The 88,511-nt window shown below is 70.6% G+C and carries 85 protein-coding genes and 1 riboswitch; of the genes, 47 read left to right on the forward strand and 38 right to left on the reverse strand.

Annotation, left to right across the window (positions count from 1 at the left end):
- The 3 genes from E1202_RS15990 to E1202_RS16000 all read right to left on the reverse strand — a co-directional run.
- A partial coding sequence (locus E1202_RS15990) for a DUF6923 family protein (RefSeq protein ID WP_132683952.1) occupies positions 1–825 on the reverse strand: 825 nt, incomplete at its 3' end.
- Complete coding sequence (locus E1202_RS15995; protein ID WP_132683953.1) at positions 795–1,562, reverse strand: bestrophin-like domain; 768 nt, start codon at positions 1,560–1,562, stop codon at positions 795–797. The genes E1202_RS15995 and E1202_RS15990, both read right to left, overlap by 31 nt.
- The gene (locus E1202_RS16000; protein ID WP_132683954.1) at positions 1,559–1,837 is read right to left on the reverse strand and encodes a helix-turn-helix domain-containing protein; all 279 of its coding nucleotides are present in this window, start codon (positions 1,835–1,837) and stop codon (positions 1,559–1,561) included. Before E1202_RS16000 ends, E1202_RS15995 begins: the two co-directional genes overlap by 4 nt.
- A 580-nt stretch (positions 1,838–2,417) precedes the next feature.
- Between E1202_RS16000 and E1202_RS16005 the strand changes: the two genes are divergently transcribed.
- The 3 genes from E1202_RS16005 (at position 2,418) to E1202_RS16015 (ending at position 6,329) form a co-directional block, all read left to right on the forward strand.
- Entirely contained in the window at positions 2,418–3,827 is a 1,410-nt protein-coding gene (locus tag E1202_RS16005) for a family 2B encapsulin nanocompartment shell protein (RefSeq protein ID WP_268952334.1), read from the forward strand.
- A 62-nt stretch (positions 3,828–3,889) separates the two neighbouring features.
- Complete coding sequence (locus tag E1202_RS16010; protein WP_235878435.1) at positions 3,890–5,269, forward strand: family 2B encapsulin nanocompartment shell protein; 1,380 nt, start codon at positions 3,890–3,892, stop codon at positions 5,267–5,269.
- A gap of 16 nt (positions 5,270–5,285) precedes the next feature.
- Complete coding sequence (locus tag E1202_RS16015; RefSeq protein WP_132683956.1) at positions 5,286–6,329, forward strand: family 2 encapsulin nanocompartment cargo protein polyprenyl transferase; 1,044 nt, start codon at positions 5,286–5,288, stop codon at positions 6,327–6,329.
- A 103-nt stretch (positions 6,330–6,432) separates the two neighbouring features.
- Here the strand turns inward: E1202_RS16015 and E1202_RS16020 are convergent, their stop codons facing one another.
- Entirely contained in the window at positions 6,433–7,758 is a 1,326-nt protein-coding gene (locus E1202_RS16020; protein ID WP_132683957.1) for a purine-cytosine permease family protein, read from the reverse strand.
- Positions 7,749–7,862, reverse strand: a riboswitch (TPP riboswitch). (Overlaps the previous gene by 10 nt.)
- Before the next feature lie 316 nt (positions 7,863–8,178).
- Between E1202_RS16020 and larE the strand changes: the two genes are divergently transcribed.
- From larE to E1202_RS16040, 4 genes are read left to right on the forward strand one after another with little or no spacing between them, the layout of a single operon-like run.
- The gene (gene larE, locus E1202_RS16025; RefSeq protein WP_235878445.1) at positions 8,179–8,997 is read left to right on the forward strand and encodes an ATP-dependent sacrificial sulfur transferase LarE; all 819 of its coding nucleotides are present in this window, start codon (positions 8,179–8,181) and stop codon (positions 8,995–8,997) included.
- A complete protein-coding gene (gene larB / locus E1202_RS16030; protein WP_132683959.1) occupies positions 8,994–9,656 on the forward strand; it encodes a nickel pincer cofactor biosynthesis protein LarB in 663 nt (220 codons plus the stop codon). Before larE ends, larB begins: the two co-directional genes overlap by 4 nt.
- Positions 9,653–10,789: a nickel pincer cofactor biosynthesis protein LarC gene (larC, locus tag E1202_RS16035; protein WP_132683960.1), complete on the forward strand. Its 1,137-nt coding sequence runs from the start codon at positions 9,653–9,655 to the stop codon at positions 10,787–10,789. The genes larB and larC overlap by 4 nt, the downstream gene beginning before the upstream one ends.
- A gap of 55 nt (positions 10,790–10,844) precedes the next feature.
- Positions 10,845–11,279, forward strand: a complete 435-nt coding sequence (locus E1202_RS16040; protein ID WP_132683961.1) for a VOC family protein — start codon at positions 10,845–10,847, stop codon at positions 11,277–11,279.
- Positions 11,280–11,374: 95 nt separating this feature from the next.
- Here E1202_RS16040 and E1202_RS16045 read toward each other — a convergent pair whose 3' ends face one another.
- The 4 genes from E1202_RS16045 to ligD form a co-directional block, all read right to left on the reverse strand.
- Positions 11,375–13,450 carry a xanthine dehydrogenase family protein molybdopterin-binding subunit gene (locus tag E1202_RS16045; protein WP_132683962.1) on the reverse strand — a complete coding sequence of 692 codons (2,076 nt, stop codon included), beginning with the start codon at positions 13,448–13,450 and terminating at the stop codon, positions 11,375–11,377.
- The gene (locus tag E1202_RS16050; RefSeq protein ID WP_132683963.1) at positions 13,447–14,433 is read right to left on the reverse strand and encodes an FAD binding domain-containing protein; all 987 of its coding nucleotides are present in this window, start codon (positions 14,431–14,433) and stop codon (positions 13,447–13,449) included. The genes E1202_RS16045 and E1202_RS16050 overlap by 4 nt, the downstream gene beginning before the upstream one ends.
- Positions 14,430–14,921, reverse strand: coding sequence for a (2Fe-2S)-binding protein (locus tag E1202_RS16055; protein WP_132683964.1), 492 nt, complete (start codon positions 14,919–14,921; stop codon positions 14,430–14,432). The genes E1202_RS16050 and E1202_RS16055 overlap by 4 nt, the downstream gene beginning before the upstream one ends.
- 64 nt (positions 14,922–14,985) lie before the next feature.
- Positions 14,986–15,837 (reverse strand): non-homologous end-joining DNA ligase, encoded by an 852-nt coding sequence (ligD, locus tag E1202_RS16060; RefSeq protein ID WP_132683965.1) that lies wholly within the window; start codon positions 15,835–15,837, stop codon positions 14,986–14,988.
- Positions 15,838–16,000: 163 nt separating this feature from the next.
- Here ligD and E1202_RS16065 point away from each other — a divergent pair, with 163 nt between their 5' ends.
- The 3 genes from E1202_RS16065 (at position 16,001) to E1202_RS16075 (ending at position 18,627) form a co-directional block, all read left to right on the forward strand.
- A complete protein-coding gene (locus E1202_RS16065) occupies positions 16,001–16,225 on the forward strand; it encodes a hypothetical protein (RefSeq protein ID WP_132683966.1) in 225 nt (74 codons plus the stop codon).
- A gap of 125 nt (positions 16,226–16,350) precedes the next feature.
- Entirely contained in the window at positions 16,351–17,151 is an 801-nt protein-coding gene (locus E1202_RS16070) for an exodeoxyribonuclease III (RefSeq protein ID WP_132683967.1), read from the forward strand.
- 63 nt (positions 17,152–17,214) lie between these two features.
- Entirely contained in the window at positions 17,215–18,627 is a 1,413-nt protein-coding gene (locus E1202_RS16075; protein WP_207918673.1) for an amidase, read from the forward strand.
- 17 nt (positions 18,628–18,644) lie between these two features.
- Here E1202_RS16075 and E1202_RS16080 read toward each other — a convergent pair whose 3' ends face one another.
- Positions 18,645–19,304: a hypothetical protein gene (locus tag E1202_RS16080; protein ID WP_132683969.1), complete on the reverse strand. Its 660-nt coding sequence runs from the start codon at positions 19,302–19,304 to the stop codon at positions 18,645–18,647.
- 230 nt (positions 19,305–19,534) lie between these two features.
- On the opposite strand from E1202_RS16080, the gene E1202_RS16085 reads away from it, so the two are divergent.
- Positions 19,535–20,986, forward strand: a complete 1,452-nt coding sequence (locus E1202_RS16085; protein ID WP_132683970.1) for an MFS transporter — start codon at positions 19,535–19,537, stop codon at positions 20,984–20,986.
- Between the two features lie 10 nt (positions 20,987–20,996).
- Complete coding sequence (locus tag E1202_RS16090; protein ID WP_132683971.1) at positions 20,997–21,572, forward strand: TetR/AcrR family transcriptional regulator; 576 nt, start codon at positions 20,997–20,999, stop codon at positions 21,570–21,572.
- Here the strand turns inward: E1202_RS16090 and ssuE are convergent.
- Positions 21,569–22,129, reverse strand: a complete 561-nt coding sequence (gene ssuE, locus E1202_RS16095; protein WP_132683972.1) for an NADPH-dependent FMN reductase — start codon at positions 22,127–22,129, stop codon at positions 21,569–21,571. The two genes, E1202_RS16090 and ssuE, sit on opposite strands and share 4 nt — an antisense overlap.
- A gap of 311 nt (positions 22,130–22,440) precedes the next feature.
- Here ssuE and E1202_RS16100 point away from each other — a divergent pair, with 311 nt between their 5' ends.
- From E1202_RS16100 to E1202_RS16115, 4 genes are all read left to right on the forward strand, one after another.
- On the forward strand, positions 22,441–23,691 hold the full coding sequence (locus E1202_RS16100; RefSeq protein WP_132683973.1) for an aminotransferase family protein: 1,251 nt from the start codon (positions 22,441–22,443) through the stop codon (positions 23,689–23,691).
- Positions 23,692–24,069: 378 nt separating this feature from the next.
- Positions 24,070–24,579: an ATP-binding protein gene (locus E1202_RS16105; protein ID WP_132683974.1), complete on the forward strand. Its 510-nt coding sequence runs from the start codon at positions 24,070–24,072 to the stop codon at positions 24,577–24,579.
- 134 nt (positions 24,580–24,713) lie between these two features.
- Positions 24,714–26,534, forward strand: a complete 1,821-nt coding sequence (locus E1202_RS16110) for a transketolase (protein WP_132683975.1) — start codon at positions 24,714–24,716, stop codon at positions 26,532–26,534.
- Positions 26,535–26,592: 58 nt separating this feature from the next.
- Positions 26,593–26,793, forward strand: a complete 201-nt coding sequence (locus tag E1202_RS16115) for a DUF2795 domain-containing protein (protein ID WP_132676131.1) — start codon at positions 26,593–26,595, stop codon at positions 26,791–26,793.
- A 4-nt stretch (positions 26,794–26,797) separates the two neighbouring features.
- On the opposite strand, the gene E1202_RS16120 is transcribed toward E1202_RS16115, so the two are convergent.
- Complete coding sequence (locus tag E1202_RS16120) at positions 26,798–27,076, reverse strand: DUF3040 domain-containing protein (protein ID WP_132683976.1); 279 nt, start codon at positions 27,074–27,076, stop codon at positions 26,798–26,800.
- A gap of 177 nt (positions 27,077–27,253) precedes the next feature.
- Positions 27,254–28,270, reverse strand: coding sequence for an MBL fold metallo-hydrolase (locus tag E1202_RS16125; protein ID WP_132683977.1), 1,017 nt, complete (start codon positions 28,268–28,270; stop codon positions 27,254–27,256).
- A gap of 202 nt (positions 28,271–28,472) precedes the next feature.
- Between E1202_RS16125 and E1202_RS16130 the strand changes: the two genes are divergently transcribed.
- From E1202_RS16130 to E1202_RS32830, 6 genes are all read left to right on the forward strand, one after another.
- Positions 28,473–29,126, forward strand: a complete 654-nt coding sequence (locus tag E1202_RS16130; RefSeq protein ID WP_132683978.1) for a FadR/GntR family transcriptional regulator — start codon at positions 28,473–28,475, stop codon at positions 29,124–29,126.
- A 49-nt stretch (positions 29,127–29,175) separates the two neighbouring features.
- The gene (locus tag E1202_RS16135; RefSeq protein ID WP_132683979.1) at positions 29,176–31,029 is read left to right on the forward strand and encodes a CocE/NonD family hydrolase; all 1,854 of its coding nucleotides are present in this window, start codon (positions 29,176–29,178) and stop codon (positions 31,027–31,029) included.
- The gene (locus tag E1202_RS16140; protein WP_132683980.1) at positions 31,026–31,868 is read left to right on the forward strand and encodes a HalD/BesD family halogenase; all 843 of its coding nucleotides are present in this window, start codon (positions 31,026–31,028) and stop codon (positions 31,866–31,868) included. The genes E1202_RS16135 and E1202_RS16140 overlap by 4 nt, the downstream gene beginning before the upstream one ends.
- Before the next feature lie 103 nt (positions 31,869–31,971).
- A complete protein-coding gene (locus E1202_RS16145) occupies positions 31,972–33,735 on the forward strand; it encodes a choline/carnitine O-acyltransferase (RefSeq protein WP_235878447.1) in 1,764 nt (587 codons plus the stop codon).
- Entirely contained in the window at positions 33,732–34,535 is an 804-nt protein-coding gene (locus E1202_RS16150) for a hypothetical protein (protein ID WP_132683981.1), read from the forward strand. Before E1202_RS16145 ends, E1202_RS16150 begins: the two co-directional genes overlap by 4 nt.
- 418 nt (positions 34,536–34,953) lie before the next feature.
- A complete protein-coding gene (locus E1202_RS32830) occupies positions 34,954–35,127 on the forward strand; it encodes a hypothetical protein (protein WP_207918675.1) in 174 nt (57 codons plus the stop codon).
- Between the two features lie 293 nt (positions 35,128–35,420).
- On the opposite strand, the gene E1202_RS16160 is transcribed toward E1202_RS32830, so the two are convergent.
- The 4 genes from E1202_RS16160 to E1202_RS16175 form a co-directional block, all read right to left on the reverse strand.
- Positions 35,421–37,184 carry an acetyl/propionyl/methylcrotonyl-CoA carboxylase subunit alpha gene (locus E1202_RS16160; RefSeq protein ID WP_132684029.1) on the reverse strand — a complete coding sequence of 588 codons (1,764 nt, stop codon included), beginning with the start codon at positions 37,182–37,184 and terminating at the stop codon, positions 35,421–35,423.
- A gap of 71 nt (positions 37,185–37,255) precedes the next feature.
- On the reverse strand, positions 37,256–37,495 hold the full coding sequence (locus E1202_RS16165) for an acyl-CoA carboxylase subunit epsilon (RefSeq protein ID WP_132683982.1): 240 nt from the start codon (positions 37,493–37,495) through the stop codon (positions 37,256–37,258).
- Between the two features lie 23 nt (positions 37,496–37,518).
- Positions 37,519–39,159, reverse strand: coding sequence for an acyl-CoA carboxylase subunit beta (locus E1202_RS16170; protein ID WP_132683983.1), 1,641 nt, complete (start codon positions 39,157–39,159; stop codon positions 37,519–37,521).
- A 222-nt stretch (positions 39,160–39,381) separates the two neighbouring features.
- A complete protein-coding gene (locus E1202_RS16175) occupies positions 39,382–40,563 on the reverse strand; it encodes a TetR/AcrR family transcriptional regulator (RefSeq protein ID WP_132683984.1) in 1,182 nt (393 codons plus the stop codon).
- A 305-nt stretch (positions 40,564–40,868) separates the two neighbouring features.
- Here E1202_RS16175 and E1202_RS16180 point away from each other — a divergent pair, with 305 nt between their 5' ends.
- Complete coding sequence (locus tag E1202_RS16180) at positions 40,869–42,215, forward strand: DUF2252 domain-containing protein (protein WP_132683985.1); 1,347 nt, start codon at positions 40,869–40,871, stop codon at positions 42,213–42,215.
- A gap of 3 nt (positions 42,216–42,218) precedes the next feature.
- On the opposite strand, the gene E1202_RS16185 is transcribed toward E1202_RS16180, so the two are convergent.
- The 4 genes from E1202_RS16185 to E1202_RS16200 form a co-directional block, all read right to left on the reverse strand.
- A complete protein-coding gene (locus E1202_RS16185) occupies positions 42,219–42,905 on the reverse strand; it encodes a GNAT family N-acetyltransferase (RefSeq protein WP_235878456.1) in 687 nt (228 codons plus the stop codon).
- Between the two features lie 59 nt (positions 42,906–42,964).
- A complete protein-coding gene (locus E1202_RS16190; RefSeq protein WP_132683986.1) occupies positions 42,965–44,344 on the reverse strand; it encodes a type I glutamate--ammonia ligase in 1,380 nt (459 codons plus the stop codon).
- A gap of 102 nt (positions 44,345–44,446) precedes the next feature.
- Positions 44,447–45,049 (reverse strand): FMN reductase, encoded by a 603-nt coding sequence (locus tag E1202_RS16195; RefSeq protein ID WP_132683987.1) that lies wholly within the window; start codon positions 45,047–45,049, stop codon positions 44,447–44,449.
- A complete protein-coding gene (locus tag E1202_RS16200; protein ID WP_132683988.1) occupies positions 45,046–46,149 on the reverse strand; it encodes an LLM class flavin-dependent oxidoreductase in 1,104 nt (367 codons plus the stop codon). The genes E1202_RS16195 and E1202_RS16200 overlap by 4 nt, the downstream gene beginning before the upstream one ends.
- 197 nt (positions 46,150–46,346) lie before the next feature.
- On the opposite strand from E1202_RS16200, the gene recQ reads away from it, so the two are divergent.
- Together recQ and E1202_RS16210 are read left to right on the forward strand one after the other, a co-directional pair.
- A complete protein-coding gene (recQ, locus tag E1202_RS16205; protein ID WP_132683989.1) occupies positions 46,347–48,212 on the forward strand; it encodes a DNA helicase RecQ in 1,866 nt (621 codons plus the stop codon).
- A 53-nt stretch (positions 48,213–48,265) separates the two neighbouring features.
- A complete protein-coding gene (locus E1202_RS16210) occupies positions 48,266–49,069 on the forward strand; it encodes an SAM-dependent methyltransferase (protein ID WP_132683990.1) in 804 nt (267 codons plus the stop codon).
- 7 nt (positions 49,070–49,076) lie between these two features.
- Here the strand turns inward: E1202_RS16210 and E1202_RS16215 are convergent, their stop codons facing one another.
- Positions 49,077–50,066, reverse strand: coding sequence for an aldo/keto reductase (locus E1202_RS16215; RefSeq protein ID WP_235878465.1), 990 nt, complete (start codon positions 50,064–50,066; stop codon positions 49,077–49,079).
- 101 nt (positions 50,067–50,167) lie between these two features.
- Between E1202_RS16215 and E1202_RS16220 the strand changes: the two genes are divergently transcribed.
- A complete protein-coding gene (locus E1202_RS16220; protein WP_207918677.1) occupies positions 50,168–51,013 on the forward strand; it encodes a helix-turn-helix transcriptional regulator in 846 nt (281 codons plus the stop codon).
- Between the two features lie 377 nt (positions 51,014–51,390).
- Complete coding sequence (locus tag E1202_RS16225) at positions 51,391–51,585, forward strand: hypothetical protein (protein ID WP_132683991.1); 195 nt, start codon at positions 51,391–51,393, stop codon at positions 51,583–51,585.
- 67 nt (positions 51,586–51,652) lie between these two features.
- Here the strand turns inward: E1202_RS16225 and E1202_RS16230 are convergent, their stop codons facing one another.
- Positions 51,653–51,814 carry a DUF4236 domain-containing protein gene (locus E1202_RS16230; RefSeq protein ID WP_132683992.1) on the reverse strand — a complete coding sequence of 54 codons (162 nt, stop codon included), beginning with the start codon at positions 51,812–51,814 and terminating at the stop codon, positions 51,653–51,655.
- A gap of 304 nt (positions 51,815–52,118) precedes the next feature.
- Between E1202_RS16230 and E1202_RS16235 the strand changes: the two genes are divergently transcribed.
- A complete protein-coding gene (locus E1202_RS16235; RefSeq protein ID WP_132683993.1) occupies positions 52,119–52,736 on the forward strand; it encodes an acyltransferase in 618 nt (205 codons plus the stop codon).
- Here the strand turns inward: E1202_RS16235 and E1202_RS16240 are convergent.
- Positions 52,733–53,968 (reverse strand): DUF445 domain-containing protein, encoded by a 1,236-nt coding sequence (locus tag E1202_RS16240; protein ID WP_132683994.1) that lies wholly within the window; start codon positions 53,966–53,968, stop codon positions 52,733–52,735. The genes E1202_RS16235 and E1202_RS16240 overlap by 4 nt on opposite strands.
- A gap of 78 nt (positions 53,969–54,046) precedes the next feature.
- Positions 54,047–54,856 carry an Abi-alpha family protein gene (locus E1202_RS16245; RefSeq protein ID WP_132683995.1) on the reverse strand — a complete coding sequence of 270 codons (810 nt, stop codon included), beginning with the start codon at positions 54,854–54,856 and terminating at the stop codon, positions 54,047–54,049.
- A 219-nt stretch (positions 54,857–55,075) separates the two neighbouring features.
- Between E1202_RS16245 and E1202_RS16250 the strand changes: the two genes are divergently transcribed.
- Positions 55,076–55,441 (forward strand): DUF488 domain-containing protein, encoded by a 366-nt coding sequence (locus tag E1202_RS16250; protein WP_132683996.1) that lies wholly within the window; start codon positions 55,076–55,078, stop codon positions 55,439–55,441.
- A 27-nt stretch (positions 55,442–55,468) separates the two neighbouring features.
- Here the strand turns inward: E1202_RS16250 and E1202_RS16255 are convergent, their stop codons facing one another.
- Positions 55,469–56,989, reverse strand: coding sequence for an acyl--CoA ligase family protein (locus tag E1202_RS16255; RefSeq protein WP_132683997.1), 1,521 nt, complete (start codon positions 56,987–56,989; stop codon positions 55,469–55,471).
- A gap of 385 nt (positions 56,990–57,374) precedes the next feature.
- On the opposite strand from E1202_RS16255, the gene gvpJ reads away from it, so the two are divergent.
- Genes gvpJ through E1202_RS16295 form a run of 8 tightly spaced genes read left to right on the forward strand, consistent with a single transcriptional unit; the run spans position 57,375 to position 60,941 of the window.
- Complete coding sequence (gene gvpJ / locus E1202_RS16260) at positions 57,375–57,794, forward strand: gas vesicle protein GvpJ (RefSeq protein WP_408006602.1); 420 nt, start codon at positions 57,375–57,377, stop codon at positions 57,792–57,794.
- Positions 57,791–58,567 carry a GvpL/GvpF family gas vesicle protein gene (locus tag E1202_RS16265; protein WP_132683999.1) on the forward strand — a complete coding sequence of 259 codons (777 nt, stop codon included), beginning with the start codon at positions 57,791–57,793 and terminating at the stop codon, positions 58,565–58,567. The genes gvpJ and E1202_RS16265 overlap by 4 nt, the downstream gene beginning before the upstream one ends.
- A gap of 1 nt (position 58,568) precedes the next feature.
- Positions 58,569–58,814, forward strand: a complete 246-nt coding sequence (locus E1202_RS16270) for a gas vesicle protein GvpG (protein WP_132684000.1) — start codon at positions 58,569–58,571, stop codon at positions 58,812–58,814.
- A gap of 6 nt (positions 58,815–58,820) precedes the next feature.
- Positions 58,821–59,234, forward strand: coding sequence for a gas vesicle protein GvpO (locus E1202_RS32620; RefSeq protein ID WP_132684001.1), 414 nt, complete (start codon positions 58,821–58,823; stop codon positions 59,232–59,234).
- 16 nt (positions 59,235–59,250) lie between these two features.
- Positions 59,251–59,634, forward strand: coding sequence for a gas vesicle protein (locus E1202_RS16280; protein ID WP_132684002.1), 384 nt, complete (start codon positions 59,251–59,253; stop codon positions 59,632–59,634).
- Complete coding sequence (locus E1202_RS16285) at positions 59,627–60,406, forward strand: GvpL/GvpF family gas vesicle protein (protein WP_132684003.1); 780 nt, start codon at positions 59,627–59,629, stop codon at positions 60,404–60,406. Before E1202_RS16280 ends, E1202_RS16285 begins: the two co-directional genes overlap by 8 nt.
- On the forward strand, positions 60,403–60,615 hold the full coding sequence (locus E1202_RS16290) for a gas vesicle protein (protein ID WP_132684004.1): 213 nt from the start codon (positions 60,403–60,405) through the stop codon (positions 60,613–60,615). Before E1202_RS16285 ends, E1202_RS16290 begins: the two co-directional genes overlap by 4 nt.
- On the forward strand, positions 60,612–60,941 hold the full coding sequence (locus tag E1202_RS16295; protein ID WP_132684005.1) for a gas vesicle protein K: 330 nt from the start codon (positions 60,612–60,614) through the stop codon (positions 60,939–60,941). The genes E1202_RS16290 and E1202_RS16295 overlap by 4 nt, the downstream gene beginning before the upstream one ends.
- 36 nt (positions 60,942–60,977) lie before the next feature.
- On the opposite strand, the gene E1202_RS16300 is transcribed toward E1202_RS16295, so the two are convergent.
- Both E1202_RS16300 and E1202_RS16305 read right to left on the reverse strand, forming a co-directional pair.
- Positions 60,978–61,475: an XdhC family protein gene (locus E1202_RS16300; protein WP_132684006.1), complete on the reverse strand. Its 498-nt coding sequence runs from the start codon at positions 61,473–61,475 to the stop codon at positions 60,978–60,980.
- A gap of 43 nt (positions 61,476–61,518) precedes the next feature.
- Positions 61,519–62,133: a class I SAM-dependent methyltransferase gene (locus E1202_RS16305; RefSeq protein WP_328590990.1), complete on the reverse strand. Its 615-nt coding sequence runs from the start codon at positions 62,131–62,133 to the stop codon at positions 61,519–61,521.
- 289 nt (positions 62,134–62,422) lie between these two features.
- Here E1202_RS16305 and E1202_RS16310 point away from each other — a divergent pair, with 289 nt between their 5' ends.
- The 3 genes from E1202_RS16310 (at position 62,423) to E1202_RS16320 (ending at position 66,390) form a co-directional block, all read left to right on the forward strand.
- The gene (locus E1202_RS16310) at positions 62,423–64,912 is read left to right on the forward strand and encodes an ATP-dependent Clp protease ATP-binding subunit (protein WP_132684008.1); all 2,490 of its coding nucleotides are present in this window, start codon (positions 62,423–62,425) and stop codon (positions 64,910–64,912) included.
- Between the two features lie 178 nt (positions 64,913–65,090).
- A complete protein-coding gene (locus tag E1202_RS16315) occupies positions 65,091–65,357 on the forward strand; it encodes a DUF3040 domain-containing protein (RefSeq protein WP_132684009.1) in 267 nt (88 codons plus the stop codon).
- 169 nt (positions 65,358–65,526) lie between these two features.
- Entirely contained in the window at positions 65,527–66,390 is an 864-nt protein-coding gene (locus tag E1202_RS16320; RefSeq protein ID WP_132684010.1) for an NAD(P)-dependent oxidoreductase, read from the forward strand.
- 1 nt (position 66,391) lies between these two features.
- Here E1202_RS16320 and E1202_RS16325 read toward each other — a convergent pair whose 3' ends face one another.
- The 3 genes from E1202_RS16325 to E1202_RS16335 form a co-directional block, all read right to left on the reverse strand.
- Entirely contained in the window at positions 66,392–68,554 is a 2,163-nt protein-coding gene (locus tag E1202_RS16325) for a beta-glucosidase (RefSeq protein WP_207918679.1), read from the reverse strand.
- A 97-nt stretch (positions 68,555–68,651) separates the two neighbouring features.
- A complete protein-coding gene (locus tag E1202_RS16330) occupies positions 68,652–70,472 on the reverse strand; it encodes a bifunctional sugar phosphate isomerase/epimerase/4-hydroxyphenylpyruvate dioxygenase family protein (protein WP_132684012.1) in 1,821 nt (606 codons plus the stop codon).
- Positions 70,465–71,307 carry a shikimate dehydrogenase gene (locus E1202_RS16335; protein WP_132684013.1) on the reverse strand — a complete coding sequence of 281 codons (843 nt, stop codon included), beginning with the start codon at positions 71,305–71,307 and terminating at the stop codon, positions 70,465–70,467. Before E1202_RS16335 ends, E1202_RS16330 begins: the two co-directional genes overlap by 8 nt.
- Positions 71,308–71,424: 117 nt before the next feature.
- On the opposite strand from E1202_RS16335, the gene E1202_RS16340 reads away from it, so the two are divergent.
- From E1202_RS16340 to E1202_RS16355, 4 genes are all read left to right on the forward strand, one after another.
- Entirely contained in the window at positions 71,425–72,075 is a 651-nt protein-coding gene (locus tag E1202_RS16340; protein ID WP_132684014.1) for a TetR/AcrR family transcriptional regulator, read from the forward strand.
- Between the two features lie 104 nt (positions 72,076–72,179).
- On the forward strand, positions 72,180–73,496 hold the full coding sequence (locus E1202_RS16345; protein WP_132684015.1) for an MFS transporter: 1,317 nt from the start codon (positions 72,180–72,182) through the stop codon (positions 73,494–73,496).
- 440 nt (positions 73,497–73,936) lie between these two features.
- The gene (locus E1202_RS16350; protein WP_235878477.1) at positions 73,937–74,950 is read left to right on the forward strand and encodes an ABC transporter substrate-binding protein; all 1,014 of its coding nucleotides are present in this window, start codon (positions 73,937–73,939) and stop codon (positions 74,948–74,950) included.
- Between the two features lie 13 nt (positions 74,951–74,963).
- Positions 74,964–76,109, forward strand: a complete 1,146-nt coding sequence (locus tag E1202_RS16355) for an LLM class flavin-dependent oxidoreductase (protein ID WP_132684016.1) — start codon at positions 74,964–74,966, stop codon at positions 76,107–76,109.
- 52 nt (positions 76,110–76,161) lie between these two features.
- Here E1202_RS16355 and E1202_RS16360 read toward each other — a convergent pair whose 3' ends face one another.
- Positions 76,162–76,860, reverse strand: a complete 699-nt coding sequence (locus E1202_RS16360; RefSeq protein WP_132684017.1) for a hypothetical protein — start codon at positions 76,858–76,860, stop codon at positions 76,162–76,164.
- Positions 76,861–77,474: 614 nt separating this feature from the next.
- Here E1202_RS16360 and E1202_RS16365 point away from each other — a divergent pair.
- Positions 77,475–78,545, forward strand: coding sequence for a tryptophan dimethylallyltransferase family protein (locus E1202_RS16365; RefSeq protein ID WP_132684018.1), 1,071 nt, complete (start codon positions 77,475–77,477; stop codon positions 78,543–78,545).
- Between the two features lie 31 nt (positions 78,546–78,576).
- A complete protein-coding gene (locus E1202_RS16370) occupies positions 78,577–79,947 on the forward strand; it encodes a tryptophanase (protein ID WP_132684019.1) in 1,371 nt (456 codons plus the stop codon).
- 45 nt (positions 79,948–79,992) lie between these two features.
- On the opposite strand, the gene E1202_RS16375 is transcribed toward E1202_RS16370, so the two are convergent.
- From E1202_RS16375 to E1202_RS16400, 6 genes are all read right to left on the reverse strand, one after another.
- A complete protein-coding gene (locus E1202_RS16375; RefSeq protein ID WP_132684020.1) occupies positions 79,993–80,589 on the reverse strand; it encodes a GTP-binding protein in 597 nt (198 codons plus the stop codon).
- A 40-nt stretch (positions 80,590–80,629) separates the two neighbouring features.
- On the reverse strand, positions 80,630–80,992 hold the full coding sequence (locus tag E1202_RS16380; RefSeq protein ID WP_235878479.1) for a DUF742 domain-containing protein: 363 nt from the start codon (positions 80,990–80,992) through the stop codon (positions 80,630–80,632).
- A gap of 3 nt (positions 80,993–80,995) precedes the next feature.
- Positions 80,996–81,412, reverse strand: coding sequence for a roadblock/LC7 domain-containing protein (locus E1202_RS16385; RefSeq protein ID WP_132684021.1), 417 nt, complete (start codon positions 81,410–81,412; stop codon positions 80,996–80,998).
- Positions 81,413–81,449: 37 nt separating this feature from the next.
- On the reverse strand, positions 81,450–83,843 hold the full coding sequence (locus E1202_RS16390; protein WP_165943873.1) for a sensor histidine kinase: 2,394 nt from the start codon (positions 83,841–83,843) through the stop codon (positions 81,450–81,452).
- Positions 83,844–84,187: 344 nt separating this feature from the next.
- Positions 84,188–85,309, reverse strand: a complete 1,122-nt coding sequence (locus tag E1202_RS16395; RefSeq protein WP_132684023.1) for a hypothetical protein — start codon at positions 85,307–85,309, stop codon at positions 84,188–84,190.
- Positions 85,306–86,799, reverse strand: coding sequence for a sodium:solute symporter family protein (locus E1202_RS16400; protein WP_132684024.1), 1,494 nt, complete (start codon positions 86,797–86,799; stop codon positions 85,306–85,308). Before E1202_RS16400 ends, E1202_RS16395 begins: the two co-directional genes overlap by 4 nt.
- A 286-nt stretch (positions 86,800–87,085) precedes the next feature.
- Between E1202_RS16400 and E1202_RS16405 the strand changes: the two genes are divergently transcribed.
- A complete protein-coding gene (locus tag E1202_RS16405; RefSeq protein ID WP_268952335.1) occupies positions 87,086–87,877 on the forward strand; it encodes an NAD-dependent epimerase/dehydratase family protein in 792 nt (263 codons plus the stop codon).
- Here E1202_RS16405 and E1202_RS16410 read toward each other — a convergent pair.
- Complete coding sequence (locus E1202_RS16410) at positions 87,874–88,344, reverse strand: LapA family protein (protein WP_165943874.1); 471 nt, start codon at positions 88,342–88,344, stop codon at positions 87,874–87,876. The two genes, E1202_RS16405 and E1202_RS16410, sit on opposite strands and share 4 nt — an antisense overlap.
- Between the last annotated feature and the right edge of the window lie 167 nt (positions 88,345–88,511).

Below are 88,511 nucleotides of genomic sequence, written 5' to 3' on the forward strand. Positions count from 1 at the left end.
CGGAGTGGGTGGTGGAGCGGGCGGGGGACGCCGCAGGCACCCCGCGGCGTCGGAACTGGACATGTGCGGCACCTCGGCCAGTTTCACCAGAGCTCCACCGCTGCCGATCCGGTACGTCCCCCCGCTGTGGTTGGCGGTGACGTAGAGCGCCCGGTCCCGCCCGATCACGACGGACCCGTAGCTGTCGGGCAGCAGCCCCGGCAGCCACACCACCGGATCGACCCCGCCCGTGCGGTGATCGATCCGGACCACCGCCGGGATTCCCGCGTAGGTCTGGGCGACTCCGTAGAGCAGCCCGTCGGGGCCGACGTCGAAGTCGTCGACCCCGAACGGACCGTGGCGCTCGCCCAGTTCGGCCGAGGACAGCACGTGCCGGAACGTCGGGCTCGAAGGATCGACGTCCACCGCGTGCAGGCGGTCGTCTTCGAGGACGTACCAGCGGTTCCTCCTGATCGCCCCCGCCCTCGGGCGCTCCAGCGGGTTCCACGGGGTGTCGGCGCGCCCCGCGATGACCGGCCCGAGGTCCAGCGGTGGGTCGTTCGGCCGCAGCACGACCACGTGGCCACCGTCCGGGAAGCCGGACGCGATGCCGTAAGCGAAGCCCTGCCCCGACGAGTACCCGAGGGCGTTCACCCGGTACGGCAACGCACCGACCCGGGTGTCGGTGAAGTCGGGCAGGACCACCCGGTGCAGCACCGAGGTGCTGCCCCGGGTGCGGACCTGCAGCGCCTCGCACGCCGGATCCGCCTCGGCGGCCGGGGCGACCACCGCCGCCAGCAGAGCGACGGCGCCGGCTAGCCCCGCGCGAGTCGCGCGAGCGCCCACTCGAACGCCTCCGGTTCGATCCGCGACCCGCCGCTGAACGGGTTCTGCAACTGGAAGATCGCGAACAGCAGCAGCGCCAGCGCACCGGCCAATGTCGACACCAGAACGATGTGCGGGAACAACTTCGTGCCGCCGAAGAGGTTCGGCAGCAGCACGCACACCAGGCTTCCCACGATCAGCACGAACCACACGACCGCCACGACCCCTCGGTCGAACGCCCGGGTGAGCCGTTCGTGCCGTTCCGCGTAGACCTCCTCGAGCTTGTCCAGGGCCTCGGACTTGCGGTCCTCCTGGAACTCCCCGTCGGCCGGCGCGTTGACCACCACCGCCCGGATCTGGTCCAGCCGCCCCCAGCCCGGTCCACCGACCGGGGTTCCGCGCTGCATCTGCGGCCATTCGACGCCGACGACGCCGTCGAGGTAGGCCACGCTGTTGCTGCGCACCTCGGCCGCGGTCGGCACCGGCAGGGATTCCACGGCCCAGGACACCGCCACGAGGTCTTGGGCCTCCTGGTAGGCGCCCTCCCTGGCGTCGGTGACCGCGTCGAACAGCGTCACCAGCACGAATGCCAGGACCACCGCTTGCAGGCCGCTGACGATGGTGAAGACCTGCCCGGCGGCGTCGTTGTTGCTCGGCCTCCCCTCGTCCTGTCCGATCCTGCGCACCAGGTAGCCGATCAGCGCCGCGCCCAGCGATGCGCCGAGCACCCAGAGGGTTCCGGTGAGGATCAGGGTCATTCCGCGATGCCCGCGGTCGTCTCGCGCACGACGTCGGGTTGTCGCGGTGCGGGCACCACCGGCGCTTCGGGCTCCAGCAGATCACCGACCTCGCAGCCCAGCACGCGGCAGATGATGTCGAGATCGTCCAGCTTCAGGCTGGCCGGCGTCTTCGACCAGAGACCGGACATCTTCCCGGCGGAGATCACCAGGCCGTGCTCGGCGAATCTCCGCTGCAGGTCGGTGGCCTTCCAGATACCGCGCTGCGCCGCGACCAACCGCAGGTTCCACTTCACGCGAAATCGCCTCCTGGAGAGAAGAGTCAACAGGTTCGCCGATTCTGATGGTCTTTCACCTATCTCGACCGAACCCGGGAAACACCCGGCAGAACCACATCCCGAACAATACGCCCGAGATCGCCGAGAATTGGATAACCCGATTCGTGGAATTCGAGTTCACACATCTGTCGCCCGGGTGGAGCAATGCGGTCCCGAAATCTCCCGTTCCACCACCCTCGCAAAGGGGCACCAGGCTGATCCGACCCCGGAAACGACTAGGGGGACGGGCTCTGCGCGCCACACTGCGTGGCGCACTGGGACTATCAGGTGATCATGATGATCACCCGCGCTGACCACCGCGTATAGCGCCGTTCGGCACTTTCGGGTGACTGTACGGCCCAGTTGCCTGGTGCTAGCGTTCCATCCGGGAGCAACGCCGGGGTCGCCAATCCGACCCGGACAACAATTCCTTCCAGCGCTCTCGAATTCCTCGACGACATTCGCCGATCCACCTTTCGCGTCCACCTTCGCGCCGGACCGAACCCTTCGAGCACTCTCCCGACGATTTGTCAGCTCTATGATTGGTGGTATTTCTGTCGTGACTGCGACCGATCCGAACCCCGCCGACACCGAAGCGCCGCAGTTGAGCCTGAGCACCGCCGCGGCGAGGAATCTCGCGACCACGACCAAGTCGGTCCCGCAGATGCAGGGCATCACCTCGCGGTGGCTGCTGCGCATGCTGCCGTGGGTGCAGGCCGCGGGTGGCGTGTACCGGGTGAACCGCAGGCTCAGCTACACCCTCGGAGACGGCCGGATCACCTTCAGCAACACCGGGGCCGACGTCAGCGTCATCCCCCAGGAGCTCCAGGAACTGCCGCTGCTGCGCGGTTTCGACGACGAGGCGGCGCTGCGCGCGCTCGCCGACCGGTTCGTGCAGCGCCAGTTCGAACCGGGCGAGGTGATCGCCAACTCCGGTGAGTCGGCCGAGGAGGTGGTGCTCATCGCGCACGGCAAGGTCAACAAGATCGGCACCGGCGAGTACGGCGACCAGACCGTGCTGGAGGTGCTCGCCGACGGCCAGTACTTCGGCGCGCAGGTGCTGGCGGGCGAATCCGGCGAGTGGGACGCCAGCTACAAGGCGGTGACGCCCTGCACCGTGCTCTCGCTCGGCCGGCGGACCTTCCAGGAGCTCAACGGCTCGTCGGAATCGCTTCGCGAGCACGTCCGGGAGGTCCTCGCCGGGCCCGGTCGGCCGCACAACCCGCACGGCGAGGCCGACATCGACATCGCATCGGGCCACACCGGCGAACCGTCGCTGACCGGCACGTTCGTCGACTACGAGCTGGCGCCGCGGGAGTACGAGCTCAGCGTGGCCCAGACCGTGCTGCGCGTGCACAGCCGGGTCGCCGACCTCTACAACCAGCCGATGAACCAGACAGAGCAGCAGCTCCGGCTGACCATCGAGGCGCTGCGCGAGCGCCAGGAGGAGGAGCTGGTCAACAACCGCGACTTCGGCCTGCTGCACAACGCCGACCTGCGGCAGCGCATCCCCACCCGGACCGGGCCTCCGACTCCCGACGACCTCGACGAGCTGCTGACGCTGGTGTGGAAGGAACCCGGCTGCTTCCTGGCGCATCCGCGCACGATCGCCGCGTTCGGCCGCGAGTGCAGCAAGCGTGGCCTGTACCCGCAGAGCATCGACCTCGGCGGGCACCAGGTCCCCGCGTGGCGAGGCGTGCCGATCCTGCCGTGCGACAAGTTGCACGTCAGCGACAAGCGCACGAGTTCGGTGCTGCTGATGCGGCTCGGCGAGCAGAACCAGGGCGTGGTCGGTCTGCACCAGACGGGTCTGCCCGACGAGTACCGACCCGGGTTGTCGGTGCGGTTCATGGGGATCAACGAGCAGGCGGTCATCTCCTACCTGGTCAGCGCCTACTACTCGGCGGCGGTGATGGTTCCGGACGCGCTCGGCGTGCTCGAGCACGTCGAAGTGGGCCGCGAGAGCTGACCGCGCGGGCCGGTCAGGCAGGCCGGCCCGCTCCTCTCCCCGATCAGAGGAGTTGACACACCTTGACCGCCACCGAGAACCCGGCTCTGAGCCTGAGCACGCAGGCCGCGCGCAGGCTTTCCACGACCACCAAGACGCAGCCGCAGATGCAGGGCAGGACCTCCCGATGGTTGCTGAGGATGCTGCCGTGGGTCGACATCGAGGCAGGAACGTACCGGGTCAACCGGCGGCTGACCTGCGCGGCAGGCGACGGCCTGATCACCTTCACCAACACCGGGGACCAGGTGCGCGTGATCCCGCGCGAACTCACCGAACTGCCGCTGCTGCGCGGCTACGACGACGATTCGGCGCTGAGCGCGCTCGCTGACCGGTTCGTGCAGCGCCACTACGAGCCGGGGCAGCTGGTCTCGGTCGGCGGAGAACCGGCGACCGAGGTGGTGCTGATCGCGCACGGCAAGGTCGACAAGATCCGCAGCGGCGAGTACGGCGAGGACACCGTCGTCGACACTCTGGCGGGCGGCAGGTTCTTCGGCTCCCAGGTGCTGGCGACCGCGCAGTCCACATGGGACAGCACCTACCGAGCGGTCACGCCCTGCATCGTGCTCGCCCTCGATCGCGCGGCGCTGCACGAGGTCACCAGGCAGTTCGACGAGCTGCGCGCGCACGTGGCCGCCGAGTACGCCTCGCCGGCGCCACCGACCAACAAGCGCGGTGAGGTCGACATCGCGCTGGCATCCGGTCATTCCGGCGAAACCGCGCTGCCCGGAACGTTCGTCGACTACGAACTGGCACCGCGCGAGTACGAGCTCAGCATCGCGCAGACCGTGCTGCGGGTGCACAGCCGCGTCGCCGACCTCTACAACCTGCCGATGAACCAGACCGAACAACAGCTCCGGCTCACCCTCGAGGCGCTGCGCGAGCGCCAGGAGAACGAGCTGCTCAACAACCGCGACTTCGGCCTGCTGCACAACGCCGACCTGCAGCAGCGGCTGCACACCCGCACCGGGCCGCCCACCCCGGAAGACCTCGACGAACTGCTGTCCCGCCGCAGGAAGTCGCGGTTCTTCCTGGCACATCCGCGTACCATCGCCGCCTTCGGCCGGGAGTGCAGCAAGCGCGGCCTGTACCCGCAGACCACCGAGGTGCAGGGGCACGCGGTCCAGTGCTGGCGCGGTGTGCCGATCCTGCCCACCGACAAGATCCCGATCAGCGCCAAGGGCACCACCTCGATCCTGTGCATGCGCACCGGCGAGGACGACCACGGCGTGGTCGGCTTGCGCCAGACCGGGATCTCCGACGAGCACGAGCCCGGACTCTCGGTGCGCTTCATGGGCATCAACGAACAGGCGGTCCTCTCCTACCTGGTCAGCGCCTACTTCTCCGCCGCGGTGCTGGTCCCGGACGCGCTCGGCGTCCTGGAGAACGTCGAAATCACCCGCTGAGCGAAGGGAACCCGCAATGACGACGATGCAGCAGGACGCGAACCGCGCCGGTCAGGCCTTCGAGGCGCTGACCAGCAGCCGCACCATGGTCGAACCGGCGCTGCGCGCGGCGGTGGACCGGCTCCCGGACCGGATGCGCCAGGTCGCCGGCTACCACCTGGGGTGGCTCGACGAGCGCGGAAACCCGGTGCGCGCTGACCGCGGCAAGGCGATGCGGCCGACCATGGTGCTGCTCAGCGCCTCGGCCGTCGGCGGCGATCCGGCCGACGCGGTCCCGGCCGCAGTGGCCGTGGAACTGGTGCACAACTTCTCGTTGCTGCACGACGACGTCATGGACGGCGACGTCACGCGCCGACATCGGCCGACGGCGTGGACGGTGTTCGGCAACGCCACCGCGATCCTGGCCGGTGATGCGCTGCTGACGCTGGCGGCCGACGTGCTCGCCTCGTCGCAGCACCCGGAGGCGGCCAGCGCGGTGCGGATTCTCAGCAGCGCGGTCCTCGGCCTCATCGACGGGCAGAACTCGGACCTGGAGTTCGAGACGCGGGCCGACGTGGACGTCGCCGCGTGCCAGCGGATGGCCCGCGACAAGACCGGTGCCCTGCTGGGGGCCGCGTGCGCGCTCGGCGCGCTGCACGGAGGCGGCTCGCCGGAGCAGATCACCAGGTTGCGCAGCTTCGGCGAGCGGCTGGGACTGGCGTTCCAGCACATCGACGATCTGCTGGGGATCTGGGGTGATCCGGCGATGACCGGCAAACCGGTGTTCTCCGATCTGCGCACCCGCAAGAAGACCTTGCCGGTGGTCGCCGCGCTGACCTCGAGCTCCAGCGCCGGCCAGCGGCTGGCGTCCCTCTACTACCGGGAACAGCCGCTGGTCAGCGGCGAACTCGCCCAGGCCGCGGAGCTCGTCACGCTCGCCGGCGGGCGGGCGTGGAGCCAGGCCCAGGCCGATGAGCTGCTCGCCTCGGCGTTGACCGACCTCCGCAGAGCGGAGCCGGAGGAGGACGCGGCAGAGGCGCTCACCGCCCTGGCACACCTGGTGACGCGCCGGGACCACTGAGTCCCGGCGCCCGGAAACGACGGCTCCAGCCACCACCGCCGCCCCTCCGGGCTGGAGCCGTCCCCGGTCTCCGGGCGGTTCGCCGCCACGCGAACCGCCCGGCTCAGGCCTTCCGGCGGCTGCGGGCGAGCAGGCCGATGATGCCCGCGGTCACCGCGGAGATGACGAACGAGGTCAGCGCCGCGCTCATCCAGGTCGGGACGGTGAACCCGATGGCCTCGCGGGCACCGGTCCACAACTCCGTCCACCAGCCCAGTTCGCCGGGGTTGATCAGCTGGAAGGCCGCGAAGCCCAGCAGCCAGGCGATCAGCATCCCCCAACGGGAGGGAGCCTGCGACGAGACGTCCCACTCGCGGTTGCGGGCGTTGTAGAAGTAGTCCAACGCCAGCACGCCGAACATCGGCACGAACACCGACCCGATGAGCAGCAGGAAGTTGGAGAACTGCTCGATGTCCATCGTCAGCGCGGCCAGGGTGCTGATCACGCCGACGATCAGGCTCAGCAGCCGCCGATCGGTGCTGGGGCGCAGGTTCTGGATGGACACCGCGGTCGAATAGGTGTCGGCGAAGGACTGGTCGACCTCGCGCAGCACCAGCACGGCGAAGAACAGCACGCCCAGCGGCGCCGCCAGCAGCGGGTCGAACGCCTTGTCCCCGTCGAACCCGACCAGCGCCAGGCCGAGCAGGCCCAGCAGGTAGCAGGCGATCTGGGTGACCGAGTAGCCGACGGTCGCCGCGGTGAACGCACCGCCGGCAGACCGCGAGTGCCGCGAGTAGTCCGAGGCGACCGGCAGCCAGGACACCGCGACGGCCAGCGCCGCGTCGGCGCCCGGCCAGAACCCCTCCCAGGACCCGTCGTTCATCGGCGGCAACGGCTGGAGCAGCAGCTGCACGAAGAAGTAGACCATCGCGATGAGCACCGCCACGCTCACGTAGCGGCGCAGCAACCGCAGCGCGCCCAGGGGGCGCAAGGTCAGCGCGGTGGTGAGGGCTCCGGCGATGAGCACGTACAGCCACTGCGGTCCGCCGCCGAACAGCGCCTCGGCACCTTGGGCGATCACCAGGAGCTCGAACGTTCCCCAGCCGACCAGCTGGAGGATGTTGAGCACGGTCGGCACGTAGGACAGCCGGGTGCCGAACAGGCCGCGCAGCAGCATCATCGCCGGTGCGCCCGTGCGAGCGCCGGGGATGGCTGCGATGCCGACCATCAGGCTGCCCAGCACGGTCCCGACGACGGTGGCCGTCACGGCGGCTGCGAAGGACAGCTGCGGCACCCCTGCGGGTGCCAGCACCGCGAGCGCACCGCTGAAGCCGAGCAGGCTCACGCCGAGGTTGCCCCAGAAGGCTCCTTGGTCGAGCACGCCCAGCGTTCTGGGTGCCGGTTCGTCCAGGGTGTTCGGAACTTCGGACCGTTCGACGTCAAGCGCCATCGACAGCTCCCTACGCCGGCATTATCCGGACAGGTTCTGCGGTCGGTGGCGCGCTGCGTGCCACCCTCTCAGCCCGATCCGCCCGAGCTCCCGCGTGGATAAGTCGGGCAGACCCTACCTGATCGGGTGAAGCGGGGTAAGTCAGCGCCTCCTGTTGCCGAAAAGCCCCCGGGTGACCTCCCGACCGACGGCGCTGGCCGCGGAGCGCTCGAAAGGTAGGTCGATCCCGCCGCCGAGCCGGGGAGTGCCACTCGGTCGAGCGACGTGCGGGCGCGTCCGCACTAGCACCCCGAACGAGCCGCCAAAAGGCTCGTTGACCACCGGAAAGATCTCCTTCGACGGCATGGGCTGCATCGCTCGATGGAGTTAGAGTCTGGTCGGACCACATGGCTGTGAGCGAGCGTGCGTGAGGAGTGCGTCGTGACCGGATTGGACCGCCTGCGGGCGCGCGTCAGAACCGAGGAATCCCTGGTCGTGGCGTTCTCCGGTGGCGTGGACTCGGCACTGCTGGCCGTGGTGGCGCACCAGGAGCTGGGAGCGCGGATGCTCGCGGTCACCGCCGTGTCGCCGAGCCTGGCGGCCGAGGAGCGCAAGCGGGCCAAGAGCTTCGCCCGCGAGCACGGCCTCGCCCACGTCGAGGTCTGCACCGACGAGGCCGATCGGCCCGAGTACGCCGCCAACGACGGAAATCGCTGCTACCACTGCAAGTCCGCGCTGTTCGACGCGGTCGAGCCGCTGGCGGCGACGATGGGCGCGACCATCGCGCTGGGCACCAATGTGGACGACCTGGGAGATCACCGGCCGGGCCAGCGCGCGGCCGCTCAGCGCGGTGCGATCGCGCCGATGGTCGACGCCGGCCTCACCAAGGCCGACGTCCGCGCGGCCAGCGCCGAGCTGGGTCTGTCCACTGCGGACAAACCGGCCGCCGCGTGCCTGGCCTCCCGCGTCGCCTACGGCGATCCGGTCACCCCGGAGGTGCTGGCCCGCATCGAGCGGGCGGAGGCCGCCGTCCACGCCCTGGGGTTCCCGGTGTGCCGGGTCCGCGCGCACGGTCAGGGCACGGTGGCGCGCCTGGAGGTGCCCGCCGAGGACATCGACCGCGCCGCAGCGCACCACGCCGAGCTCGACGCCGCGGGCCGGGACGCGGGCTTCGAGTTCTGCGCGCTGGACATGGCCGGCTTCTCCAGCGGCCGGATGAACGTGCTGCTTCCGCTGCTGCCCACGCGGACGGCGTCATGACCGGCTTCAGCGATCTCGGCTACGCCAGGGTCGACACCGATCGGGAGTCCCGCCAAGGCCTTCCGGAGGTGGTCTACGGGCCCGGCAAGCGGCCGGAGGAGATCACCGGCATCGTGACCGAGCTGCTGGCGCGCAGCACCGGCCCGGTCCTGGTCACCAGGGTGGAACCCGAGGTCGCGGCGGCGGTGCGGGTGCCCGGGGGCGACTACGACGAGACGGCTCGGCTGCTGGTGTGGCGACCGGCCGAGCAGCGGGATTTCCGGTTGTGCGTGGCCACGGCGGGCACGTCGGACTGGCCGGTCGCGGCTGAAGCGGACGCGGTCGCCTCCGCGATCGGCCTGCGCACCCACGTGGTCCGCGACGTCGGGGTGGCGGGCATCCACCGACTGCTCGCCGCGAGCGAGGACCTCGAGAAGGCCGACGCGGTCGTCGTGGTGGCGGGCATGGAGGGCGCCCTGGCCAGCGCGATCGGCGGTCTGGTCTCGTGCCCGGTGATCGCGGTGCCGACCTCGACCGGGTACGGCGCCTCGCTGGAGGGCGTGACGGCACTGCTGGCGATGCTGACCTCCTGCGCGGCCGGGTTGACGGTGGTCAACATCGACTCGGGTTTCTCCGCCGCGATGGCCGCGCACCGGCTGGCGACGGTGTCCCGGCGATGATCCTCTGGCTCAACCCCGCGACCGGGCTCTCCGGCGACATGCTGCTGGGCGCGCTGCTCGGACTCGGCGCCCCGCTGGAGCAGGTGCGGGCCGCGATCGAGTCCACCGGCCTGCGGGGGTGGTCCCTGGACGCCGAGCGGGTCCAGGTGGACGGGATCGCGGCGACCAAGGCGGTCGTGACCGCCGACGACGACGCGCCGGAGCGGCACGCGGCGGAGCTGATCGAGCTCGCCTCCCGCGCCCGGCCGGAACCAGTTGCGCGGCTGGCCGTTTCCGCGCTCGAAGCGATCGCCCGGGTGGAGGGCCGGCTGCACGACCGCGATCCGGCGGAGGTGCACCTGCACGAGGTCGGCGGGCTGGACACCATCGTGGACACCGTCGGGGTGGCGGCCGCGTTGCACGAGCTGTCGGTCACCGCGGTGCATTCCGCTCCGATCGCGCTGGGATCGGGCACGGTCCGCTGCGCGCACGGTGTGCTCCCCGCCCCCGCTCCGGCGACGTTGCGCCTGTTGGAGGGCGCGGCGGTGGTCGGTGCGGACCTCGTCGGCGAGACGGTCACCCCGACGGGCGCGGCCCTCGTCGCGGCGATGGGAACCCGGTTCACCGCTCCCCCGGCGATGACGCTCGGCGCCACCGCCTACGGGGCCGGGACCAAGCGCTTCCCGCAGCACCCGAACGTCCTGTCGGCCTCGCTGGGGTCCGCGCCCGCCGGGTCGGAGCCGATGGTCGTGGTGGAGTGCAACGTCGACGACGTCACCGGCGAATCCCTCGGCCACGTCGTCGAACGGCTGCTCGACGCCGGCGCGGCCGACGCGTGGACCAGTCCGGCGACGATGAAGAAGTCCCGTCCCGCCCACGTCCTGCACGTGCTGTGCGCTCCCGGTGTCGAGGCGGAGCTGACCGAGATCGTGCTGGCGGAGACCGGCACGCTAGGCACCCGACGGCACGAGGTCCAGCGCACCGCGCTCCCCCGCCGCACCACGGCCGTTTCCGTGCGGGGACATCGGATCCGCGTCAAGCACGGCCCGCACCGCAGCAAACCCGAGCACGACGACGTCGCGGCCGCGGCGAAGGCCCTCGGCCTCCCGCTGCGCACCGTCGCCGACATGGCCCTGGACGCGGCGCGCGGCTGAGGTCCCACCCGAACTCACCGGGGGATGGTCGGTCCGGCCGGGTAGCCTCCGAGGCATGGCCATCAAGTTCGAGAACGTCGGCATCGCGGTGCGCGATCTCGAAGCGACGATCTCCTTCTTCACCGACCTCGGCCTCACGGTCGTCGGCCGCACCGCGGTCAGCGGTGAGTGGGCCGACACCGCCGTCGGCCTCGACGGCAACCACGCCAACGTCGCGATGCTGCAGACGCCGGACGGCGGGCACCTCGAGCTGTTCGAGTACCTCCACCCGGAAGCGATCGAGACGGCGCCCACCCTTCCCCACGAGATCGGCATGCACCGCGTCGCCTTCTCGGTCGACGACATCGACGAAGCCCTCGCGATCGCTGCCAGGCACGGATGCCGCCCGCTGCGCGGCGTGGCGACCTACGAGGACGTCTACAAGCTCACCTACGTCCGCGGCCCCAGCGGCATCCTCGTGATGTTCGCCCAGGAGCTGAAGAAGGGCTGACGGCGCACGCGATCGCGACGAGACCCCCGACCGCCGGGTGCCGCGCAAGAGCATCGGCGTCGAGATCGACCGCTTCCGAGGCGCCCAGCGATGATTCAGATGTTGCCGACGAGCTTGTCGGGCGTGATGGGCAGGTCTCGGACGCGGACTCCGGTGGCGTGGTGCACCGCGTTGTCGATGGCGGCCGCGGTGCCGCAGATGCCGATCTCGCCGATGCCCTTGGTGCCCATCGGGTTGACGTAGGGATCGTCCTCGTCGATCCAGTCGACCTCGATGTCTCCGACGTCGGCGCACGCCGCGACGTGGTACTGCGCCATGTCCCGGTTGATCACGTGCCCGTAGCGCGGATCGACGTGGGCCTCCTCGTGCAGGGCCATCGACATGCCCATCGTCATCCCGCCCATGAGCTGCGAGGCACCGGTCTTGGCGTTGACGATGCGCCCGGCGGCGAAGATGCCGAGCATGCGCGGCACCCGCACCTCGCCGGTGTCGACGTTCACCCGCACCTCGGCGAACTGGGCGCCGAAGCTGTGCATCGCGTAGGTGCCCTGATGCGGGTTGTGGGGCATCCGACCGGTCACCACCACACCCTCCTCGGGCACCGGCTCGCCGTCGGGCAGCTCCATGCGCAGCCGGCGTGCGGCGTCGACGATCGCCGAGCCCCAGCAGGTGATCCCGGTCGAACCGCCCGCTCCGGAGGCCCAGGGCAGGTCGGTGTCACCGATGCTGAGCACGACCCGATCGACGTCGGCTCCCAGGGCGTCGGCGGCGATCTGGGTCAGCGCGGTCCACGCACCGGTGCCGATGTCGACCGCGCCGAGCAGCACCCGGTACCGGCCGTCGGGCCTGGCCTGGATGGTGGCCTGGGTGCCGGGCTGCGAGTTGACCGGATAGGTGGAGGCGGCGACACCGGTGCCCACCAGCCACTCGTCGTCGCGGCGAGCGCCCGGAGCCGGGTCGCGGTCGGCCCAGCCGAACCTGCGGGCGCCTTCGCGCAGGCAGGCCACCAGGTTCCGGCTGGAGTACGGCAGCCCGGTGTCCGGATCGGTCTCGGGTTCGTTGAGGATGCGGAACTCGATGGGGTCCAGCCCGCAGGCGATGGCCATCTCGTCCATCGCCGTTTCCAGCGCGTACATCCCGGGGCACTCGCCCGGTGCCCGCATCCACGTCGGCACCGGCAGGTCCAGCTGCGCCAGCCGGTGGGTGATCCGGCGGTTCGGTGCGGCGTACATCGTGCGCGTGGGTTTTCCGGCCAGTTCGGGGAAGCTCTTGAGGCGGGCGTCCTGCGCGATCACGTCGTGGCCGATCGCGGTGAGGCGTCCGCTGGAGTCGGCGCCGAGCCGCACGCGCTGGATCGTGGCGGCGCGGTGGCCGACCACGGGGAAGACCTGCCGGCGAGTGAGCACGAGCTTCACCGGGCGCGGTTCGACGCGCTGGGCGGCCAGGACGGCGGCCACCAGGTGCGCGTGCGCGGGTCCCTTGGACCCGAACCCGCCGCCGACGTGCGGTGCCACGACGTGCACGTTCTCGGCGTCGACACCGAAGAGCTCGGTGAGCGCGTCGCGCACCCAGTGCACGCCCTGCGTGGAGTCGTAGACGGTGAGCTCGCCTTCGGACCACGCGGCGGTGGTGGCGTGCGGTTCCATCGCGATGTGGTGCTCCTGCGGCACGGTGTAGACCGCGTCGTGCGCCGTCACCGACCCGGCGAGCGCGGCGTCGAGCTCGCCCTGGTCGAGGTCGTCGTCGGCCGGCACGAGATCGTCGCGGTCGGCGTCGAGGTCCGCGTCGTGCTCGTCCTGCTCGTACTCGATGCGCACGAGACCGGCTGCGGCTCGGGCGATTTCGGAGGATTCGGCGAGCACCACGGCGATCGGCTGCCCCCGGTAACCGACCTGCGGTGATTGCAGGACCGCGAGTTCGGCGTCGTCGGTGGAGGCCAGCTCGGGAGCGTTGTGGTGGGTGACCACGTCGAGCACTCCGGGCTCGTCCAGCGCCGCGGTCGCGTCGATGGTGGTGATGCGCCCGCGCGCGATCTGCGATTGCACCAGGTGGGCGTGCACGGGCTTGTCGACCGGGTGTTCGGCCGCGTAGAGCGCGCGGCCGCGGACCTTCGCCTCCCCTTCGAGGCGGTCGAGTGGGGCTCCGAGGATTCGGGCGGCGGCGGTGCTCATCTCGACACCCCCGCCAGGTCCGCGAGCGTTCCGGTGATCATGTTGCGCACCAGCTGCACCTTGAAATCGTTCCCGGGCAACGGATTCGCCGCCTCCAGCTCGGCATCGGCGGCACGGCGGAAGTCGTCCGCGGTCGCCGGCCCACCGCGCAGCACCTGCTCCGCGGTGGTGGCCCGCCATGGCTTGTGCGCCACCCCGCCCAGCGCCAGCCGCACGTCGCGGACCGCGCCTTCGGCGACGTCGAGGGCTGCCGCCACCGAGACCAGCGCGAACGCGAACGAGGTGCGGTCACGGGCCTTGCGGTAGCGCGACGTCACCGCGAAGTCCAGCGGCGGCACGTCCACCGAGATGATCAGCTCACCGTGTTCGAGCACGGTGTCGCGTTGCGGTTCGTCGCCGGGCAAGCGGTGCAGGTCCACCAGGTCGATGCGGCGGCTTCCGCCGGGACCGACGGTGTTGACCACGGCGTCGAGCGCGGCCAGCGCCACCGCCATGTCCGAGGGGTGGGTGGCCACGCATTCGCGGGAGGCGCCCAGGATCGCGTGCTCCCGGTGGAAGCCCTCGCGGGCCGAGCAACCGCTGCCCGGTTCGCGCTTGTTGCACGGCGTCGTGATGTCCTGGAAGTAGCCGCACCGGGTGCGTTGCAGGAGGTTTCCACCGGTGGTGGCGAGGTTGCGCAGCTGCGGGGAGGCGCCCGCGAGCACTGCCTGGGACAGCACCGGGAACCGCTGCCGCACCAGCGGATCCGCGGCCAGCGCGCTGTTGGTGGCCGAGGCACCGATGCGCAACGTGCCGTCGTGGTCCTCGATCCGGTCGGAGGTCAGCCGACGCACGTCGACGAGCACTTCCGGCGCGGCGACCTCCAGCTTCATCAGGTCCACGAGGTTGGTGCCACCGGCCAGGTACTCGGCGCCTGGCGTCTCGGCGAGCACGCTCACGGCTGAGTCCACGTCGGCGACGCGCTCGTAGTGGAAGGGTCTCATCGGGTCACCACCTCGTTGACCGCGCGAACGATGTTGGCGTAGGCGCCGCACCGGCAGATGTTGCCGCTCATGCGCTCCCGGATCTCATCGTCGAGATCGGCGCCCTCGGCGGTCACAGCGCTGGGCTCTCCCGCCTTCAGCTCTTCGACGGCGGCGACCGCGGAGACGACCTGCCCAGGCGTGCAGTAGCCGCACTGGAAGGCGTCGTGCCGGATGAACCCGCGCTGCACCGGGTGCGGCTCACCGTCCCCGAGGCCGTCGGCGGTGCGCAGGTGAGCACCGTCGTGCGCCACGGCGGGCATCAGGCAGCTGTTGACGCGCCGGTCCTCCAGCAGCACGGTGCAGGCGCCGCACTGGCCGTGGTCGCAGCCCTTCTTCGCACTGGTGATCCCGAGTCGTTCGCGCAGCGCGTCGAGCACGGTCGTGCGGGTGTCCACGGTGAGCCGGTGCTCGGTGCCGTCCACGAACAGCGTGATGTCGGCGTCCACGTTCCCTCCAACGTCGTGCGTCCACCTCGCTTACCCGAACCCGCGCCTCCCCATGCACGACAGATCAGTGCAGGTCGCGCCACGGGTCGGATTTCTGGGCCAGGCGGCGGGCCATGTTGGTCAACCCGTACGAGCGCGGGTTCGCCCGGCCGAGCTCGTCGAGGTCGAGCGGGGTGGCCGCCGGTGCTCCGGGACGCGCGCGCAGCGAGTAGGGGGCGATCATGGTCTGGCCGTAGGCGTTGCGGTTGGTGTCCAGGAAGATCCGGTCGCCGCGCTTGTTCTTGCGCTGCTCGGTGGTCAGGCGCTCCGGATCCTCGCGCGCGGCGCGCTCCGCCAGCTCGCGCACCTGCGCGCGGACCTCGTCGAACACGCGGTCTCCGGTCAGCGGTGCCGCGATGTGGAATCCCTTGCCGCCGGTGGCCTGCAGGTGCGGAGCGAACCCCTCGTCGGCGAAGCGCTGGCACATCGTGCGCACCACCTCCCGCAGGGTCGCGATGCCGACGTCCTCCGGCGGGTCGAGGTCGAGCACGGCCAGCACCGGGCGCTCCAGGTCTTCCACTGTGGACAGTGCTATGTGGAGCTCCAGGCTCGCTTGGCCGGCGAGGTAGAGCAGCGTCTCCTCGTCGTCGATGAGCACGTGGTGCACCGGAGGCCCGTCGCCGCGCTGCGGGACCGACGCGCGCGGGATCCGCTCCGGGAAGTGCCTCGACGCCTCCTTCTGGAAGAAGCCCTCCGCCCCGATCCCGTCCGGGAACCGGCGCAGCGTCACCGGTTTGTCCCGCGCGTGCGCGATCAGCTGGCCGGACACCGCCCGGTAGTAGTCGAACACGTCCTGCTTCCGGAAGGAGTCCTGCGGGTAGAGAACCTTGTCCGGGTTGGACGGTCCGGTGCGGTCCTGCGTGTCGTTTCGCGGCATGGCAGTGCAATACCCGGGCACCGGAAGCCCTATTCACCTGGTCGTGAGCAGCGTTCGCAGCACATCGTTAAAACATTCGGGTGACAACGGGAACCGTTGGCCGTTCTTTTTGTTCCTATTGGCTGTAAGCCAGTTGCGACGAACGCCGAGCAAGGAGATCTCGATGGAGCAACACGTGTACGCGGAACTCATCGGCGGCCCCGAGGACGGCAGGTCGTTCATCATCCCCGCGGTCGACGCGGACTTACCGATGGGCGAGTTCGCCTTCCCCTCGCCCCGCGACGGGGAGGACCCCTGCTCGCCCTACGCGTGCTACAACCGGCGCGACCAGCGCCCCGACGGCGTCTGGCGCTACCAGTACGCCGGCGAGCAGAACGTCGCACCTTAAGAGCTGTCGGGGAGTCGCGTTGCTTGGCGGCCGGCTGAGTCCTGCACCTGAGACAGCGGCTTCGCCGCGCCCTCGAACAGCACCTGGCCCGTCCGGGCGTCAGGGGGCTGTGCCAAGCTGCGGCCATGCGGATCGCCACGTGGAACGTCAACTCGGTAGGAGCCCGGCTGCCCAAGCTGCTGGACTGGCTCGGCACGGCCGAGCCCGACGTGCTGTGCCTGCAAGAGCTCAAGTGCGCCGAGGACGCCTTCCCGTTCGACGAGGTCGGTGAGCTCGGCTACGAGATCGTCGCGCACGGGACCGGCCGCTGGAACGGTGTCGCCGTGCTCTCCCGCGTCGGCCTGACCGACGTCCGCCGAGGGCTGCTCGACCAGCCCGGCTTCCAGGTCGACGGCTCCATGTTCGAGACGCCCGAACCCCGCGCGGTCGCCGCGACCTGCGGCGGGGTCCGCGTCTGGTCGGTCTACGTGCCCAACGGACGCGAGGTCGGGCACGCCCACTACGACTACAAGCTGCGCTGGCTGGACGCGCTGTGCGCCACCGCGGTCGAGGAGCTGGCCGCCGATCGCCCGTGGGCGGTGCTGGGCGACTTCAACATCGCACCCAACGACGAGGACGTGTGGGACATCGCCGCCTTCGAGGGCTGCACCCACGTCACCCCGGAGGAGCGCAAGGCGCTCACCGCGCTGACCGAGTGCGGTCTGGCCGAGGTGTACCCGAGGGCGCTGAAGTACGACGTGCCCTTCACCTACTGGGACTACCGGGCGCTGCGGTTCCCGAACAACCAGGGCATGCGCATCGACCTCACCTACGGCAACGAGGCGTTCACCAGCGCGGTCACCGACTCCTACGTCGACCGCAACGCGCGCAAGGGCAAGGGCACCTCCGATCACGCCCCGGTGGTCGTCGAGCTCGACCTGGGCTGATCCACCCGGCACGTCCGGGCCGCTATCTTTCGTGGCGAACCACGCCGCGAGGAGGAGCCAGACGTGCCGGATTCGCTCTGCCACCACACCGCCACCGACCTGTCCGCGCTGATCCGGGAGCGGGAGGTCTCGGCGCGCGAGGTGATGCAGGCCCACCTGGACCGCATCGAGCTGCTGAACCCGAAGGTCAACGCCCTGGTCTCGGTGGACCCCGAGCGGGCGCTGGCCGCTGCCGCCTCCGCCGACGAGTGGCTGGCCTCGGGCGCCCCGGTCGGTCCGCTGCACGGGTTGCCGATCGCGCACAAGGACACCCACGACTCCGCGGGCATCCGCACGACCTACGGCTCGCCGCTGCTGGCCGACAACGTCCCGGACCGCGACGAGCTCGTCGTGGAACGGCTCAAGGCCGCGGGCACGATCGTGATGGGCAAGACGAACGTGCCCGAGTTCGCGGCCGGTTCGCACACCTTCAACCCGGTCTTCGGCACCACCGCCAACCCGTACGCGCTCGACCGCTCGGCGGGTGGCAGCAGCGGTGGTGCGGCGGCCTCGCTGGCCTGCCGGATGCAGCCGCTGGCCGACGGCAGCGACATGGGCGGGTCGCTGCGCAACCCGGCGTCGTTCTGCAACGTCGTGGGCCTGCGGCCGGCACCGGGCCGGGTCCCGACCTGGCCGGACCTCGCGGCCTGGTCGACGCTGTCGGTGCAGGGCCCGATGGCGCGCACCGTCTCCGACGTGGCGCTGATGCTCTCGGCGATCGCCGGGCCGGACGACCGCAGCCCGATCGCGATCAGCGAGCCCGGGTCGGTCTTCCAGGGCTCCCTGGAGGCGGACCTGTCGGGCCTGCGGGTGGCCTTCTCGATGGACCTCGACGGCGAGCTGGTGGTGGCCCCGCAGGTGCGGGCGGTGCTCGAACCGGCCGCGCAGGTGCTCACCGACATCGGGGGTGCCGTGGAGGAGGCCGCGCCCGACCTGACCGGTGCCGACGAGGTCTTCCGGACGTTGCGCGCCTGGCAGTTCGAGCTGGCCCTCGGCGAGCTCCGCGACGCCCACCCGGACCGGATCAAGCCGAGCCTGCGCGACAACATCGACGCGGGACGCGCGCTGACCGGTGCCGACGTGGGGCGCGCCGAACGGCTCCACGCCGAGCTCTACCACCGGGTCCGCGAGTTCTTCGGCCGCTACGACGTGCTCGCGCTCCCGGTCAGCCAGGTGCCGCCGTTCGACATCGACCTGGAGTTCCCCACCGAGATCGGCGGCGTGGCCATGCCGTCCTACCTCGACTGGATGCGCTCGGCGTACTGGATCTCGGCCACCGGCTGCCCGGCGATCTCGGTCCCGGCGGGCTTCACCCCGCAGGGACTCCCGGTCGGCCTCCAGCTCGTGGCCCCGCACCGCGGCGAACGGCGGCTGCTGGAGGTCGCCCACGCCTTCGAGCGGGCGACGCAGCACGCCGCCGTCCTCCCCCAGCTCTGACCGGCCCCGGCCGCGCTTCAGTCGCGGTCGGCGGCCGTGGCGTGGTCGTAGTAGCCGAGGACGCCGGTGGCGCCGTGCCAGGCGAATCCCGCTTCGGGTGTGGCGGGCTCGCCCGCGGTCTCGATCATCCGGCGCATGGTGGTGTCGACGAGCGCGTCGAGGTCCCGCCAGCGTCGCGCCGGGTCGCCGCCCGCCGGTGCGTCCTCGGCGAAGTCCTCGGCGCACCGGTCGAGCCCTTCGCGCAGCAGCCGCGCGTGCTTCATGAACTCGCCCCTGCCCCAGTCCGGAGCCAGGTCTTCGGCGTGCGCGGCGAGCAGGCCCGCCATGTGGGCGATGTCCTCGACGTGGTTGCCGAGCCACTTGCGGCGCCGGTGGATCGATCCCAGCTCCGGCCACCGCTTGCGCGCGGCCTGCCGGGTCCTGCCGGTCACCGCGCTCAGATCGGCCAGGCTCGCGCCCAGCCACACGCTCTCGGCCGACGCCGCTTCGGTCTGCTGAGCCGCGGCCTCGGCCACGAGCTCTTCGGTGGCCAGCGCCGCCTGCAACCGCGCGAGCGAAGCCGCACGTCGTTGCTGCTCATCGCCCACGTCGGAGCCCTTCGGGCCGGGATCGCGGACCTCGACGTCCACCTCCGCGGCCAAGCCCTCGACGAGCAGAGCCGCTTCCTGTGCCGACACGATTCCCCCTCTCTGTAAACCGAAGGTTCACAGTATCAGTGTGAACCCGAGGTTTACAACCTGGTCCAAGGGCAGGCACGGACTCCGCACTCCGTGTCCACTGTGGACGTCGAGGCGGTGAATTTTCGTGACTGCCACGCGAAATCGGACATCCGGCGCCTTGCATCCAGTGGTGAACACAGGTTTACTCACCTGGTGAACACGAGTTCACGCCGGGAGTGAGGAGTCTGATGAGCGTCGCCGGGTCCGCTTCGTCCGCAACGCGCAGTTCGAAAGTGGTCATCCTCGTGCTCGCCTCGTGCGGGATCGCGGTATCGCTGATGCAGACCCTGGTCGTCCCGCTGCTGCCCGAGTTTCCGCACCTGCTCCAGACCACCGCCGCCAACGCAGGCTGGCTGGTCACCGCTCCGCTCGTCGCCGGCGCGGTGTGCGCGCCGGTCACCGGACGCCTCGGCGACATGTACGGCAAGCGCCGGATGCTGCTGTTATCCCTGGCCACGATGGCGGTGGGCAGCGCGATCGGAGCGGTCAGCGACGACTTCACCGCGGTCCTGATCGGCCGCGTGCTGCAGGGCGCGGCCGTCGGTGTGGTTCCGCTGGGCATCAGCATCATGCGCGACGAGCTGCCCGAGGAGCGGGTGGGCTCCGGGGTGGCGCTGATGAGCGCGACGCTGGGCATCGGCGGCGCGGTCGGACTGCCGATCACCGGCGTGGTCGCCCAGGAGCTCAACTGGCACTGGCTGTTCGCCGGGGCGATGGTCTTCGCCCTCGTCGAGATCGCCCTGATCCTGTGGGTCGTGCCGGAGTCATCTCTGCGCACGGGCGGGAAGTTCGACTTCGTCGGCGCGCTGGGGCTCTCGGTGGCGCTGACCTGCCTGCTGCTGGCCATCTCCAAGGGCAACGAGTGGGGCTGGTCGAGCGGCCTGGTCCTCGGCCTGCTCGCCGGAGCGATCGTCGTCCTGCTGCTGTGGGGCGCCTACGAGCTGCGCAGCGCCGCTCCGCTGGTGGACCTGCGGGTGTCGGCGCGGCCGACGGTGCTGCTGACCAACATCGCGTCCGTGCTGGTGGGCGTCGCGATGTTCACCGGCTTCCTGGTCGGTTCGCAGCTGCTGCAGGCCCCGCCGGAGACCGGCTACGGATACGGCCTGTCCCTGGTGGTCGCGGGTCTGGTCCTGCTGCCCATCGGTGCCGCGATGGGCTTGTTCTCCCCCGTCTCGGCCCGGATCTCCCGCCGCTACGGCCCGCGCACGACGCTGATCCTCGGGGCCTGCGTGCTGGCGCTGGGCAACCTCGGCGGTTCGCTGCTGCACGACCCGCTGTCGGTCGTGGTGGTGAACCTGACGATCGCCTCGATCGGTGGCGCCCTGGCCTACGGCGCGCTTCCCGCCTTGATCATGCGATCCGTGCCCACCACCGAGACCGCCGCCGCCAACGCGCTCAACAGCCTGGCCCGATCGATCGGCACCTCCGGGTGCAGCGCGATCGTGGTCGCGCTGACCACCGGATCCCTGGTGCACGTGGCCGGCGGGACCTATCCCTCGATCAACGCCTACTCCTGGGTGTTCGTGGTGGCCGGCGGCGCCGGCCTGATGGCCGCGCTCATCGCCGCGGCGACCCCGGCACCGCCTCGGTACGAGGCTGTTACCCATCGGGTGGCCTTCGCGGTGGGGGGCTCGCGCTAGCCTGAGGTGCATGCCCACCACGGGGTCGATCGAGGAGCAGCGCCGCGACGCGTGCGCCACGCGGGAAACCATCCTGAAGGTGGCGAGGCGGCGCTTCTCCTCCTGCGGTTACGCCGACGTGACGCTGCGCGACATCGCCGCGGACGCCGACGTCAGCGCCGCGCTGGTGGTCAAGTACTTCGGCAGCAAGGAAGATCTGTTCGCGCAGGCCTCGGGTTTCGAGCACGATGCCGAGCGGCTGCTGGACTGCGAGCTGCCGCACCTCGGCGAGCACCTGGTGCGCACGCTGCTGGACTACCACGAGCGCACCCAGGGCGATCCGCTCGTGCGCGCGGTGTTCACCTCGTCGCGCCCGGCGGGCGGCCGCTTCCGCGACAACTTCGAGTCCCAGCTGGTCACCCGGCTCGCCGATCGGCTCGACGGTCCCCGGGCGCGACTGCGCGCCGAGCTGGTGTGCAGCCACCTGATGGGGCTCGGCGCCGCGCGCCTGGTGCTGCGCACCCAGGCGATCAGCGCCGAGCCCACCGAAGAGCTCGTGGCCCTCACAGCACCGCTGATCCAGCGGTGGATCGACGGCCCGCTCTAGGCGGAGCGCCCCAGGACCGTGGCGTGCGGAACGCCGTCGAGCGCCTTGCCGAACTGCTCGATGACGTCGGCCAGCGGTCCCGCGCTGTCGTCGTGCACGGCCAGCTCCTCGCCGACCAGCGAGAGGTGCTTGTCGAGCAGGAAGAAGCTCTGCACGGCGTGCCGGGCGCCCAGCGAGTGCACCACCGGGCGCAGCGCGTAGTCGATGGCCAGCACGTGCGCGACGCTGCCGCCGGTGGCCAGCGGCAGCACGGCCTTGCCCGCGAAGCCGAACTGCGGCAGCAGGTCCAGGAACGACTTGAGCAGACCCGAGTAGGCGGCCTTGTAGGTGGGCGTGGCCAGCACGATCCCGTCGGCCGCCGCGACCTGCTCGACCGCCGCGGAGATCGCCGGGTCGGTGAGGTCGGCGCTCAGCAGCGCCTCGGCGGGCAGGGTCCGGACCCGCAGGTGTTCGGTGGTGCGCCCGGACGCGGCCAGCCGCTGCGCGATGTGCTCGCCGATCCTCTCCGTCTTCGAGGTGCGCGACGGACTTCCGGAAATGACCAGGACGGTGGACACGAGCTGCTCCCTGAATCTGGCCCTCTGCGGACCGCTACCGGGTTCGGCCGGATGCGGCGTCACCCCTGACTTCGTGGTTTCGTCAGGAGCGACAGCCCTGCGCCGTCACGCGCCGCAAGTCGACGTGCGTCCGCCTGCTGAGTCTCGGAGTGGTCACGAAGCCCATCGTCTTGGCGGTGCGCTCGCGGTGTCAACGAGCGCACCGCCGGATCTCATCTGGCGGACGGCGGCGGCCGAACTCCCGGTCCGCACCTCTGGCCACCGAGGTGTCCGGGGGACGAAGCTGTCGGATGAACTACGAAGGAGGATTCATGTCATCAAGCCAGACCGCGCTGTGGCACCCGTTCGCGGACATGTTCGAGGTCAAGAGCAGCAGCTTCTGCGTGACCAAGGCCGAGGGAGTCTGGATCTACGACGACTCCGGGCGCCGCTACCTCGACGGCACCGCGAGCCTCTGGTACGCCAACGCCGGGCACGGCCGCACCGAGATCGTCGAGGCCGCCGCCGCGCAGATGCGGGAGCTGGAGTCCTACTTCGTCTTCAACGACTACACCAACCCGCCCGCCGAGGCGCTGGCCACGCGGCTGTCCGAGCTCGCCCCGATGCCGGGCGCCAAGATCTTCCTGACCACCGGTGGCGGGGAGGCCATCGACACGGCCGCGAAGCTCGCGCGGCAGTACTGGGCGCAGCGCGGGCAGCCGCAGCGCACCCACATCCTCAGCCGCGGCAACGCCTACCACGGCACCAACGGCCTGGGCACCAGCATCGGCGGCATCGAGGCCAACCAGACCGGGTTCGGTCAGCTGGTCCCCGAGACCGGTCGCGTCGCGCACGACGACGCCGAGAGCCTGCGCGAGGCCATCGACCGCATCGGCGCCGAGAAGATCGCGGCGTTCTTCGCCGAGCCGGTGATCGGCGCGGGCGGTCTCCACCCGCCGGAACCGGGTTACCTGGAGGCCATCGCGAAGATCTGCGCCGAGCACGGGATCCTGTTCGTCGCCGACTCGGTGATCTGCGGCTTCGGCCGGGTGGGCACCTGGTTCGGCGTCGAGCGCTGGGGCCTGCAGCCCGACATGATCACCTTCGCCAAGGGCGTGACCAGCGGTTACCTGCCGCTGGGCGGTGTGGTCGTGGCCGAGCACGTCGCCGAGCCTTTCTGGGAGGAGCCGGGCCGGGTGTTCCGCCACGGCGCCACCTACTCCGGGCACCCCACGGTGGCGGCCGCGGCCATGGCCAACCTCGACATCCTGGAGCGCGAGAAGCTCGTCCAGCGCTCCGACGAGCTGGAGCAGCCGCTGCACGACGCGCTCACCAGCGTCGCCGACCACCCGGCGGTCGCCGAGGTGCGCGGTGGCGTCGGGCTGCTCGGGGCCGTCGAGCTCACCGCGGAGGCGCTGCAGGCGGGCGCTCTGCCCAAGCTGCAGAAGAAGATCCGCGAGCTGGGGGTGATCGTCCGCCCGCTGGGCAAGGCGCTGGCGGTCTCGCCGCCGCTGATCATCACCGAGGACGAGATCGGCCTCATCGGCAAGGCGTTCGCGGAGGGCCTCGACTTCCTGGCCTGACGCGCGGGAGAGGTCGGAGCGGCCTCGACACGCCGCGGCCGCTCCGACACGCCCGGCGCCCGATCGGCGTTCACCCCCTCGGTTATTACAGCGGCCATCCGTCTGGAACTTCCCCGTTGTGGAACCGATACGTCCGGAGGTGGTCCCGACCTGCTTTCGTCACGTACGTTTTTCACCAGATCGTGCGTCGTCGCAGATGGAGAAGGCTGTCGGCGGCGATGGCGATGTTCGCGGCGGCCCGCCGATCCCGGGTCGATCGGTGAACGGCAAGGCCGAAAGCAAAAGGGCCCCTGCGTACAAGCCACCCAGTAGAGTTGGCAAAATACGGCTTCCGGGTGATCGAAAGCGCAGTGGGGGCGGACGGAGGAACTCAACCAGGTGAACACTCAGACCGCACAAGTCGACGACCTTCGACTGATCGCGCTCCCGAGCGCGGTGAACTGCACCGAGATGTTCGTGCGGTTCTCCCTGGCCGAGTGGTCTCTGCGCGAGATGACCGACATCGCCACGCAACTCACCGGCGCCCTGGTGACCGCGGCCGTGGACGCCGCCGACCAGAAGAACCCCGGCTTCATCACCGTCCGCCTGCGCTTGAGCGGTGAGAGCCTCGTCGCCGAGGTCCAGGACGAGCAGGCCACCGTCCCCCCGCAGCTCGCACCCGGGTTCGCCGAAGGCCGCTGCGGTGCGAGCGCGCTGCGCACCGGCGGCACCCTGGTGTGGTGCGAGATGCCGCTGCCCAGCGGCGTCAAGGCCGACTCCGTCCCGCTCCCCCGCCGCTCCCGCAAGAAGAACGCGATGGCACCGCAGACCACCGAGGAGACCGCCGAGGTCGACCCCGAGGTGATCAAGCGCCTGCTGTCCGGACTGAGCAACGGCGGCTTGGACTGACCGCTGCGACCGCCGGTGCGGGCTGAGCCCCGCCCCTGAAGTCGCAGCTGCGCCGCCTTCCCGGACAGCTCCCGCCGCGGCAGGTTGACCTGGGCCTTGTTTCGCACGGCCGCACCCCGGGCACCTTTCGGGGCATGGACCAGGCAATGTTCCGCTCCGAACTGGCGCAACAGCTGCGGGTGGACTCGGTTCGGGCCAGCACGGCCGCCGGGTCCGGGCACCCCACCTCGTCGATGTCGGCGGCCGATCTGCTGGCGGTGCTGCTGGACGGACACCTGCGGCTGGACTTCGACCGTCCGGACAACCCCGCGAACGATCACCTGATCTTCTCCAAGGGCCACGCCTCGCCGCTGCAGTACGCCGCGTTCAAAGCCGTCGGCGCCGTCGAGGACGACGAGCTGCTGACCTTCCGCAAGTTCGGCAGCCGGCTCGAAGGCCACCCGACCCCGGTCCTGCCGTGGGTGGACGTGGCGACCGGTTCGCTGGGTCAAGGTTTGCCCATCGGGGTGGGCCTGGCGCTGGCGGGCAAGCGGCTGGATCGGCTGCCCTACCGGGTGTGGGTGCTCTGCGGCGACAGCGAGATGGCCGAGGGCTCGGTGTGGGAAGCCCTGGAGCACGCCGGGCACGAGCAGCTGGACAACCTCATCGCGATCATCGACGTCAACCGCCTCGGCCAGACCGGGCCCACCATGCACGGCTGGGACCTGACCTCCTACTCCGCCCGCGCGCAGGCGGCCGGCTGGCGCACCATCGAGATCGACGGCCACGACCTCGACGAGATCGAATCCGCGCTCACCCAAGCCGAAGACGGCGACGGCCGCCCGGTCGCGATCCTGGCCGCCACCCAGAAGGGCAAGGGCGTCGCCGAAGTCGCCGACAAACCCGGTTTCCACGGCAAACCGCTGGCGCACGCCGAGGAATCGATCGCCGAGCTCGGTGGGCTGCGGGACCTGCGGGTCAAGCCCGCCAAGCCCGACGCCGACGCCAAGCCGCACGTGTTCGACACCGGGAGCGGCGGACTGCCCGCCTTCGAGCAGGGCACCGAGCTGGCCACCCGCAAGGCCTACGGGCAGGCGCTGGCGGCGCTCGGCGACCGGCGCGGCGACGTGGTGGCCATGGACGGCGAGGTGTCGAACTCGACCTTCGCGGAGCTGTTCCGCGATGCCCACCCGGACCGCTACTTCGAGATGTACATCGCCGAGCAGCAGCTCATCGCCGCGGCGGTGGGCATGCAGGTGCGCGGGTGGTGCGCGTTCGCCTCGACCTTCGCCGCGTTCCTCTCCCGCGCCTACGACTTCGTCCGGATGGCCGCGGTGAGCCGGGCCGACCTGCGGCTGATGGGTTCGCACGCCGGCGTGGCGATCGGCGAGGACGGCCCGTCGCAGATGGCGCTGGAGGACCTGGCCGCGTTCCGCGCGGTGCACGGCAGCACGGTGCTCTACCCGTGCGACGCCAACCAGACCGTGCAGCTGGTGACGGCGATGGCGGACCTGCCGGGCATCAGCTACCTGCGCACCAGCCGGGGCGCGATGCCGGTGATCTACCCGCCCGGCGAGCAGTTCCCGATCGGCGGCTCCAAGGTGGTCCGCGACGGCGACGACGTGACGCTGGTCGGTGCCGGTGTCACGCTGCACGAGGCGGTCAAGGCCGCGGACGTCCTGGCGCACGAGGGCATCCAGGCGCGGGTGATCGACCTGTACTCGGTCAAACCCGTCGACTCCGCCACGCTGCGGCGCGCCGCGACCGAGACGGCCGGGCTGGTCACCGCCGAGGACCACTGGCCCGAGGGCGGTCTCGGCGAAGCGGTGCTCAGCGCGCTGGCCGACCAGCCCGCGCAGGTGCGCACGCTCGCCGTGCACGAGATGCCCGGTTCAGGTGAGCCCGCCGAGCTGCTCGGCCAGGCCCGCATCGACGCCACCGCCATCGCCGAGAAGGCCCGCGAACTGGCGTCCTGAGGGTTTCCGCGCGTTCGGCCCGGGTAGTTGGTGGGCGAGGTTTCTGAACGGAGGAATCATGGTGCTGGCCGATCGCGCGGACATGCTGCGGGTGCTCTGCCACGTCCGGTTCCCGGCGACCAAGCGGGAGATCGTGCAGCAGTGCGCAGAGCTCGGGGCCGGTCCTGAGCAGATGGACCGCCTCGACGAGCTGCCCGAGGGCACCTACGTCGAGGCCGACACGGTGCTGCAGGCTCTGCCGCACCCGATGCACGACTGACGAGTCACGTTTCCTTCCGCCGGCGCCCGGTGCAGCACGCCGCGACGGCGCCGGCGGCAGTGATCATGCCCAGCGCCGCCGAGGTCCACACCAGGCCGCCGGCCAAGGACAACAACGACAGCATCGCGGTCAGCGTGAGCGCGGTGAACACCAGGACTCGGCGCATCAGGCCCCAGCCCGGTTCCCCTTCGAACCGCTCGAACTTCTCCGCGAGCTCAGGGTCTGCGGACTCCAGCGCCGTTTCGATCTCGGCGAGCATGTCCCGCTCGTGCTTGCTCAACATGACGAGCTCCTAGTGACGTCCCCTTTGACCCCAACGAGGTACTCGCTCCTCAACTGCCGCACGCGGCCCGTGGAGCTCATCCAGGCTCGCACGTGATCGCCTGCCGCCCCTACGCTGCAGTCGGGTGATTTCGGCCCGCCGTCGGACCGCCCGGCGATCACGCTCCGTCGCCGGAGACTACGAGTAGTGCAGCACTCCCCCGACGCGCTGCGCGCCGAGCTCGTGCTGCAGCACCAGGACGTCCAGGTGCGCGGCGGTTTCCAGCACCGCCATCATCTGGTTGAACACGTCGAGGTCGTCGAAGGCGCGTTCGCGACGGGTCCAGGTCAGCGCCCGAGCGGCCTCGTAGGCCGTGCTCGCACCGGCCGCGACGACCGCGGCGGTGGCCATCAGCCGCGCGTCGTGGTGGGCCAGCAGCTCGTCGACCCGGTCGTGGACGCTGTCGGTGACGGGCCCGTGAGCGGGCAGCAGCCGCATGTCCGGCATGCCGCGCACCAGCCGCAACGAGGCCAGGTAGTCGCGCAGCGGGCTCGCGGTGGGTGCCTGCTCGAATCCGATGGACGGGGTGATGTGCGGCAGCACGTGATCACCGGCGAACATCAGCCCGGCCTGTTCTTCCAGGAACACGAGGTGACCGCGGGTGTGCCCGGGCGTGGGCAGCGCGCGCAGCCGCCGGTCGGCCAGCCCGAGGTCGGTGGCGGCGTTGATCCACGCGTCGGGCTTCTCCCAGACGTGGTTGCGGGGCCCGTCCGAGCGCACGCTCAGCAGTGCGTCGCGGACCGGTTTGGCACCGTGCTCGGTCAGGAGTTCCAGCTGGCGGTCCATGGACCGGTGGTCCGGGGACATCAGCCGGTCGAGGGTGTGCCGCTCGTCCTCGCCGAGCATCACCTCGGAGCCGAACTCGCGGCGCAGGGTGAGCGCCTGCGTGTAGTGGTCGCGGTGCGCGTGGGTGACCAGGAAGCGGGTGATGTCGCCGGCACCGGCGCCGATCCGGGCGAGCGCGGCGTCGAGCTGCCTGCGGGATTCCTCCAGCGCCCAGCCGCCGTCGACGAGGGTCAGCGAGTCGCCGTCGGCGATGGCGTAGACGTTGACCGCGCGGAGGCCGTCGTTGGGCAGCGGCAGCGGGATCCGGTGCACGCCCGGCGCCACCTCGAACGCCCCCGGCTCCATCCACTCGTACCGCGACTCACCCATGGCGACACCTCCAGAGACCCGATCTACCAGCTCTACCACACATACCAACCGGTTGGTGTGTGGCAACGCTCACTGGTGCAGTAGACTCCCCGGATCCAGACCACCCATGCGTCCACTGTGGACGCGGGAGCGGACGTTGACCTTGTTGGCGCGAGAACCGCGGGTTCTCGCGGTGTGCCGATCGCGAACGGGCGGAGACCGCGTGTCGTTGCCGGAAGAGCTGTCCGAACAGCTTCTCGGTTCGATCATCGACGGGACCTACCCGCCCGGTGCCGCGCTGCCCTCCGAACCCGAGCTCGCCGAGCTGTTCTCGATGAGCCGGCTGACCGTGCGCGAGGCCGTCAAGGCGCTGCGGGTGCAGAACGTCGTGCGCATCGAGCGCGGGCGCGGCACCTACGTCAATCCACCGGCCGAGTGGACCTCGCTTCACCCGATGATCCGCGCGGCGACCTCGCCCGGTGCCGATCCCGAAGTGGTCGCCGGGATCCACGAGGCGCGGCGGATGCTGGAGTCCGGGATCGCCGAGCTCGCCACGATCAAGCGCACCGACGCCGATCTGCGGCGCCTGCGCGAGCAGCTGCGGAACATGCGCGAGGCCGACACGCCCGAAGCGCACGCCACCGCCCACATCGCGTTCCACCAGGCCATCGTGCGCGCCACCGGCAACGCCTTCGTCCCGCTGCTCTTCGAACCGTTCATGCGGCTGCTGGCCGAGCTGCCGGTGAAGACCGACCCCGGCGCGATCGCGCGCCACGAGCGGCTGCTGACCGCGATCGAGGCCGGCGACCCGGCCGAGGCGCGCCGAGTCATGGCCGCTCACCTGCGTTCTCAGCAGGACCGACCGCGAACCGCGTAACCTCGCGTGCGCATGATCGTTGATCTCCCGGAATTCCCGGGAGGTCTGAATGCGTCGCTCATTGCTGGCCCTGCTCCTCGCCCTGCTGACCGGGCTCGCCGGTCTCACCGCCGCCGATGCCGCACCGACGTCCGGATGGACGGACCGAGCCGAGGAGCACCCCGGCTCGGTCTCCGAGACCGACGTCGAAGTCCCGATGTCCGACGGCACCGTGCTGCGCGCCGACGTGCGACGCCCGGCCGACGCCGAGGGCAACCCGGTCGAGGGCCGGTTCCCCGTGCTGCTGACCATCACCGCCTACAACAAGTCGGTCATCAGCGGTCCCGGCGCCGCGGCGATCGGCGGTGACCCCGACTTCTTCGTCCAGCGCGGCTACGTGCACGTCACCGTCGACGCGCGCGGCACCGGTTCCTCCGCCGGTGACTGGCAGGCGTTCAGCGCGCGGGAGAACACCGACTCCGGCGAGATCGTGAACTGGGCGGCCTCACCGGAACGGCCGTGGAGCAACGGCGCGGTCGGGATGCACGGCGCGTCGTACATGGGCATCAGCCAGCTGTTCGCGGCGGGCAACCGGCCGCCCGGGCTCAAGGCGATCTTCCCGCAGGTCCCGGCGATGGACACCTACCGCGACGTGGTCGCCTCCGGCGGCGCGCTGGACGTCGGCTTCATCCCGCTGTGGATGGGCCTGGTCACCGGAACCGGGCTGATCCCACCGGCTTACGGACCCGCCGAGCCGGACAACGCGCTGCAGATGTACCTCGACCGCGTCCAGGGCGCCACGAGCTTCACCGCGCCGACGCTGCTGGAGGCCACCCTCGGCCTCAACGCGGCCTTCGACGGTCCCTTCTACGCCGAGCGCTCTCCCGCGAGCGTCCTCGACCGCATCGACGTCCCGACCTTCCTCGTCGGCGGCGAGTACGACCTGTTCCAGCGCGGCACGCCGATGGTGTTCGACAGCCTGCGGCAGCGCGGCGTCCCGGTGAAGATGATCTTCGGCCCGTGGGATCACCTCCAGGGCAGCGGGGACGGCGTCGCCGAAGCCGGGCACGGCACGCTGCAGGAACTCCAGCTGCGCTGGTTCGACCACCACGTGCGCGGGCAGGCCGACCCGTCGCTGGACCCCGACATCCCGCCGCTGACCTACCACGAGATCGGCTCCGGGCAGTGGTTCGAGGCCGAGCAGTGGATCGGTGAGCAGCGCGCCCGCAGCTTCCAGCTCTCCGGCACCTCGCTGCCCGGACTGCCCGGCGGGCTCGTGGATTCCGACCCGCAACCGGGTCAGAGCACCGTCGCGCCGCTGCCGGTCTCCGGGCTGTGCACGCGCTCCACCAACCAGTGGACCGCAGGAATGCCCAACGCCATCGGCATCGCCCAGCTGTGCCACGACAACCGGTGGAACGACCTCTCCGGCGCGGTCTTCGAGACCGATCCGATGACCGAGGCGATGCGGATGCGCGGGCCGATCAACGCCCACCTCCACGCCTCCACGCCCACCGGCAACGGGATGCTGTCGGTGTCGGTGTCCTCGGTGGCACCCGACGGGACGGTCAACCGGCTCACCGGCGGCTGGCAGGTGCTCTCGCACCGCGCCCTGGACGAGTCCCGCTCGCGCTACCTCGACGGCGAGCTGATCCAGCCCTTCCACCCGTTCACCAAGGACGCGCAGCGCACGATGCAGCCCGGCGAGGTCGAACCGGTCGACGTCGAGGTGTTCCCGACCGCCGCGGTCATCCCGCCCGGCCACAAGCTGCGGATCTCGGTGCAGGCGTTCGACGTTCCGCACCTGCTGCCCACGGTGCGCGACCTGCCCGCCGCGCTGTCGCCCGTTGCCATCCACAACTCCCCGGAGCATCCTTCGAAGATCACGCTGCCCGTCATCCCGGCCACGGAGGGAACCCGATGACCGTTGCGGTCACCGACATCGTCGACACCGCCCGCTACCCGCTCCACGATCCCGGCGGCGAGGGCTGGGTCCGGGCGGCGGAGTCCGTGCGCGCGGAACTGCGCGAATCCGGGTGCAGCGTGCTGCGCGACTTCGTCGCCGCCGAGCACCGGGAGGCGCTGCGCGCCGAGTGCGCGAGCATCGCCGATCGCGCGTACTACGAGGAGCAGACGGTCAACGTCTACAACACCGCGCCCGACGACTCGCTGCCCGACTGGCACCCGGCGAGGCGAACCACGGTGCGCGGCAACGCCTTCGTGGCGCGCGAGGACATCCCGGCCGAGCACCTCATCCACCGGCTCTACACCGACGAGCTGTTCCAGCGCTTCCTCGCCGACTGCCTGGAACGACCCCGGATCCACCCGCTGGAGGACCCGTTGGCGGGGCTCGTGGTCAACATCGTCGACCCCGGCAAAGAGCACCCCTGGCACTTCGACACCAACGAGTTCGCGGTCAGCATGCTCACCCAGCAGCCCCGGTCCGGCGGGGTCTTCGAGTACTGCCCGCACATCCGCTCGGCCGAGTCGGAGAACTTCACCGACGTCGCCGGAGTGATCGGCGGCGGCCGGGGCCGGGTGCGCGAACTGCCGCTGCGGCCGGGCGATCTGCAGCTGTTCCACGGCCGCTACGCGTTGCACCGGGTCAGCGCCGTCGCAGGGGAAGTGGCCCGGCATTCGGCGATCTTCGCCTACAGTGATCGTCCAGGGGTGGTGGGATCCGCGGAACGCACCCGGCAGCTGTTCGGCCGGGTGACCGCGGCTCACGGGACCACCGCCCGCACCGACGACCTGCTCGACTGAGGCGTTCGTCGAAGCCCCGGCGGTGCGAGCCGCCCGGGGCTCACCAGGACGAGGGAGTGGCTCCGCCACTTCGAAACAGGACCTAGACACGATCGAGGTTGCTTTGCGCACCAGCACTTTCGGCAACGAGGACGCGCTCCCCCGGGTTCCGCTGCCCACGCTCGAGGACAGCGGCACCCGGTTCCTGCAGTGGTGCGCGCCGCTGCTGAGCGAGGACGAGCTGTCCGCCACCCGGCAGGCCGTCGAGGAGTTCCTCGACTCCGCCACGGCCGAGGAGCTGCACGCCTCCCTGACGGCCTACGCGGGCCAGGACGACGTGCACAGCTGGCTGGACGAGTTCTGGCGCGACCGCTACCTGGGCCGCCGGGACCGGATCGCGCTCAACGCGAACTTCTTCTTCCTGTTCAACGACACCGACGACGACCAGATCACCCGCGCGGTGCGGCTCATCGCCGCGTCGGTGGACCACAAGCTGGCGCTGGACACCGAATCGGTGCCCCCGACGGCGCGGCGCGGACAGCCGCTGTCGATGCAGCAGCACCGGTACCTGTTCTCCACCACCCGCATCCCCCGCGCCGAGCGCGACGGTGTGCGGGCCCCCAACACGCCCGAGCAGCCCGGCCCCAGCCAGGCCCGGCACATCGTGGTGTTCTTCCGCGGCAACGCCTTCCGCCTCGACGTGATCGGGAAGGACGGCGTCCCGCACACCCTCGACGAGCTCGCCGAAGCTCTGCGCCAGGTCATCGCCACCACCGACCGCGGACCCGGAGTCGGCGCGCTGACCAGCCACGACCGGGCTCGCTGGGCGGCCAACCGGGAGGCGCTGCTGGTCGACAACACCGGCTCGGTCGACGTGATCGAAACGGCGCTGTTCTGCCTGGCGCTGGAGCACGAGCTGCCCGCCGACACCGACGGCAAGTGCAAGCAGCTGCTGGCCGGAGACCCGACCGACCGCTGGTTCGACAAGGGCGTCACGCTCATCGTCTTCCCCGACGGCTCGGCGGGCATCAACGGCGAGCACTGCCTGCTGGACGGCACGACGATCGTCGAGTTCGTCGACTCGCTGATGGCGGGCACCGCCGAATCCCACTCGCAGTCCTCGGGCGCGGCCCCGCAGGGCGCGCCGGAACCCCGGGCGCTGGAATTCCGCCTCTCCCCCGAGCTCTCGGGCGAGATCGAGGCGGCCGCCAAGGACTACACGGCCTACGCCGATGCCACCGCGACCCGCACCGTGCGCTTCGACGACTTCGGCTCGGAGCGCTCCAAGGCGCTCGGATTCTCGCCGGACGCGTTCGTGCAGATGGCCTTCCAGCTGGCGCACCGCCGTTCCAAGGGCTTCACCGGCGCGACCTACGAGTCCATCGCGACCCGCCACTTCCACCACGGCCGCACCGAGGCGATGCGGGTGGTGACCCCCGAGATCCTCGAATTCGTCGCCGCGATGGAGGATCCCGACGCCGACCGCTCCACCCGCGCGCAGGCGTTCCGGCGCGCGGCCGACGCGCACGTCACGCGCGCCAAGGAGTGCCAGGCCGGGGACGCACCCGAGCAGCACCTGTGGGAGCTGCAGCTCATCGCCGGCCGCCGGGGACAGGACTTCGCGCCCGCGCTGTACTCCTCGCCCGGCTGGCAGAAGATGCGCGACGACTACCTGAGCACCAGCGCCGCGCCGTCGGTGAACATCCAGTACTTCGGTTTCGGCGCCACCAGCGAGCACTGCATCGGCGTCGCCTACGTGCTGCTGCCGCAGAGCTTCAACGTGCACCTGAGCACGCCGCGCACGGTCGGCGAGCAGATGACCGCCTTCGCCGACCAGCTCGCCCGCGCGATCGATGAGCTCACCGACCTCGCCGGCACCGGATCATGAGCCTGACCGGAGAGCGCAAGGCCGACTTCAGCGACATCTACGCCCAGCCGGACCCCCGGGCGTACGTCTCGACGCTGGAGCGGTTCGAGTACCAGATCCCGCAGCGCGCCACCCCGATCTTCCGCGAGGTGATCGGGGCGGCGCGCCCCGCGCGCGTGCTGGACGTCTGCTGCTCATACGGCATCAACTCGGCGCTGCTGAAGTCCGCCCAGGACCCGCGCGAGGTGCTCACCCGCTACACGGCTCGGCCGGCGGCGCGGTTGACGCCGGCCGAGCTGGCCGAGGCCGATCGGCGCGACTTCGCCGACGACCTCGACATCGTCGGCCTGGACATCTCCGAACCGGCGATCTCCTACGCCCGCAAGGCCGGTCTGCTGGCCGACGGCTGGGCGGAGAACCTCGAAACCACCGACCCCTCCCCCGAGCTCACCAAGGGGATCGCCGACACCGGGCTGATCATCTCCACCGGCGGTGTCGGCTACGTGGGCCGCAACACCTTCGAACGACTCCTCGACGGGATCGACCGGCCGGAGGAGCTGTGGCTGGCGATCTTCGTCCTGCGGGTCTTCGACTACTCGGCCGTGATCGAACTCCTCGCCGACCACGGCCTGGTCACCGAGCGCCTGCCGGAGACGTTCCCGCAACGCCGATTCGCCGACGCGGAGGAGCAGCGGGCGGCCGTGCACGACGTCGAACTCCACGGCCTCGACCCGGCGGGCAAGGAAGCGGCGGGCTGGTACCACGCCCACTGCTACCTCACCCGCCCCCGCAACGCCCCACCCGTGAGCGTCCGCCGCTGAGAACCACCGCGTCGAACTCATCCGACGTCGACCTGATGGATCCGCGCCCGGCACGGGCAGCCTCATCGAGGCACCCGTGCTGTGCGTGGAACCGGTCCGCCTACTCGTCGGCGGCTTCGTTCGCCCGGTTGATCTCGGCCATGTGCTCCTCCGCCCAGGCCCGCCAGCGCGGTTTCCAGGGACAGCCCGAGTCTCCCCGGCCTCGCCGAGGCGGTCCTGGCCGGGAACGAGGCGCCCTACATCGACTGGTTCCTCGACGCGGGGACGAGGAGTACCCACCGACATCCGCGCGGCCTTCGTCGACGCCTGCACCGGGAGCGAGGCCCTGCGCTGCGCGTTCTCCTACTACCGGGCGCTGCCCACCAGCGCGCAGCAGATCCAGCACGCCGTCGCGACCGCTCGGCTGACCATGCCCACCATGGCCGTCGGCTCTCACCCCATCGGAAGCGGGCTCGAACGCCAACTCCGCCCCATCGCCGATGACCTGGTCGGGCACCGCCTCCCGGACTGCGGCCACATCATCCCTCTCGACCGCCCCGATGCCCTGTGCGCGCTCCTCGTGCCCTTCCTCTCCGCCGACCTGCCGGAATGACCGAAGCAGCACCGCAGCCGCCGCTTCGCGCATCCGTCATCCGCGACCACAGGTGCGGGCAAGCGCCGAAAGCCACAACCTCATGACCCCAGACAGGCACCCGCACCCGCCGATTCGCCACTTCCCGATCCCCTCCACACCACCACGCCCACCTCACCCGACGATGCTCCCGATTTCAGTGGAAATCAGGACCCGGACTTCAGCGGAAATCGGGGTCCCGATCTCCACTGAAATCGTGCGTACCGGTGGGTGGGGTGAGCGTTGGTGTGATGCGGCGGCCGCGGGGCGAGGTGTTACTTGATCTCGCAGAGGGTGGTGCCCTGGGTGACGGAGTCGCCGGGCTTGGCCGTGAGGCCGGTGACCGTGCCCGCCTTGTGCGCGGTGACCGGGTTCTCCATCTTCATGGCCTCCAGTACGGCGATCTGGTCGCCCTCGGCGACCTCCTGACCGTCCTCGACCGCGACCTTCACGATGGTGCCCTGCATCGGTGCGGCGACCGCGTCGCCGGACGCCGCGCCACCGGCCTTGCCCGCGGAGCGCTTGCGCGGCTTGGCCTTCGCCGCCGGAGCAGCCGAGGTCGCCGCGAACGCGGCGGGCAGCGAGACCTCCAGGCGGCGGCCGCCGACCTCGACGAGGATCGTCTGCCGCTCCTCGGACTCCTCGCCGGCTTCGACGGCACCCGCGTAGGGCTCGATGGTGTTGTCGAACTCGGTCTCGATCCACCGGGTGTGCACGGTGAAGCCGTCGATGCCGACGAACGCCGGGTCGCGCACGATCGCGCGGTGGAACGGCAGGACCGTGGCCATGCCCTCCACCTGCATCTCGTCGAGGACGCGGCGGGCGCGCTGCAGCGCCTGCTGCCGGTCGGCGCCGGTGACGATGACCTTGGCCAGCAGCGAGTCGAACTGCCCACCGATGACGCTGCCGGTCTCCACGCCCGCGTCCACGCGGACGCCCGGGCCCTGCGGGGCGACGAACTTGGTCACGGTGCCCGGGGCGGGCAGGAAGTTGCGGCCCGCGTCCTCGCCGTTGATGCGGAACTCGATGGAGTGGCCGCGCGGTTCCGGGTCGGCGCCGAGGTGCAGCTTCGCACCGGAGGCGATGCGGAACTGCTCGCGGACCAGGTCGATGCCGGTGGTCTCCTCGGAGACCGGGTGCTCGACCTGCAGCCGGGTGTTGACCTCCAGGAACGAGATCGTGCCGTCCTGGCCGACGAGGAACTCCACGGTGCCCGCGCCGTAGTAGCCGGCCTCGGAGCAGATCGCTCGCGCGGCCTCGTGGATCCGGCTGTGCTGGTCGTCGGTCAGGAACGGCGCCGGGGCCTCCTCGACGAGCTTCTGGTGGCGGCGCTGCAGCGAGCAGTCGCGGGTTCCCACGACGACGACGTTGCCGTGCTGGTCGGCGATCACCTGCGCCTCGACGTGGCGCGGGCGGTCCAGGTAGCGCTCGACGAAGCACTCACCGCGCCCGAAGGCGCTCTCGGCCTCGCGGACCGCGGAGGCGAACAGCTCCGGGATCTCCTCGATGGTGCGCGCGACCTTCAGACCGCGACCGCCACCGCCGAAGGCGGCCTTGATGGCCACCGGCAGCCCGTGCTCCTGGGCGAAGGCCACGACGTCGTCGGCGCCCGGAACCGGGTCCTTCGTGCCGGGCACCAGCGGCGCCCCGGCGCGGGTGGCGATGTGCCGGGCGGTGACCTTGTCGCCGAGGTCGCGGATGGCCTGCGGGGGCGGGCCGATCCAGATCAGGCCGGCGTCGAGCACGGCCTGGGCGAAGTCGGCGTTCTCCGACAGGAAACCGTAGCCGGGGTGCACGGCGTCGGCGCCGGAGCGCTTGGCGACGTCGATGATCTTGTCGATGTTCAGGTAGGACTCGCCGGGCGTGGAACCGCCCAGCGCGAAGGCCTCGTCGGCCAGCCGCACGTGCTGCGCGTCGGCGTCCGGCTCGGCGTAGACCGCGACGGAGGCGATGGCCTCGTCCTGGCAGGCGCGGATGACCCGCACCGCGATCTCACCGCGGTTGGCGATCAGGACCTTGCTGATCGGCGTCACGTCCACAGTGGTCAACTCCTCATGTACCCGGCGCGACGCCGGAGCAGGCGGAAAACGTCAAGTCTGGGAAACGGGGTTCAGCCCGGCAGGGCCGAGGCACGCCACCCGTGCGGCCCCGGCCGGAGCGGGCGGCGGCCCGCCGGGTGGCGCACCGCCGCGACGGGGTCGCCCCAGAACGACATGGGCTCGGGCTCGTCCTCGGGAGTCCGGGCGGCGGCAGCACCGGCCAGCGCGGCGGCCACGGCGGCGATCTCGACGTCGTCGGGATCGCCGCGCACGATGCGCAGCACCGGCCGCTGCGGGGTTTGCTCGCTCATCGGATGGCTCCTTGCTTCGCCGATTACAGCGGGATGTTGCCGTGCTTCTTGGCCGGCAGGCTCGCGCGCTTGTCGCGGAGCATGCGCAGCGACCGGGCCACGTAGCCGCGGGTGAACGACGGCGGGATGACCGAGTCCACGTAACCGCGTTCGGCGGCGGTGTAGGGGTTGCACAAGGTGTCCTCGTACTCCTGCTGCAACCGGGCGCGCAGCGCCTCGACGTCCTCGCCGGCGGCAGCGGCGTCGGCGAGCTGGCGCCGGTAGAGGATGTTGGCCGCGCCCTGCGCGCCCATGACCGCGATCTGCGCGGTCGGCCACGCCAGGTTGATGTCGGCGCCGAGGTGCTTGGAGCCCATCACGTCGTAGGCGCCGCCGTAGGCCTTGCGGGTGATCACGGTGACCAGCGGGACGGTGGCCTCGGCATAGGCGTAGAGCAGCTTGGCACCGCGCCGGATGATGCCGTTCCACTCCTGGTCCGTGCCGGGCAGGAACCCCGGCACGTCGACGAAGGTCAGCACCGGGATGTTGAAGGCGTCGCAGGTCCGCACGAAGCGGGCGGCCTTCTCGCTGGCGCCGATGTCGAGGGTTCCGGCGAACTGGGTGGGCTGGTTGGCCACGATGCCCACCGGCTGGCCCTCGACGCGGCCGTAGCCGGTGATGATGTTCGGCGCGAACAGCGAGGAGACCTCCAGGAACTCCTCGTCGTCGACCACGGTCTGGATGACCTTGTGCATGTCGTAGGGCTGGTTCGGCGAGTCCGGGACCAGCGCGTCCAGCTCGCGGTCGGCGTCGGTGATCGCGTCCGCGATAGCCCCGGCGCCCGTGTCGGCGCCCTCGAAGACCGGGGCCTCGGAGAGGTTGTTGCTCGGCAGGAACGACAGCAGTTCCTTGACGTAGCCGATGGCGTCGTCCTCGTCGGAGGCGAGGTAGTGCGCGTTGCCCGAGCGCGAGTTGTGGGTGTGCGCGCCGCCGAGCTCCTCGAAGGTGACGTCCTCACCGGTGACGGTCTTGATGACGTCCGGGCCGGTGATGAACATGTGCGAGGTCTTGTCGACCATCACGGTGAAGTCGGTGATCGCCGGCGAGTACACCGCACCGCCCGCGCACGGCCCCATGATCAGCGAGATCTGCGGGATGACGCCCGAGGCGTGGGTGTTGCGCTTGAAGATCTCGGCGTAGAGGCCCAGCGCCGCCACGCCCTCCTGGATGCGGGCGCCGCCGGAGTCGTTGATGCCGATCAGCGGGCAGCCGGTCTTGAGCGCCAGGTCCATGACCTTGACGATCTTCTCGCCGAAGACCTCGCCGAGCGAGCCGCCGAAGACGGTGAAGTCCTGGGAGAACACGCACACCTTGCGGCCGTCGACGGTGCCGTAGCCGGTCACCACGCCGTCGCCGTAGGGGCGGTTCTCCTCCATCCCGAAGTTGGTGGAGCGGTGCCGCGCGTGCTCGTCGAGCTCGACGAACGAGCCCTCGTCCAGCAGCATGTCGATGCGCTCGCGGGCGGTCTTCTTGCCCTTCTCGTGCTGCTTGGCCACCGCGCGAGCCGAGCCGGCGTGCACCGCCTCGTCGTTCCGCCGGTACAGATCCGCCAGCTTGCCCGCGGTCGTGTGGATGTCGGGCACATCAACCGGCGGCTGACCGACCGGCTCCGTCGCGCTGCTCATGCAACCAACCTGTCCTCGTTACCTGCTCGGTTCCAGTATCCGCAGGTCTGCGCGCAGCCTGTCGCCGTCGGTTCGGCGGGCGGATCTGTCTCGCCGGAGATTAATTGTCCGGGGTTGATCGAGTCAAACGCACAAGTGACCGAGCATTAGCCGAGCTGAGTCGTCGCAGCCGGGCTCTCCTGGCTTTTCTCCCTCTAAGTGAACGGCCGGTAGCGCGCCGGTTCAGCCTTCGACGGGCGTTTCCAGCATCAGCGCCGAGCCCAGGCGCAGCACGGCGACGGCGTCGCGGATCGGGCCGGTGCGGGCCATGTCGTTGGCGGCGGTCAGCGCGGCCTGCACCAGGATCCGGGAGCGCACCGGGTCCAGCTCCGGACGCGCCTCGCACAGCAGTCCTACCCACTCGGCGACGTAGGAGTGCTGGGTCTGGCGCGCGCGGTGGCGTTCGTCGGCGGGCAGGTGGCCGACCTCGCTGACCAGGATGTCGATGAACCCGCCGTGGTCGAAGGCGAAGCGGATGTAGGAGCGCAGCAGGGCCCGCAGCGCCTCGGCGGGGTCGGCCTTGGTGGCCAGGGTGCGTTCCAGCTCCACCTCCAGCCACGCGTTGCCCCGGGTGATCACCGCGCTGAGCAGCTCCTGCTTGCTGGCGAAGTAGTTGTACAGGCTGGGCCCGGCGATCCCGGCCGCCGCGCCGACGTCCTCGGTGGTGACCTTGGTGTAGCCGGCGTCGGCGAACAGCCGGGTGGCCGCGGCCAGCAGCAACCGCCGCCTCGAGGCTCGGCCGGAGAAGCGTTCCAGCTGGTCGGGGCGTGCTTCCGGGCGGGGCGCGAGCTCCTGCGGCGGGCGGGTGCCGATGATCATCACCATCTCGCCGAGCAGCCGTTCGAACTCGCGCCGCCCCAGCTGCACCTGGTGGTAGGAGGGGCTGGTCAGGACGCTGAACATGCACCAGGCGCGGAACCGCGCGTCGGCGTCGCCGAGTTCGCGCTGGAAGGCCCGGGCCAGTCCGGTGAGCCCGCGCGCGACCTCGCGCAGCTCACCGCGCAGCACGTCGCGACGCTCCTCGGGCAGCCGCCGGGACTCGCGCTGCCAGAGCACCCCGAGCTGCCGGTGGTCGAGCGCGGTCGCGGCCAGCCGGGCCACCACGTCCTGCACGTCGCCGGGCTCGGCGGTGATCTCGACGAACGGGTGCAGCTCGTCGAGCACGACGTGGGTCAGCAGCTGCTGCTTGCCCGCGAAGTGCCGGTAGAGCGCGGAGGACCCGACGCCGACGGCCTCGGCGATGTCGCTCATGCCGACCTGGTCGAAGCCGTCCCGGTGGAACAGCTCCGCCGCGGCAGCGGTGATCAGCGCTCGCCGGTTCCGGGGCCGCGTGTTGCGCGCGGGCGGACTCCCCACCTCGGCCATCACCACCTCCGTTCGCTCCGGGTGCCGTGTCCGGCTGAGGCTATTTCGCCCCGCGAACCGGAACAACCTCGGCTCATCTCCACGAGGAGCACCGCGGTTTCGCCCGCAGGATCCCCGCTGTTCCCGCTCTCGTTGCGACGTGGTGGTGGCGGGCTGATACTCGCCGTGCCGATGCGGACGATCGGCATCGGCCCGGTGGTCCGTTTTGTCCTACGTGGATGGCTTGTCGTCGTCGAAAACCGCAGAACCTTCGGATAATCTGCGAACGCCTCTTTGTCACTACTGCTCACAGTGGACGGAACCACATGTCCGAGCTCGCTCGAAGCCTCGGCGTCACCGACACCGACGCCCGCCGCCGATGGATCGCCGACATCCTCGTCGACTCCTTCTCCGAACTCATGGAACGCGACCCGGCGGCGTTCCGCACCAAGTTCCGCAAGATGGCGGCCGACCCGTTCGCCTTCTACCGGGGCACCGCGTGCCTGTTCTACGCCGACGTCAACCGGCTTCCCGACCCGTGGGCCGACGAGCGCACCAGCAGGGTGTGGATCCAGGGCGACCTGCACGCGCAGAACTTCGGCACCTACATGAACGCCTCCGGCGTGCTGGTCTTCGACGTCAACGACTTCGACGAGGCCTACCTCGGGCACTTCACCTGGGACCTGCAGCGCTTCGCCGCGAGCCTGGCGCTGCTGGCCTGGAGCAAGGCGCTGCCCGACGCCGACATCGTGGCGTTCGTGCGGCGCGCGGCGACCTCCTACCTCGACCAGGTCCGGTCCTTCGCGACCCAGAGCGGCGATTCGGACTACTCGCTGCGGCTGTCGACCACCGACGGCACGATCCACGACCTGCTGCAGCAGACCCGGCTGCGCAGCCGCACCGCGCTGCTCGACCGGCTCACCGAGGCCGAGGGCTACGACCGGCGGATGCGGCGAGGCCCGAACATCCGCCAGCTCGACGACGCCGAGCGCGGCAGGGTCGAGGAGGCGTTCGCGCGCTACCTGGAGACCATCCCGCAGGAGAACCGGATGCCGGAGGTCGCCTACACGGTCAAGGACATCGTCGGTTCCAGCGGCTTCGGCATCGGCAGCGCGGGGCTTCCCGCGTACAACGTGCTCATCGAGGGGCCGACCGAAGCCCTGGAGAACGACATCGTGCTGTCGATGAAGCAGGGCAACGTGGCCGCGCCGTCGCGGGTGGTCACCGACCAGCGCATCCGCGACCACTTCGAGCACCACGGGCACCGCACGGCCCTGTCGCAGCGCGCGCTGCAGGCCCACGCCGACCCGATGCTCGGCCACACCGAGATCGGCGGGGTCGGCTACCTGGTCGACGAGCTCTCGCCGTACGAGTCGGACCTGGAGTGGAACGACCTGACCGAGCCGAGCGACATCGTGCCGGTGCTGGACTACCTGGGCCGCGCGATCGCGAAGATCCACTGCGTGTCGGACGCGCAGTCGGACACCCAGCTCGTCGACTTCCAGGTCGAGGAGGCGATCCTGCACGCCGTCGGCGACCGCGAGCAGGACTTCGTCGACTGGCTCGTGGAGTTCGCGCTGCACTACGCCGACGTCGTTCGCGACGACTACCGCCTGTTCGTCGACGCCTTCCGCAACGGCGAGATCGGCCGGGTCACCGCCACCGCGGGCTGACCCTCACCTGGCGGCCCGCAGGGCCTGGAACACCGGGCGGCGGTGGATCCGGAACCCCATCCGCTCGTAGAGGGCGATGGCGCCGGCGTTGGCGGTGACGGCGTGCAGGAACGGCTGCTCGTCGCGCGACCGGATGCCGGCGACCAGCGCCCGGACCAGGCGGTCCGCCAGCCCCTGGCCGCGGTGGGCCGGATCGGTGCACACGGCGCTGATCTCGGTCCACCCGTCCAGGCGCATCCGCTCGCCCGCCATCGCGATCAACGCGCCGTCGCGGCGGATGCCCAGGTAGGTGCCCAGCTCGATGGTGCGGTCCCCGAAGGGGCCGGGCTTGGTGCGCCTGACCAGGTCGAGCATCTCGGGCACGTCGGCGGCGGTGAGCCGGTCCGCCTCGGGATCGGCGGCTCCGGTCACGCCGGCGTCGATCATCTGGACGCCCGAGAGGTCTTCGAAGGTCTCCCAACCCGGCGGTGGCGTGCGCGGCTCCCCGGTGATGACCATGAAGCCGCCCGGCCCGACGAGCTTCGCGGCATCGGCCCAGGCCCCGGCGTCGGGTTCGGTCGGCAGCGCCGCGAAGGGCGAGACGTCCGGCGCGTAGCGCGCGACCTCGCCGGATCGCTCGGCGAAGTCCGCTTGCACGCCGTTGAGCGCGTGCCACACCGGGTTGTCCAGTCGTTCCAGGCCGTTGGGCACAGCAGTCCCCCGTGTTCGGTCGTCCTCAGCGACAACCGTCCGCGCGACGACGTTGTTCCTCACCAGGTCCAGCGGGTGGCGGCGGCCACCTCGTCGGGGGTGGCCTCGCCGAAGCGGGCCGCTTCGCCCCTGCGGACGGTGAGGATCGCGTCGTGCAGTTCCGGTTCCAGCGCCTCGGCGAGCACCTCCGAGCCGGCGAGGGCGTCGGCGGCCTCCTCCGGCCCGGCCGGGAGGCGTTCGATCCCGGCCGCGGCGCGGTCGGACTCGGTCAGCAGCGCCGGATCGCCGGTGATCTCGTCGGGCAGGGTGAGTTCCTCGCGCACACCGGCGAGCCCGGCGGCGACCACCGCTCCGGCGGCCAGGTAGGGGTTGGCGGTGGCGTCGAAGCACTTGATCTCGGCGTTGGCGGCCCAGGACTGGGTCCCTTCGGTGCCGGTGATCAGGCGCAGCGCGGCCTCCCGGGTCTCGCGCCCCCAGACCTGCCAGATGCCGGCCCAGCGGGACGGGCCGAGTCGCAGGAAGCTCGCCGGGTTACCGGCCCCGATGGCCACGAGCGCGGGCAGTTCGCGCAGCACACCGGCCAGGAACGCCTCGCCGTCCGGCTGCAGGCCGTAGCGGCCGCGACCACCGGCGAACAGGTTCCCGCGCGAGTCGTGCACCGACAGGTGCAGGTGCGCGCCGGCACCCGCGCCCTCCGGGACGAGGCAGGGGGCGAAGCTCGCGCGCCAGCCGTGGCGGAGGGAGACCGCGCGGATGGTGTGCCGGGTGAGCACCGCGTCGTCGGCCGCGCCCACCGGGTCCTTCGCCGCCACCGACAGCTCGGCCTGCCCGAGCGCGTACTCGGGGTGGAACTGGAGCACCTCCAGCCCCTGCTCGCGCAGGGTTCGCACCAGCGCCAGCCCGTAGTCGGCGAGCGCTTCCAACCGCACCTGCCCGTACCCGGACCCGGTGACGGCGGGCACGAAGTCGTCGGTGCCGGGCTCGGCCAGGGCCCACTCGTGCTCGAAGGCGGCCGAGACCGTCAGACCGATCGCGGCGGCCGCGGCGACCTGCCGGGCGGCGAAGGCCCGCTGGCAGGCCACGAACCGCGGCCCGTCCTGGGTGTACTTGTCCGCGGGCGCCCACGCCCACCCCGGCATGGCCGCCAGCCTGGTGAGCCGGGCGGTGTCGGGGATCAGGCGCAGGTCGCCGTCGGGACCGCCGAGGTGGGTTCCGCGCAGCATCACGTCGTCGAAGGTGAAGGTCTCGAAGCACGGCGAGGCGCCGAGCCCGTAGCGGGCGAGCTCGGGCAACCGGTCCAGCGGTGCGGTCTTGACCCGCACGATGCCCGCGTTGTCCACGAAGGACAGTTCCACCAGCTCCACGCCCTCGGCCCGCAGCCGCGCCGAGGCGGGCACCAGCTCGGCCGGCTCCGCTGCCGGGATCCGATCACCGCTCATGCACCCACGGTAGTCGCCGCAGCGCACCGGTCGCAGCGGAATTCGGCGCGCGCACGCCCGCTCCCCCGCGATCGGCGGTGGGAGCGGGCGTGCGCGGTGCTCCTAGTTCTGCTGTTGCGCCAGGAGCTGTTCGAACGGGACCGGCTCGTCGAACGGGTCGGCGGCCTGGAGCGCCGGTCGCTGCTCGATGAGCGCGGCCAGCTCACCGGCCGCGCGCTCGACGCGGTCGGCCAGCGTGCTCTCACCACCGGTGGCCCAGTCCTCCGAGGCCGCGTACACCGAGGTCGGCGCGACCACGGCGTGCAGGTAGGCGAACATCGGCCGCATGGCGTGCTCCAGCGCCAGCGAGTGCCGGGGCGAACCACCGGTCGCTCCGATGACCACTGGTGTGCCCGCCAGGGCGTCCTTGTCGATCACGTCGAAGAAGGACTTGAACAGCCCGCTGTAGGACGCCTGGAAGATCGGGGTGATCGCGATCAGCCCGTCGGCCTCGCGGACCGCTTCGAGCACCTCCTCCAGCTCCGGGCCGGCGAATCCGGTGACGAAGTTGTGGGCGATGGCCGTGGCGTGGTCCCGCAGCTCCACGACCCGGACGTTGACCGGGGTGTTGCGCGCGGTGGCCGCGGCCAGCCGGTCGGCCAGCATCCGCGTCGAGGACGGGGTGCTGAGCCCGGCCGAGATCACGACGATGTCGCGCTCGCTCATTTCGCGACCTCCTGCTTCGGCTCGTCCTGCTGCTTCGCCGCGAGCAGGGACTGGTGGGTCGGGGCGTCCGGCACGTGGGCGGGCTTGAGCTTGGCGAACTCCTCGCGCAGCACCGGCACGACCTCCTCGCCGAGGATGTCGAGCTGCTCCAGCACCGTCTTGAGCGGCAGACCGGCGTGGTCCATCAGGAACAGCTGGCGCTGGTAGTCGCCGACGTTCTCGCGGAAGCTCAGCGTGCGGTCGATGACCTGCTGCGGGCTGCCGACGGTGAGCGGGGTGGCCTGGCTGAAGTCCTCCAGCGAGGGTCCACCGCCGTAGACCGGGGCGTTGTCGAAGTAGGGCCGGAACTCGCGGACGGCGTCCTGGGAGTTCTTGCGCATGAACACCTGGCCGCCGAGTCCGACGATGGCCTGGTCGGCCTTGCCGTGCCCGTAGTGCTCGTAGCGCTGCCGGTAGAGCCGCACCATGCGCTTGGTGTGCTCGGCCGGCCAGAAGATGTTGTTGTGGAAGAACCCGTCGCCGTAGTAGGCGGCCTGCTCGGCGATCTCGGGCGAGCGGATCGAGCCGTGCCACACGAACGGCGCCACGCCGTCGAGCGGACGCGGGGTCGCGGTGAACGACTGGAGCGGGGTGCGGAACTTGCCCTCCCAGTCCACGACGTCCTCGCGCCACAACCGGCGCAGCAGCGCGTAGTTCTCGATGGCCAGCGGGATGCCCTGCCGGATGTCCTGGCCGAACCACGGGTAGACGGGCCCGGTGTTGCCGCGGCCCATCATCACGTCCACCCGGCCGCCCGCCAGGTGCTGCAGCATCGCGAAGTCCTCGGCGATCTTCACCGGGTCGTTCGTGGTGATCAGCGTGGTGGAGGTGGACAGGACGAGGTCCTTGGTCCGGGCCGCGATGTAGCCGAGCATCGTCGTCGGCGAGGAGGCCACGAACGGCGGGTTGTGGTGCTCGCCGGTGGCGAAGACGTCGAGTCCGACCTCTTCGGCCTTGAGCGCGATCCGCACCATCGCCTGAATCCGCTCGGCCTCGGTCGGGGTCCGGCCGGTGGTCGGGTCAGTCGTCACGTCACTGACCGAGAAGATCCCGAACTGCATTGTGAACTCCCTGCTGAACCCGAGCCCGCTCTTTTTGTACGAGCTTCAACTACTTCCGAGAACGAGTCTTCCCTACGAAGTATTCCACCGGAACCACCGCACTCCTCCAAGGCGACGCAGGTCACATCCGAGCGCGTTCCGGGACCGACTCACCGCTGGCGCGTGGGGACCCGGAGACGTCCGGCCCGCTGCGTAAGATGCCCGCCGTGGCGTCTCCGGAAACCGCGACCGACCAGACCACCGAACCCCTGCAGGTCCTGCGACGAGTCTTCGGCTACGACTCCTTCCGGGGCACCCAGCAGGAGATCATCGACCACGTGGTCGCAGGTGGCGACGCCCTCGTGCTCATGCCCACCGGTGGCGGCAAGTCGCTGTGCTACCAGGTCCCGGCGCTGGTGCGCCCCGGAGTCGGCGTCGTCGTCTCACCGCTGATCGCCCTGATGCAGGACCAGGTCGACGCGCTCGGCGCGCTGGGCGTGCGCGCGGGATTCCTCAACTCCACGCAGAGCTACCAGCAGCGCCGCGACACCGAGGACGCTTACCTCAACGGCGAGCTGGACCTGCTCTACCTCGCGCCCGAACGCCTCCGGCTCGACTCGACGCTGGAGCTGCTCGCGCGCGGCGAGGTCGCGGTGTTCGCCATCGACGAGGCGCACTGCGTGGCGCAGTGGGGCCACGACTTCCGGCCCGACTACCTGGCGCTGTCCGTCCTGCACGAGCGCTGGCCCGACGTGCCGCGCATCGCGCTGACCGCCACCGCCACGCCCGCCACCCGGCAGGAGATCGCCACCCGCCTGCAGCTGACCGAGGCGCGGCACTTCGTCTCCGACTTCGACCGGCCCAACATCCAGTACCGGATCGCACCCAAGAGCGACGCCCGCAGGCAGCTGCTGCAGCTGCTGCAGACCGAGCACCTGGGCGAGTCCGGCATCGTCTACCGGCTCTCCCGCGCCGAGGTGGAGCGCACCGCCGAGTTCCTGACCGCCAACGGCGTCACCGCGCTGCCCTACCACGCGGGCCTGGACAAGGCGGTGCGCGCGAAGCACCAGTCCCGGTTCCTGCGCGAGGACGGGCTGGTCATGGTCGCCACGATCGCCTTCGGCATGGGCATCGACAAGCCCGACGTGCGGTTCGTGGCGCACCTGGACCTGCCCAAGTCGATCGAGGGCTACTACCAGGAGACCGGTCGCGCGGGCCGCGACGGACTGCCCTCGACCGCGTGGATGGCCTACGGCCTGCAGGACGTGGTGCAGCAGCGCAAGCTCATCGACAACTCCGAGGGCGACGAGGCGCACCGCCGCACCCAGAGCAGGCACCTGGACTCGATGCTGGCGCTGTGCGAGACGGTGAAGTGCCGCCGTTCGCAGCTCCTCGACTACTTCGGCCAGCCCGATTCGAGCCCGTGCGGCAACTGCGACACGTGCCTGGACCCGCCGGAGTCCTGGGACGGCACGGTCGCCGCGCAGAAGCTGCTGTCGACCGTCGTGCGGTTGCAGCGCGAGCGCAACCAGAAGTTCGGGGCCGGGCAGATCATCGACATCCTGCGCGGCAAGAAGACCTCGAAGGTCGAGCAGTTCCGCCACGAGGAGCTCAGCGTCTTCGGCGTGGGCGCCGACATCAGCGACAACGAGTGGCGCGGTGTGATCCGCCAGCTGCTGGCCCAGGGCCTGCTCGCCGTCGAAGGCGACTACGGCACGCTGGTGCTCACCGACAGCAGCTCCGAGGTGCTGCGCCGCGAGGACCCGCGCCAGGTGTGGCTGCGCACCGAGCCCGCGAAGAAGCCCGCGGCCAAGGCGAAGGCCAGGGATTCCAAGCGGGTTCCGCAGGACATGCCACCCGAGGTCGAGCCGGTCTTCCAGAAGCTGCGCGCGTGGCGGATGGAGGTGGCCCGCGAGGAGGGCAAGGCTCCGTTCATCATCTTCCACGACTCGACCCTGCGGCAGATCGCCGCCGTCGCACCGTCGACGTTGGACGAACTGGCGACGATCAGCGGCGTCGGCGAGGGCAAGCTCAACCGCTACGGCCAAGGCGTGCTCGACGCCTTGGCCGCCCCGGAGGAGTGACCGGGCGTTTAGACTTCGCGCGGGAGAGCGGGTTTTCGAAGGAAGCGGAGAAGATGAGCGACTGGACGGCCGGAACTCCACTGCGGGGTGTGAACACCACGGTCGCGCACAACGCGCGGGTGTGGAACCACTGGCTGGGCGGCAAGGACAACTACGAGGTCGACCGCACCGTCGGCGACCAGATCCAGGGCATGTTCCCGCTGATCGCCGACGTGGCCCGCGCCGACCGCGGCTTCCTCAAGCGCGCGGTCGCGCACCTGGCCGGTGAGGCCGGCATCCGCCAGTACCTCGACATCGGGACCGGGCTGCCGTCGGCCGACAACACCCACCAGGTGGCGCAGCGGATCGCCCCGGAATCGCACGTCGTCTACGTCGACAACGATCCGCTGGTGCTCACGCACGCCCGCGCGCTGCTGACCAGCTCGACGCTGGGCCGCACCGACTACATCGAGGCCGACGCCCGGCACCCGGGCGAGATCCTGCGGGCGGCCTCGCGGACGCTGAACCTCCAGAGCCCGGTGGCGGTGATGCTGCTGGGGATCCTCAACTTCATCCCCGACACCGCCCAGGCCACCGCCATCGTCAGGCAGCTGGTGGAGGCGATCCCGTCCGGCAGCTACGTGGTGGTCAGCCACCCGACGACCGAGCTCGACGGCGAGGCCAACCGCGAGGCGATGGCGTTCTGGAACGACAACGCCACTCCCCCGATCACCGCCAGGGGCGGGGACGAGATCGCGGCGTTCGTCGATGGGCTGGAGGTCATCGAACCCGGGATCGTCTCCTGCGCCCGCTGGCGCAACCCGGACGAGTCCGAGCCGAGCGTGCCCCAGTACGGCCTCATCGCCCGCAAACCCTGACGACGGGTCACCTCTCGCTGTCGAGCTGGGCCATGAACGCGGTCGGGTAGCGCTCGCCGCGGACCGCGTCGCGCGGGATGAGCTCGTCGATCCTCGCGAGGTCTCCCGCGTCGAGCTCGACGGCGTTGGCACCGATCATCGAGTCGACCTGCTCCGGGCGCCGCGCGCCGACCACCGGCAGGACGTCCTCGCCCTGGGCGGCGACCCAGGCGATGGCCAGTTGCGCGACGGTCGCGTCCTTCTCGGCCGCGATCTCGCGCACCCGGTCCACCAGCGCTTCGTTGTGCTCGCGGTTGCCCTCCTGGAAGCGGGGCATGAACGACAGGCCGCCGCCGATGGCGCCGCTGCCACCGATGAGCCCCCGGGAGAGCACGCCGTAGGCGGTGATGCCGATGCCGAGTTCGCGGCAGGTCGGCAGGATCTCGTCCTCGATCGTGCGGGTGAGCATCGAGTACTCGATCTGCAGGTCGCTGATCGACGCCACGGACGCGGCGCGGCGGAGGGTGTCCGCGCCGACCTCGCTGAGGCCGATGTGGCGGACGTAGCCCTTGTCGACCAGCTCGGCCACGGCCCCGATGGTCTCCTCGATGGGGACGTCGGGGTCGAGCCTGGCGGGCCGGTAGACGTCGACGTGGTCGACGCCGAGGCGCTGCAGGGAGAAGTGCAGGAAGTTCTGCACCGCTTCGGGACGCGCGTCGATGCCGAGCGAGGCGCCGCCCGGGCCGCGCATGGCGCCGAACTTCACCGACAGCACGACCTGGGCGCGGTCGCGATCGTTGAGCGCACGACCGATGAGCATCTCGTTGTGCCCGTGACCGTAGAAGTCGCCGGTGTCGAGGACGTCGCCCCCTGCGTCGAGGTAGGCGTGGATGACCCTGATGCTCTCGTCGTCATCGGTGCGGCCGTAGGCGCCGGACAGGCCCATGCAGCCGAGTCCGGGCGAGGTGGCGGTGGGACCGGTGGTGCCGAGGCGGCGGGTGTTGAGCTGAGCTGTCATGCCACCACTGTGGCCACGCCCGCCGACCCCGCCCAGGCCCGGTTCATCCAGGGACGCGCGCTCCCTGGTTGCCGGGCGCGGTCAGGTCGAGAATGGGTGGCGTGATCGACCGACCGGGACTCGCCGACTTCCTGCGCCGCCGTCGTGCGCTGCTGCGTCCGTCCGACGTCGGCTTGCCCGAAGGGCTCCGCCGGCGCACTCCGGGACTGCGACGGGACGAGGTCGCCCAACTCGCCGGGATCTCCACCGACTACTACACGCGTCTGGAGCAGCGGCGCGGTTCGCACCCGTCCGAGCCCGTCGTGGCTGCTCTGGCGCGCGCCTTGCGGTACGACCTGGACGAGCGCGACCACCTGTTCCACCTGGCCGGCCTCACCCCGCCGCCGCGCCGCGCGGGCGGGCACGTCCGTCCGGGCCTGATCAGCCTGGCCGACCGGCTCACCGACGTCCCGGTCGTCATCTGCACCGATCTCAACGAGGTCCAGTGGCAGAACCCGCTGGCCATCGCCCTCATGGGCGACCACCGGTCCTACCGGGGACGGCATCGCAGCATCGTGTGGCGCTGGTTCACCGAGCCCGAGGTGCGGGCCGGGATGCCGGACGCGGACTGGGCGCACAACTCGGCGGCCCAGGTCAGCGATCTCCGCGCGACCTACTCCCGACGCTCGGGCGAGCAGGACATCACCAGCCTGGTCGAGGACCTGCTGGAGTGCAGCGAGGAGTTCCGCGAGCTCTGGGACCGGCACGAGGTCGGAGTCCGCCACCTGGATCGGAAGCGCTTCATCCACCCGGAGGTCGGCGTGGTCGAGATCAACTGCGAAACGCTGCTCACACCGGACGCGGACCTCAAGCTGCTCGCCTACTTCCCCGCGGAGGGAACCGACGCCAGGGAGAAGCTCGACCTCCTCCGCGTCATCGGCACCCAGGACCTCCACCCCAGCCCCTGACCCGGGACTCGCGGTGACCCCGCTCACGCGAGAACGCGTGCAATCGAACACCGGCGCGACCGAAACGGCGCTCTGACCAGGGACTTCTTGCTCTTGTGGCTGACGTCACGCGCGCTCGTGCGCGCAGGCGTTTTCGCTGGTCGTACATGAACACCTTCAGTTACCCTCCGCAATCGATCAGGGGAACTAGGCCTGCGCATCCCCTGTTCGCGTGAAGGCATCTTGAAGCTACGACTACCCATGGTTACCGTCGGTGAGGCGAGTTACGGAACGGTCACGGCGGCAGCCGTCCCCGACGACAGCCGGAGCCCCCGAACGGTTGGAACCGCTTCCCACTCGCACCCCCGGACTAGCCCTGCGCTCCCGAAAGGAAGGTCGTGTTCCGCCAGCGTCTTCTCCACGTGCTCCCGGAGTCCGTTCGCGAGGACCCCACCCGCCTGACGCATGGTCTGGCCGCTGCCGCGGTCCTGGCCATGGCCACCATCGCCCCGACCACTCAGGCGCTCGCAGCACCAGCCCCCGAACCTGCGCCCGCCGTCGCCCCCGCGGCGGCGTCGCAGACCTCCCCGTAGAAAACCCCACGATCCGAGGTGGACCGGAATGCCACCCCACTTCCGGTCCACCTCTTCCCAACTCAGCTCACCGACGCCGCCGCTTGCCGTCGAACGTGTAGCGCCCCGGGCCCGGGGTGTCGATGGTCGTCTTGCCGTGCGTCATGTTCCGGCTGAACCGGCCGAGCTTGAACCCCCACGACGTGATCCGCGCGTTGTGGACGTTGAGGTAGATCGGCCCCAGTCTCACCCTCCTGTGCAGGTGAAATCCCATTTCTCGCACCTCCGCAGTACGTTCGCTTCACCGCTCGCGAGCCGAACCCGCGGCGAGCCGGGCACAAACCCCAGCAAATCACACATCGGACACCGCCAGCCACAATGTCGATCTTCGGCGACGAGCCGGCAGGCGCACGAGCAACGGGCACCGGGAGCGTTCGAGCACCGCGACAGGGTTCGAGGGCCGGGGCCGGGCCCGTTACGGTAGCTTCCCTACCGCTGGGTAGGGCTTGCTCGTTGTTGGAACGCAGAGTTGCGTCGTTGTTCGAGGTCGACAGATGAACCGTTGGATGGGCCGGCTGACGCGGGCTTGGTGGCAGTGGGCGCGCAACGGCGCCGCCATTACCGCTCGGACCCGGGAAGGCCGCCGGTTCGGGTCGATGGGAGCCCGCAGCCACCTGGCGTTCCCGCAAGGGGCGCTCACCGGATCCGAACGCATCCACATCGGCGCGGACTGCACCATCAACGAGCACTCGGTGCTCTCCGCGGGCCTGCCCGGAGCCGATCTGGGCGACGGCGATCCGATGATCGTGCTGGGTGATCGCTGCGTGCTCGGGCGCAACTCCGAGATCCTGGCGATGTCGTCGGTGGTGCTCGGTGACGACGTGTGGACCTCCAGCCGCGTGACGATCGTCGACCACCACCACCGCCACGACCTCACCGACGTTCCCGTCGCCGCGCAGTGGCCGCTGCCGGTGCGCCCGGTGACCATCGGGTCCGGGACCGTGATCAGCACCGGATCGGTCATCCTCGCCGGCGCGCAGATCGGCGAGAACTCCATCGTCGCTTCCGGAGCCCAGGTCACGGCCGGGACCTACCCGCCCAACAGCGTCCTGGCCGGGGTTCCGGCGCGCGTCATCCGCACCCACACCGCCGTCGAGGCCGACGCCGTCTAGCCGGTGAGGAATTCCAGGGCCAGGACCTGGACCTCACCGATGGCGAAGCCCAGCAGGGCACCGGTGGCGATGAGCATCCACTCCTCCTCGCGGAAGGCCGGGCGCAGCAGCTCCTCGAACTCGTCGGCCTCGAGCTCCTGCATCTTGCCCACCAGGGTGTTGCGGATGTCCATGGCGTCGGCGGCGTAGTCCTCGACGTAGCTCATGGTCTCCGGCAGCCTGCTCATCACCATCTCGGCGATGCGGCCCTTGAGATCCTGGTAGCGGCGCCCGCCGACGGCGAAGACCACCAGCGGTTTGGCGATGCTGGTGCGCCTGCTGAGCTCCTCGTCGACCTTGCGCGTCACCAGCGCCAGAACCTTGTCCGACAGCGGTCCGCGCATCACCTCCTCGATGACGTTGCGCGGGGTGATGATCTCCCTGGCGATCAGCTCGCCGTAGGCCTCGGAGACCTCCTTGCGGCGCTTGAGGAACAGGCCCTGCCACTCGAAGAGACCGAAGTAGGTGGTCGGCTGCTGCGGCCGGAAGATCATCTTCAGCGCGAGCCAGTCGGTGAACCACCCGGTGAACAGGCCGAACAGCGGCATCAGGATCGGGGCCTTGAACAGCACCCACGCCGACATCTGCACCAGGCCGATGACGAAGCCGAACACCGCGCCCGAGCGCCGGATGAACTGGAACTCCTTGCCGCCGGCCTCCAGGAAGATCCGGTTCAGCAGCTCCTTGTCCCGCACGAGCGCGGTGACGACCATGGACTTGAGGTCGAAGACGTTGTCCACATCGGACTTGATCTCGTCCATGATCTCGGCGAGCATGCGCGGTGCGTCGTTCTGCACCCGCTGGATCATGGCCCGGCGCACGATCTTCGGCATCGCCTCCCACACGCCTGGCTGGTAGGTGGAGCCGACCTCCTCGACGATCTCCTCGATCGCGTGCCGGAGCGGTTTCTCGACCTCGGCGACGATGCGCTCGGGATCGAGCCGCTCGACGACCTCCTGCGGGCTCAGGAGCTGTTCGGTGAGCGTGTCGCAGGCGATCCCGGCCATCTTCGCCGCGTGCTTGGGAACGATGCCCTGCCAGCCCAGGAACGGCTTCTTCCCGCGGAAGTCCACCGGGTAGAACATCATCTTGATCGCGAGGATCTTGGTGACGTAACCGATCAAGGCGGCCACGAGCGGGATGGAGAGGTAGACCATCCAGTGCTCTCCGAAGTCCTGGAGGATCGCTCCCATCTCACACCCTTCTTCCCCGGAAAACCCCGAAACCGCCTGCGCACCCCGCCGCAGTGGCTGCGACCATACCTGGCGCGACTACGCGTTCAACGCGTCGCCGGTGGCCGGCAGCACCGTCGGATCGCATCGCTGCCAGAACCGCGCGCCCAGCTCGGAGATCCGCACGCTGCGGCGCACCACCTTCGTCGACTTCGCCGAGCGCAACGCTTCCCGGATCCGCGACTCGGTCTGCAGGATCTCGTACTGGTCGTCCATGGCCTCCAGCTCGGAGCCGATCTCGACCAGTCCCAGCGCGTGCAGGCGGCTCAGGTAGAGCGGAACCTCCTCGTGCAGCGCCACTCCCACCGCGCGACCGACCGTCGAGCCGTTGCGGAGCACGAACCCGCTGGTCCCGCCGATACCGCCGCGTTCGGCGACGTGCACCACCGGGTAGGCGGCGCCGTCACCGAGGCCGGCGAGGATGCGGGCTTCGTCCGGGGTGATCAGGCGCAGGATTGCGCCGTAGAGGAATTCCCGTGCCTCGGCCTTGCTCGCGGTCGCCGAGCGGAACAGCAGCTCGGACATCGCCTCGCGCAGCCCGTCGTGGACGTGCGCGGCGTCCTCGTCCGCATCCGGATCCGACTGCTCCGGCTCGTCCTCCTGGCGCTCGTCGACCGAGTCCAGCCAGACCCGCACGCCGGAGGCCACGCCCTTCTCGATGGCCTGCACCTGGCGCTCCACCTCGACGCCACCCGGCAGTTCGCGGACCAGGCCCATGCCGGTGCGCGCGACATCGCGTCCGACCCGGCTCGCCAGGCCCAGCAGCCCGCCGATCACGTTCGAGCCCGTCGCCTCCTCGGCATCGTGGTGCTCCTCGACGTGCCGGCTGAGCTCGATCTCCCCTGCCACTCGGCCCCCTACCTCGACTCGTCGCGACCCGCCCCGACGCGGATCAACGATCTGCGGAGTATCGCCCGAGCGACCCGGCCCGAACCAGACCGGGGGTCGTTGGAAGCACCGCGTCGTTCCGCTCCGGGCAGCGTCAGCGCACTTCGGCGGCCTCGTTTCGGCGCACGGCGAAGGGGGAATCACTGTGCGCGACAACCCCACGCCACGAGGAGGGCGACGTTGGCGAAGGGCAAACCGGACGTTCAGGTCCGCAGGATCTACGAGCAACCGGCCGACCGGGATGGCAACCGCGTGCTGGTGGATCGCGTCTGGCCGCGCGGCATGAGCAAGGACGACGCCGCTCTCACCGAGTGGTGCAAGGAAGTCGCGCCGTCGACGGAACTCCGCAAGTGGTACGGCCACGACCCGGAGAAGTTCGACGAGTTCCGCCGCCGCTACCGCGCCGAACTCGACCAGCCCGAACGAGCTGAAGCGCTCGGCCACCTGCGCGAACTGGCAGCGCGCAAGCGGCTCACGCTGCTGACGGGCACCAAGCACCCGGTCATCAGCCAGGCCGCGGTGCTGTCCGACGTCCTGACCAGCTGACGCGGCGTCGCGAACCGCGGAGCCTGGTCAGTCGGCGACCGCCCGGGTTCGCAGCACGTTCTTCTGCAGCTTTCCGGTGGAGGTCTTGGGCAGCTCGCCGAAGACGATCCTCTTCGGCGCCTTGAACCCCGCGATGCGGGTGCGGACGAAGTCGATCAGCTCGCCCTCCCCGGCGCTCGATCGCTCCCGCAGGCTGACGAAGGCCACCGGGACCTCACCCCACTTCTCGTGCGGTGCCGCGACCACGGCGGCCTCCAGCACGTCGGGATGGGCGGTCAGGGCGTTCTCGACTTCGATGGAGGTGATGTTCTCGCCGCCGGAGATGATCACGTCCTTGAGGCGGTCGCGCAGTTCGACGTAGCCGTCGGGGTGGCGAACACCGAGGTCACCGCTGCGGAACCAGCCGTTGAGGGTGGCGTTCTCGGTGGCTTCCGGATCTCGGTAGTAGCCGAGCATGACGTCGTTGCCGCGCAGCAGGATCTCGCCCGGCGTCCGCCCGTCGGCGGGCACGTCGTCGCCCTCGGGATCGGTGACGCGGACCGGTTCGGCGACGACGTTGGCGATGCCCTGGCGGGCGATCAGCCACGCGCGGTGCTCCGGGTCAGCGCTGTCCCACTCCGGTTGCCACTCGCAGACCACGGCCGGGCCGAAGGTCTCGGTGAGCCCGTACAGGTGGCGGATGTCGAACCCGAGCTCGCTCATCCGCGCCAGCAGCGCCGGCCACGGCGGCGCACCACCTGCGAAGACGCGCAGCACGTGGTTCAGCGTCCGCGCGTCGGGGTGTTCGGCGAGCATCGTCAGCACGGTCGGCGCGGCGCAGAAGTGCGTGATGCCCTCGGCGTCGATCGCGCGCCAGATCTCGCCGGGGTCGACCTTGCGCAGGCAGTGGTGCACGCCCCCGGCAGCCGTCACGGCCCACGGGAAGCACCAGCCGTTGGTGTGGAACATCGGCAGCGTCCACAGGTACTGCGAGGAGGTGTCGAGCTTGGCGTGGTAGGCCATCGCCAGGGCCTGCAGGTAGGCGCCCCGGTGGTGGTACATGACGCCCTTGGGGCGGCCGGTGGTGCCGCTGGTGTAGTTGATCGACAGCAGCGACCGCTCGTCGGTCACCTCGACCCGGTGCGGTTCGGCGGCGTCGACCAGGTCGTCGTAGGACTGCGAGTCGATCACCGGGATCGACTGCTCCCCCAGCACCTCCCGGAACTCGGCGTCGAGCAGCACCAGGCTCGCCCCGCTGTGCTCCACGATGTAGGCGATCTCCGACGGCGACAGCCGGGTGTTGAGCGCGACCAGCACCGCACCGGCCAGCGGGACGCCGTAGTGCGCTTCCAGCAGCAGGTGGGTGTTCGGCGAGAGCACCGCGACTCGATCACCGGGTTGGACTCCCCGCGCGGCCAGCAGTCCGGCCAACCGCTGCGCGCGGTCCCAGAGCTGGGCGTAGGTGTCCCGGCGATCGCCGTCGACGACGGCCGGCCGGTCGGCGAACACCGCCGCGGCGCGTTCCAGGAACGACACCGGACTCAGTTCCCGAAAAGCGATCCCGGTCAACCTGAAGCCTCCTTCTGCACCCGCCGTTGGGTGCGCGGAGCATAACCACCCGGATCGGCCGGGGGCGAGAGTTCGCGAGCGCGCAACCGTCCGGCGAGACTCGGAGGCCCGGCACGTCGCACGAACTCGATCTCAGCGGAAGCGTCGACGCAGGTGCGATCCCGGCATGCGACCTCGGAGCCGATCGAAGCCGTCCACAGTGGCCCCACGACGTGGTCGACGCGGCCCATCCCGGCCTCCTTCGTTGATCACCGAAAACGTTGCCCGCTGAGGTGTGTTTCGCGAAAACCGGGGTACTCCGAGTTTATCCATTCGGATGCCGAACAAGATCTCGCGAGGAAGAGACCGGAGACGCAGAAGCTGCGAACGCGGGGAGGCTGCTTCCGTGACGGTGGCAAATAACCAACAGAGCCGAAGTTCCGCTGTTTCCAAGCAACAGGCGAGCAGTCTCGCCGACGTCGTGGACCTCATCTTGGAGAAGGGCTTGGTGATCGATGCGTTCGTGCGCGTCTCGCTCGTCGGCATCGAGCTGATCACCATCGACGCGCGCGTGGTGGTCGCCAGCGTGGACACCTACCTGCGCTTCGCCGAGGCGACCAACCGCCTGGACCTGCACGAGAAGGGCGGCAAGGACCTGCCCGAGCTCGTCGAGGGCGTCACCGAGAGCGGTTCGCAGGGCAAGACGAAGGGAGTGATCGAGGCGGCCAAGGACACGGTCGACGAGTTCCGCGACAACAGCCGCGAACGGGAGAAGGAGCCGGCGCGACCCAAGCGAAGCGCCCAGCGGAGGGAGAAGGAGGAATGACCGCGCAGGCCGATCACCAGCAGAGCCGCGCCGAGACGAGGCACGGTGCGTACGTGTACGGGATCACGCGTGAGCAGGAGGCCTCGCCTGGTGATCTCCCGGCTGTCGGGGGCGAATCCGAGGTGCGCGTGGTGTCACGTGGTGGGCTGTCGGCGTTGATCAGCGATCTGGAGCTCAACCGTCCGCTCGGCACGCCCGAGGACCTGCTGGCGCACGAACGCGTGCTGGACGCCGTCGCAGCCGATACCACCGTGCTGCCCATGCGGTTCGGTGCGGTCCTCGCCGATGCCGACGCCGTCGCCGACGAACTCCTCGAACCCCATCTCGACGAGTTCACATCGGCGCTGGCCGAGCTCGACGGCACGATCCAGTACGCGGTCCGCGGTTCCTACCTCGACGATGCGCACCTGCGCGAAGTCGTCGCGGAGGACCCAGTGATCGCCGAGCTGCGCGAGCAGCTGCGCGGTGTCGCGGAGGACGCCGCCTACGACGAACGCGTTCGGCTCGGAGAACTGGTCCACGACGCGGTGTTGGCCAAGCGCCGGGCCGATGCGGAGCACCTGGTCCGGGCGACCGACTCGGCGACGCTGGGGTCGCGAGTCCACGACGTCGTCGGCGAATCGGAAGCCCTGCACGTGTCCTTCCTCGTCGACCGGGATCAGGTCTCCGACTTCGAAGACGCGCTCGGGGAACTCGGACAGCGGTGGACCGAGCGGATCGGCCTGCGCCAGATCGGCCCGCTCGCGCCGTACGACTTCGTGCGGGAGGACTGACATGGGTTTGATCACGGCGTTCCTCGACCTCCCCCTGAAACCGGCCCGAGCGACGGTGTGGGTGGCGGAGAAGCTCAAGGACGCGGCGGAGGCCGAGTACTACGACCCGGCGGTGGTGCGCAACGAGCTGGCGAAGGTCGAAGACGCGCACGCCGCCGGGGAGTTGACCGACGAGCAGCGGGACGACCTCCAGAGGGCGCTGTTGGACCGTCTGGTGGAGGCGCAGAACCTGACCGAGGAGACGTGATCGGCAGTGGCCGGTGATGCCAGGGACGACGCGAAGCCGCGCAGGGAACGCCCGCCGTCGCGTCGGGCGTCGGAGCCCACCGAGCGACGACGTCGCCGTCGCGACGAGGAGCAGGAGAACGCACCACGTCGCCAGGAAGTCCCCGCTCAGGAGCGGACGCGGCCGCTCGGCGCCGCGGAGGCCGCGAAGCTCGCGGTCGATCACGTCACGGCGCTCACCGGGCGCGAATCGGAGGGAGTGACCTCGCTGGAACGCACCGACGACGGCTGGCTCGTGGGCGTCGAAGTCGTCGAAAGCCGCCGAGTGCCCGACAGCACGGACCTCCTGGCCGTGTACGAGGCGGCGGTGGACCACAGCGGCGAGCTCGTCTCGTATCGCCGCGTCGACCGCTACGCGCGAGGGCGCGGAAACGAGCGCTGATCGAGGGAGGACCCGGATGACGGAGCCGAACGGTGGCAGGACCGGCCCTCCGGCGAGGTACGGGCAGAGGGGTGCGCTGTCGTCCCGGCCCGAGTCCGCGAACCTCGCCGACATCCTGGAACGCGTGCTCGACAAGGGCATCGTCATCGCCGGCGACATCCGGGTCAACCTGCTCGACATCGAGCTGCTCACCATCAAGCTCCGGCTCGTGGTGGCCTCCGTGGAACGCGCACGGGAGATGGGCATCGACTGGTGGGAGCACGACCCGTCGCTGTCCTCGGGGCAGCGCGACCTCGTTCACGAGAACCGCCGCCTGGAGCGGAGGGTGCGCGAGCTCGAATCCGGTTCCGCTGAGACACCCCCGAACGCCGAAGAGGACGAGGAGCGGCGTGGTGGCTGAACCGTTGACCTACGTGTACGCGATCTCTCGCGGACAGGACGCGAACCTCGCGTCCGAGTTGGAGGGGATCGCCGGCTCGACCGTCCGCTGGGTCGAGGTCGCGGGCCTGAGCGCGCTGGTCAGCGACGTCGCCGAGGACGAGTTCGGCGAATCGGCGCTGCGCCGCAACCTGGAGGATCTCGACTGGCTGGGCGAGGCGGTCCGCGACCACAACCGGGTCGTCGAGGCGGCCGCGAGCGTCCTTCCGGTGGCACCCATGGGGTTCGCCACCGTCTACTACAGCGACCGCCGCGTGCGCGAGTGCCTCGCGGACCGGGCGGACAGGTTCGAGACCGTGCTCGACCGGGTCACCGGCCGAACGGAGTGGGGCGTCAAGGCGTACGCGGACATCTCCGCCGGTCAACCCGGTTCGAGCGAGCCCCGGGGCGAGCGGCCCGGCGCCGCGTACTTGCAGCGGCTCCGCCGTCGCGAGGAGAGCCGGGAGCAGGCGAAGGAGGAGGCGCTGCACCACGCGGCCGAGGTTCACGCGTCGCTGGTCGAGCTGGCGGAGGAGTCGACCGCCCACCCACCGCAAAGCCGCGAGCTCGCGGGCTACGACGGCGTGATGGTGCTCAACGGCGCTTACCTGGTCGACGACACCCGCGAGAGCTCGTTCAAGGAGAAGCTGCGGGAGCTGGCGCACGGCCACCCGAAGTTCAGGTTCGAACTCACCGGGCCGTGGCCGCCGTACTCCTTCGCCACGATCCTGGAAGACGAGCAGGAGCAGCGATGACGTCCGAGGAACTGACACCGGTGGAGCTGCGCGGACCCCAGGACGTCGCGCTCGTCGACCTGCTGGACCGGCTCCTGGCCGGGGGCGTGGTCATCGCCGGCGACATCACGATCTCGCTCGCGGACGTCGACCTCGTCCAGGTCTCCCTGCGGGCGCTCATCACCTCCATCCGCGCGGAGACAACGGGGCAGGAGGGACCACCGGCGTGACCGAGCCGAACGACGACGCGCACGCGCGATCGCGACGCCTGCAGAACCGGATCGAAGCGGACTCCGAGTCGATCAAGCGCGACCTCGTGCGCCTGGTCCTCACCCTGGTCGAACTCGTGCGTCAGCTCATGGAGCGGCAGGCGCTGCGCCGGGTAGACGAAGGCGATCTGTCGGAGGAGCAGATCGAGGAGCTCGGACTCGGCCTCATGCAGCTGGCGGAGGCCATGTCCGAGCTCCAGGACCACTTCGGGCTCTCCCCGGAAGACCTCAACCTCGACCTCGGACCGCTCGGTTCGTTGCTGCCCGACGAACGGGATCGGCCGTGAGCGGTGCTCCGACGCCGTGCGCTTCCCTGAGCGGGATCAGAACTCGAAGCCGCCCGGTTTCCCGTTGCGGTCGGCGATGAGCCCGGCCAGCGTGGCGATGGCGATCTCGGGTGGCGTGCGCGAGCCGATGTTGAGCCCGATCGGCCGGTGCACCCGCGCGATCTGGGAGTCGTCCACGCCGAGATCGCGCAGGGCCTGGACGTGCGGGCCCTCGTGGCGCGGGTTGCCCATGATCCCGATCCAGCGCGCCTCGTGCCGCAGCGCGTCGCGCAGCACCGGGCCGAGCTCGTCGCGGTGGTGGTCGGTGACGACCAGGTCCGTGCCGGGGCTCAGCTCCGGCACCTTCGCCAGCGCGTCCAGGCCCGCGGCACGTTCCGGGTCGGGTTCGATGAGCACCGCGGTGTAGCCGAGGTCCCGGCCGTAGCGCAGCAGGTGTTCGGCGACGGGCGAGGCGAACACCGCCGCCAGCACTCGCTGCCCGGATTCGGACGGCACTTCACCGTGCGCGACCGCGCACGCGGCATCCTCGGTCATGCGCCCCAGCATGCCAGCCGCGCCCAGGCCGGGACCACCACCGCTACAGCCGCGTGGCGGTGGCCAGCCAGGCTGGGACGTCGACCTGGGCGCCCTCGGCGACGCCGTGGGCCTGCGCGTGATCACCGCGCGCCACACCCCGGTAGGTGCTCGGGCGGACGCGCTCCAGCCGCCAGCCGTCGGTGAACACGCGCGGGAACACCGATTCGGCGACGCGCGGCCCGAGCGCAGGCTCGGCGTCGGCCAGCGCCAGGACGTGGACGGTCGCTCCCGGCCGGCACACGCCGTGCAGGCTGCGCAGGTACCGCAGCTGGTCCTCCTCGCCGAAGACGTGGAACAAGGCGCTGTCGACGACGGTGTCGAAGGGCCCGCCGGTCAGCGCCAGCGCGTCGGCGGCCTGGAAGCGCGCGGGCACGTCGCGCGCGGCGGCGTTGGCCCGGGCGAGTTCGATCGCGTGCGGCGCCGAGTCCACGCCCAGCACGTCGTAGCCGCGTTCGGTCAGCAGGATGGTGTGCTCGCCGGTGCCGCAGCCGGGGTCGAGCACCGCTCCCCCGATCTCACCGCCGCGTTCGAGCTCGACGATCGCCTGCTGCGGTGCGCCGATCACCCACGGTGCGGTGCCCGCCACATACGCCTCGTCGAATACTGAGCGATCCACAGACGTTCCCATGATGTGTCCCTTTCATCTGAGCAGGTCACCTCAGCCTGCGACTTCCACTTAAGTCGAGGTCAACAGCTCGGCGAAACGCCTCCGCGCGGTGACCACCACACCTGCGGTGGCGCAACGGGCTGAGCACGTGCGACCCGCGCTCGCCGGACGCAGGAAGTGACGCGGACCACTCCACGATCAACTTGGAATTACGGCGCGCTCACTTATGTTGGTTGATAGTGGCAGACTCAAGTAGATGGCGGCGATGCTGAGCAACACCGTCACGAGGAGGTAAGTAATGGCGACGTTCTTCGGACCGGTCGGTGGCCCGTTCGACGAGTACTTCGCGCGCTTCTTCGGGGCCGAGGACTCCACGGGCGGCGGCTCGCGCCGCGTTGACATCACCGAGCTGATGACCGAGCAGGCGCAACAGCTCGTCGGCGAGGCCGCGAAGTTCGCCCGCGACCGCGGGCAGGGCAGCCTCGACGCCCTGCACCTGCTGTGGTCGGCCGCCAAGCAGGAGCCGACCCGGGCGCAGCTCGGCCAGCTGGGCGTGGACACCGAGTCCTTCGCCAAGCAGGTCGAAGGCCACCTGCCCGCTGCGGGCAACCCGGTCGCCGAGGAGTCCGTCTCGCTGACGCTGGCCGCGCGCACCGCGCTGGCCGACGCCCACCGGGTGGCTCGCGCGCTGGGCTCGACCTACATCGGCCCGCAGCACCTGCTGCTGGCGCTGTCGGCCAACCCCGAGACCGAGGCCGGCCGCCTGCTGGCCGGTGCCGGTGCGGGACCCGAGGCCCTGCGCGACGCCGGGCAGCGGCCCACCCCGCAGCAGGCGCCGAAGTCCAGCCCGAGCGGCGGTCAGACGCCGACGCTGGACGAGTACGGCCGCGACCTCACCGAGCAGGCCCGCGACGGCGGCCTGGACCCGGTGATCGGCCGCGCCGACGAGATCGAGCAGACCATCGAGATCCTGTCCCGCCGAACCAAGAACAACCCGGTGCTGGTCGGTGAGGCCGGTGTCGGCAAGACCGCGATCGTGGAAGGACTGGCCCAGGCCATCGCCTCCGGCGACGTGCCCGAGGTGCTCACCGGCAAGCGGGTCGTGCAGCTGGACCTCTCGGCGATGCTCTCCGGCACCCGCTACCGCGGTGACTTCGAGGAGCGGATGACCAAGGTCATCGACGAGATCGCCGAGCACAGCGACGAGCTGATCGTGTTCATCGACGAGCTGCACACCGTCGTCGGCGCCGGTGGCGCCGAGGGCGCGATGGACGCGGGCAACATGCTCAAGCCGCGACTGGCTCGCGGTGAGCTGCACGTCGTCGGCGCCACCACGCTCGACGAGTACCGCAAGAACATCGAGAAGGACCCGGCCCTGGAGCGCCGCTTCCAGCCGGTCCAGGTCCCCGAGCCGAGCGTGACCGACACGATCACGATCTTGCGGGGGCTTCAGGAGCAGTACGAGCGGCACCACAAGGTGAGCTACAGCGAGGAGGCCGTGCAGGCCGCCGCGAAGCTGTCCGACCAGTACATCAACGACCGGTTCCTGCCGGACAAGGCCATCGACCTGATCGACCAGGCCGGTGCCCGCAAGCGGCTGGGCGCCGGTGTCGCCGACGACACCGAGCTGCGCAAGCGCGTCGAGCGGTTGGAGCAGCTCAAGAACGAGGCGGTCGCCGAGGAGGACTACGAGCGCGCCTCCGCGCTGCGCGACGAGATCACCGCCGCGCAGGCACGGCTGGAGCAGGGCGGTTCGGGCGTGCTGGAGGTCGGTCCGGCCGACATCGCCGAGGTCGTCTCCCGGGCGACCGGTGTTCCGGTGGCGCGGCTGACCGCCGAGGAGAAGGTCCGGCTGCAGAACCTGGAGTCGGAGCTGCACGAGCGGGTCGTCGGACAGGACGACGCGGTGCGGGCGCTGGCCCGCGCGGTGCGGCGCTCCCGCAGCGGACTGGGCGATCCGTCCCGTCCGGTGGGCAGCTTCCTGTTCCTGGGTCCGACCGGTGTCGGCAAGACCGAGCTGGCCAAGGCGCTGGCGGAGTCGCTGTTCGGCGACGAGCAGCGGATGATCCGGCTGGACATGAGCGAGTTCCAGGAGCGCCACACCGCCAGCCGGCTGGTCGGAGCCCCGCCCGGGTACGTCGGGCACGGCGAGGCCGGTGAGCTGACCGAGGCCGTGCGGCGCAACCCCTACTCCGTGGTTCTGCTCGACGAGATCGAGAAGGCGCACCCGGACGTGTTCAACACCCTGCTGCAGGTCCTCGACGACGGACGCCTGACCGACGGTCAGGGCCGCACGGTGGACTTCAGCAACACGGTGCTGATCATGACCAGCAACCTCGCTTCGGAGGTCGTCTCCAGCGCAGGCGGCAAGATCGGCTTCACCGCCGGCAGCCCCACCCAGGACCTGGAGGAGCGGGTCATGCCGAAGCTCAAGGACGCCTTCCGGCCGGAGTTCCTCAACCGGATCAACGAGATCGTGGTGTTCAAGCGCCTCGACGGCGAGCAGCTGCACACCATCACCCGTGCTCTGCTGGCGACCACCACGAAGCGGCTGGCCGATCTGGGCGTCGAGGTCGTCTTCGACGACGACGCGGTGGCCTGGGTCTCCGACCGCGGCTACAAGCCCGAGTTCGGTGCGCGGCCGTTGCGCCGGGCCATCGAGCGCGAGATCGACGACCGGATCAGCGACCTGATCCTGGACGGCGAGCTCACCGAGGGCACCCGGCTGCGGGTCGGCACCCGCGACGGAGGTCTGGACCTCCAGGTGGAGGCCCCTGTCGCCGCGTGACGGTCGAGCGAGTCGAGAGGCGGGCACCTGCGGGTGCCCGCCTCTCATCGTGAAATTCCCCATCGCAGGTCACAGGGTTGTGGGTTGCTGCGGACGTCGCCTGGATTGACCCTTCACAGCACGTTCCAACGTTGCGATACTTGTTCAACCAGGCGGTACTACCCGGTGGAGGTGGGCCATGCTCCCCAGGGACGAACGGCGCCGCCTGCGCGAGATCGAGCAGCAGCTCGTCGACGAGGACCCCAAGCTCGCACGCAGGCTCAGCCAGACCAGCACCTTCGGCTACCTGCGCGCCCGCGTCTCCGCCCGGACGACGCTGGCCGCCTGCGCGGGCGTGCTGTCGCTCATGTGCCTGTTCCTCAACGAGGGCGCGGCGGCGCTGACGGCCGCGGCCCTGACGGGGTTCCTGCTGATCTCCCGCACCTGGCGCATCGAGCTCCTCTGATCATCCACTGTGGCCGGTTCGTCCCGTTCCGGCCGGGAAACGCCCTGCGCCCGAACGCTTTGCGCGCGCCCAGCACCAACACACCCGTGGTGTGTTGGTTTGGTGCGCCGGTAGGGGTGCGGGGAGAATCGGCGGCGAATCCGAGTCCCCTGGGTTGGGAGAGTTCGCCATGACCACAGTCGCCTTCCTCGGCACCGGCACTATGGGTGCGCCGATGGTGCGCAACCTGGCCGCAGCCGGATTCGACCTGCGGGTGTGGAACCGCACGCGCAGCCGGGCCGAGCCGCTGACCGAGACCGGCGCGGTCGTCGTCGACTCCCCGGCCGAGGCCGCGCGAGGCGCAGACGTCCTGGTCACGATGCTGCTCGACGCCGACTCGACGCTCAGCGCCGGCCGTGAGGCCGCCGCCGCGCTGAACACCGGTGGCGTGTGGGTGCAGATGGGGACGATCGGCCTGCCGGGAACGGAGGCGGTGTGCGCGGCCGCGGCCGAGATCGGCGGTGTCACCGTCGTCGACGCCCCCGTGCTGGGCACGAAGCTCCCGGCCGAGAAGGGCGAGCTGGTGGTGCTGGCCGCGGGCGCTCCCCAGGTGCGCGAGGTCGTGGCGCCGTTGTTCGACGCGATCGGCTCCCGCACCCGGTGGGTCGGCGAGGACCCGTCGCAGGCGGGTGGATCGAGGCTGAAGCTCGTCGCCAACAACTGGGTGCTGACGCTGACCAACGCCGTGGGCGAATCGATCGCGCTGGCCGAGGACCTGGGTGTGGACCCGTCGGAGTTCCTGGCGGCGATCAAGGGAACCGCGACCGATTCTGCCTACGCGCACATGAAGGGCGCCGCGATCATCAGCGGCGAGTTCCCACCGGCGTTCACCCTCAGCGCCGCAGCCAAGGACGCCGGTCTGGTGTCCCAGGCGGCCAGCGGCGCCGTGCGGCTCGACCTGGCCGAGGCGGTCAGGGCCCGGTTCGCCCGAGCCCTGACCGCGGGCCACGCCGACGAGGACATGGCCGCCGTGTACTACGCGTCCAAGCCCTGACTCACCGCACCCGGCGTTCGGCGGCGATGGTGAAGGTGCCGTCACCGCGGATGTCCCGGGAGGATTCGCCGACGTGCACCCGGTACTCCCCGGCCGCGACGGTCCAGCCGCCCGCCAGCTCGTCCCAGTAGGACAGGGCCGAGTCGGTGAGGGTGAACTCCACCGACGCCGAGCGCCCCGGATCGAGGGTGAGCTTGGCGAAGCCCTTGAGCTGCCGGGGCGGCTGCGGCACGTCCTCGCGCGGCGAGGGCAGGCCGAGGTAGAGCTGCGGTACGGCGTGCCCGGTCCGGTTGCCGGTGTTGGTCACGATCACGCTCACCCTCTCCCCGGACACGCGCAGGTCGGAGTAGGCGAAGGAGGTGTAGGACAGGCCGTGGCCGAACGGGAACGCCGGTTCGATCTCGTGGGCGTCGTAGTGCCGGTAGCCGACGAACACGCCTTCGGTGAAGTGCACGTCCAGGCCCTTGCCCGGGTAGCGGGCGATGTCGCCGGCGGTGGGCACGTCGTCGTCGCTGTCCGGGAAGGTCAGCGGTAGCCGACCGCCGGGGTCGACGTCGCCGAAGAGCACGCGCGCGAGCGCGGTGCCCGCGTTCGCGCCCGGGTACCAGGCCTCCAGCAGCGCTCGGGTGCGGTACCGCCACGGCGTGGCGACCGGGCCTCCGGTTTCGAGCACGACGACGGTGTTGGCGTTGGCATCGAGCGCGGCCTCGATGATCGCGTCCTGGTCGGCCAGCGGGTTGCCGAGCGCGGGCGGCGGGAACTGGGCGATGCCGGAGTCCAGGTCGAGGTTCGGCTTGTCGAGGAACTCCGACATCATGTCCGAGACCACGACCACCGCGATGTCGGCGTTGCGGGCGGCCGCGGCCGCCGCACCCGGGGTCGTGCCGGGTTCGTGGACGACGGTGATGCCTGCCTCGGCGCCCCGCTGCTGGATGCCCTGCAGCGGGGAGACGAAGCTGTACGGGGTGGTCGACGACGAGCCACCGCCCTGCACGAACTTCTCGGCGGCCTCGCCGATCACCGCGATGGTCTTGCCGCGCAGCGCGGCCGGGTCGAGCGGCAGGAGTCCGTCGTTGCGCAGCAGCGTCATGCCCTGCTCGGCGACGTGCCCGGCGGTGCGCAGGTGGGCCGGCTTGTCGATCTGGCTGTCGTCGTTGGGGTAGGCGGGGCGCTCGAAGATGCCGTGGGCGAACATCGTGCGCAGGATGCGGCGGGCGTGTTCGTCCACGTCGGAGGTCGCCGCCTGACCCGTGGCCAGGGCGGTGCGGATCGCGGCAGGCGAGTACACCAGCGCGGGCCACGGTTCGAAGTCCATCCCGTTGGCCAGCGAGTTCCCGGTGGAGTGCATCGCGGCGTAGTCGGCGATGGTGTAGCCGGTGAAACCCCACTCGTGCTTGAGCAGGTCGTTGAGCAACCACTGGTGCTCGCAGGCGTACTGACCGCCGACCCGGTTGTAGGAGCCCATGACCGCGCCGACGCCCGCTTCGCGCACGGCGGCCTCGAACGGGGGCAGGTAGATCTCGCGCAGGGTGCGCTCGTCGACCACGGCGTTGTAGAGCATCCGCGAGCCGACGACGCCGAGAACGCCCTCCTGCGTGTAGGCGGCGAAGTGCTTGACGCACACCATCACGCCTTCGGAGTGAGCTCCGGCCGCCCAGCCGACGCCGATCCGCGAGGACAGGTACGGGTCCTCGCCGAAGCCTTCGAAGGCGCGGCCTGAGGTGGGCACGCGCAGCACGTCGACGGTCGGACCGAACACCACGTCGTTGCCCTTGCACCGCACCTCGTTGGCCACCGTGGCGCCGTAGGTCGTGGCCAGCCCGGGATCGAAGGAGGCGGCCAGCGACACCCCCGAGGGCATCGAGGTGCCGCTGCCCTGCCGGGAACCGACGGGCCCGTCGCCGTAGTAGACCGGCGGAATCCCGAGCCGCTCGACGCCGTGACCGGTACCGGTGTGCCCGGATCCGGCCGCACCGGCCAGGTCGTCGCCACCGAGCAGCGAGATCTTCTCGTCCAGGGTCAGCTCGCGCAGCACCATCGCCGCGCGTTCGTCGGGCGAGCGCCCGGGGTCGCACCACGCGTGGTCTCCGCAGCGACCGGGTGCGGCCGCCGCTGTCGCGGTCGGCAGCACGGTGGCCACACCGGCGATTCCAGCGGCGGTCATGAGCGTCCGACGATTCACGTGCTGCATCTGGCGCAGGGCCCCTCTCACTCCGTACGTCGTACGTTTTCGCCCAGTTTCCGCCAGAGAACGCGGTGGATCATCGTCCAGATGCAGTCATCCGTTGCCTCCGATGCGCGGCCATGCGGACCGGGGCGTTGGCCACGCCGTACCCCGCGTAGTCGCCGACCCGCTGGACGAGTTCGAGGAACACCCGCGAACCGAACAGCTCGGTGAACAGGTGCAGGAACTCGCCGCCCGCGTCGCGGTCGTAGAGCACCGAGCAACGCCGCAGGGTCTCCAGCAGTTCCGGGCGGAGGCCGAATCGGGCGTCGAGGTCGTCGTAGTAGTTGTCCGGGATCGGCAGCACCGGCGCGCCGGACGCGCGCAGGTGCTCGGCCGCCAAGATCACGTCGGTGCAGGTGAAGGCGATGTGCTGCGGGTCGCGGACCGCCGGGGCCCACTCGCCGCGGCGGACCAGGGTGCCGTTGAGCGCGAGGCGCACCGAGCAGGTGGCGTCGACCATCCCGCGGTTGCGGACCATGCCGAACGGCGCGGCGTACTCGGTGATCCCCTCCGGTTCCAGGCCGAGCACCGAGCGGCAGAACAGCGCGGCCTCGTCGAAGTGGTCGAACGGCTGGGTCAGCGACACGTGGTCGATGCCGGTGACGCCCAGCCCTCGTCCCGCCGTCGTGGTGTCGCGGAAGTCCGACAGCCAGCCGTCGGGGGCGGCGGTGTCGCAGAAGAACACGCCGGTGCCGTCGGGCGCGGCGACCGAGGCCAGGCCGGCTTCCTGCGGTCCGCGCTCGCGCGGCAGGATCGGCGAGCTCATCGCCTCGGCCCGTCGCGCCGAGCGCAGCGGGTCGGAGCTCTCCACCGCCAGCGCACCGATCTCCGCGGTGTCCGAGGTGGACGCGGTGGTGTTGATCAGCACCCGCGCACCGCCCTGCTCCCAGCGCCGCACGGGCTTGCTGCGGTGCTCCCCGGTCTCGGTGAAGCCCAGCGCGGCGAGCCCTTCGGCCAGCCGAGCGGCCGTGGCGGGGTCGGCGACGAGCTCGGTGAAGGCGTATCCGTCGAGGTCGGGTGCGGGTTCGGCGACCGGGATCCCGAGCTGCTCCTCCAGCAGCCGGAGCGAGCGCATCGCGTCCACGGCAGCGGGTTTCGGATCGGCCTGCCGGAAGACGTCGTTGAACACCTCCAGCGACAGCGGCCCGGTGTAGCCGGCTTCGAGCACGTTGCCCGCGAAGGTCTTCAGGTCGAACGAGCCCTGCCCGGGGAACAGCCGGTGGTGCCTGCTCCACTGCAGCACGTCCATGTCCAGCTTCGGCGCGTCGGCCAGCTGCAGGAAGAACAGCTTCTCGCCGGGGATGGTGCGGATCAGCGACGGATCGCCGTCGCGGGAGAGCACGTGGAAGGAGTCCAGGCACAGGCCCAGCGCCGGGTGGTCCGCGCGGCGCACGATCCGCCAGGAGTGCTCGTAGGTGTTGACGAACCGGCCCCAGGCCAGCGCCTCGTAGGCCACCCGCATCCCGCGCGCTTCGGCGCGCTCGGCCAGCGCCCGCAGCTGCTCGGCGGCCAGTTCGTCGTCGTCGACGGCGTCCGGCGACACCGTCGAGCAGACCAGGACCAGGTCGGCGCCCAGCTGCTCCATGACGTCGAACTTGCGCTCGGCGCGGCGCAGGTTCTCGCGCAGCCGCGCGGGCGGGACGGCTTCGAAGTCGCGGAACGGCTGGTAGAGGTCGACCGACAGGCCCAGATCGCGGCACCGGGCGCCGATGTCGGCCGGGGACGCGGCCGAGGCGATCAGGTCGTTCTCGAAGATCTCCACGCCGTTGAAACCGGCCGCAGCGGCGGCGGCGAGCTTGTCCTCCAGGGTGCCGGACAGGCAGACCGTGGCGATGGACCGTCGTGGCTCAGACATGCGCTCCCTCCAGTTCGGCGAAGTGCCGCAGCATCCGCTCGGCGTTCGGCTCCAAGCCTGTGAACAGCCGGAACGCGTCCACCGCCTGGAACACCGCCATGCCGCCGCCGTCGAGCACCCGGCAGCCGCGCCGGCGCGCGGTGACGACGAGTTCGGTGGCCAACGGCCGGTAGACGACGTCGGCGACCCACATCTGAGGCCGCAGCAGCGCGGCGCGCACCGGCAGTCCGGGGTGGGCGGCCATGCCGGTGGGCGTGGCGTGCACCAGACCATCGGCCTCGCCCAGCTCATCGTCGAGCCGCCCGCCGGTGACCGCGCGTTCGGGCAGGGAGTCGGCCAGCTCGGCGGCGCGGTCGGCGTCGAGATCGACGATCCGGACCTCCCCCGCCCCCAGGCCCAGCAGCGCGTGGGCGACGGCGGCTCCGGCACCTCCGGCGCCGAGCAGCAGGACCCGGTCCAGCGCGACGTCGGGCAGTCCGCGCTGGAGGCTGCGGGCGAACCCGGAGTGGTCGGTGTTGTGACCGATGGCGCGCGTGCCGTCGAAGACGACGGTGTTGACCGCACCCAGCGCTGCGGCGTCGGCGTCGACCTCGTCGAGGTGATCGAGCACGAGCTGCTTGCAGGGGTGGGTGATGTTCAGCCCCCGGTAGCCCTCCGCGCGGGCGCGGGCCAGCAAATCGCCGACGGCGCTCGGCGGTTCGCCGAGATCGTCGAGGTCCCACCGCCGGTAGTGGTAGTCCAGGCCGAGTTCGGCGGCCTCCCGCTCGTGCAACGCCGGGCTCAGCGACGGGCCGATGCCCGAACCGATGAGCCCCACCAGGTAGCCGTCGTGCACTCCGCACTCCCCATTAAGTAACGAACTAGCTAGTTAATTGTAGGCACACGAGGCGCTCACCCGGAAGACTCCGTGCATTAGAGTGGCGCTGAAGTGCAACAACCGCAGGGGAGCATCGTGGCCGCACCGACGTCCGACACCGGAGCGATCAAGCAGCGCGACGCCGACCGGACTCGCGCCGAGATCCTGCGGGTGGCCACCGAGGAGTTCGCCGACAAGGGCTACGCCGGCGCCCGGGTGGACGAGATCGCCGCGCGGACAAGCACCACCAAGCGGATGATCTACTACTACTTCACCGGCAAGGAACAGCTCTACCTGGCCGCGCTGGAGAACGCCTACGCGGTCATCCGCGGCCTGGAGAGCCAGGTCGACGTGGACGCGCTCGAACCCGCCGAGGCGATCCGCCGGCTGGCCGAGCTGACCTTCGACCACCACGAGTCGCACCCGGACTTCCTGCGGCTGGTCAGCATCGAGAACATCCACCGCGCCGAGCACCTGACCAAGTCGGAGCTGCTGCCCGGACTGGCCGGACCGGCGGTCGAGGTGCTCGACGGCGTGCTGCGGCGCGGGCGCGAGAACGGGCGGTTCCGCGAGGACGTCGACGCCCTCGACGTGCACATGATGATCAGCTCGTTCTGCGTGTTCCGCACCGCCAACCGCTACACGTTCCAGGCGATCTTCGAGCGCGACCTGCTCGACCCGAAGCGGCGCGACCACTACCGCCGGATGCTCGGCGACATGGTGCTCGGCTTCCTGTCACGGGACTGAAACACGGCCTTGACACACGTTCGCGGGCGCTTCACAGTCTTGAGAACTAACTAGATGGTTCATAAGTCACCGCGCAACGGTGCACGGACTTCCTGGAGCAGACAGTGACCGACGGCCCGAGAGCCACCCAGGGCAAACCGCGCAAAGCCGCGATCGCCGCATGGATCGGAAGTGCGCTCGAGTACTACGACTTCTTCATCTACGGCACCGCCGCAGCGCTGGTGTTCAACAAGATCTTCTTCCCCACCTCCGACCCCGCGACCGGCACCCTGCTGGCGCTGGCGTCCTTCGGCGTGGGCTACCTGGCACGACCGATCGGGGCGTTCGTCCTCGGCCACATCGGCGACGCCTTCGGCCGCAAGCGGGTGCTGGTGTTCACCGTCCTGCTGATGGGGATCTCCACGGTCCTGGTCGGATGCCTGCCCACCTACGACCAGATCGGCGTGGCAGCACCGGCGCTGCTGGTCGCACTGCGCCTGCTGCAGGGCTTTTCGGCCGCGGGCGAGCAGGCCGGGGCGAACTCGATGTCGCTGGAGCACGCCCCGGCGCACCGGCGCGCCTACTACACGAGCTTCACGCTCAGCGGTACGCAGGCCGGGCAGATCCTGGCCACCGCGGTCTTCCTACCGGTGGCCGCGCTGCCGGAGGAACACCTGGTCAGCTGGGGCTGGCGGGTTCCGTTCTGGCTCAGCGCCGCGGTCGTGATCGCCGGACTGGTGATCCGCAGCAAGCTCGACGAGACACCGGTCTTCGTCGAGGAGGTCGCCGACACCAAGCGCGAGAAGACCCCGCTGCTGCCGCTGTTCCGCGACCACTGGGCCGACGTGCTGCGGGTGGTCGTCGCCTCGGTGATCGCCGCGGTGAGCACCATCTTCACCGTCTACGCGCTCAGCTACGCGGTGAACACCGTGGGCCTGGCCAAGACTCCGATCCTGTGGGTGGGCGTGCTGGCCAACATCGTCGCGCTGGCGGCGATCCCGCTGTGGGCGGGACTGGCCGACCGCGTCGGCCGCAAGCCGGTGTTCATCGGCGGCTCGGCCGGGTGCGCGGTGCTGATGTTCGGCTACCTGTGGTCGCTGTCAGTCGGCAGCTGGGCGCTGATCTTCACCTTCGGCATCCTGCTGTTCGGCGTCGTCTACAGCGCCACCAACGGCATCTGGCCGGCCTTCTACGGCGAGATGTTCCCGGCGAAGGTGCGACTGTCGGGCATGGCCGTGGGCACCCAGATCGGTTTCGCGCTGGCCGGGTTCTCCCCCAGCATCGCCGAGGCCATCGGTGGTGGGCGTGAAGGCTGGGTCTACGTCGCGCTGTTCACCGCGGGCCTGTGCGCGCTGAACATCATCGCGGTGGCCTCCGCCCGCGAGACCCACCGGGTTCCGACGCCCGAGCTGGGGCAGCGCAAGACCCCCGCCACCGTCTGACCCACCCAGCTGGACACATCACCTCCCGACCCCGATTTCAGTGGAGATCCGGTCCGGATCTCCACTGAGATCGGGGTCGGTGATTTCCACTGAAATCCGGGACACCCGACGCTTCGAGCGCGTCCGGCGTGCAGCAGGTCCCGCCCCGTGAGACCGAGCGCTCGTGCGTTGACCTGCGGGCGGGGTGCTGCGAACATCCGTGGTCGTGTTCACCTGGAACGCCTTCTCCTGGCGCCTGCACGTCGATCTGCGACGGCAGGCCAGCTCCATCTGTCCGGCTCCGTAGAGCCCTCGAGGACTCCCGGGCGGTTCTCGTCTCGAACCCGCCCCACACCTGATTCCCGGTCGCTTCCACCAGAACCGACCGCCCGCTCGCGCGCGCCCGCTGACCTCGCGTCATCGGGCGGATTCGTCGCGCCTCGCAGATGGAGTGAAACACCGTGCGCCGTCGTGATTTCCTTTCCCTGGCCGCAGCCGGTTCGGCCGCCGGACTGCTCGCCGCGTGCTCCGGCGGTCGCGGCGGTGATGCCGCGTCCGCGCCCGTGCCACCGCCGATCCCGCCCGACCAGCTGGCCGGGGTGACGCTCCGGGTCGGCGACCAGAAGGGCGCGTCCCAGTCGTTGCTGCGCTCGGCCGGACTGGACGACTTCCCGTACGAGCTCGAGTGGGCGACCTTCACCTCCGGCCCGCCGCTGCTGGAAGCGCTGTCGGCGGACGCCATCGACATCGGCGGCACCGGCAACACTCCCCCGCTGTTCGCCGCCGCGGCCAAGGCCGACATCAAGATCGTCGCCGCCTCCCAGGGCAACGTCGCCAGCGACGCGCTCGTCGTCCTCCCGAACTCCCCGCTCCAGTCCCGCGACCAGCTGCGCGGACGCACGATCGCGGTCTCCAAGGGCAGCTCCGCGCACGGCCAGATCCTGCAGACCCTGGCGGCCGTCGGACTCACTCCCCACGACGTCCAGCTCGTGTTCCTGCAGCCCGCCGACGCGCTCGGAGCGTTCAAGCAGGGCGCGGTGGACGCGTGGGCGCTCTGGGACCCGTACTTCGCGCAGGTCCAGCTCGAATCCGGTGCGCGGGTCATCGCCGACGGCCGCGGTGGCGGTGCCAACGGCTACAGCTTCCAGGTCGCCGGCACCGCCGCGCTGGCCGATGCCCGGCGCAACTCGGCGATCGGCGACTACCTCTCGCGGCTGTCGCGGGCGTACCGCTTCGCCGACACCCACCGCGAGAAGCGCGCCCAGGCGTGGTCGGAGGACACCGGGCTGCCCATCGAGGTCACCCGCAAGGCCACCGAGCTCGGACCCGACCTGCCGATCCCGCTCGACGCCGAGGTCGTCCGCTCGCAGCAGGAACTCGCCGACGCGTTCGTGACGGCCGAGGAGATCCCGCGCAGGTTCACCTTCGCCGACTACGTCGACAACCGCTTCGCGAGCCGGCTCGCGACCGCCTAAGAGGAACTCCCCCATGCCCATCACCACGCACGGGTTCCTGCCCACCCACGGCGACGGGCGCTCCGTCGTGGACCGCCCGCACACCACGCCGACCGGGGCCGACACGCCGCGCCGACCCGACATCGACTACCTCGCGCAGGTCGCCCAAGCCGTGGAGCACCTCGGTTTCACCGGCATGCTCACCCCCACCGGCAGCTGGTGCCAGGACGCCTGGATCACCACCGCCGCACTGCTGGCGCGCACCAAGCGGATCAAGTTCCTGGTCGCGTTCCGGCCCGGTTCGCTGTCGCCGACGCTGGCCGCGCAGCTGGCCGGCACGTACCAGAAGGTCTCCGACGGACGCCTGCTGCTCAACATCGTGACCGGCGGTGAGTCGACCGAGCAGCAACGCTACGGCGACTGGCTCGACCACGACGAGCGCTACGCCCGCACCGACGAGTTCCTCGCGATCCTGCGCGGCATCTTCGCGGGCGAGCCCTTCGACTTCGACGGTGAGCACCACAGCGTGCGCGGCGCGACGTCCTTCGAGCCCCCGGCACCGGTTCCGCCCTTGTACTTCGGCGGATCGTCGGACGCCGCGCTGCCGGTGGCCGCCCGGCGAGCCGACGTGCACCTGACCTGGGGAGAGCCGCCGGCGGCGGTGGGACGCAAGGTGCAGCGGCTGCGAGAGCTGGCCGCCGAGGAGTGCCGCGAGCTGCGGTTCGGCCTGCGCGCGCACGTCATCACCCGCAACACCAGCGCCGACGCGTGGGACACGGCGCAGCGGTTCCTGGGGCAGATGGATCCCGCCGACGTGGCGGCCTCGCAGGCCAAGATCGCCAAGACCGAGGCCGTCGGGCAGCACAAGATGGCAGGGCTGCACGGTGGTGTCCTGCCTTCCAGCGCCCGCGACCTGGAGGTCCACCCGGGACTGTGGGCGGGGGTCGGACTGCTGCGCGGCGGGGCCGGAACCGCGCTGGTGGGAAGCCACTCCGAGGTCGCCGACCTCATCGAGGAGTACCACTCGGTGGGCATCGACGAGTTCGTGCTGTCGGGTTACCCGCACCTGGAGGAGGCGTACTGGTTCGGCGAAGGGGTGCACCCCGAGCTCGCCCGGCGGGGCCTGCGCGAGAGCACCTCGCCCGGAGCCGTGCGCGACCTGGAGCCCGCGCCGCACTGAGCCCGGACGCGAATCGACCCCGGCCTGAGCTGGCCGGGGCCGATCTCGTGCGTCAGTAGCGGTTGCCGCCGGGTGCCGGTCGCTGCGGAGGGCGACCGCCCGGGGCTCCGGGACGACCCGGTCCGGGGGGCTGGGCCCCGGGACGACCGGCGCCGGGCGGCGGACCCGCAGGCGGGTTCCCGGCGGGACGGCCCTGGTTGGGGGCTCCGGGGCGACCCTGGCCGGGTGCTGCCGGACGTCCGCCCTGGTTCGGCGGGTTCCCCTGCGGGCGGCCCTGGTTCGGGGCGGGACGGCCGCCGCCTGGCGGCTGACCGCCGGGACGCCCCTGCTGACCGGCCGGGCGGGCCTGACCTGCCCCGGCCGGACGGCCCTGGTTGGGACCGGGCCGCGCACCGGGCCGACCGGCGGGCGGCTGCGCGCCGCGCTCCGGACGGGAGGTCTCCGCGCGGGACGGCCCGCGGTCGTCGCGGTCGAAGTCCAGGTCGAAGTCGTCGTCGTCCCGACGCCTGCGACGGGGCATGCGCATCGGCGCCTTGCCGGCCTTCTTGCGACTGTTGATCCACAGGTCGAAGCCGAAGATCGCCAAGGCCATGATCAGGAGCATCAGGCCGAGCAACGGCACTTCCAGGACCAGCGCCGTCACCAGCGCGAGTACCAGCATCGTGATGATCGGTACCCACGCGAACGGGTCGATCCGGTTCAGGATCGCGGAGACCCCGCCGGAATCGTCGTGGTCCGCGTCACGTGCCATCGAGACTCTCCAACTTCACTCTGCGCCCGGCCGCGGAAGTGTACCGGAGGGCAACCCCCGGACCCGCGACCGTCACCCGACCATGCGGGCCCGATCACGCCTGTTGTACGCCATCACTGACCGGCCAGGCGGACCTGGACGCCCCAGAGGTCCGCCACGCCGGGCGCGGCGCGAACGCGCTCCCGCGTCTCGCCGCCTCCGCCGCGCGGACCGCTTCAAGATCATACTCACGAAGGGATTTCCCTTTGTTCACACCTGCACCCCCGCGGCGCGGCAATGCGAACGCGAGCGGCTGACCAGGCATGGGCTCGAATTTTTACCGGTAGACACCGATCCCCCTAGTTCTCATCCGTGAATTACACAGTCCACTGTGGCCTCATTGCCAATTGAACAGTATTCCGGTTACGCACTGTTGATCACTCGGCGTCCGGGCGGTCACAGTGGATGATCAGCGCAGTTCGACTGCACAGCAGTCGGTTTCACGCCACCGGAGGTGGCTGCGGAGATCACCTCGGTTACCTTTGATCGTCAAGACCACGGGTACCGCTGTGCCCGCCAGTCACTTTCCGGCGAACACGGAGCCGGAGTAGCAAGCCAGATTGATCGAGGCTGCAATGAGCACTGCCGACGCAACCCTCGGCGATCTCACGAGAAGGCAGTTGCACGACCTCTGCCGAGTCGTGGGAATGGACCGGACCGATCCGCTCCGATTGCTGGGAGAGGTCCTGGGCGCCGCCCGCGACCGCCCGCTGGCCCAGCCGCCGCTGTGGCCGTCCGACGTCGCCGACGACGCCACCCCGATCGAGTTCTCCGTCCAGGTCGACGACGGCGGGGGCCGCCACCTGCGGATCCTCGCCGAAACGCTGCCCGCCGCACCCGGACCCGCCGCCAACCTGCGCGCCGCCCGAGACCTGGTCACCGCCCTCGCCGGGCGCTACGACCTGGCGCTGGACCGGCTGCGCGCCGTCGAGGACCTGTTCAGCCCGGCAGAACCGCAGGGCAGGTTCTCCTGGTGGTTCTCCTTCATCTTCGACGCCGACGGGCGCCCGCGGTTCAAGGTCTACTTCAACCCCGACGTGCACGGCGCGGACCACGCCTCGAAGGTCGTGCAGGAGGCGTTCGCCCGGCTCGGGCTGGACGGCGCCCACCGCACCGTCGTCGACTGCGCGCTGCGCCGCGAGGCCGACCGGCTGACGTTCTTCGCCCTGGACCTCGACGACAGCCCGCAGTCCCGGGTCAAGCTCTACGTCTCCCAGCACGACGCGCGCATCGACGACGTCGAGCGGGCCGCCTCCGCGGTTCCCGGCATCGACCGCTACCAGGTCGGGGACTTCTGCCGGACGCTGGCGCCCGGTGTCGAGCGCTTCCCCGGCCGCCCCCTGGTGTCGAGCTACTCCTTCGTCGAAGGCGACCGCGAGAAGCCCAGCAACTACAGCATCTACCTGCCGCTGCGCGACTACGTGCCGGACGACTCGGTGGCCCGCGAGCGCGTCCGGCAGCACCTGCGCGACCACCGGATCGACCCGGCGATGCTCGACGAGATCATCGGCGCGCTCACCGACCGCGACCTGGCGGCACGGTCCGGGTTGCTCGCGCACGTCTCGCTGCGGTTGAGCCCCGATCAGACCGGAACCACGATCTACGCCTCCTCCGAGGCCTACAGCGGCACCGCGGCCGAGAACTAGTTCACCGCAACACCATCGTGGAGCACACCCCATGCCGCACTTGCGCCCCTACGTCTCCGCCGTCGTGCGCCGCATCCCCATCACCACCCGCGAGCAGCGCATCGAGGCGCTGGACCTCGCCGGCCACAACCCGTTCAACCTGCCCGCCGACCAGGTGAGCATCGACCTGCTGTCCGACTCCGGGACCGGCGCGGTCTCCGTCGACCAGCAGGCGTGGGCGCAGCGCGCCGACGAGCGCTACGCCGGTGCCGAGTCCTACTACCGCTACCGCGACGCGCTGCGGGAAGTGGTGCCCTACCGGCACTTGCTCCCGGTGCACCAGGGACGCGCGGCCGAGCGCGTCCTGTTCACCGCGCTGCTCGGAGAAGGCCGGATCAGCCTCAGCAACACGCACTTCGACACCACCCGCGCCAACGTGGAGCGGCTGGGCGCCGAGGCCAGGGACCTGCCGAACCAGGAGCTGTTCGACCTCGACAGCGACCACCCGTTCAAGGGCGACATCGACGTCGCCGCCGTTCGCGAGGTCCTCGACGGTCCGGACGGGCACCGGGTCGGGCAGATCCTGATGACCACCACCAACAACGGCGGCGGCCAGCCGGTGTCGATGGCCAACCTCGAGGAGGTCAGCGCGCTCGCGCGCGAGCGCGGGGTTCCGCTCATCCTCGACGCCGCCCGGTTCGCCGAGAACGCCTGGCTGGTCATCCGCCGCGAAGCCGGGTACGAGGACAAGACCCCGCTGCAGGTGGCGCGCGAGGCGTTCGCACTCGCCGACGGCGCCGTGGCCAGCCTGAAGAAGGACGGCTTGTCACCGGAGGGAGCGTTCATCGGCCTCAACGACACCGAGCTGGCCGACCGGTGCGAGGTCGACGTGATCGCCACCGAGGGCTTCCGAACCTACGGCGGGCTCACCGGGTCCACGATGGAGCAGCTGGCGCAGGGCCTGCGCGAGGTCGTCACGCCCGAATACCTCGCCGATCGCGAGCACGAGGCGGCCTACCTCGCCGAACGCGCGCACCAAGCGGGCGTGCGCACGATCCGCCCGTCCGGCCTGCACGGCGTCTACCTCAACGCAGGGCGACTGCTGCCGCACCTGTCGCCGGCGCAGTTCCCGGGGCACGCGCTGGCCTGCGCGCTCTACCGCGAGGGAGGGATCCGCTGCGCCGAACTGGGTTCGCTGTACCTGGGCACCCTCGACGAGAACGGCCGGCTGACCTCGCCCGCGCCGTTCGAGCTGGTCCGGCTGGCGCTGCCGCGACGGGTCTACGACCACAGCCACCTGGAGTACGTCGGCGAGGTCCTCGCCGGGATCGCGAAGGACCCCGAGTCGGTTCCCGGCTACCGGATCACGGAGAACCCGCCGGTCCTGCGCCACTTCCGCTGCCGGACCGAGCCGCTGGGCTGAGTCCCGCGCCCCGGGCACCCGACGCCGGGTACCCGGGGCGCGCGGTCAGGCCAGTCTCGACGGGGTGCGGTCGATCGCGTGGCGCACGAGCGTCACCAGCGCGTTCTTGCACAGATCGCGCTCACGGGCATCGCAGATGACGATCGGGACCTCGGGCGGGATCACCAGCGCGTCGCGCACTTCCTCGGGTTCGTAGTGGTAGCCGTCGTCGAAGATGTTGACCGCCACCACGAACGGGATGCCGCGCCGCTCGAAGAAGTCCACCGAGGCGAACGCCTCCTGCAGCTTGCGCGTGTCCACCAGCACCACGGCGCCGACCGCGCCGAGCGCGAGGTCGTTCCACAACGGCCAGAACCGGTTCTGACCGGGGGCGCCGAACAGGTACAGCACGATCTCGTCGGAGATGGTGATGCGGCCGAAGTCCAGCGCGACGGTGGTGGTCTCCTTGCGCTCCACCCCGCTGAGGTCGTCGATCCCCTCGCTGGCGACCGTCATCTCCTCTTCGGTGGTCAGCGGCGGGATCTCGCTCACCGCGCCGACCATCGTCGTCTTGCCGACACCGAAACCACCCGCCACGACGAGTTTCACGGGTATCGGTGCGGGATTACCGACGTCGTCGGCGTCGTCCCGGCCGGACTGCACCGGAACGCCTTGTCCTGACCTGGCTTTCGCCTCGGTCACCTCAGAGTTTGCAAAGCCCACGGTACACCTGCTCCAAGATTTCTCGGCTGACTTCGGTACGAGGCGTGCGCACGAAGACCGCACCGTGATCGAGCAGGTCACCGCACAGGACCCGGACCACCCCCATCGGCTGTCCCAGCGCGACGGCGAGCTCCGCCAGCGACACCGGGCGGTGGCACACCTCGAGGATCGCTCGGTGCTCGGGCGTGAGTTCCAGCCTCGGGGTCTCCGGTCGCGGCTCGACGGTGACCACCTGGGTCGCCGTGTCGAGCCGGTGCTTGTGCTGCCCAGGGGTCCGGCCGCGCGTGATCGTGTACGGCCGGACCATGAGCCCGGCTTCATCGTCGTACCACGCCTCGTCCACTTGTCAGTTCCTCTCCGCCGCCAACCCGTGCAGCTCGCGCGGTGCGGCCGACAGGAACGATCCGACCCTGGTGATCAGGCGGCCCATCTCGTAGGCCACCAGCTCGATGTCGGTGTCGGCCGCCGACAGCACCGCCAGGCACGCGCCGCTGCCCGCCGCCGAGACGAACAGGAACCCGTGCTCCATCTCGACGTGGGTCTGCGCGACCTGACCGCGGCCGAAGTCCTTGCTCACGCCCTTGCCGATGCTGCGCATGCTCGACGCCGCCGCGGCGAGCTTGTCGCCGGCGTCGCGGTCCAGCCCGGCGGACTTGGCGATGACCAGGCCGTCGTTGGACAGCACGACGGCGTGGTCGGCTCCGTGCACGCCGTGCACGAAGTCGTCCAGCAGCCAACTCAGTTTCGAAGCCGTCTCGGTCATGCCCACCTCACACGCGCTTGCTTGTCGTTTGACCTGGTCATGTGTCGCCGCCGTCGGATTCGTCGAAACCGCCCCGGAACGCCCGGCGGAACCCCGCCAGCTTGCTCGGCGAGGCGATCATCGACTGCTCTTCTGCGTCCGGGTCGTCCTTGAGCCCGTCGGCCAGGTGCGCCTGCGGCACCCGCTTGGGCAGGGAGGGACGATTCGCCTTGCCGCGCTCGGCGTGCTGATCAGGAGCGGGTGATGCCGTGGTCGGCCACTCGTGGTCGGGCGCCTCGGTGGCCCTGCCGGGGGCGGTCGACTGGTCGGTCATCGTCCCATTCCAGCTCAGTTCGCGCGGCTGCGGCACCAACGTTCGTTCGGGCTGCGCACCGTTGACCGGCTCTTGCTCCAGGTTCCCGGCGAGCTCGCGACGGCGGTCCAGAGCGCTGACCGGCACCTGCACGGAGTCGCCGTCGCCGCTGATGCCCGTCTCCAGGATCCGGTCGGGCAGCAGGACCGTGGCGCGGGTCCCGCCGTAGGCCGACACGCCGAACTCCACCGAGATCTCCCGGCGCGAGGCCAGCCGGGCGGCGGTGAACAGCCCCAGCTGCTCGGCCTTGTTGTTCTCCAGCACGAGCCGGTCGAACTCCGGAGGCTCGTGCATCATCTCGTTGGCCCGCTGCCGGGTCTCGGGGTCCATGCCCAGGCCCTGGTCGGCGATGTCGATGGCGATGCCGCGCGCGACCTCGTTGGCCCCCACGTGCACCTGGGTGTTCGGCGGCGAGAACGCGGTGGCGTTGTCGATGAGCTCGGAGATCAGGTGGATCGCATCGCCCACCGCGGCGCCGTGCAGCATCACCTCCGGCACGTGGCCGATGACCACGCGCGAGTACTGGTCGATCTCGGAGACCGAGGAGCGCAGCACGTCCATCAGCGCGACCGGGCGGCTCCACCGGCGACCCGGCTGCTGGTCGCCGAGCACCAGCAGGTTCTCCACCGTGCGGCGAGCGCGGGTGGTGGCGTTGTCCAGGTCGAACAGCCTGGCCAGCTGCTGGGAGCTGTCCTCGTTGCGCTCCAGCTGGTCGATCGTGGTGTGCATGCCGCGCAGCAGCCGCTGGATGCGGTGCGCCATGCCGACGAACACCACGCGGGCTCCCTGCCGGGCTCGCGTCTCGCCGACGGCGGCCTGCACCGCTTCCTGCTGGAACAGCTGGATCGCGTGGGCGACCTCGCCGACCTCGTCGCTGCCGTAGTGGCCCAGGGCGACCAGCTCGGCGTCGACCTCGACCGCCTCGCCTTCGCGGAGCCTGCGCACCACGTCCGGCAACCGCTCGGCCATCGCCAGCGATTCGGTGCGCAGGCCCTGCAGGCGCGTCAGCAGCGCGTCGTCGACGACCGTGCGGTAGACGCGGCGGGCGAAGAAGAACGAACCCACCGACACCGCCAGCGCCACCAGGCTGCCGATCAGCACCGTCCACAGCGTTCCGGTCGCGCGGCTCACCGCACCGTTGGCGACCTGCTCGCTCTGGGTGCGCACCAGGTTGGACATCTCGGCACCGATGTCGTTGGTCATCCGGCGCCAATCCTCGACGCGCAGCTGCGGCCGCTCGTTCGGGCCGAACGCGCCGTGCTGGACGAGCTGGTCCTCGGCGGCGATCAGCTGCTTCCAGTCCGGGTTGGTGATCATCGCCTCGTACCGCTGGCGCACCTCGGGCAGCATCGTGGTCATGTTGGACTGCACGATCGCGTGGTGGCTGACGATGTAGCCGGTCAGCTCGCGGTGCTCGGCGGGGCTGAGCTCGCCGCCGGCCAGGATGGTGCCGACCATCGAGGACTCGCGGGAGAGCGTGTCGGACGCGCGGAACAGACCGACCGCGGCCAGCGAGCCCTGGCGGGCCTCGGAGTCGGGCGTGATCCGCGACTGGATGTCGAAGAGCTTGGTCGCGGTGGCGAACATCTCGTCGTAGAAGGCGTTGAGCTCCTCGACGGTCGCCTGGCGGCCGGCGATCCGCTCGCGCACGGCGGGCAGCTGCCTGAAGTAGCCGTTGAGCTGGTTCATCGGCGCGATGACGTCGTCCGGCGCCGATTCCAGCACCGGAGCGGCCTTCTCGTTGAGCTCGTCGAGGGCGCTGTCGGTGGCGCGCTGCTGACCGGCGAGCTCGTTCATCCCCGTGCCGGGCTGGCTGATGACCTCCAGGCTGCGCAGCCGCTCGCGCTGGACCTGGTCGAGGGCGTTGACCGCGGGCAGCGACATCGACTGCACGCCGGAGGCGATCTGGCGGGCGAAGAACGCGTCGAAGGCGAACAGCGAACACCCCACCGACCACAGCACCGCGACGACGACCCACGGGACGAACACCGCCCAAGTCAGTCGCGACCGGATCGAGGAACCGCCCGGGCGTTGTCTTTCCGGGCCTTGCGAGGACAGGGAGTCGTCTTGGGTCGTCACTTCCACGTTCTTTCCATCGATGGTCTTTCGCCCACGCCGGGGCGCATCCCAGCGGTCCGACATCGCGTGCCCTCGATACGCCAGACACCTTATCGGATGATCTTCACTCAATAGTGGAGGTTGGCGGGTATTCCCCACCACAGCTGGACGGACGACACGTCCACCGGGATTTTCCCACTGAACCGGGATCATGGGAAAACCGTGTGAAAAGACCCGGACAGGACCCACGCGCACCCGAAAAAAGGAGCCTTCGAGATCACTCGAATGGAGTCCGGACCCCTTACTGAGCGGAATTCCCCCGACGATTCTCGCGATCACCCCGGCACCGGGCCAATCCGACAGATTCAACCACCGCGACGGGCCTCGTCGGTGGCTTCCCGCAGCAGCGGAGCGCGGGCCGGACCGGCCAGCCCGAGGTGGTACAGGTGCAGCTCGCTCGCTCCGGCCGCCCGCAACCGGCGGACGTGCTCGGCCAGGTCGCCGGCCCGCGGTCCGACGGCGGTCACGTAGGCGCCGACCTCGTCGATCCCGGCGGCCTTGGCCGCGGCGACCTCCTGCGGCCCGGTCGCGTTCCAGCAGGGCACGACGACGCCGTCGACCTCGCCCACCGCGCGCGGCGTCAGTCCCGGCAGGGCGCCGGTCGCCCAGGCGTCGGCGCTGCCGTGCAGCAGCACCCGGCGGCCCGCGCCGATCGCCTCCAGCACTCCCCCGCGCAGCAGGTCGGTCGCCGCACCGCGGGCGGCGAGCAGGATTTCGCGCAGGTCAGCGGGCAGTTCGTCGTCCACCTCGGTCAGATCGCCGGTGGCGAGGAGCCGACGGACCTCCGCGCGCAGCACCTCGCGCACCCGCACGGCGTCGGAGCCGGTCCAGCCGCGCGCGCACGCCGCGCAGCAGCACACCGACAGCAGCCGGGCCGCCGCGGGCGACCAGACCCCGTCGGTCTTCTCGTGCTGGTGCTGGTGCACCGCGCCGAGCTGACCGCACGCCTCCAGCACCACCGACCGCACGTCGAGACCGTCCAGCGCGGACCGGGTCAGCCGCACCGCGTAGTCGCGCACCTCGGCGTGCGACGGGCACAGCGCCCACGGGTAGACCTCGCCGAAGCAGTTGCGCACCGCGACGTCCGGGAACCGCCCGCCCAGCAAGGAGTTGTGGGTCAGGACCAGCCACGCGGTGACGTCGACACCGCTGCGGCGGAGCTCGGCGACGGCCTCACCGGCGCTGTCGGGCCCCACCCAGTCCGGTTCGGCTGGGCGCAGCCTGCCCCAGCCGGTGCCCACCGGGCGGTAGAGCGCGGCGTGGCGGGCCACCACCGCGCTGCGGGTCTCGTCGAAGGGCGTGGCCGCGCGAGCGCTGTGGTAGGCCACCGCGATGGCGACCTCGTCCACCCCGGACGCCGCGACCCGGTCGGCGAAACCGGGACGCACGTCCCAGGGGTAGGCGTAGCCGGTGACGTGCGCGCTCACCGCGCGGCCGCCGCCGTGCCGCCCTTGGCAGCGCGATCCAGCACGTCGAGCATCTCGTCGACCTCCTCGGTCCGCTCGGAGGCGACGGCCCCGAGCCCGATGAACAGGGCCAGCGAGACCAGGATCGGCGTCGCCACGGTCGCGGTCTGACCGGCGTCCACGCCGTAGTAGAGCACCGCGTAGGTGATCAGACCACCCGCCCACGACACCAGCGCCGCGCGCGAACCGCAGCGGCGGAACCACGGCAGCATCCCCAGCAGCAGCGGCACCGAGATCGGCCCCATCAGCGCGGCCACCCACGACACCACGATCGACAGGACTCCACCGAGGTTGTCCGCCTGGGTGGCCACCAGCATGCTCAGCGCGATGAAGGCGAACGTCGCGATCCGGCCGGCGCGCAACCGCTGCACCTCGCCGAACGCGCGGGCCTTGCGCCACAGCACCGGCAGCATGTCCCGGGTGATCACCGCCGAGATGGCGTTGGCGTCGGAGGCGACCATGGCCATGGTGTGCGAGAACATCCCGGCCAGCACCAGACCCACCATGCCCGCGGGCAGCAGCTTCTCGGTCATCGCGGCGTACGAGGTCGTCGGATCCTCCAGCCCCGGCACGAACAGCGGTGCGGCGAACATCGGGAACATCAGCACCAGCGGCCAGACCAGGTACAGGGCCGAGGACAGCAGCGCACCGCGACGGGCGGCGTGGTTGTCCGGCGAGGCCATGTAGCGCTGCGCCAGGTTCCACATTCCTCCGTTGTACTCCAGGGTTTTGACCAGCACGTACACCAGCAGGAAGACGGTCGTGTAGTCCTCGGTGACCGGCGAGAGGTGCCCGGCGGGCAGCCGGTCCCACATCGTCCACAGCCCGGAGATGCCGCCGAGCGAGGACAGCACCGCCCAGATCATCACGACGCCGGCCAGGCCCTGGATCACGAACTGCCCGAAGTCGGTGAGCGCGTCGGCCCACAGCCCGCCCGCCGTGCAGTACAGCAGCGTGACGCCACCGGTGATCAGGATGCCCACCAGGATCGGCACGCCCGCGAAGGACTCCAGCAGGATCGACACCGCGAACCACTTCGAGGCCACGTCGAAGACCTTCAGCGAGGCGCCGCTCCAGGCCAGCGCCTGCTGGGTGGGGATGTTGAAGCGCCGGGCCAGGAATTCCAGCGGCGAGGCCACGCCGAACTCGGCGCGCAACTGGTTCCAGCGCGCGGCGAACAACCAGGCCCCGATCGCCACGCCGATGCCGATGGAGGCGAATCCCCAGAAGTAGACGGTGACGCCCTGGCTGTAGGCCACTCCCGCGTAGGCGACGAACAGCACCGCGCTGTAACCGGACATGTGGTGCGAGATCCCGGCCAGCCACCAGGGCATTCGGCCACCGGCGATGAAGAAGTCCTTGTCGGTCTTGACCCTTCGGTGCGACCACCAGCCGATGCCGATCATCAAGCCGAAGTACCCGATCACCATGACCCAGTCCAGCGCGTGCACCGGCCCACCCCTTCACATCCGATGGCTTGGAACTCCGCGGCTCTCGAGCTCGCTGCGGGATCGTCGTCGACCCGGGCGCGTGCGCCGGATGTGGTGCTTGCTCACCCACAGGGAGGAAAGCGCTTCCCAATTGGGCCGTACGGACCTCACGGATTTCCCGCGCGGCCCTGAACAATTCGTTTCGTAAAGTTCCGGAGCCGGACGCTAGTATGGCGTCGATCACATGTCAACCAGCGTTCGGCGCGGCACCACGCATCCGGAATTCCTTGGTGCGAAGGGAAACGCCTTGTCCGAACGCATCCTGATCACCGGCGCCGCCGGCGGCATCGGAACGTTGATGCGGCCCCGGCTGCGCCGCGAAGGCCGGACGCTGCGCCTGCTGGACATCGCCCGTCCCGCGCCCGCCGCGGACGGCGAAGCGGTCGAGATCGTCGAAGGCAGCGTCACCGACCCCGAGGCCATGAGCCGAGCCTGCTCCGACGTCGACGCGGTGGTGCACCTCGGGGGTCACAGCCGCGAGAGCAGCTGGGCCGAAACACTGTCGGTCAACATCGACGGCACCCGCACCACGCTGGAGGCGGCCCGACGAACCGGCGTCCGGCGGGTCGTCCTCGCCTCCAGCAACCACGTCGCCGGATTCCGCTCCACGGCGGAGGCCGCGACGCTGGCGGCGGACTCACCGCCGCGCCCGGACACCTACTACGGGGTGAGCAAGGCCGCGATGGAGGCGCTGGGCAGCCTCTACCACTCGCGGTTCGGCATCGACGTGATCTGCATCCGCATCGGTGCGTGCTTCGAGACGGTGGGCGACGAGCGCGGGTTGGGCCTGTGGCTCTCGCCGGACGACTGCGCGCGACTGCTGGAAGCCTGCCTGTCGCACCCGTCGCCGGGCTACCGCGTCATCTGGGGCGTCTCGGACAACGCGCGACGCCCGGTTCCGCTGACCGAGGCCGCCGAACTCGGTTACGCGTCCCGCGACGACGCGGAGGCCGTCTTCGCCTCCCACGTCGTCGCGAGCACCTCGCACCGACTGCTCGGCGGCCCGTTCACCTCGGATCCGCTGGGGGAACCGAACTAGGACTGCTTGCGGGCCTTCTTGGCGGCGCGGCGCATCTGGATCATGCGCGCCGTGCCCGCCAGCCACACCAGCACGCCGCCGACGATCGCGGCGAACAGCAGGGCGAGACCGATCGGCAGGCTGAACTGCAGGCCCAGGAAGTGCACGGTCACCGCCGCGAAGTTCTGCGCGACGAAGATCAGCAGGAAGACCAGCACCACGCCCGCGATGGCCAGCGCCGTCCACAGCACACCGGTCCGGCTCTGCGGTGCCAGCTCGTGCTTGCCGCCGCCACCGGATCGCTCCTCGACAGGATCTCCCGCCTTCTCCACGACCCCGCTGCCGCCGGCATCGGACCCCCGGGCGTCCTTGCCGTTGGTGCCCTCGGCGGTCACGTCCTCGGCCGCCGCGCCGTTCGCGCTCGGCTCCGCCGCCCCGGACTCCCGCTCCGGCCCGGCTCCAGCGTCCTTCGACCCGTTCTCAGACATACCGATCATCATCAACCGCACCCGGCCCCGCACCCCACACCACACACCGCTCCGTCACCGGTTCGATATCTCACGCCTCCCGGCCCTGCGCGCGCCGAAGTGAACGGTTTCAGCCGAACCGACCGGACAAAACGAACTTCGATCATGGACGGGTCGAACCGCACCAC

It is taken from the genome of Saccharopolyspora karakumensis, assembly GCF_004349225.1.
GTDB lineage: Bacteria > Actinomycetota > Actinomycetes > Mycobacteriales > Pseudonocardiaceae > Saccharopolyspora > Saccharopolyspora endophytica.

Excerpts from the sequence above, each read along its gene's own strand:
- E1202_RS15995 (WP_132683953.1), bottom strand. The coding sequence starts at position 1,562 with ATGACCCTGATCCTCACCGGAACCCTCTGGGTGCTCGGCGCATCGCTG.
- E1202_RS16015 (WP_132683956.1), top strand. The coding sequence starts at position 5,286 with ATGACGACGATGCAGCAGGACGCGAACCGCGCCGGTCAGGCCTTCGAG.
- E1202_RS16020 (WP_132683957.1), bottom strand. The coding sequence starts at position 7,758 with ATGGCGCTTGACGTCGAACGGTCCGAAGTTCCGAACACCCTGGACGAA.
- larB (WP_132683959.1), top strand. The coding sequence starts at position 8,994 with ATGACCGGCTTCAGCGATCTCGGCTACGCCAGGGTCGACACCGATCGG.
- larC (WP_132683960.1), top strand. The coding sequence starts at position 9,653 with ATGATCCTCTGGCTCAACCCCGCGACCGGGCTCTCCGGCGACATGCTG.
- E1202_RS16040 (WP_132683961.1), top strand. The coding sequence starts at position 10,845 with ATGGCCATCAAGTTCGAGAACGTCGGCATCGCGGTGCGCGATCTCGAA.
- E1202_RS16045 (WP_132683962.1), bottom strand. The coding sequence starts at position 13,450 with ATGAGCACCGCCGCCGCCCGAATCCTCGGAGCCCCACTCGACCGCCTC.
- E1202_RS16050 (WP_132683963.1), bottom strand. The coding sequence starts at position 14,433 with ATGAGACCCTTCCACTACGAGCGCGTCGCCGACGTGGACTCAGCCGTG.
- ligD (WP_132683965.1), bottom strand. The coding sequence starts at position 15,837 with ATGCCGCGAAACGACACGCAGGACCGCACCGGACCGTCCAACCCGGAC.
- E1202_RS16065 (WP_132683966.1), top strand. The coding sequence starts at position 16,001 with ATGGAGCAACACGTGTACGCGGAACTCATCGGCGGCCCCGAGGACGGC.
- E1202_RS16070 (WP_132683967.1), top strand. The coding sequence starts at position 16,351 with ATGCGGATCGCCACGTGGAACGTCAACTCGGTAGGAGCCCGGCTGCCC.
- E1202_RS16085 (WP_132683970.1), top strand. The coding sequence starts at position 19,535 with ATGAGCGTCGCCGGGTCCGCTTCGTCCGCAACGCGCAGTTCGAAAGTG.
- E1202_RS16090 (WP_132683971.1), top strand. The coding sequence starts at position 20,997 with ATGCCCACCACGGGGTCGATCGAGGAGCAGCGCCGCGACGCGTGCGCC.
- E1202_RS16100 (WP_132683973.1), top strand. The coding sequence starts at position 22,441 with ATGTCATCAAGCCAGACCGCGCTGTGGCACCCGTTCGCGGACATGTTC.
- E1202_RS16110 (WP_132683975.1), top strand. The coding sequence starts at position 24,714 with ATGGACCAGGCAATGTTCCGCTCCGAACTGGCGCAACAGCTGCGGGTG.
- E1202_RS16115 (WP_132676131.1), top strand. The coding sequence starts at position 26,593 with ATGGTGCTGGCCGATCGCGCGGACATGCTGCGGGTGCTCTGCCACGTC.
- E1202_RS16120 (WP_132683976.1), bottom strand. The coding sequence starts at position 27,076 with ATGTTGAGCAAGCACGAGCGGGACATGCTCGCCGAGATCGAAACGGCG.
- E1202_RS16125 (WP_132683977.1), bottom strand. The coding sequence starts at position 28,270 with ATGGGTGAGTCGCGGTACGAGTGGATGGAGCCGGGGGCGTTCGAGGTG.
- E1202_RS16135 (WP_132683979.1), top strand. The coding sequence starts at position 29,176 with ATGCGTCGCTCATTGCTGGCCCTGCTCCTCGCCCTGCTGACCGGGCTC.
- E1202_RS16140 (WP_132683980.1), top strand. The coding sequence starts at position 31,026 with ATGACCGTTGCGGTCACCGACATCGTCGACACCGCCCGCTACCCGCTC.
- E1202_RS16150 (WP_132683981.1), top strand. The coding sequence starts at position 33,732 with ATGAGCCTGACCGGAGAGCGCAAGGCCGACTTCAGCGACATCTACGCC.
- E1202_RS32830 (WP_207918675.1), top strand. The coding sequence starts at position 34,954 with ATGGCCGTCGGCTCTCACCCCATCGGAAGCGGGCTCGAACGCCAACTC.
- E1202_RS16165 (WP_132683982.1), bottom strand. The coding sequence starts at position 37,495 with ATGAGCGAGCAAACCCCGCAGCGGCCGGTGCTGCGCATCGTGCGCGGC.
- E1202_RS16170 (WP_132683983.1), bottom strand. The coding sequence starts at position 39,159 with ATGAGCAGCGCGACGGAGCCGGTCGGTCAGCCGCCGGTTGATGTGCCC.
- E1202_RS16175 (WP_132683984.1), bottom strand. The coding sequence starts at position 40,563 with ATGGCCGAGGTGGGGAGTCCGCCCGCGCGCAACACGCGGCCCCGGAAC.
- E1202_RS16180 (WP_132683985.1), top strand. The coding sequence starts at position 40,869 with ATGTCCGAGCTCGCTCGAAGCCTCGGCGTCACCGACACCGACGCCCGC.
- E1202_RS16190 (WP_132683986.1), bottom strand. The coding sequence starts at position 44,344 with ATGAGCGGTGATCGGATCCCGGCAGCGGAGCCGGCCGAGCTGGTGCCC.
- E1202_RS16195 (WP_132683987.1), bottom strand. The coding sequence starts at position 45,049 with ATGAGCGAGCGCGACATCGTCGTGATCTCGGCCGGGCTCAGCACCCCG.
- E1202_RS16200 (WP_132683988.1), bottom strand. The coding sequence starts at position 46,149 with ATGCAGTTCGGGATCTTCTCGGTCAGTGACGTGACGACTGACCCGACC.
- recQ (WP_132683989.1), top strand. The coding sequence starts at position 46,347 with ATGCCCGCCGTGGCGTCTCCGGAAACCGCGACCGACCAGACCACCGAA.
- E1202_RS16210 (WP_132683990.1), top strand. The coding sequence starts at position 48,266 with ATGAGCGACTGGACGGCCGGAACTCCACTGCGGGGTGTGAACACCACG.
- E1202_RS16215 (WP_235878465.1), bottom strand. The coding sequence starts at position 50,066 with ATGACAGCTCAGCTCAACACCCGCCGCCTCGGCACCACCGGTCCCACC.
- E1202_RS16235 (WP_132683993.1), top strand. The coding sequence starts at position 52,119 with ATGAACCGTTGGATGGGCCGGCTGACGCGGGCTTGGTGGCAGTGGGCG.
- E1202_RS16240 (WP_132683994.1), bottom strand. The coding sequence starts at position 53,968 with ATGGGAGCGATCCTCCAGGACTTCGGAGAGCACTGGATGGTCTACCTC.
- E1202_RS16265 (WP_132683999.1), top strand. The coding sequence starts at position 57,791 with ATGACCGCGCAGGCCGATCACCAGCAGAGCCGCGCCGAGACGAGGCAC.
- E1202_RS16270 (WP_132684000.1), top strand. The coding sequence starts at position 58,569 with ATGGGTTTGATCACGGCGTTCCTCGACCTCCCCCTGAAACCGGCCCGA.
- E1202_RS16280 (WP_132684002.1), top strand. The coding sequence starts at position 59,251 with ATGACGGAGCCGAACGGTGGCAGGACCGGCCCTCCGGCGAGGTACGGG.
- E1202_RS16290 (WP_132684004.1), top strand. The coding sequence starts at position 60,403 with ATGACGTCCGAGGAACTGACACCGGTGGAGCTGCGCGGACCCCAGGAC.
- E1202_RS16300 (WP_132684006.1), bottom strand. The coding sequence starts at position 61,475 with ATGACCGAGGATGCCGCGTGCGCGGTCGCGCACGGTGAAGTGCCGTCC.
- E1202_RS16310 (WP_132684008.1), top strand. The coding sequence starts at position 62,423 with ATGGCGACGTTCTTCGGACCGGTCGGTGGCCCGTTCGACGAGTACTTC.
- E1202_RS16315 (WP_132684009.1), top strand. The coding sequence starts at position 65,091 with ATGCTCCCCAGGGACGAACGGCGCCGCCTGCGCGAGATCGAGCAGCAG.
- E1202_RS16320 (WP_132684010.1), top strand. The coding sequence starts at position 65,527 with ATGACCACAGTCGCCTTCCTCGGCACCGGCACTATGGGTGCGCCGATG.
- E1202_RS16325 (WP_207918679.1), bottom strand. The coding sequence starts at position 68,554 with ATGACCGCCGCTGGAATCGCCGGTGTGGCCACCGTGCTGCCGACCGCG.
- E1202_RS16330 (WP_132684012.1), bottom strand. The coding sequence starts at position 70,472 with ATGTCTGAGCCACGACGGTCCATCGCCACGGTCTGCCTGTCCGGCACC.
- E1202_RS16355 (WP_132684016.1), top strand. The coding sequence starts at position 74,964 with ATGCCCATCACCACGCACGGGTTCCTGCCCACCCACGGCGACGGGCGC.
- E1202_RS16360 (WP_132684017.1), bottom strand. The coding sequence starts at position 76,860 with ATGGCACGTGACGCGGACCACGACGATTCCGGCGGGGTCTCCGCGATC.
- E1202_RS16365 (WP_132684018.1), top strand. The coding sequence starts at position 77,475 with ATGAGCACTGCCGACGCAACCCTCGGCGATCTCACGAGAAGGCAGTTG.
- E1202_RS16370 (WP_132684019.1), top strand. The coding sequence starts at position 78,577 with ATGCCGCACTTGCGCCCCTACGTCTCCGCCGTCGTGCGCCGCATCCCC.
- E1202_RS16385 (WP_132684021.1), bottom strand. The coding sequence starts at position 81,412 with ATGACCGAGACGGCTTCGAAACTGAGTTGGCTGCTGGACGACTTCGTG.
- E1202_RS16410 (WP_165943874.1), bottom strand. The coding sequence starts at position 88,344 with ATGTCTGAGAACGGGTCGAAGGACGCTGGAGCCGGGCCGGAGCGGGAG.